We start from the raw sequence: 95,864 nt of genomic DNA on the forward strand, positions 1-95,864 counted from the left end.
ATGTCAAGGGGTATACGGAGGGCGTGATTATGAGCAATTGTAACCACTGCCGAGTTAAAGATCGTATAGAACTTGCGACATCTGTCGTATGTTTGTTGACACGCATATGCGTGTTGATAAACCTTGTTCTACACATCTTTAACGTGGCTTTTAATTACTTAAAAGTAAAATACACTTATGGGCTATGATGTTAGCTGGAGTAACAAATTTGAAATAAAGCCTAAGCGCTGGGTATTCATACCTACGACTGAATGTCTTATAAATGGGCGAGGCCTTGTTTCAGAACTTAAAATTAAATGGATTCAACCTGATTTTTATTTCCACTTGAGAGCAGGGGGCCATGTTTCAGCTGTTAAATTGCATTTGGCTAATACTTATTTTGCTAAGTTAGATTTGCACGATTTTTTCGGTTCGATAAGCCGATCTCGAGTAACAAGAGCATTAAGGAGTTTCTATTCGTATGAAGATGCTCGAGGGTTTGCGAAAATGTCCACTGTTCCGCAGTGTGGAGATTGGCAGCATTCACATTCATTACCTTATGGATTTGCGCAGTCACCTATGCTCGCTTCTTTGTGTCTTGAAAAGAGTTATCTGGGAATTGTATTAAGTAAGTGTAGAGAGAGTAAGGATGTCTGTGTGACAGTATATATGGATGATATTTTAATTTCGTCTAAATCTAATGTATCACTACAATTTTGGTATGATAGTATTATTCTTTCCGCAGAAAAGTCCAACTTTATAATTAATAAAGATAAAAGCCATGGACCAGAAACTGAGACTACAATTTTCAACATAAAGCTAAGTGCTTTAGATTTGAAAGTTGAAAGGCAAAGGTTTGCATCTTTCTATGATAAATATAATAAAAGTGAGAATCCTTCTCAAAAAAAAGGTATCGGTTCATATGTTGGTACAGTTAACAAAGTTCAAGCCTTGGAATTAGATATGTAGTTTTTAAATGTCTAGTATTAATTTAATGGTTTTTAGGGTTGAAGTAGATATGTTTAATTCAGAGTTTGAAACTATTTTAATCACACTAATAGTCGCTGCGGTTGGTATTTATTTTACTGCCTACATAAAAGAAAATGCAAAATTTAGAATGTTGGAGGAAAAACAAGATAAAATTCTTGAGCATCAATCAGACCTTGTTACACAGACTGAGAAAATTAAGTCCGAATTTGACTTGGTGAAACTAGCCCTACAGCATCAATCCTGGATAGATGAGCAACGATGGCAATTTCGAAAAGATTTATTCTTAGAATTAATTGAAATCTTGTTAGAAGCAAGGGAACACGCATTACATATCGAGGAACTCGTAACGGATGCACAAAAATGCGCACGTAGTCTGACATCTGGGGATGAGCGGCCCTCAGATGAAGCGGAAAGCTTAGCAAAAGACATTATGGAAGAAGCATACGCTAAATCTGAAGAAATCATAGGCAACAAGTTAATTAAGCTCAGTGAAAGGTTAAAAAGCTTACTGAATAAAAAGGGTGTTTTATTTCTAAGTGATGAAGCTATACGTTCTATTAGCTTATTTATAAACTCGCATCAAGTTTGGAGGGAAGAAGAATTAAAAGAATTTGCCTCTAAAATGCAACGTGGTGAACTATCTTTCGATGACCAGCCTGCTGTTAGTTATGATGAGTATTTGTTCCATTATATATCTGCCGCTACAAGATCATATAGAAATATTATAAATATTGCTAAATCGGATTTACAGATCTGATAGAACTGTAATCCCGAAACCTTTCCAATCCGCTTGTGATTACAGCGAGATCATCATAGGCACTCCAATGTTATTGAGAGTGCCTTTTTTATGTCTGCAACCACCTCAGCTTTGGGCTTTGCCGCCTTAAGCAGTCAGTTAAACGTCAATCCAGAAGCCGCAGCTATGTTTGGCGGCAATGGGGTTGGTGAAGATGGCTACATTCAGGCGCTGCCTGATGGTCACTTTGCTGCCGTAGATGGTCGCCCTGATGATGTGGCTGGTGGCAAGTGGTTGATGGATAGCGTTGCGTTCACTGCCCTGCAAGCAAACACCCCCCATAAATCCGGTGATCTGGTTATTGACTACGAACACCAAACCCTCAACAAAGAGAAGAATGGCCAGCCTGCACCCGCTGCGGGTTGGTTCAACATCGATGACGTGCAATATCGACAAGGGCAGGGCTTGTTCATTAAGCCGCGCTTTACCGATAACGCCATCGCTTATCTCACTGCCAAAGAATACAAGTACTTCAGCCTAGTGTTTGGTTACGACACCAGCACTGGCCGCCCGCAATTTATCCACTCAGCCGCGTTAACTAACCGCCCTGGTGTCGATGGCATGTTGCCATTAGCGCAGCTGTCAGCATTGGCACTCACTCAATTATCTGCAAATGAATCTAATCCAACCCAACCGGAGGGACTCCATGTGAACCCATTACTTAAAAAAATCTTAGCTGCCTTGGGCGTTGAAATTCCAGATGACGTGACAGCTTTAACCGCTGAGCAAGAGGTCGCGGCGCTATCTGCACTTAATACGCTAACCACGGCAGCAAATAGCGCTGATGGCTTAAAGCAACAGCTTACCGCGCTGAGTGCTACATCGCCCTCGGTTGATCTAAGCCAGTATGTTCCAGTGGCCACGGTCGCGGCCCTGCGCGCGCAGCTGGTTGCGCTAACTGCTGAAAACGGCGTGCTTACCGTTGAGCAAACCGTGAAGGCGGCAATAGACGAAGGCAAAGCCTTTGAGTGTGAACGTGATTACCTAACCAAGTTAGGCCAGCAATCCATGGCGGCGCTTACAGCCAACTTGGGTGAGCGTGTGGCTATTGCCGCATTAACGGCCAAGCAAACCACCACAGTTCCCGATCCTATCAAGGACAAGGGAACCAAACTCGCGGCACTGACTGCCGACCAAATCAAAATGGCTGATTCTTGGGGCATGTCGCACGCTGACTTTGCTAAAGCTATCGCCGCTGATCAGGAGCAAAAATAATGGCTGCTATTAACGCCCAAGTATTACAAGCCCTGCGCACTATGGTGCGTAGCGAGTTTCAAAATGCTTTAGCTAAGACTGATCCACTGTTTTTAAAAATTGCCTCAGTTGTGCCAAGCAATACTAAGTCCAATACCTACGGCTGGTTAGGCTCAATGCCGACCATGCGTGAATGGATTGGTGCGCGGGTGATCAACTCCATCAAAGAGCATGGTTATTCAATCACTAACCGTACCTTTGAAACCACCATAGGTATTAGTCGTGATGATGTGGAAGGTGACACTTTAGGGATTTACAAGCCTATGGTGCAGGCATTGGCACAGGAAGGTGAAGAGTTTCCCGATGATCTGGTGTTCGAGCTATTAGCAGAAGGCTTTGGCACTTTGTGTTATGACGGGCAGAACTTTTTTGACACTGACCATCCCGTTAACGAGAAGCACGATGGAACGGGTGCTGACGTATCGGTGGCCAACATGGTGGTTGATGGCGCTTATACGGGGGAACCTTGGTTTTTGCTCGATACCACACGCCCATTAAAGCCACTCATCTTCCAAGAGCGTCGCAAGCTGGATTTAAACACCCTGTTTAATCCAACCGATCCTGCAGTTTGGACCAATAACGAGTTCCAGTTCGGTACCGATATGCGCTGTGAAGCGGGCTTTGGCTTCTGGCAAATGGCCTTCGCCAACAAGCGTACTCTCAATGCCACCAACCTATGGAGCGCTTACAAAGCCATGCAAGCTTTTACCAGCGATGGCGGTAAGAAGCTCAAGATTCGCCCCAATTTGTTGGTGATCCCAGCTTCTCTTGAAGACGTCGCACTCAAGTTAATGACCCGTGAGCGCATTGATGAAGGCGGCGTGACCGTGGATAACGAACTGAAAGGCAAGTTCGAGATCCTTGTGGTGCCACAGCTTTAGGTGTTCACCCCTTAAGTTTGAGCAGCGAATCGCAGGCACAAGGATGCGCCTGCACCCCAACATCGAGTGAGGTAACAATGAAATGGCGAATCTTTCTAAGAACATTCAAGTCCTGTTGGTTGTCTGTCTTGCGCACACTGGCTACCGCCGTGCTGGCATGGCGCTTACCAAAGGCGAAAACCTTATACCGCTGGCCGAGTTGTCGGATGAGCAAGTTGCAGCGTTTGAAGCTGACCAGCGCCTTAAAGTATCCGTGCGTGATATGGCACCAGCGTCGGGGAGTGTGGACATTCCAGACGGTGATCAGACATTAGGTACCGATATCACAGGCACGCTCACTGGTGTGAAAGAGCCCAATGGTGAAGAGAAAGCCTTGGGTGAACTGTCAGTAAAAGAGCTGAAAGAACTGGCAAAAGACTTGGCGATCACGGGTGTTAACTCGATGAATAAAACTGACTTAGTTAGTGCGATTCAGGCAGTAAAAGTCACTGTGCCAGGTGAAAACGAAACGGCTACCCCAAGCGCTGAAACGGAAAGCACTGAAACATCGGGCACCGTCACCAACGCAGCAGGTGAATAGCCATGGCCGACTTAGCCATCACAAGAGCCATGTACGCCACCCCTGACAACATGCTGAGTCGCTTTGGTGCACAGGATTTAATGCTACTCACCGAGCGCGAAGGCAGTGTGCCAGGGGAAATCAATACCGTCGTGCTTGAGCAAGCATTGCGTGATGCTGCGGCTGAGATTGATGGCTATATCGTGGGCCGTTACACCTTGCCGTTAACCACGGTTCCCGCCGTGCTTGAGCGTAACTGCTGCGATATTGCCCGTTACTTCCTGTATGGCGATAAAGCCCCTGAACAAGTCGAGAAACGCTATACCGCTGTGGTGAAGTTTTTAACCGCAGTGAGCAAAGGCGATATCAGTTTGGGGCTAGCTGATACGGGTGAAGTCGCTAGCCAAAGTGAGTTAGTGGTCAGTATCGAAAGTGCAGGCAGCGTGTTTGGCCGTGCATCGTCTAAGGGGTTTATCTGATGTTTGAAATTAAAGATAACTACCTTGCTGCAGGTGATGCGCTGACTCAACTGCTTGAGCCATTAGTGACGAGCCAGAAGCTGAAAAAGGTTTATCAAGCTAATGAGCTAAGTGAAGTGGATGAGCGCAGCCAAATCACCCCCGCCGCCCATGTGATGTATATGGGCGATACGCTGGCGGATACGGCCCAAGGCGGCAACACCAGCCAAATTAAGCAGACTTGGCTTGTGGTATTGGCTTGCCGTTTATCTATTCACGAAGGCCACGCAGGTGAGCTATTAGTCAGCCTGTTAAACGCGATTGTGGGTAAGTCCATTGCGGTGGATGGTCAGATGCTTGGCCCCTTTGTGCGAGTAAACAGCCCGATTAAACCCCGTTTCACTAAAAGCCACGGTTATTACCCCGTGGCGTTAAGTGTGCAACTGAGATTCAAACCTAGTTAACCCAACAACTTAATATGAGGAAAATCCTATGAATGGATTATTAGTCGCAGGCAACTTCTTTGTTGACCGCTTAAATGCCCAAGGGCAATCAACGGGGATCATTGGCCCCATCAACACCACTAAGCTCGCCATCAAAACCGATGCCGAAGAAAAGGTACGTGGCAGTAAAAAGAAGGAAAGCTATGGCCAAGCCTTAAGCGTGGTGAAAATTTCTAAGCCTGTTGAGGTGGAATGGTCCTTCGACGATCAACCTGCCGAACTGATTGCTATGGCACTGCTGGGCGATACCCAAGTGCTGAACACGGGCAGCGGCACCTTAACCGATGAGGCCGTGACCTTGCCTGATAATCAGCGTTGGGTACAGCTACCTGAAAGTAACTTTGCCGCCCTCGGTTTTGTGGTGAAGAAAGACGCTGCCACCTTAGTGCTGGGCACTGACTATGAGGTGAACTATGCCCTAGGGCTAGTGCGCGCCGTAAAAGGCGGCGCTATTGAAGCGGGCGGCGCGGTGACTGTGACAGGCCAACATAACGCCATTAGCGGCACCCTCATTCGCGGTGGCATTAACGCCCAAACCCGTGCGCGGATCTTCGGTGAAGGTACCAACTTAGAAACAGGCAAGCCGATTAAGCTCGATGTTTTCGACGCCAGCTTATCGCCTACGGCTGCGATCGATTTTGCCGCCAGTGAGTTTGTGAGCGCCACCCTTGCGGGTAAAGCCCAGTTAGTCGCGGGTAAGGATCATCCGTTCGAGTACCTAGAGATGGATGCGTAAGCTGTTTTGCTTAACCCAAGGGCATGGCCGTACTCAATTGCCATGCCCTTTAATCCCCATTTAACCGCCGTTTAAACATCGATTATTTAGATACTAACGAGAGCATTAACGAGATAGCCATGGCTGATAAAACCTTAGAACTCGCCCTGCGGATCGTGGCAGAAGCCACGGGCAAGCAACACATAGCGGCTTTAGTCGATGAGCTTAAGCGCATCGGCACTGAGTCGGATGCGGCGAATCCTAAGACGCAGGCGCTCGCTGATGAACTCGATGGCGTGAGTGATGCCAGCCAAGCGGGTGCGAATCAAGTTGATGAACTTAAAAACAGCCTTGATCCGTTAAGCGAGAAGTTAGAGCAAGTGGCCCAAAGCGGCCGTAATACCAGCAACCAAACAGAGCAGCTCACTAATGACCTCAAGCCTTTAGCAACTGGGCTTGATGACGTAGGCGATAGCAGCCAATCGACCAGCCAAAAAGCCAATACCTTAGCCAATAAGCTCGATGAACTGGCTAACCAGCAAGACCTGATCAACACCTTTAAGCGGTCACGCAATGAGCTTGAACAACAAGAGCTTGCTGTCACTGCTGCTGCCCTAGCACTGCAGGACTTAAAGCAACGTGCCAGCCAAACGGATGCGCCTTTTGTGCAACTGGCACGCTCTATTGATGTGGCCGAAAAAGAGCTGGAGCAAATGCAGCGCGAGTTAGCGCAGCAATCATCCAGCCACACTAAGCTGCAAAATGCTCTGTCGAAATCGGGCATTGACTACAACAACCTGACCACAGCGCAGCGCAAGTTAAGCGCCGAATTTGACGGCACTGGCCGCAATGTCGATAAGTTTGCTAATCAGTTAGCTAAGGGCAATGCCAGCGCCCGTGATCATGCCAGTTCCCTGCGTGGCGTGATCGGCCAAGTGACCGCCTTAGCGGGTGCTTATTTGGGCTTTGACCGCGTGGCCCAAGCGGTGAAGGATGTCTTTGCCACGGGCGATCAATTCGAACGTCTTGGCGTGCAAATGAATGCCGTGATGGGCGGTTTTGAATCTGGCAAACAAGCCACCGCTTGGGTAAAGCAATTCGCCATCGATGTGCCGCTACAACTGAACGAAGTCAATCAAGCGTTTGTGAAGGCCAAAGCCTTTGGCCTCGATCCTATGAACGGCACCATGAAGGCGATTGTGGATCAAGCCTTTAAACTGGGTGGCAGTTTTCAAGAGGTCGAGGGGATCACCTTGGCACTCGGCCAAGCCTGGGCAAAACAAAAGCTACAGGGTGAGGAGATCCTGCAGTTGATTGAGCGCGGCGTGCCCGTATGGGACATGCTGGCTAAGGTCACGGGCAAGAACACCACCGAACTGCAAAAACTCAGTGAGCAAGGCAAGCTTGGCCGCGATGTGATCCAAGGCTTGATTGATGAAATGGGCCGAGCCGCTAATGGCAGCGCAGCGGCGCAGATGGCTTTGCTCAGTGGCCAAGTATCAAACCTTAAAGATAACCTTTCATCCTTCTATGATCTCGTGGCTCAGTCCGGTGCACTTGATTGGCTCAAGGGCCAGATCAGTGAGTTGAATCTTGAGTTTGCCGCCATGGCCGCTGATGGCCGTTTAAAGGAATGGGCGCAGCAAGTCAGCGACACGATCGTCAGCATAGGTACAGCGGTGCAAGATGGCGCGGCTATGCTGTACCACTACCGTGATGAAATTGGTTTTGTGGCTAAGGCATTTATAGCATTAAAAGTCGGTAGCTATTTTAGTGATGTGATTACCGGAGCCAATGCCGCCATCGGCGTGATGCGTCTTTACACTGGCGCGATCATGGGTATCACTGCGGCGAGTGAGGGCGCGGCCTTAGCTGCTGGCAAACTTAAAACCGCCTTGGCTGCAGCGGCTAAAGCGGGTTTGTACTTAGCCCTGATTAGCGAGTTGATCGAGGTTGCTCGGGTATACCAAGAGTTATTGATCGCCGAAGAAGCACTGGAAAAATCTAAACGCGCTGCCGCGTCTAGCGCTAAACAGTTGGAGTACTCACTTAAGGATCTCAGTGAGCAAACGGGCGTAGCCTTTACCACTATGGCCGAGTTCAACAAGGCGGTAGACGAAGGCAAACTGATTTATGACGACGCCACTGGTAAGTGGAAGAACGCCGCGAAAGCGATGGAAGAAGTTAAACAGGCAGCTGTTGAAGTCGTTGAGCCGATTAAACTAACGGTTGAAGAAGCGCTGCGCCTGACCTTTACCTTAAGCGAACAAACTAAAACGCTCGATGGCGTTAAAGGTGGTATGGGCGGTTTCATTCGCCAAATTGATGCCGCCTTAGTGCCGTTGAAAGCGGCGGGGGAGCAATACGAAGGCCACGTTAAGTTACTCACATTACTGCGCGCCAAGTTTGAAGAGCAGCAAACCTATCTTGATGCCACGGCTAAGGGCGCAGAGGCATTGGAACAAGCCTATAAGGACTTAGGGCTGACCAGTAGCCATGCCTTAGAGCAGGTGAATACGAAAGCCGAAGCGGCCTTTAATCTGATTAAAAACAACCGTGAACCGATTGAGCAAAAAAGGATGCATTTTTAGCCTGGGCTAAAGCGGCATTAACGGCCGCCGAAGCGACGGGCGCAGCGGTACCCGAAACCTTGAAAGCGCAAGCCGCTACCCTTGGACTAACCAAGGAACTGAGCGAGCTGACTGCGAAGCAATACGGCTATACAGACAGCGTGAAGGAACTTTCACCCGAGCAAGCCAAGCTAAGCCGCGCAGTGGCAGAAACTGAAGCCCGTTTGAAGCAATGCCGCGATGTGATGAACAGCTCGACGGTATCGAGTAAAGCCAAAGCAAAAGCTCAACAAGATCTGATTAGTTTACAGGGCAAGTTAAGTGACCAAACTAAGCAGCTCAGTGAGGTTCAGGCACTCGAAGCTGCTAATTATGAACAGATAAAAAGTAAGTATGCCGCTGTATCTGACGAGATGTTAAGACTCGAACAAGCCTATAAAGACGGCGGCATCACGGCGGAAGAATACCTGCGACAAAAAGAACGCTTAGTTGAAGTGCTCAGAATATTGCAACGCTTAATGGGCGGTTTAGAAGATGGTGAGCAAGAGACTGACGAACAGGTAAAAAAGACTACTAAAACCTTAATTGAGCAACGCGAAGAACTTGAACAATTAGAGGAAACCACTGGCCGCGCTACTGAGTATGTCAACCTGTTTGCGGGTGCCTATGCCCACTTAAATAAACAGTTCAACTTTAACGAAGATAGCACTGAAAAACTCAACGCCCGCGTCGATGAGCTGACTAAAAGCATCATGAATAATATGCGGGTGAATACCGGCTTTTGGGGTGTGCTGGCGCAGCTCAGTAACCAAGCTTTTATCCGCGAAAAGCAGATCATCAATGAAACCTTACTGACCCGCAAATGGACTGAAGAACTCGAAAGCTCAAGCATTAGCCTCGATCGCGTCAATCAAATTAGCCGCGAGGCTAAGTGGAATATACGCGAGCTAGGTGACGAAGAACTTAAGCCACTGCAAGCGGCCATTGATGCTACCCGTGATCGTATTCTCGGCCTGCGTGACGATATCAACGCGACCTTGGGCAGTCTCAAAGATGAGATGGATCAGCTCAACAATAACCAAGCTGCTATCGAGAAACGTCGCTATGAACAGCAACAGGCTGAGCTTAAGGCGCAGCTCGAAGCTGCCCGCACGGCCCAGGATAAAGAGTCCATTGCCAGTGCCCAAGAAGCACTGCAACTGAGTCAGCAAATCTACGCCACCAAACTAAAACAAATCGAAGCAGAGGCGGTAGAACGTAACGCGCAGGCGATCGAGCGAGCATCAAGCAGTGCAAGCACCGCGACGAATTCCACTCGCAGTACTACAAGCCAAACCACTTCGCCATCGGTGAGTAATCAGAACACTGGCGGCAGTGTACAAATTTATCGGTTAGAGCTGGCAATGCCATCGGGCAATGTGGTGAAAGCCGATTTGCTTGATGAGTTTAAGCAGCTGTTTTTGCGCGAACTAGAACAGATTAAGGCCACCTCATGATCACCTTGGACACGCTTCAATTACCACATTTTATTTGGCTTAACCGCTTTGGTTATACGCCCTTTGTGAGTAGCACTGAGTTTGCGCTCGATGGCTCGCAGCATGTTGAAGTGGCCGCCAAACAAGCGGGCCGCCCTGTGGTGTTATTCAGCGATGCAGAAGCCTTATCTGTGTTTAACGCCCTTGAGGCCCACGCCAATTCAAAGGGCGCGAACAGCTTTAACCTGGATATCAATGGCACTGCATTAACTGTGATGTGGGACTACAGAGAACAGCCCATTAGCGGCACGCCAGCGATCAATTACAGCGATACCGACCCCGACGAAATCGAGGCTATAACCTTGAAGTTAATCACTGTTTAAAGGCCGTTTAATATGACTATTTCCCGTTTAGATTTAAAAGTATTTAAGCCCGAGTTACTGGGTTCAAGTAATGAGGCAGGCGGCCAACGGACTAAACAAGTGGTGCAGTCTGGCAAGCTTAATGAGCTATTTTCAGCGATATCCGATATCGACCATGCCCAATCCAGTATCGACATTGTAAAAGCGTTTCCGGCGCTCGATACACCAGACACCAGCACTTTGATTGATGCACATGTGTTTATCAGTGAGCCACCGATAGACCCATTAGTTAACGTATTCATGATCGAGTCTGCCGCGCTGGATGATGAGTCTCGCATGACAGATATGAAAGAGATAATTGAGTCGTCAGTCACAGCAGGGGAATTGATCCGTGAAGGTGGTCCAGGCTTCCTTGTGAACCAAAACTCGTTTTCCTCAGATTACCTGCAGTCGTCCTATCGCTTTAATGACCGCGACTATTGGAAAACCACTTATCTACAGGTTAGCCAAGTGATCTGCATCACCGTGGAATATCCTGGCATTGAAAACGTGGCATGGCCCCGCAAAACCCATTTTTGCAAAGTCATTCGTACTAGCATAGTGCCTGGCGCGGTGGGCACTGTTGTATTCGAGCCGCCGATACCGTTTGCGACACCAGAACCAGGTTTGCAAATCAATGGCCAGAGTAAATGCACTCGCTTGCGATTATCTAACATTGCATCACCATTGAAATTCCACGGGGTAACTAAGCTGACTGCCGCCGCCAGCGGGGTAAGTTTAGCTGTGGGCGCGACTCAATTATCGTTACTGCCTGCGATTACCACCTTAGCGCCAAAGCCAGGTAACACCATCACGGGTGGCAGTGATAACGGCGATGCCACTGTTAGCCAAGTGATCCGCAAAGTGATTAGTCAGCCAAGTGCAGAAGGGACGTACAGCTATACCTTCACCACAGCGGATTTATTGATAGACACTGATGTTGTCACAGCAGTTTCTACCGATCCTTTTGGCGTTTTCGGTGGGAATAGTTCATTAGTTCAGTCGATTACTGTCGGAACGGGGAACGTGACCGTTACGCTACGGCCTGATGTGCGCGTTGCCTATAATCCCACAGTCTCGCTCTATTATGTTTCTGCGTATAAATACAGCATTTACTCAAGTGCTAATGCATTCCCAGCCAATAAGCAGCTAACGGTCGGCAGTATCAAAGGCCGCGCTGTGTTTGCCGATAGTAACTATGTGCCTCAGGATGTATTTGAAAATGTGAATAGCGGTATCGGTAAGCTGTATGACACCACTGAGTTACTGGCGACCATTGATTATTTTACGGGTGTCGTTACCAAGCAAACGGTCAGCCGTGGTGATTTTGAATTGACCTATTCAGGTTTAGTTGAATCAACCACTGCAGCGGCTGCAGGCGATACTACGGCTAAATTTGCCTTGAGTGTGGCTAATCCATTGTTAGAGAGCTTTTACGTGCAGGTTGAACGGATATCCGATCATGCCATTATTAGCGCCTCATCTGACAACCAAGGAGTCATATCCGGTAGCGGTATTGAAGGGACCATTGTTGATGGTTTGGTTGAACTGTTATTTACCAATCCGGTGGATTTAACCACGCTGCGCTATGACATTACCGACCAATTGCGCCAGCTACCCCCCGCCGAGATTTACGGGCTAAACCCACTGCGTATCCCCAATGACGGCATTGTCGATATGTTCAGACGATGGGGCACTGTCGCGCTTTCTCATACTCAAGTGCAGCAAGTCACAGGCTCTGTCGGCACTGTGTTTACTATTCGTGAAAATGCTCAGTTTGTTGGTATTACCGATGCCAATGGCGCAAGCCTATGGACCACTAATAATGACCATTTTACGGTAAACAAGGTGGCAGGAACGGTCACGATTAACAGTGATTTTACTGGGTTTGCTGCGCCGTTTGTGCTGAGCGATACCATTATGGAACTCGGTCTAGTTTCATCGTTTTCAGGCAATAGCGTTGTGTTGGCCAAGCCTTTGTCCCGTGAATATCCAGCAGGTACCACATTAGCCAGTGTGCAAATCCTTGGTGACCTGCAGGCGCGTGTTGGCAGAGTGCGGGATATGACGGCATGGGCCAACAATTGGGACCTCGATGGCGACCCAGCTACGGGCAACGTGAATGCGGTTGACTATCCGTTTGAAGTCAAAAACACCACTGCAGTGAATGAAGATTGGGTATTGATTATGACCTCAGCCAGCGCATTTCGTTGTGTTGGCCGCCGTCTTGGCCAAATCGCCACAGGTGACACACTCAATGATTTTGCACCGATTAACCCTGACTAATGCCCCTTATTTCATTATTCGCTCAGGTGCATGGGGTGGCGGTTGGCAGCAAGGCGAAGCGATTCGTTTCGCCACGTTTGCGGCCTCAAATCCGATTATGCTGCTGCGAAATGTGCAGGTTGGCCACAGCCAAATCACTAAAGATAACGCCGTGTTGTCATTTTTTGGCAACGAATCATAGGAGCAATTGCAATGGGCTTACCAGTTACTGTTTATCGTTGGGATGATGCGGGTGCACCGCAACTGTCAAAGGGCATCAAGCCATCAGAATTGATTAACGTACTCAAGAAGTGTTTAGTGGATGGTTATGGTTCAAAGCAGGGGGCTGGCTGGTCAGTGCCATTTATGGACTTGGCCTCCAATCAAATTGTTTTTCGTAATTCTACCCTACAGGGTTCGGGCAGTTTTGTTAAGTTTTGGTCAAGGTCTGCAGGGGACGTATTATCAGGAGTTTTCTATTTTCAGTCAGCCCCATTTTTAGCATCACTTAATCCTGATTGGGCGAATACCAATGGTGCTGGATGGCGATGTTTTGCAAGTGGTTCTCCGCATCCTTATAAGTGGATATTGATTGCCACTGCTGCAGCGTTCATTTTTTTTACTTATGGCGATTCACCTTTCGATAGAACTCAGCTTTCTACTGCTCACTTTCCTAGTTTTTTTATCGGCGATATTGACAGTGTGGTACCTAATGATGCGACACGTTTTATCACTATGGTATCTGGCTCAGTTGCAGATTCATCACTGACCACATCGCCGTCTTGGACTGACGGTATTACCTATCTATCGCAGAGTGCTACTGTAGCTAAAATGCATGAAACTGATGGCAGCCATAATCCTAAGCAAATGGTAGTAAAGATGGCTTGGTCAACATATAACACCACGGCCATTAAAACCTTGCCCATAGATGGGTTGAATATGTTTTTTGCTCCAGTGCAAATAGAACAACAAACCTACGCGCCAAATCAGCCAGCTTCTCAGTACCTTGATTCAGCGGGGAATAATTGCACCAACAGTATGTTGCATCCCGCAGTTAGAGGGACAGTACCTGGATTATTTCAATCCTCATTTACGGGGTTTACTGATGCACTTTTACCCATTACCCGTAATGTGAATGGCACCCTTTTTTATCTTTTACCGACTGGTCATGTGGGTGCTTCAAATCTTTGGATAGGAACAGGGGAATGGTATGCCTGATAAGTTTGCACCACGTTTACGTGAAAAATCGAATTATCCTATGGGGTTGCTTGAAGTTGATATTGACCCTGCTGCCGAGCGTTTCGCCATCTTAGAAAGGGTGAATTTAAGATTACTATGGCAACGCGATATTCCAGCAGATAACCAAGTCAAGCATCTTATTCGTAAGGACCACTCATTAGCAGGGGTAATTTTTATTATGTTTGATGCTGATGAGCAGTTTAATGCCAGAATTATTGATGGGTTTAAACTGCCATTGGTTGACAGCCATAGCGTTAATTTAGGCTATTAAAGTGATGACTGAATCCACTTTGACATTGCAGGTGAGATTTAATGAGCCATGGCTAAATGCTGTCTCACCGTTGAGTCTGCGTTTTGAAAATGTGTTAATCCCAGATGTTCCTATTAGGGCCGGAAGTATTGGCATGGCTTGTGGGCTTGTAATGATGACAGGCAAACATATTGAGCAGCAAATTACCCTCAGTACTCGCAGTCAATCGCATGCCGCTAATGCCGTTTTTGCATGGGGTAGCATCAGCTTAAAACAGCAAATCGTAATCGTATGGAATACGCCGCCATTAGCTGGGGAAGTGTTCGCTGTTGAGTGGCGACGAAATGCGTTGGTACCTTTTCAACTCGATATGAATTGGTTGGTACCTGAGCCTCATGGTCATCGCGCTGCGAGTCATTGGAACGTGTCAGAATCGCAGCAATATATGCTTGATATACCTTGGTCACAAGCTGCAGCCAAGAGCCAGCAAATTACCGTTAAATTGCATATCGGCGAGCAACTAGCGACTGAGATAGCGCTTAGTTATACCGACATTCAAAGCCAAGGCGATAGCAAGTTTGTTGTATGGGCTCCACACGCCGCGCGGTGGGTATGTTCCAGTAAATACTTACCGCCAGTAGGTAAAGTTACACTGCGCTTTAGTGAACCTTGGACGAACGCTATCAGCCCGATTGTGCTCAACTTTACCCCTTCACCCAATGTTTGTTACTGGGACGATGGCGGCGGCCTGATAGGCACAAATCCACCGTTACCTACCATTGATTTTAAGATCCCTATCGAACCGCAAATCAGAAGGAGTTACCTCATGCAGCCTCAAATCAGTTGTGTTCGTGTGAGTGACGGCGTTTCTGTGGTGCTCAAATCAGTATCCATTTCTCAGTCACGTTCGCAATGGGCCAGTAGCGGAAGCTTAGCGTTTTCATCCCGTATTGATGCCGAGCGTGCCGCTAATGAATTACTGAAAATAAGTATTAACGGCTATGACTTTTACCTGCTTTGCGAGTCTCCCAGCGAATCTAAAGCCTTCGGCAAAACCAGTTATAGCGCGACAGGTCGAGGTCGCTTAGCCACACTCGCCAGCCCGAACAGAAAGGCCATCAACTATGTGAACGTAGTAGCCCGCAGCTTTATTGGCTTAATGGCCGATATTGTTGCCAATACTGGGTGGACTGTCGCCAGTAAAATCAGCGATTACCCTGTACCCGCAAACGCCTTTAGCTATGCTGCTAAAACACCCGCCGAAGCGATTAACATGATGGCCAACAGCATTGGGGCCATGCTCGATGTGAACGATGAAACTCAGACTATAACGGTGATCCCTCAGTGGCCAGTCGTGCCTTGGAATACCGCAAGCGCAATTCCCGATGTGATTTTGCACGATGGAGTGATCCTCGAATTTAACGAGCGTATCGACATTCGTCCCAATGCTAATGCGGTGTTTGTGCGTGGTGAACAGCAAGGCGTGGCAGCGAAAGTGAAACGTTTCGGGACCGCTGGTGACAACTTTACTGCTGATATAGTGGATAAGTTAATCACTGATAATCAAGCCGCAAGAATGCGCGCAACGGCCGAATTAGCCAACGCAGGTAATAAGGTGCAAAACAGCATTCGCGCTAAGGTAATGGCGGATTTACCGCCCATACGCCCAGGCATGTTAATTGGAGTTCGCAAAGGTGCCGAGGTGTTTAAGTCAGTGTGTGAAAGCTTCAGCATAAGCGGCAGCGTTAATGAGTCAACGGGGATGGTTACTGTGAATCAGACCGTGACGCTATTGCGTAATGAGGTGGCAGCATGAGCAACATCTATCAACGCTTAGCGAACTTAAACCCCAAGCCCCAGCGCAGTGTTGCCACTGTGATTAGCGTGACAAATGGCACCACGACAGTACAGCACGTCGATGGCAGTTATCAGACTGTTTTGGGTGACTCCGTTGCCAGCGGGAAAGTGTATATCGTTGATGGTCAGATCCAAGGGCAAGCCGCCGATCTGACTTATGTTGAATTAGATATTTGATAAAAGAGAGCGGTCTAGCAATGCTACTAACACTGCTAGACCGTCAACACACAGGATTAGACCCTGTGAGCCAACCAAGGCTCCCTCACCGCGTCGACACGGCGAACCGAGCCTAGCATAAAAAATCCTAAAAAAGGAGGCTCACATGCCAAAACCGATTATCCCTTGGATGGGCGGTAAGCGTAGATTAGTTAAGCAGATTTTACCGATATTCCCTGAACACCATACCTATGTCGAACCTTTCTGCGGCGGTGCAGCAATGTTCTTTAGCAAGGGTGAGGCGAGGGTGGAAGTGGTCAATGATATGAATGGCGATCTCGTCAATCTTTATCGGGTGATTAAACACCATTTAGAAGAGTTTATAAGGCACTTTAAATGGGCTTTAATTAGCCGTGAAGAGTTCCTATGGCAGAAGAATACTAACCCTGAGACCTTAACCGATATTCAACGAGCGAGCCGATTTTACTATCTGCAAAAGCTGGCGTTTGGCGGGAAAGTTTCAGGTCAGAACTTTGGATGTTCAGCGTCTCGACCCGCTGGTTTGAACTTGCTAAGGATTGAGGAAGATCTCAGCGTTGCTCACCTACGCTTGGCAAGAACCTATATCGAACGGTTGGACTGGGCTGAGTGCGTAAGACGATACGATAAGCCTGAAACCTTGTTCTATTTAGACCCGCCTTACTGGAGTACGACAGGCTATGGTGTAGAGTTTGGACTAGAGCAATATGCCTTGATGGCCGAGCTTGCGAAGACAATCAAAGGCAAAATGGTGATCAGTGTGAATGACATACCAGAGATGCGCGAGGCATTCGCTGGACTACAAATGAAGACGCTGGGAATACGTTACACAGTAGGTGGTTCACAGCGTTCAGGAGAGCAACAAGAACTGCTCATTTGGAACTGGTAGACCAACGTATTAACTAAGTAGAAAAGACTCAATAGCCCTCGATTTAGGGGGCTTATTGAGAAGTTTATCAAATTGAGTGAACCCATATTTATCAGACTAAGTGAATCAACGAGTAATTGATTAATCACTAATTTTCAATTTAGGTGAATTCGTTTATCAAATCTCGTGGCGCGCTACAGTAGCAACATTTATCAAATGTAATTAAATTACTAAATGTTGAGTGGCTGTTGTTATGGTGCATCACAGCCTCCAATCCCGCGTGGTTTCTAGGTTATTTCGACTTATCAACAAAATCTGTGGATAACCCTGTGAGTTGTCCGAATAAATGGCCGTCAAAGCCTTGGCGTATGGGCGTCGGACTTAAAATGCACTATTTTGGGTGGCAAAAATAAACTTCAATATTATCAATTGAGTATTAAAAGCAAGTGGTTTTTATTTAGGGTGAAAATCAGGTTGCAATTTTGTAATCGAACGAAATTGATTTCTTGTGTATTAAATTGGCATTTTTGCTTAGTTTACGGGTGTTTTGTGAGCAAAAAACGTTAAAAATGGCTTGGTCTAAAAGTTTCATGTTTCGTCCACTAAATTGTCATCTGGCGGTGTTATTGCTTCTTGAATTAACGACAGGAAGGATAACGGTGGAGCTTAGTCGGTGACTTGATTAGAATGGGGCGACTCATTAAAAGGATATGTGCGCGTGTCAGAATCTGTTTTTCAGCTTGAATCGCAATTCGCCCCCGCAGGCGACCAACCTACAGCGATAGCCAAATTAGTCGATGGACTCGAAGCGGGTTTAGCTTGCCAAACCTTACTCGGGGTGACCGGCTCAGGCAAAACCTTCACGATTGCCAATGTGATCCAAAAATTAGGTCGCCCCACGATTATCATGGCGCCTAATAAAACCTTGGCGGCGCAGCTTTATGGCGAGATGAAAGAGTTCTTTCCCCATAATGCGGTTGAGTATTTTGTCTCTTACTACGATTACTATCAGCCAGAAGCCTATGTGCCTGCATCGAATACCTTTATTGAGAAAGACGCGTCGGTTAATGCCCATATAGAGCAAATGCGCCTGTCGGCGACGAAGGCGCTGTTAGAGCGTAAAGATGTAGTGCTCATCGCCTCTGTGTCGGCCATTTATGGTTTGGGCGATCCCGACTCCTATCTAAAAATGCTGCTGCATCTACGCCAAGGCGATGTGATGGGGCAGCGTGATATCTTAATTCGTCTCAGTGAATTGCAGTATAAACGCAATGATATCGAGCTACAGCGCGGCACCTATCGCGTGCGTGGTGAAGTGATTGATGTTTTCCCTGCCGATTCTGAGCGTAATGCCATTCGTGTTGAGTTGTTCGACGATGAGATTGAGCGTTTAAGCGAGTTTGATCCGTTAACCGGCCATATCATCAAGCGCATCGCCCGTACAACGGTTTACCCTAAGACTCACTATGTGACGCCGCGGGAAAAAATCATCGCCGCCACTGAGTTTATTAAAGAAGAGCTGCGCGAGCGTAAGCAATATCTACTCGATAACAACAAGTTAATTGAAGCCCAGCGTATTCATGAGCGGGTGCAATACGATGTGGAAATGATGGTGGAGTTGGGTTACTGCTCAGGCATCGAAAACTACTCGCGCTATTTGTCAGGCCGCGCACCGGGGGAAGGGCCGCCAACCTTACTCGACTATTTGCCCGCTGACGGTCTATTAATTATCGACGAATCCCATGTGACTGTGCCGCAAATCGGCGCCATGTACAAAGGTGACCGTTCCCGTAAAACCACACTGGTGGAATACGGTTTCCGCTTACCGTCTGCCTTGGATAACCGACCGCTCAAGTTTGAAGAGTTTGAGCAATTGATGCCGCAAACCATTTATGTGTCGGCGACACCGAGTGTCTACGAGCTGGAAAAAAGCGAAGGTGAGATTGCCGAGCAGGTCGTGCGGCCAACGGGTTTACTCGATCCTGAATTAGAAGTGCGTCCTGTTGGGACTCAAGTGGATGATTTATTGTCTGAAATCGCCAAGCGCGTCGCTGTTAACGAGCGGGTGTTAGTGACGACGCTGACCAAGCGTATGTCGGAGGATTTGACTGAATACCTCGACGAACATGGTGTAAAAGTGCGTTATTTGCACTCGGACATAGACACGGTCGAACGGGTGGAGATCATCCGCGATCTGCGTTTAGGTAAGTTTGATGTGTTGGTTGGGATCAACCTATTGCGCGAAGGCTTAGACATGCCAGAAGTGTCACTGGTGTGTATTTTAGATGCGGATAAAGAGGGCTTCTTGCGCTCAGAACGCTCGCTCATCCAAACCATTGGCCGCGCCGCGCGTAACGTTAATGGCAAAGTAATCCTCTATGCCGATCGCATTACCAATTCGATGGCGAAGGCCATTGGTGAAACTGACCGCCGACGTGAACGCCAGCGCGCGCACAACTTAAAGCACGGCATCACACCTAAGGGCGTGGTTAAACGGATCACCGATGTGATGGATGTGGATGACGGCCGCGACAGTAAAGCTGTGTATGGCAAAGTGGCTGAACCTAAGTTCCATTACCATAAGGCCGATGCGACAGAGTTGAGCCATCAAATCGATCAGCTTGAGAAGAAAATGCACGAACATGCGCGTAACTTAGAGTTCGAACAAGCAGCGGCGATGCGTGATGAGGTCAAGCATCTGCGTGACTTGTTGATCAAGGCCTAGATTGACCTCAGCGCTCAAGATTAAAAAAGCCGTCCAGCAATTATGCTGCGACGGCTTTTTAATCTGTGCAGGTGAACTAAGCGGCGGATTTTACGTGGTGAAACTTCAACGTGATGAATACCGCTAAAGCACAAATCAGCCCACAGATTAAGCCAACTAAATGCGCCTCGGTTGCCACACGCGCGCCTATCATGGCGGTGACATCATTGCTGGCGCCATAAAGCTGTTCGTGGCCGACTTTAATGATAACACCAAGTAACAGCAGATAGCCTGAACGTAGCTTGCGGATAATATCCTGCACCGCGCCGTAGGCGAATAGGCCGTGCAACATGCCGCTTAAGCCGACATAACCGAGCAATTGCGGATAGCCCAAATATAAGCCTATGCCTTCGAGTAAACATAATACCAGGAATAGCGCGCTTAAGCCTTTGAGATGGTAGTGGAAATGATGCAAAAACAGCACAACCCACAGACCCGCAAGGTTCATCAACAGGTGCCACTGATTCGTGTGTAGTAAATTACCGCTGATTAAGCGCCACCATTCACCATCAGCAATAGCACTGCGGCGATAGGCGAGCAGGCTGTCGACAGCAGGACCGGCTAAGCCTGCGACATACAAACCCGCACATATCAGACTCACCACCAGCGCGACCCAATAGGGACTGCGTGTCATGCATTAGGCTCGCTAGCGTCGAGTGAAGCCATGACTGCGGTTTTATCCTGCAGATAGTCGTCCAAACCACGTTTACGCAGATGACAGGCAGGGCAATCACCACAACCATCACCAATCACGCCGTTATAGCAAGTGAGGGTGTGGTGGCGAACCAGATCGAGTTGCTGATATTTATCCGCCAGCGCCCAGGTTTGAGCCTTATTGAGCCACATTAAGGGCGTGATGATCTTAAGTTGTTTATCCATGCCTTGAACTAAGGCTGACTCCATCGCTTTAACAAAATCGTTGCGGCAATCTGGGTAACCCGAAAAGTCGGTTTCACATACGCCGGTGATAATCGCTTCAGCGCCTAATTGATAGGCATAAATGCCCGCAAGCGTTAAAAACAGAATATTACGTCCAGGCACAAAAGTATTCGGCAGCCCATTTTCCATTAACTCATGTGAAACGGGAATCGCATCACGGGTAAGCGCCGATATCGCTAACTCATTGAGTAAGGTGACATCCATGACTTTATGGCTAGTGATCTTCAAGCGTTTGGCTAAGGATTTGGCGACTTCAATTTCTTCGCGGTGACGCTGACCGTAGTCAAAGGTGATCCCGTGTACTTCATCGTACTGGGTTAGGGCTTGGATAAGACAGGTTGTCGAATCTTGTCCGCCACTGAATACCACCACTGCTTTGGACGCTAAGGGTTTTGACACTAAGCTCGTTGACATAAAGGATTTCACTTAACCGTAGAACACTTATAAATAGGCCGTTAGTGTAACTCAGGCCATAGTCCTTGCAAACTCTGGCGATCTGCATCAAATAGGCTTTCTCGGCGCAAAAACTTGCAGCTCAAGCTAAAATCCACTATAAATGCCGCCCCAGAAAAGTGGAACGCCAGCATGAACTACCCAGTCAACGAAGTATTTGAAACCATTCAAGGTGAAGGTGTCTTTACCGGAGTGCCCGCCATATTTGTCCGCCTGCAAGGTTGTCCCGTGGGATGTGCTTGGTGCGATACGAAACAGACATGGGATGTACTTGAAGTGAATAAAGTGACGCCAGAGCAAGTGATTACCGTAGACGGCACTATTGGTCGCTGGGCAGATCATACGGCGCAAAGTCTTATCGCTGCTTTTCATGCCAAAGGTTTCACTGCGCGCCATATAGTGATCACCGGCGGTGAGCCTTGTATGTACGATTTACGCGAATTAACTGAAACCTTGCACAGCCAAGGCTTTGCCACCCAAATCGAAACCAGTGGCACCTTCGACATCAATTGTGCCGATGATACTTGGGTGACGGTATCGCCCAAGGTGAACATGAAAGGTGGTTATAAGGTATTAGCGCAGGCGCTGAATCGTGCCAATGAGATTAAGCATCCTATCGCCACTGAAAATCACATCGCTGAATTGGATGAGTTACTGCAAGGCATCGATATTTCCACGAAAACGATTTGCCTGCAGCCGATTAGCCAAAAGCCCAGAGCGACTGAACTGGCGATGAAGGTGTGTATTGCCCGTAATTGGCGTTTATCGATCCAAACCCATAAGTATTTGAATATTGATTAATGCTCTTGGGTTACTCTACCAACGATAAAAAACGCCTCACAACTGTGGGGCGTTTTTTATGGCTGACGTTTAGCGGTGGACTTTAAAACCGTCAACTCAAGGGATTTAATCGAGTCGGTTAATCAAGCTCGCTTAGTTGACCAAAATGATTGAATGCCGCAAGTTGGCGCTGATAGGGGGCAATATCACCAATATTAGCCGCAATCCAATCAGCATCGTAATAAGTATCGAGATAACGCTCACCCGAATCACAAATTAGGGTTACGATTGAGCCTTGCTCTCCGCGCGCTTGCATTTGTACGGCAAGTTGCAATGCACCGTACAGGTTAGTGCCCGTCGATGCGCCGGTTTTACGGCCAATCAGTTGTTCTAACCAATGAATTGTCGCTACGGAAGCTGCGTCGGGGATTTGCAGCATAGTATCGACAACGCCAGGAATAAAGGATGGCTCAACTCTTGGTCGACCTATGCCTTCAATCTTACTGCCATTGCAACAGGTTAAGCTGGCATCGCCGCTCTGATAGAAATCAAAAAACACCGAGTTTTGCGGATCGACCACGCAAAGCTGGGTCGCCAACCTTTGATAGCGAATGTAACGGCCTATGGTCGCCGATGTGCCGCCTGTGCCCGGACTCATCACTATCCAACGCGGGATAGTGTGTGGCTCGCGCTCCATCTGATTGAAAATCGAATTGGCGATATTATTATTACCGCGCCAGTCGGTCGCGCGCTCGGCGTAGGTGAATTGATCCATATAATGGCCGCCAAGCTCTGCGGCGAGGCGTGCCGATTCGGCGTAAATCTCACTGGAATGATCGACAAAATGACATTGGCCGCCATAGAAAGTGATCTGTTCAATCTTCTTTTTAGCCGTGCTTTTAGGCATTACGGCAATAAAAGGTAAACCGAGTAAGCGGGCAAAATAGGCTTCAGAAATCGCTGTGCTGCCCGATGAGGATTCGATAATGGGCGTACCTTGCTTAATCCAGCCGTTACACAGGGCATAGAGGAAGAGTGAGCGGGCGAGGCGATGCTTTAAGCTGCCTGTTGGGTGGGTACTTTCATCTTTAAGATAAATATCTATGCCATCGAGCATAGGTAATTCAAGTTTAATCAGATGGGTATCGGCGCTGCGCTGAAAATCCGCTTCAATCTTGCCTATCGCATGGGCTTCCCACGTTGGGCAGAGTGTGTGAGCGCTGTGTGAGTCCACTGGCGGTTGAATTGTGTTAGATATCATCATAGTCACTTCGAAAGGGATCATTTTTAGAGCATATCACAGGGGCGGGCAAAGCGGTTTTATTGGATCTGCTTGGCGTTACTCGCTTGGGGGCATTAGCTTGAAGTCGCGCGAGGCGTGATTGATGTTAAAGACAAATATCGTGAACTAAAAGATGTCTTCAAACAAAGATGGCTTTAAACAGAAGTGCAGTTTAATACAAAGAATGTAATCAGAACAAAAGGGATAGATGAAGCTATGGCAGATAAAACTGGAATAGACAAAACGGAAATTGAACAAGAGGGGTATAGATAATGAAAGAAATGGTGGAGGGAGAAGGATTCGAACCTTCGAAGGCTGAGCCGTCAGATTTACAGTCTGATCCCTTTGGCCACTCGGGAACCCCTCCACAAACTTTCTTTACTTTTAAAACTGAACTAAACATTGGCCATGTTTGGTACTTGAAAATGATGATCTGCGTTAGAGATAAAGATGGTGGAGGGAGAAGGATTCGAACCTTCGAAGGCTGAGCCGTCAGATTTACAGTCTGATCCCTTTGGCCACTCGGGAACCCCTCCACAAATACCTTTAACGCTTTTGTAAAACTCTACATCATTTTCGAACAACACTCACAAACTTACAGTGCAAATGGTGGAGGGAGAAGGATTCGAACCTTCGAAGGCTGAGCCGTCAGATTTACAGTCTGATCCCTTTGGCCACTCGGGAACCCCTCCTCAATTGCGGCCGCCATAGTAGTCAGAAACCTTTTGCATGTAAATACCCAATTTAAAAATTTTCCTAAAGTTATGCATCAAATGGTCGATTAACTAACAACGAATTGTTTTGACGATGTTTTTTTATGCAAATTGATGTTCCTTTAGTCAACGAAGCCCAAATTGGCACCCGCTTAAACGCGGCGATAGAAAACGACAGACGGGGTGAATTCGCCCTGTTGCTGTCGTTACTGTCCGTTGACGCAAGGGACATGGCGCAATTTCAATGGCAAAACGAGCTCGATATGGCGCAAAAATTACAGCGTCAGTTCGAGTTGCCACCGCAGCAAAGCTTAATGGCGGATTTATCTTCTGCCGAACCAGTAGTCGATAACAGCAGTATTTTTATGGCCCAAGGTTCGCGGGCATTTCAATTACAGCAGGCACTGCGACCTGAAGCCTTAGTGATCCGAGGCGGTGTGAGCGTTGCAATGGCCGAGGCCCTGAGTAACTGTGATCATGTCACCCAGCTCAGGCAGAGGGGCCAACTCAGCGCGCCTAAGGTCGAAATCATGCATTTTGCCGATCAATTGGCAATCCAACGTAATCTGGTGCCTCTGCTCGCTTCTGCCTAGTGACCCATTTCCAGCAAGTGATCTTCAATACCAATCGAGTCAATCTGCGCCATTTCAGTAAATAAGCGTGAGCTAAAGCCAGTTATCTTGAGGCTTAATTACCTATAATTCTGATTAACCTATCGAGTTAGCCACTTACCGCGTAAATAAATTAGCGAGCATAATTTAGTGATGCCGTTAATCAGTCGCTTTATAAATAAGGAATACAGATGAAAGGCATAATAGAAGCACAGAGTCCGACCGTAAATGACACTTGCACCGATTGTGGCAGTTTTGTCGATATCGGCGCCGTCATTGATGAACACGATACCTTATTGACGTTAAATTTTGTTGGCGATAGCGCGCAAACAGATGCAGAAAGTATGGCGAGCCGTGCCCAAGCTCGATTTGCTGAAGTACAAACTGAGTTTGTGACCACGGCGGCGGGTATCGATTTACTGCTGACCTTTGGTGTGAGCGCCGAGAAAATGATTTTCCAATTGGAAAACGGTTTATAAGTTTTTGTGCAGCACTTTTAGCGGATAGAGTTCGAACTTAATCGTTTTAACTGTCTAAAAATGCTGCAGTTGTTAACTGAATTGTAATAAATTGTGCCACATGTTGCTGCGCTTACAATAGATAGTGTAATCTGCCTCCAAATGAGAATAATTCAATCAGCTTAATTGCACATTTCAAGCTACGTTTGCGCGTAGCAAAGACCTTTAGCCCAACACGAAGTTTTGTAGGGAATCAGCGTGAAGCGACGTCAGCATCAGCATTTATTGGAGTCTTTGGTTCAGTCAACTGCAAAACAGCAGGGCGATTTCACCAAGACAGCAGAGTTAGCCACAGAGTTGTTGTGCCAGAATTTAGCGGTTTCTTTGGTGTCAGTGTGGACGTTTTCAGCTGATCAACAAACCCAAACACTCGTTGCACAATTTGGTTCTATGATGTTGCAAGACATTCGTAGGCCTAAACTATTACAAGCTTGTCCCCGTTATGTGCACGAGCTTAAAACCCTGAGACATATCGATGCTGGCAATACGCTGACCGATCCCCGTTTAAGTGAATTGGCAGAGTGCTACTTTATCCCGCGGCACATCAATTCGAGTCTCGACATCGCCATTCGCATCAATGGTCGTCTGGAAGGTGTGCTCTGCATCGAGCGGGCGCAATTTACTCCCCATTGGCACGATAGCGAAATCCACCTCGCGTGCCAGATGGCCGATCAATTAGCTCTGACCTTAGCGACAAAACACAGCTACGACAAAGAAGAAAGACTGAGCTTGTTTCGCTGTGCGACGGAGCAATCGCGGCAGATCAGCATGCTCATTAATTTGCATACTGAAAAAGTCGAGTATGTGAATCAGGCGCACAGTGAAATCACTGGCATGCCCCGTGAGCAGATAATCGGCGCAAATATCCGTGAATTGGCTTTTTTTAAGCAGCATGCCCAATTAGCCGAGCAAACCCTAGCGCAGATTTTTAGGGGCGAGATTGCCAAAGGCGAAGCGCAGTTTAGCCGTGCCGATGGTAGCCGCTATTGGCTGACATATGTGCTGAGCCAATTTATTACCGACCGTGGCAATCATTATGCCTTGGTCTCGTGTGAGGAAAATACAGATGAGCACAACTACAAGTTAGAGCTTGAACGCCTCGCTTGGCGCTGTGGATTAACGGGGCTACATAACCGCACCCACTTTAATCGAGTGCTTGAACGTACCAATAAGGGACTGTTGTTGTTAGTTGATTTAGTAGGATTTAAACGGTTTAACGATACCTATGGGCATGAGAATGGCGATAGCTTATTGATTGAAATTGCCCGCCGTTTGAAACATTTCTCCGAGATCAATAAAGCCACCGAAATTGCCCGTGTCGGCAGCGATGAATTTGCCGTGCTGCTGACCGATGATAACGCGGTATACGATCTCGACTACTTTAGTACGCGTCTGTATCAGCATCTGACTATGCCTATCTTAATCGGTCGCGAACAAGTCGAGCCCAAGCCTGCCTTAGCTGTGGTTGATATCGCCTCGGTGGCGAGTTTGTTTGCTCCGTTAACCTGTGCCGATATTGCCGTTCAGTATGCTAAAAAGAAAAAGGGCACAGCAATCCAAGTGTTTAACAGCACTTTATTGAGCGCATTTAAAGAAGATGCACAGATAGAGCGCGATTTACACAGTGCCATCCGTGGCCGTCAGTTTGAGCTTTATTATCAGCCACTGAGGGATTTAGAGCAGAATACCTATATTGGCGCTGAAGCTTTAATCCGTTGGCATCACCCTAAAAGAGGCGTGTTATTTCCCGCATCTTTTATCGATATTGCCGAGCAATCGGGGATGATTAATTCCATCGGCAGCTGGGTGTTAGAGGCCGCATGTCGCCAGTTAAACCTATGGCAACACCATAACGCGGACATGACAATGCACGTGAATGTGTCGGCCCGTCAGTTTTTTAGTGGCAATTTATTCGAGCAGGTGTGGCAGCTATTAACTCGTTATCGATTGAAACCTAAGACGTTAATTTTAGAAATCACTGAAACTGAGTTGATGGGCGACATTCGCCATGCGACGCTGTTATGCCAAGAATTGGCTGAATTAGGCGTGGGGCTCGCGATTGACGATTTTGGTACGGGTTACAGCTCTATGCGGTATTTGAAGCAGTTCCCGATCAGTAAACTCAAAATAGATCGGTCGTTTATTTCAGATCTCACCGTAAGTCGCGAAAGCCGCGAAATTGTGTCAGCCATTATCGCCATGGCGAGTGCCTTGAATATCTCCTTGACGGCAGAAGGGGTTGAAACCCTTGAGCAAGAAGCCTTTTTAGCGAAAAGCTTTTGCCATCAGGCGCAGGGTTATCTCTACAGTCCTGCATTACGGGAGCCTGAGTTTGCACAATTTATCTTGTCGGCCAAAAGCCCTTCAGTTTTGACCCACTAAGCTGGTGTTAGCAGCTTATAAACCGCTGTTTTCGATAACTCGCGATGACTCTTGATAACTTTCGATTAAAGTAAGGGCAGGCAAGATTGCTAACTTAGATTACGCATCTAGCATACACATCTAACCTACACATCTAGAGCATAAACCTAGCCTGTTTTTATTTTTAATCTCTATGCTTGTTAAATCAGCGCTATAAACCATTACTGTAATCCTTCAGCACAATTTTGCGCTGAATGCTCATAGCAACAGCTTATGACTTCAACTCAGAGGGATTTTAAGCAGCATTGTTTGAATTTTTTACCGCTATGGCAAACGCAAGCATCATTTCTGCCGGGTAACTTCGCCGTCATTTGCTGGCCTTGGCTGTAATACCAGCGGCCCGTTTGATAGATAAATTCCGAACGCTCATAGATAGCATCAATTTCACCTTCGAGTTTGTACCAAGCCTTAAACGTCACATTGCCATGTCTTGGCTCCGCGATTGCTTGATTCGCAGCTTGAGAGTTGTGGGCGGGTGTTTCACTGCTGTTGAGTACTTCTAGTCCTAGCCAATGTGGGTGAGGGCCAGTATTCAAACTTGCTAAAGTGAGGCCGTTTAGGTACTCGGGATGATGTGTTTTCAAAATGTAATCAAAATTTTTCAACACAAATGCGCAGTAACGTGAGCGCATGAGTTCCTCGGGCGTTTGCGCAACGACTTGCCCAGAATCGACATGAATATGCAGTGGATTGCAGCAATCTTGATAGCGTTTACCACTGCCACAGGGGCAGCTTTGTTCAGTTGTAATCATGTTTTCTTTGCGATATCGATTAAATGATGATTTATTTAAATAAATTAGGCTTTTATTCTAACGCATTATACTTTCATTTTAATGCATTAAGCATGTATCTGAATGCGTTAATTAGCGTCAGCACAAAACTTAGGGCAGCTTCTTACCCGCAGGTAAAGGCGGGAACTGGCGACCATAATACAAGTTAGGCACAGGTTTCGCATTCAGGTAATAGCTAGGTTCTGCACGATTATTCGTGTCTAAGCTCACTTTCCATTGGGTCGCGGACACTTTTTCTGTACCAATGGCAAATTTGCCTGCAAATTCACTCACAGGTTCGCCCGTTTCTTTTGCTGGGTAAAATCGAACCAAATAATAGCCAGTATCTATGGCTCCATCGCCGATAATTTTACGCTTGGTGATGCGAAAATCGACGTCGATAGTGGCTTTCTTCGCACGGATTTTATCGAAAAATTTCTTGTAAATCGCGACGATATTATCTCGGCCATAGTAAATTTCTTTACTTTGACTCTCAGACAAGTAGCTAGCGTCATCGGCATAAATCTCACGGGTCACTTCAGGGGACAATTGATTAAAAGCGCTAATAAATAAAGGATAATTAGCGTTGATCAATTGATCATCGGTGGATTTTGTATGCGTTTTAGCTGGATTGGCTAAGCTTGGTAGCGACAATAGGCACATCAGGACTAGCGGCAAAAATTTCATTACTTTATTCTAATCTGGCAATCATGGCGTCACTATAATGGAGCCGCCCGCTGAACTAAAGCCTTGAATGATTACAAAGTGTGTTTCTGTACAAGAGTGTGAAGTAAAGGAGCTTGCCATGCTGGATGATGAATCAGCACTGTTTTTTGAGGAAATGGCTGGAGTTGTGCCACTAAAAGGCGACATGCCTGCGGTGAGTTTCGCGCCAAAAGCGTTAACTGCGGAGCAAATCCACAGACGCGATGCCTTACAAAGGGAAGCTTATTTAGCGTGTATGCCACTGGATTTAAAAGCGTTTGTGCAGCAAGCGCCGGATGAGATTGTCAGCTTTAAACGTGAAGGGGTACAAGGCGGCGTTTTCAAGCGGTTACGCATGGGGCAATACAGTATCAAGATGGAGCTTGATGTACATGCCTATCGGCTTAATCAAGCTCGCGAGGCCGTACTCAACTACTTACTGGCAGCGCAGGCGCACGGTGAGCGGTGTGTGATGTTGATCCACGGTAAAGGTTATCAGAGTCGACCCTTTGCTGGATTACTCAAATCAGCTGTGTGTTGTTGGTTATCACAACTGGATATGGTGCTGGCCTATCATTCGGCGAAAACTGAGCAGGGCGGCACTGGGGCGCTGTATGTGATGTTAACTAAGTCTGAACAGCTAAAGCTTGAAAACCGTGAAGCCAATCGTAAAGGCATGGGTTTGCGTTAGACCAAAACAGGCCCAGTATTTGATAAAAAGTATTGAATAACAAGCAGGAATAAAAATGCCCAATCTCGTTGGGCATTTTGCTTTATGCAATTGGGTAATGACTTAACGCGTCATTACCAACCACATTGGCGATTTGCGGCGGTATTTTGCTCATCTAACCATGTTTTAAGTGGCGCGAAGTAATCGAGCACAGCTTTGGCATCCATGGTTTCTTTGCCAGTGACTTCTTTCAATGCTTCAGGCCATGGCTTACTTAAACCTAACTCGAGCATCTTATTGAGTTTCTCTCCCGCAGCTTGATTGCCATAGATACTGCATCTATGAACCGGACCTTTATCGCCCGCAGTTTCACATAGCGCTTGATGGAACTGGAATTGCAGAATATGCGCGAGGAAGTAGCGGGTGTAAGGCACATTGCCTGGCACATGGTATTTAGCGCCTGGATCAAAGTCAGCTTCGCTGCGCTTCGTCGGTGCTTTTACGCCTTGGTATTTTTCCCTGAGATCCCACCATGCTTGGTTATATTGGGCGGGTGTGATTTCGCCGCTAAACACTTTCCAGCGCCACTGATCTATCATCAGACCAAAGGGTAAGAAGGCGATTTTATCTAAAGCTTGCTTCAGTAAGAGGCCAATGTCCTTAGAGGCATCAGGTACTTCGTCTAATAAGCCAATCTGTTTTAAGTAGCTTGGGGTGATCGACAGCGCAATCGTGTCACCAATCGCTTCATGGAAACCATCGTTGGCGCTGTTTTTAAACAGGAATGGTTGCTGCTTATAAGCGCGTTGATAGAAGTTATGTCCAAGTTCGTGGTGGATCACGCTAAAGTCTTCGGCGGTCTTTTGGATACACATTTTTATGCGAATATCGTCGAGATTATCGAGATCCCATGCCGAAGCGTGGCAAACCACATCACGATCCTTTGGCTGAACAAATAGAGAACGTGCCCAAAAACTTTCTGGCAATGGTGCAAATCCTAGAGACGTGAAGAAGCCTTCGGCTTGTTTCACCATTTTATGCTCGTCATAACCATTTTTTGCCAGTAGCTCAGTGACATCGTAACCCGGGTCGGCATTGTCAGGGGCGACTAAGTCATACACATTGCCCCATTGCTGGGCCCACATGTTACCGAGCAAATGGGCCGGGATCGGTCCTGTGGTTGGTGCGATGCTATCGCCGTAATCTTTATTGAGTTCACCGCGTACGTAACAGTGCAAGGACTCATAAAGGGGTTTCACTTGGCCCCAAAGACGATCGAGTTCCTGTGAAAAATCATCGGGTTTCATATCATATTGACTGCGCCATAGCTCAGACAGGTTGGCATAACCAAGATCCTTCGCGCCTTCATTGGCCAGTTCCACTTCACGTTGAAACAAGGGACGCATAGGTTTGGCGATTTCACGCCAGCCTTTCCATGCTTCTAGTAAGGTTGCGGGATCCCGTGATTCGGCCATCAAGCTCGATAGCTCAGGCTGGGTCATACACTTACCGTCGGCAAAACAGTACTTTCCTTTGCCGTATAAGCCATTTAACTCTGAGCTAATTTGCGCAAGCTCGGTATTTTTCGCAGGATCGAGCGGGGCGGGTAACACTAACGCACTGCGTAGGATATTGAGCTTACGGGCATTAACGGGATCGAGTTGCACATTGGCGTACTTAGCCGCCTCTGTTGCAAATGTTATCGACGCTGCGCTGACCTTTTCACCTACCGCGGCAGACAGGGCCGCAGTATCATCGGTAATAAAGTTACTGTAAATCCACTCGGCGCGATTAGATTCAATCGATAATTCAGCCATTTTGGCTTCAGCATCGTTAATAAAAGCAATGACTTGTGCTTTATCTGGCGCGGTATTGATGACAGCCGCTTCAGTGCTAGCGGGCTTGTCGGTTTTGCTTTGTGCATCATTACAGGCCGTTAATCCCAGCGTTAAGGCGACTGTGAGGGCGATTTTACTGCGACGATTTAATGAAATAACCATGTCTACTTGTCCTTGTTGTTTTTGTGTTACACAGTTTACCTAAAGCTAAGGTGTATTGCATAAGGGTTAATGGGCTTGTTGGTTACACTTATTTCGCAGATGTTCCATATACGGCTTGAATGCAGGCTAGAAAGCGGCGAATTTGTCCAATTTTAGTTTGACATCCGTGGTGCCAATGTTTAATTTAAACGAGTGTTTTAAATTAATTCAAGGTCACGGAATGGCAAGTCGATCCGATACAAAAACTAGAATACTTGATGCCGCAGAAAAACTGTTCGCCGAACGGGGCTTTTCTGAGACCTCGTTGCGACTCATCACCAGTAAGGCTGAGGTGAATTTAGCATCGGTCAATTATCACTTTGGTTCTAAAAAAGAGCTGATCCGTGCAGTATTAGCGCGTTATTTAGACGTGTTTATGCCTGCGGCTTCAAACCAAATTAATCGCTTAAATGCCGCGCCAGCACAAGCAACACTCGAAGAAATTTTGTCTTCGCTGGTCGATCCTTTATTGGATTTAAACGCGCTACGTACCGAAGGCACCACGATCTTCCTGCAGCTTTTAGGCCGTGGCTATATCGAAAGCCAAGGACATTTACGTTGGTTTATCACTACCCATTACGGCCAGCATCTCGATGCTTTTGTTAAAGCCGTGTCGGCCAGTGCGCCACATATTCCACCCGCTGAAATGTTTTGGCGTTTACACTTTACCTTAGGCACTATCGTATTCACTATGGCGTCCGCCGATGCCCTAAACGATATCGCTGCTGCTGAGTTTGGTGAGCATAACGACATCGAAGCCGTGATCCGTAAAGTGATCCCATACATGGCGGCTGGCGTATCAGTCCCCGTTTCTTCTTAATTAAAAGGTCTTGATAATGTTGACGATTATAATTCTTGCCCTGATAGCCATTGTCGTGTTGTTTGCGGTGAAAAATATCCGGATGCAGTTTATTACCCGCCCAGTTTTTAGTTTTTTCAAGAAGGTCTTGCCGCCACTTTCAGATACCGAGCGCGAAGCGATGGAAGCTGGTGATGTCTGGTGGGAAGGGGAGTTATTCCGCGGAAATCCTAACTGGAATACCTTGCACAGCTACGGTAAGCCGACGCTGACCGCTGAAGAAAAAGACTTTATCGATAATCAAGTCATGACAGCCCTGACGATGATCGATGATTTCGACATAGTGCATAACCGTAAAGATTTACCGCCAGAGTTGTGGGAATACTTCAAGAAAGAAGGCTTCTTCGCCCTGATTATTCCGAAGAAATTCGGTGGTAAAGATTTCTCTGCCTATGCTAACTCTACCATTGTCAGCAAATTAGCCAGCCGTAGCGTAAGCGCTGCTGTGACTGTCATGGTGCCGAACTCTTTAGGCCCTGGTGAGTTGTTGACCCATTATGGTACGAGCGAGCAGAAAGAACGTTGGTTACCCGCTTTAGCTAAAGGCGATGAAATTCCTTGTTTTGCGTTAACCGGTCCAGAAGCGGGCAGTGATGCTGGCGCTATCCCGGATGTGGGTATTGTGTGCCGTGATACCTTCAATGGCGAAGAAATACTTGGGCTAAAACTCACTTGGGATAAGCGTTATATCACGCTGGCGCCTGTAGCGACGGTTCTGGGTTTAGCGTTCCAAATGCGCGATCCAGAAGGTCTGCTTGGCGATAAGAAAAATTTAGGCATTACCTGTGCGTTGATCCCAACGGATCATCCTGGAGTGGTTATTGGTCGTCGTCATAATCCGCTAGGTATGGCGTTTATGAACGGCACTACCCAAGGTAAAGAAGTGTTTATCCCGCTGGATTGGATTATCGGTGGCCCTGAATTTGCTGGTAAAGGCTGGCGTATGCTGGTTGAGTGTTTGTCGGCGGGCCGCGGTATTTCATTACCTGCACTGGCAACGGCTTCTGGTCACATGGCGACGAAGACGACAACGGCTTACAGTTATGTGCGTCATCAGTTTGGTATGGCGATTGGCCAGTTTGAAGGGGTGCAAGAAGCGCTGGCACGTATTATTGCCAACACTTACCAGTTGGAAGCCGCACGTCGTTTAACCACTACAGGTATCGATCTTAAAGTTAAACCTTCGGTTGTGACTGCGATTGCTAAGTACCACATGACTGAGTTAGGCCGTTCTGTGATGAACGATGCCATGGATATTCAATCGGGTAAGGGCATTCAATTAGGACCTAAAAACTATTTAGGCCACCCTTATATGTCGAATCCAATTTCGATCACTGTGGAAGGTGCGAACATTCTAACCCGCTCCTTGATGATTTTTGGTCAAGGTGCGACTCGCTGCCATCCTTACGTGCTTGCCGAAATGGAAGCCGCAGCGATGGAGAACCAACATGAAGCCTTAGAGCGTTTTGATGCGCTATTAATGGGCCACATGGGTTATGCCACGCGTAATGCTTTCAGTGCGTTGTTTAGTGCCTTAAGTGGTAGCCGTTTTGGCAGTGCGCCAGTGAGCGGTGAAACTAAGCAGTACTATAAAGATATGTCGCGTATTTCATCTGCATTAGCCTTAATGACGGATTTATCAATGCTGATCATGGGTGGCGATTTAAAACGCAAAGAAATGCTGTCGGCACGTATGGGTGATGTGCTCAGCCAGTTGTATTTAGGCTCAGCAACCTTGAAGCTATTTGAAGACAATGGCCGTCAACAGGACGATTTACCCGCGGTACGTTACGTAATGGCCAATCGTTTGCACTTAGCGGCGAAAGCACTGGAAGACACGATTCGTAACTTCCCGAGTCGTCCTGTGGCATGGTTACTGCGCGGCTTAATCTTCCCGCTGGGTAATCACTTCAATGCGCCGAGCGACAAAATGGCGACCGATTTAGTCGGCGGCATGTTGAAGCCTGGCCCTGCTCGTGACCGTATTACCTTCCTATGTCCTGAATTTGAAGGAGATAAGGGCGGTATTGCGGAAGTTGAGCAAGCGTTTGTTGCGCAATATGCCTGTAAAGATATTTATAAAAAACTAAAGAAAGCGCAGCGTGCCGGTGAACTGCCAGCCAAAGTGCCTAATCTCGTCTTGTTTGCAAAAGCACTCGAGACAGGTGTTATTACTGCCGATGAAGAGCAAAAATTGCAGCATGCTGATAAGCTGCGCTTAGCGGCAATTAATGTGAATGATTTCGAAGCGTTATAATGATTGCTAGTGTTTGATGTGAGCGTTTAATGTTAGTGCGGTCTGGTCTAAGCGGTATTAAGTTCAATGATTACTCCGCTTGTGCGAGATAGGACCGCTGAGATTTCCCTCAGCAATGAGAGAACGGCAAATTAGCACCAACAGAAATCAGCACTTACAGATAACAGCATTTACAGAGAACAGCATTTACAGATAACAGCATTTACAGAGAACTGCAGATATAAAAAAACCACCTTCATGAGGTGGTTTTTTATTGGCTTTTTTCTAACGCGCTTTAGTTGTTAGAAGAAGCTTAAGTAACTTAAGCAACGATCAACACTTTACAGGTGTTAGTGCCGCCAATCGTTTCCATTGCATCGCCTTTGGTCATCAGCACCATATCACCACTATTCAAATAACCTGCAGCAGTTAATGCTTCTAACGCTTTTTGCGCTAGCTCATCGGCTGGGTGGATAGTTGAATCGAAGTAGATTGGTAACACGCCGCGGTACAAGGCCATTTTGGCTAGGGTTGTTGCGTGACGTGATAAACCTAAGATCGGCAGTGCAGAACTGATGCGTGACATCAACTGTGGAGTCGCACCCGATTCAGTCAAAGCAATAATCGCCTTAACGCCTTCAAGGTGGTTAGCCGCATACATAGTCGATAGTGCAATCGTTTCTTCAACTGAAGTGAAACGCACATCTAATCTATGCTTAGACACAATCACACTTGGGTGAGATTCAGCGCCAACACAGACGTTTGCCATTGCCTTAACGGTTTCTTCTGGGAAGTCACCGGCAGCGGTTTCAGCTGATAACATCACAGCATCGGTACCATCAAGCACTGCGTTCGCCACGTCCATTACTTCGGCGCGGGTTGGCATTGGACTTGAAATCATCGATTCCATCATCTGAGTGGCGGTGATGACGACTTTATTCAGTTGGCGTGAACGGGCGATTAACTTCTTCTGCACTGCAACGAGTGCAGCATCACCAATTTCAACACCTAAGTCACCACGGGCAACCATGACAACGTCAGATGCTAAGATCACATCATCCATAGCCGCATCGGTCGCAACGGCTTCAGCGCGTTCAACTTTAGCCACGATTAAGGCATTGCAACCGGCTTGACGGGCAAGATCACGGGCGTAATCTAAATCAGCACCACTGCGTGGAAACGAAACGGCTAAATAATCCACTTGGATCAATGCCGCAGTCAGAATGTCAGCTTTGTCTTTTTCGGTCAGCGCCGCAGCAGAAAGTCCGCCGCCTTGCTTGTTAATACCTTTGTTGTTAGATAAAGGGCCAGCCACTGTCACTGTGGTGTGCACTTTACGGCCTTCAACACGCTCAACACGTAATTGAACACGGCCATCATCTAACATCAAGATATCGCCAACAGTCACATCGTCAGGCAATTGCTTGTAATCGATACCCACTTGGGTCTCGTCGCCTTCACCTTTTGCTAATTCGGCATCAAGCACGTAGGCTTGACCTAACACCAGTTGCACTTTCTTATTGTCTTTGAAAGTAGAAACGCGGATTTTAGGGCCTTGTAAGTCACCCAGAATAGCCACATGAACGCCCAACTCTTTAGCGATTTCGCGCGCTTGAGTGGCTCGTTTTAAGTGATCTTCAGGGGAACCGTGGGAGAAATTAAGACGTACAACGTTTGCACCTGCCGCGATGATGCGGCGTAGATTATCATCACGATCGGTAGCGGGACCTAGAGTGGTGACGATTTTGGTTCTGCGGAACATAAGGATACTCCGTTAAAGTTAAAAAAATCTTGGGCCTATATTACCATGCAATTCCAGATTATGTAGTAAAGTTACAATCAAATTGATCTAAAGTTATGTATGAAAATTGTGAGATATCGCTGATATTTGCACGATAAATGGCTAGGTTAAGGATCAACACTAGCCATTTTTAGAAAAGGAAGTGAGTTACAGTATCGGATCTTTATTGATGCGAGACTCTTTTAACACCTCTTTCACCCGTTTCAAATTATCGCGGAAACGTGGACCTCTGCGTAAGGTAAAGCCGGTTGCTAATACATCTATAGTGACTAATTGGGCTAAACGCGAGGCCATAGGTAAATACATGTCGGTATCCTCTGGCACTTCCATTGTCACGGGCAGCGTACATTCCATCGACAAAGGCGAGTTGCGGGCGGTAATACCAATCACAGCTGCACCGTTTTCTCTTGCTAAACGTGCTATCTCAATCAATGACTTAGTGCGGCCTGTGTGGGAAATTAATACAACAACATCACCTTCATTGCTGTTGATACAGCTCATGCGTTGCATTAGAACATCGTCAAAACAGATGACAGGCACATTAAAGCGGAAGAATTTATTTTGGGCGTCATGGGCAACAGAAGCGGATGCGCCTAAGCCAAAAAAGGAAATAGTCTTAGCTTGAGTGAGTATATCAACCGCTTTGTTTATGGCTGAAATATCTAAACTTTGACGTGCGGTATCAAGTGAAGCCATTGAAGATTCGAAGATTTTTGTTGTATACGACTCAGTCGAATCATCTTCTTCAACGTGGCGGCTCACATAAGGAGTACCGTTCGCAAGACTTTGCGCTAGATGTAACTTAAAATCAGGGAAGCCTTTAGTATCTAAGCGGCGGCAGAAACGATTCACAGTAGGTTCACTGACATCTGCCATCTTAGCCAGTGTGGCGATGCTAGAATGTATAGCTGTCTGTGGTGATGCTAAGATCACCTCTGCAACTTTGCGTTCTGATTTACTAAAATGGGTGAGGCTTTTTTGAACCTTTTCTAGGGTATTCATACGCGTATGTCCGCTAAATTGAGAATGTAATTTTATTTATTTTTGTTTTGTGGGGACAGATCAAGGCTGGCGGCCCACAAAGAGACTCTATGTAGTAACTTTTCAGTACAATTTTGAAATAAGACTTTACTACCTTCAGTAATTTAAGCACAAAAAGCATATCAGATTAATGCTGTAAGTGCCTAGTTAGCTAGAATGTTAATATTTATAAAAATAGATGCATTTAACAAATTCTGTTGTTATATTACAACAAAAGTGTGGATTTCTTCATCGACATGAAGGGACACGACATACAAAGGAGATCGTAACGCAATGGGCAAAACAACATCAGGCGCCAAAGCTTGTGACTTCGTACTCTTTGGTACTAAAGGCGATTTGGCACGACGCAAGTTGTTACCTTCTTTATACCAGCTAGATAAAGCTGAACTTCTCGATAAAGATACGAAAGTGATCGGTGTCGCGAAAGACGAGTTTACTCAAGATGAGTTTATCGAATTAGTCACGCTTGCATTAAACACCTTCGTGAAAGAGCCTTTGTGCGAAGAGACTCTCCAACGTTTCCTGTCCCGCTGCCACTATATAGGCACTAACTTTACCGATTCAGCGGGCTACAGTGCCTTCCATGAACTGCTCAAACCAGAAGAGCGCGTCATGGTCAGTTACTTTGCTACGCCACCTGCCATATTCGGCGACATTTGCCGTTGTTTGCATGAACAAGATCTTATCCACCCAGATTCACGTGTGGTGCTCGAAAAGCCAATCGGCTCAGATTTAGACTCTTCTCGCGTTATCAATGATCAAGTTTCCGCTTACTTCAAAGAACGACAGGTTTACCGTATCGACCATTACTTAGGTAAAGAAACCGTACAGAACTTGATTGCGCTGCGTTTTGCTAACTCTTTATTTGCCTCTAAGTGGGACAACCGTACGATTGATCACGTCCAGATCACAGTCGCTGAAGAAGTGGGTATTGAAGGCCGTTGGGGTTATTTCGACAAAGCGGGTCAGATGCGCGACATGATCCAAAACCATTTGCTACAAGTGTTAACGCTCGTTGCTATGGATCCACCAGTCAACTTAGACGCTGACAGCATCCGTGATGAAAAAGTCAAAGTGCTTAAATCACTGCGTCCGATTAATTCTGACAATGTGTATGAAAATACCGTACGCGGTCAGTACAGTGCGGGCTTCTTAAAAGGCAGCCCAGTACCGGGTTATTTAGAAGAGGAAGGCGCCAACCTTCAATCACACACAGAAACCTTCGTGGCTATTCGTGTGGATATCGACAACTGGCGTTGGGCGGGCGTGCCTTTCTATTTACGTAGCGGTAAACGTATGCCGTTTAAGAGCTCTGAAATTGTGGTGTATTTCAAAAACCCACCGCATAACTTGTATCGCTCAAGCTACCGTAATCTGCCACCTAACAAGCTGACTATTCGTCTGCAGCCCCATGAAGGGGTTGAAATCCAGATGATGAACAAAGTACCAGGTTTGGAGCAAAAACAACGTCTACAAACCACTAAACTCGATTTGAGCTTCTCCGATACCTTCAAAAATGAACGTATCGCCGATGCCTACGAGCGTCTATTACTCGAAGCTATGCTCGGTAATCAAGCACTGTTCGTGCGCCGCGATGAAGTCGAGCAGGCATGGACTTGGGTGGATGGCATTATCCAATCGTGGGAACAAAGCAACGAAAAACCAAAACCTTATCCTGCGGGTACTTGGGGTCCAGTTGCGTCAGTTGCTTTGATCACCAAAGATGGCCGTTCGTGGGACGAGTAGGAGACTTTGATGATTAAAGAAACCGTATTCAAATCTTTCGATACGCCAAGTGCGTTAGAACAGCAACTGGCCAGCAAGATTGCGAGCCAGTTACAGGAAGCCGTTGATGCCCGCGGAAAAGCGAGCTTAGTGGTTTCCGGTGGTTCGACGCCGCTTAAGTTATTTCAACTATTGAGCATGAAGTCCATCGATTGGAGTGATGTTTATATCACTCTCGCCGATGAGCGCTGGGTTGAAGCCGACGCCGATGCTTCTAATGAACGTATAGTGCGTGAACATTTATTACAAAACCGTGCGTCGAATGCCAAATTCCGCGGTTTAAAAAACATGTTTTCGACCGCAGAAGCGGGCGCCGATATGGCCGCCGAGTCTTTGTCTAATTTCCCTCGTCCTTTTGATGTGGTGGTATTAGGCATGGGTAACGATGGTCATACTTGTTCTTGGTTTCCCTGTAGCGCTGAGCTTGAAAATGCGCTCACAACCCAAGCCCTGTGCGTGGCGACTAACCCCACCACAGCGCCTCACGGCAGAATAACGCTCTCTAAGAGTGCGATTCTGAACAGCAGACAAATTTATCTGCACTTGGTCGGGGAACAGAAATTATCCGTATATCGTCAAGCGTTAGAAAGTGATGATGTCCATGCTATGCCTATCAGAGCCGTATTAGCGCAGCGTAAAACGCCCGTTGATGTGTTCTGGAGCGCTTAAGGAGTCAAGATGCACTCAGTAGTTCAAGCTGTTACCGACAGAATTATTGCCCGTAGCAAAGCGTCACGTGAAGGTTATCTCGCCGCATTGAATGATGCCCGTAACCATGGTGTACACCGTAGCTCATTGAGCTGTGGCAACTTAGCCCATGGTTTTGCCGCCTGTAATCCAGACGACAAAAATGCATTGCGTCAATTGAATAAGGCGAACATCGGCATAGTGACGGCATTTAACGACATGTTATCTGCGCACCAACCCTATGAAAGCTATCCTGAATTGCTTAAAAAAGCCTGTCAGGAAGTCGGCAGTGTTGCACAAGTGGCGGGCGGTGTTCCGGCCATGTGTGACGGTGTGACTCAAGGTCAACCCGGTATGGAATTGAGCTTACTGAGTCGTGAAGTGATTGCTATGGCAACGGCTGTGGGCTTGTCTCACAACATGTTTGATGGCGCTTTACTGCTCGGCATTTGCGATAAAATCGTTCCAGGTTTACTTATCGGCGCCTTAAGCTTTGGTCACTTACCTATGTTATTCGTGCCTGCTGGGCCGATGAAATCAGGTATCCCGAACAAAGAAAAAGCCCGTATTCGTCAGCAATTTGCCCAAGGTAAAGTGGATCGTGCGCAGCTGTTAGAAGCTGAAGCTCAGTCTTACCACAGTGCAGGAACCTGTACCTTCTACGGCACGGCAAACTCGAATCAGCTGATGCTTGAAGTGATGGGGCTGCAGTTACCAGGCTCGTCATTTGTGAATCCAGATGATCCACTGCGTGAAGCCTTAAACAAGATGGCCGCTAAGCAAGTGTGTCGTTTAACCGAAATGGGTACCCAATATACCCCAATCGGTGAAGTGGTCAGCGAAAAGTCTGTGGTTAACGGCATTGTGGCACTTTTGGCTACCGGCGGTTCTACTAACTTGACCATGCACATCGTCGCCGCGGCTAGAGCTGCCGGTATTATCGTGAACTGGGATGATTTTTCTGAGTTATCCGATGCAGTGCCATTAGTGGCGCGCGTGTATCCAAACGGTCACGCCGATATCAACCATTTCCACGCTGCAGGCGGAATGGCGTACTTAATCAAAGAATTACTTGATGCGGGTCTATTGCATGAAGATGTGAATACCGTTGCGGGCTTTGGTTTACGCCGTTATACCCAAGAGCCAAAACTGCTCGACGGTGAACTGCGCTGGGTCGATGGCCCTACAACAAGTTTAGATACTGAAGTGTTAACTTCAGTCGCATCGCCTTTCCAAGGCAATGGTGGTTTGAAATTACTGAAAGGTAACTTGGGCCGCGCTGTGATTAAAGTATCAGCGGTACAAGCACAACACCGTGTCGTTGAAGCGCCCGCTGTAGTCATTGACGATCAAAACAAACTCGATGCCTTGTTCCAAACAGGTGCTCTGGATAGAGATTGTGTGGTTGTGGTTAAAGGCCAAGGGCCGAAAGCTAATGGTATGCCAGAGCTGCATAAATTAACGCCATTGTTAGGCACGCTTCAGGACAAGGGCTTTAAAGTCGCGCTGCTGACCGACGGTCGTATGTCTGGCGCGTCGGGTAAAGTCCCTGCGGCCATTCACTTGACGCCGGAAGCCTTAGATGGCGGCTTAATTGCCAAAGTCAAAGATGGCGACTTGATCCGTGTCGATGCGTTAACAGGTGAACTGAGCCTGCTCGTCTCTGAAGCAGAACTTGCCACCAGAACCGCCGGAACAGTCGATTTACATCGCTCACGTTATGGCATGGGCCGCGAGTTATTTAGTGCGCTACGTTCCAATCTAAGCAGTCCAGAAACTGGTGCGCGTTGTACTAATGCCATCGATGAACTTTATTAATACAAAGGAAGAATAACGCAATGCTTGAGAATAACTGGTCACTACAGCCACAAGATATTTTTAAACGCAGCCCTATTGTTCCTGTTATGGTGATTAACAAGATTGAACATGCGGTGCCATTAGCGCGAGCACTGGTTGCCGGCGGCATTAGTGTGTTAGAAGTGACTTTGCGTACACCTTGCGCACTCGAAGCTATCACTAAAATCGCCAAAGAAGTGCCAGAGGCCTTAGTGGGCGCGGGTACTATCTTAAACGAAGCTCAGCTTGATCTTGCGATTGCCGCTGGTGCGCAGTTTATTATTACCCCAGGCGCGACGGTTGAACTGCTCAAAGCCGGTATGCATGGTCCTGTACCATTGATCCCAGGCGTTGCTAGCATTTCAGAAGTGATGACGGGTATGGCGCTTGGTTACACCCACTTTAAATTTTTCCCAGCCGAAGCTTCGGGTGGTGTGGATGCACTGAAAGCCTTCTCGGGTCCGCTAGCGGATATTCGCTTCTGCCCAACAGGTGGCATTACGCCAAGCAGCTATAAAGATTATTTAGCGCTGAAGAACGTCGATTGTATTGGTGGCAGCTGGATTGCGCCAACGGATGCAATGGAACACGGCGATTGGGATCGTATCACTCAGCTTTGTAAAGACGCCATCGGCGCTTTATAAGTCGAGCTTGAAATAGCGACAAAAATAAAAAACCACCGCAAGGTGGTTTTTTGTCTTTCATCTTTAGCCTTTGATAAAGAATGGCTGTGATAGCTGGCGCTATAGAAAATCTAGCTTTTATAGAAATTCGCACATTTACAAACGGTCTGGCTTCATAGAAAGTCGGGCAGCGCAATGTCTGCTTGCCTACATTTCCTTGCTCAGTTCCACATTCGAACCCGCTTTGGGGCTAAATAGCTGTTGATACAGTCGCCCCGCAAACTCATCGGTCATTCCCGAAATATAGTCCGCCAAGACCCTGTGGCTGTTTAAGCCTTGTTGCTCACTTTCGCGCCAGCGCTCTTGGGTGTTCAGTGGCAGTAAACGCTCGGGATCGGAAGCGAAGGCTTCGAATAAACCCATCACAATTTGCTGGCCTTTATATTCGAGCATTTGGATTTCAGGTTTACGGATCACGTATTTATAAACCAGTTGCTTGAGCACATTGAGCGCAATGGCAAATTCGGGCTCTAAGGTCGCATTAAAGCGTAATAAAGGTTCTTCAAACACGTCATCTTCTGAGATAACAATAGCGGTGACAAAGCCATTAACGAGTGTGCCTATGGCATCTTTACGCAGATGATGCTCATGGGAAAACAGCTTATTGCCAATATCGGCAAGCTCTTGTCGTATCCACGCATCGCCGCTGTTTGTGAGTGTCGGCGCCACATCTTGATGCCACTGCGATGCCGTGACTATGCCCATCACAATCGCATCTTCGAGATCGTGCACTGCATAGGCGATATCATCTGCCAGTTCCATTATCGAGCAATCGAAGGATTTAAACTGAGTGCGCAGATGTGGATAGTGGTGCAGGGCGGGGTGTGAACCTTGCTGCGTCGAGGTAAAACGACTGCGGTCTGCCTCAGATAGCGGCTCAAGCACCCAAGCGAAAATGTCGTTATCATCGTCGAAAATGCCCTTAACCGGCGGCCATTGTGACGGTTTGAGCTGTCTATGGTTGGTAATTTCATTATGTTCACCCGCGACAAATAGCTTCGAGTGCGGCGCGGGGTATTTCAAAATCCCGAGCATGGTACGCCGACACAAGTTCATCCCGAAATCTAACGTGTAGGGCTCAAGCTTAGAGAGAATTCGAAAAGTTTGGCCATTGCCTTCAAAGCCGCCGTGGTCGCGCATCATGTAATTCAATGCCACTTCGCCGCCATGGCCGAAGGGAGGATGACCAATATCGTGGGCCAAACACAGGGACTCTAATAGGCTCATAGAGCAAAGCAGCTGCTTATGCTGTGGATATTTACGTCTGAGCTGGGCGGCTATGCCAGTGCCAATTTGCGAGACTTCGAGTGAGTGGGTTAATCGAGTGCGATAGAAGTCATTCATGCCAACGCCGAGCACTTGGGTCTTGGCCTGCAGGCGGCGAAAGGCGGCCGAGTGGAGAATACGCGCCCTGTCTCTTTGGTAAGGGCTGCGGTGATCGTTACGCCGTTGTTTATCTTCACCATGACGGCGTTCTTGCCAAACACTTGAAGTCATATGCATTCCTAGCGAGAGTGGAAAATCAAAGCATCTTGTTAATTTCGTCTAAATTCAAGGTGAAACTGGGCACAAAGCAGTTCATAAAATACTGTACTGCTGGGTCCGGATTTGTCGCCAGCATGCCTTCGAGACGTTTACGGGCGGTATTGAATTCACTGTTGCCGGCGCGGTTTTCTTCAAGACATTTAAGATAGGCACACAGAGTATCAGCGGATTTCACTATGGTCTTGTAAACGGGATCGGCGTAATCACTGATGAACAGACTGCGATAATCCTCTTTAAATTCCTCTGGCACCATATCCAGCATGCGCTGCTCGGCAATCGCCTCAATCTTTTTATACTCGGCTTCAATTTCTTTATTGAAGTATTTCACCGGCGTCGGTAAGTCACCCGTGAGAATTTCACTGGCATCGTGAAAAATCGCCAGGCTCGTGGCTTGATGGGGATCAAGCGTCGTACCGAACTTTTTATTGCTGATGACCACCAGTGCATGGGCCACCATGGCAACTTGTAGCGAGTGTTCTTGAACATTTTCAGTGCGAACGTTGTACATCAAAGGCCAGCGTTGGATAAGTTTCATTCGAGCTAAATGGGCAAATAAGTGACTCATAGTTTTCCTGTTAATTCGAGGGCCAGCGTTGGATAAGCGTCATTCGTGTTCTAAAAACGGCACATAAATGACTCTTAGTTTGCCTGCTAATGAGTGAGTAGAAAGGCGACAAGCTGCATTGGAAGACGTGACACGAGTTGAATAAGCAGTATTGACGCTAATGAAGTCTTAGATTATCACAGCCTTGGGTGACACGTGAGTATGAGCGTGGAGGATTTGTCGAAATCGCTAAAAATAAAGCGACCACTAGGATCGCTTTATGACTCAAACTGTTAGTCGAGGCTAAACCTACTGCCGATAGTTTTCGAGGAAGGCGCCAAACTCGGTAAATGCTTTTTTCAGATCTTCTTTATAGGGTAAGAAAACCACTCGTAAATGGTCGGGCTCAGGCCAATTAAAGGCGGTGCCGTGCACTAACAGAATTTTCTTTTCTCTGAGTAAATCCAGCACTAAGCGCTCATCATCCCGCAGATTGAATTTCTTCATATCCAGTTTAGGGAAAGCATAGAGTGCGCCCTTAGGCTTTTTCACGCTGACGCCTGGGATTTGATTCAACAGCTCGTAACAGGCATCCCGTTGAACTGTCAGGCGACCCTTAGGTAAAATCAGCTCGTTAATACTTTGATAGCCACCGAGCGCGGTTTGAATCGCATGTTGATTGGGCACGTTTGCACACAGGCGCATCGAGGACAGCATTTCTAAACCTTCGATATAGCTCTTCGCTGCTTTAAGATTGCCAGACAACATCATCCAACCGACACGAAAGCCCGCTGCGCGATAAGCCTTTGATAGACCATTGAAGGTAACAGTTAAAATATCGTCCGACAGGCCAGCCGCAGGAACATGCTTGGCTTCGTCATACAAAATTTTGTCGTAAATTTCATCGGCAAATAAAATCAAACTGTGTTCACGGCAAAGCTCAACCACTTGCAGCAGTAATTCTTTGCTGTAAACCGCGCCTGTAGGATTGTTTGGGTTGATCAGCACAATACCGCGGGTACGCGATGAAATCTTACTTTTAATGTCGTTGAGATCGGGGAACCAGTCCGCTTCTTCATCACAACGATAATGCACCGCTTTGCCGCCAGCGAGATTGGCCGCCGCCGTCCACAGTGGATAGTCAGGCGAGGGGATTAAAATCTCATCATCCGTGTTAAGCAAACCTTGCATCGCCATCATTATGAGTTCTGAGACACCGTTACCTATATAGATATCTTCGATATCGACACCAAAAATCCCTTGGGCTTGATAATGCTGCACTATGGCCTTACGGGCAGAGAATAATCCTTTTGACTCACAGTAGCCTTGCGCACTGGGTAGATTAAGGATCACATCGCGCACAATTTCCTCCGGTGCTTCGAAACCGAAGGGGGCAGGATTACCAATGTTAAGTTTGAGGATCCGATGACCCTCGTCTTCTAAACGTCTGGCTTCCTTGTGCACTGGGCCGCGGATGTCATAGCAAACGCTATCCAGCTTGTTGGATTTGATGATAGGGCGCATTTACACCTCGGAACATGCATAAAGTTTTGGCTTAAGTTAGCGCACCATAACGAAATTTCACTGTAGATGAAAGGGGGGAGCAGCACAGAATGGGACTTTTTTTGTAAATACCACTTAGTTAAATATGCTTTAACAGTCAATTAATGAAATAAGAACAAGTTTTATATTCTGATTTTTAGAGAATTTTAAGAGTGTTTAGCTAATGCTGACGGTAAATAAAACCCGCTTTACGTGTTTTTGGGATGTAGGAAGAAAATAATCACGCTTGATGGAAATGCGTTTTCAGTGGTTGACGGCTATTTCGTTTTATTTGTTTGTCCTATAAATCTTAATAGGGGAAAAGTGTATTTTAGCAAAAGCTTAATGATTGATTTTTAATCACAGTTCCTCGATAAGATCAACTTATGCAAGCTGTATATGACCTTGTGATAAATAGGCATATTTATTGAATGCTTATTAAGCTGAAAGGATCATAAACGGTTTCGTTGCGAGTGAGTTAAAACTCCTTAAAATCATGATGTTATGTTGATTTTGTTTGTAGCCTTTAAAATTATTTTCTATCAAGTTAAATTTATAGTTGACTCAATATTCGATGCGCTTTATTTTCTGCGCGATGTTTTTGGCAAGGCACCTCAGATAGCAAGCAATTAGCGGGTTTTATCTTCAGGGTTAGTCATCATGAAGCAGCTGTGTTGACGTTCTGAATCATGTTGATTTCAGACGTCATTCTAAAACCATTTGCCTTTTAGGCGATTTATTTAGAGGACCTAAGTGCATGTCTGAACCGACAGCGTTAAGTCTCATCCCACCTTTGGTGGTATTGGTGTTAGCTATTTGGTTACGCCGTCCCATTTTATCTCTGATCATAGGTGCGGTAACCGGTTTCCTGTTACTCGATCCCAGTCAAGTCTTAAACAATTTTGCCAGTGTGTCATTGAAGGTCATGGCCGATGAAACCATAGGTTGGTTGATTCTGGTGTGTGGTGGTTTTGGTGCGCTGATTGCGCTTTTGGTCCGCACCGGCGGCGCGTTAGCGTTCGGCCGTAATGCACTGAGATTTGCTAAGGGACCCAAATCTTCCCTGTTGATGACGTTTATTCTTGGGATCGTGATTTTTATTGATGATTATCTCAATGCGCTGACCGTGGGTGAAACCATGAAGCGTGTAACGGATAAATTTAAAGTGTCCCGTGAGATGCTCGCCTATGTTGTAGATTCCACTGCCGCGCCTGTGTGCGTGTTAGTGCCATTATCGACTTGGGCAGTATTCTTTGGTGGGTTATTGGTCGATAACGGTGTTGCGGCTGAAGGTCAGGGCATTGCTGTCTACATGCAAGCGATTCCTTACATGCTTTACGCTTGGTTAGCCGTGGCTATGGTGCTACTTGTGGTACTTGGCATAGTGCCTGCCATTGGTCCGATGAAAACTGCGCAGCTGCGCGCCGCCCAAGGCGAGCCAGCAGAAGCCCAGGTGGATTTCGACCAAGTGCAAACCTCGGATGAATATGCGGTTAAAGCCATAGAAGAGGAATTTAAGCACGCCGATAATCATGGCAAGCTGCATAACTTTTTAGTGCCGATTGGTTTGTTAGTGGCTTTTACCGTGTACTTTGATATCGACGTGTGGAAAGGCTTGCTGGCGACTTTAGTCATCACTATCCCTTATTATGCTGTGCAGCGTTTGATGCCGTTATCCGAGATGATGGATCAGATGATTGATGGCTTTAAAAGCATGCTACCGGCGATTAGCACTGTGATTGCGGCGTTTGTGTTTAAGGACGTATGCGATCAGTTATTACTGCCGCAGTATGTGATTGAATCCTTAAGCCCGTTTATGACGCCTAAATTGCTGCCTGCTGTGGTGTTTTTATCCATGGCGATCCTCGCGTTTGCGACGGGTTCGAGCTGGGGCATTTTTGCGGTGACCATTCCTATCGTTATGCCATTAGCGCAATCGGTGGGCGCGGATATCCCATTAGTGATTGGCGCCTTGTTGTCGGCATCATCATTTGGTAGCCAAGCGTGCTTCTACTCAGATTCAACCGTATTGGCCGCACAAGGCTCTGGTTGTAACTTAGTGAGCCATGCTGTGACTCAGTTACCTTATGCGCTGATCGCCGCTGTACTGGCGTTTATCGGCTTTATCGTGATTGCGTAAATACTTTCATGATTAGAATAAGAAACCAGCTGCGGCTGGTTTTTTTATATCTGCCGTAATTGGGTTCAGCGTTTAAAGTGGGGAAAAGGCGAGTGGAGAGTGGCTAGGCTTGAACTAGGATAACCGCGCTTACACTCTTAAATGAAGACGCCCAGCTGATGTCAAATTATATTTTACGGAATTGTCATTTATATTTTACATATTTCATCATTGCCATGTAGCTTTTCAAATCAAAGCCTGATTATACTTTGCATCCTTCATGGTGTTATTTTCAACATTAGTGGCAAACGAATCAAATGGACTCAACCCTTCTTACTGCGTTTTTCCAGCACGGCACAATACGTGATGTCGAATGTTTATTCCCTGATATCTCAGGCTATCCAAGGGGGAAGCTCATGCCAGCCCGAAGCTTTGCTCAGGGTGCTGAGTTACGTATTGCCCAAGCGATTTCGATGCAGGCGATTACCGGTGAGTATTCCTACGATCCAATTTTCCCCGATGCTGATCCTGATCTGTTACTCGTCCCCGATTACAGCACCCTAAAAATGATCCCGTGGAGCACAGTGCCGCGCGCATTTGCCATCCATGACTGTGTGTTGCTCGATGGCAATTTATGTCCATTTGCGCCGCGATCCATTTTAAAAAATGTGTTGGCCCGTTACCAAGCCTTGGGGTTAACGCCCGTGGTCGCACCTGAGATTGAGTTTTATCTGACTGAAGCCAATACCGATCCGAGTGCGCCGTATCAGGCGCCCATTTCAAAAAGTGGCCGAGCTGAAAACGGTCAATCTGCGTTTAGCATGAATATGCTCAATGAACTCGCGCCATTTTGGGATGAGTTTAATGCTGCTATAGATGCGATTGGGATCAAAGGAGATACTTGGATCCATGAGATGGGGCTATCGCAATATGAAATTAACTTAGTGCATGGCGATCCGCTGGCCTTAGCAGATCAAGCTTTTATGTTTAAATACGCGGCGAAAGAAATCGCCATTAAACATGGTTTGAACGCGATTTTTATGGCGAAACCCATAGCAGGCCAACCCGGCAGTTCTATGCATTTACATCAAAGTGTCGTGGATGATAAAGGCAAGAATATTTTCAGCCATGTAGATGGTAGCGATACTGAACGTTTTCACCATTACATCGGCGGATTACAAAAGTATCTGCCTGATTTAATGTTGTTATTCGCACCCAATATCAATTCATTCCGACGTTACATTTCCGGCAGCCAAGCGCGCCTGAAACCGGTAGTGCTTATGAGAGCAGCCATGACTTAGCGCAGACATTTCTGGCTGCATTAACGCAAATGCGCCAAAGTGATTCGGCAAGACGTTTACTTGGGGATGATTTTGTCACGGGTTTTGTGTCAGTGAAGGAGATTGAGTTTCAAAGTTATTTGAGTGAGATAGGTACTTGGGAGCGACGTTTCTTAGGGCCGCAATGCTAGTGCTTATTTTCTGAGGGGATGTTGCTGGATAACGCTTTATCCCTTAAGTGACTCGACATCCCACAAATACATCCCACAAATCACGCGACTAAAAAACAGCAACAAAAAAGCCAGTGCAAGCACTGGCTTTTCTTCGTCTGGAAACGAGAAGGGCGATTAAACGCGCTTCTTGAATTCGCCAGTACGAGTATCGATTTCAATCTTGTCGCCAACTTTCACGAAGTCAGCAACAGTAACAGTGCCGCCGCCAGTGATAGTTGCAGGCTTCATCACTTTACCTGAAGTATCGCCACGAGCTGAAGGCTCAGTGTAGATGACTTCACGTACGATAGTGGTTGGCATTTCAACAGAGATAGCTTTGCCATCGTAGAAAGTCACTTGGCAAGTTTCTTCCATACCGTCAACGATATAAGCCGCTGCATCACCTAAGTTTTCAGCTTCTACGTCGTATTGGTTATATTCTGCATCCATGAATACAAACATAGGATCAGCAAAGTAAGAATAAGTACAATCAAGACGATCTAGGATGATGTCTTCTAACTTATCTTCACCTTTGAAAGTCGTTTCAGTACCAGAGTTAAGCAGTAAGTTTTTCAACTTTAACTTAACGATAGCAGCGTTACGGCCAGAACGAGTTGTTTCAGTTTTCTGCACAACCCATGGGCTGCCATCTAACATGATCACGTTACCAGGACGGATTTCATGAGCAGTTTTCATTACACTATTTCCTATATTTAGATTTTTCTGTTTTCGCGCAGTATCTTAGCTGTTTTTAACGAACTGAACTAGTCGAGTAGCGAGATCTGCAGCATTTAATGCATTAATTGGCCATTGTTTAGCATGGTGCAACAAGGGCAAATTAACAGGATTAAGGTTTTGCCAGTGAAGGCTCACGGCAGATTGCTGTGCTTGGTTGAACGCAAGATTCAATTCAGACCAATAACAAGCAATTTTAGGTGGCAGATTATCGCAGTAAAGTTTGAGAAAAGCTTCTAATTTTACGAGGTGATAATCATCTTCTTGGGGATAAATGTGCCAAATGAAGGGTTTTGCGGCCCATTGAGCGCGTAAAAAGGAATCTTCACCGCGCACGATATTAAAATCGCAGCTCCAGAGCAGACGATCAAACCCCTGTTGGTCTGTCATGGGTAAAATATGCAGGGTTAAATTGCCATGATTTATCTGCTGACCCGGCACTAGCGAGGCAATATCACAGGGCAGTAAATGCCTCAGACTGTTTAAGCTGCGCCCCTTGGGGATCAACGCATGGATTTTCTCGGCCGATTGCTGCCATAACTCGCATAACGCCGGCAGTGCCTCGGTTTCATAGCTAAAGATGCTAATCACAGTATCTTGAGCCTCAATCCCCTTAAGACCTAGCTGACTAAAAAGCTGTAATTTGTTAGCTGAGTTAGCTTGCCAAGCATCGCGCTCGGCAAACAAATCTTGCTCGCAGATGAGCCCACCGGTTTTTGCGCCAAAGCCCGGGAAGTAAAAATACTTCTTTAAACCATTGGCTTGTAATGAAGGCAAACCATGGCAGCCTTCGACCCAATCCTCAGCGCTTAAATATTCTAAATTCAACCAGATAGGCACAGATTCGGGGTCGTTCTCATGTAAATAAACCAACTGCGCTTTTACCTGTTCGGGTAATTCACAGGCAAAGGCTTCGATGAGCACTGTTCCTGCAACAAACGCTACGGGTAAAGGTCTAGTCCAATGAATAATATTCACACCATTGAAGCTTTGAGTGTTTTTTAGTGGATCGAGTGTCGGTAATATGTGCGAGAAGCTTGCGAGGTCGTCGACCCACAAATTAACGGGAATGTGGTACTCATTAGCCATTTGTTTGGCTAAACGCCAAGTGACGCCAATATCGCCATAGTTATCGACGACGGTACAAAAGATATCCCAATGGGTGCAGCGGGGTGTGTTGGTCATGAGTGTGGTATGTCGTTATTCTTAGTTACAACAAGTAGAAATATAAGCATAAAAAAAGCGGCGTTAAGGCCGCTTTAATCGAATGGTTAGCCCAATTAGTCTTCTAATTCAGCTAAGCACATTTCTTCGTAAATTTGCTTAACCCAAGCATCGACACGCTCTTCGGTCAGTTCTGGCTGACGATCTTCATCGATACCTAAACCAATAAAGTGGTCGTCATCAACTTGACCCTTAGAGGCTTCAAAGTTGTAGCTTGCAGTTGGCCAGTGACCAATGATGATACCACCACGCGCCTGAACGATATCGCCAACCATGCCCATGGCATCAAGGAAATACTCAGCATAGTCTTCTTGATCACCACAACCAAAAATAGCGACAAGTTTGTCAGTAAAATCAATTTGCTCTAGTTCAGGGAAGAAATCATCCCAGTCACATTGAGCTTCGCCGTAATACCAGGTTGGGATGCCGAACAGCAGCAAGTCATACTCTGCAATCTGTTCTTTGGTACTTTTGGCGATATCTTTCACCTCAACCATTTTTTTACCCAGTTTTTTCTGGATCATCTTGGCTACGGCTTCGGTGTTACCTGTGTCGCTACCGAAAAAAAGACCTACAGTTGCCATTGTCTATCCTTTAATGTCTAGTTCACTTATTACGTTAATCTTGCTGGTACTCGTTCAGCACTCAACTTGTTGCTGAAGAATTAATTCGATTAACTGGCTACGGCTGATGTTACTGGCCAATGCCTGCTCATTCAAGGCGTCATACAAATCTTGTGACACCTTTAACTCTATTCGCTTTAATCCGTTGGCTTTATCGCGCTGGATTTGATTGCGTTTGTTGACCTTAAGCTGCTGGCTACGGGACAAAGGATTACTTCGTGGGCGGCCCCGGCGCTTTTCATTGGCAAAAAGGTCAATGGTGGTTCTGTCTGTCGCTTCTTTTGCCATGTTCTTATTGTTAACCGATCCCTGAGCCTTCCCAAGTGATCTGGATAATACCTTTTACAATAAACCCGGCGCAGCCGAGAAATAACACTAACCAAACAATAAATCGACCAAATTTCGGCACGTTACCTTGTTTAAGCACATCGTGGATGGCCATGCCGATAAAGAAAAATATCGAGGCAAAAAACAGGTTCAGGCCGATGGTTTCAATTTGTTCCATGTACTGAGATAACATACTTTCTTAGTCCTCGAGAGTGTTCTAAGGCCAAAAGAGGCGCGAATATATCACATCAAGATGGCGGCTGCCATATGCTTTAGGTCGAGTTTGCTGCTGATTTACATTGCTTGTTTGTCAATAAATTCAGACACAATCCGGTTAAAGATGGCGGGTTTCTGTGCATGTAACCAATGACCACAGCCTTCGAGGGTTTTCGCCTGCGCCGCAGGGAATTGCGCCATGATAGCGCTTCTGTGCTCACCAGTGACATAATTTGAGTCACCACCACGAATAAATAGACTCGGGCCATTATAGCTTTGTACTGAATTTGGTGCTTGATTGTGCCAACCAATAATATTGGGATAACAAGCCTTTAGCCCAATTAAGTTCAGCTTCCAACGAAAGCCCGTATCGGTACGTTGCAGGTTTTTGAGTAAAAACTGCGCCGTGGCTTCGTCGATACCTTTGTCTATTAAGTGGTTAAGGGCAAAGCGTCTGTCGGTATGACCTTCTAAGGGCAGACTTTCTAATGCGGCAAACACTAAGTCATGTCTTGGCTCATAGGCGACGGGGGCAATATCTGCTGCCACCATGCTGATAATGCGCTCTGGATGAGCTAACGCTGTCGCCATGGCGATTTTACCGCCCATGGAGTGACCCACTATATGGGCGCGTTCAATAGCCAGTTCGTCGAGTAATGCAACCATGGCCGTGGCGAGGCGAGGGTAATCCATCTCATCCCAATGCTCACTTAACCCATGATTGGGCACATCGACACGAATAACCTGATACTGGCTTTCTAATACTTGCCCTAGGCCTTTGAGGTTATCTAGGTTGCCGAACAAGCCGTGGATCAAGAGTACTGCGGGTCCTTGGCCTGTAGAAACAAAGTTCATGGTGATTCCTGTTGAATATGTTTAGCTTAACGTGGCGCGAATTGTGCCCTTAATGCCGTTGGCTTGACAAGTCAGTTGCTACTTTGGCGTGTATGCAGCGATTAACTTGGGCGCTTTTTCGGCAATTGTCGATTATCTGCTAGTTTGCTGTGCTATTTCACGCATTTTTAGAATAATGGCGCTTTATCAGATTGATAGACATGGATACACTGGTAACCGATCGCAATGATCTGCCCCGATCGCTGTGGTACACTTTTTTCGGTTAAGCCTGTCGAATAACAAAGGATAATTAAGGTTATGAAATATATCGAAGTTGATGAAGAGCTCTATCGTCATATTGCCAGCAAAACAGAACGTATTGGTGAGAGCGCCTCTGACATTCTTCGTCGATTACTCGGCCTGTCCGTCGATGCGGTCGAACCACCTCAGCCTTTGGCGATAAGCCAACCAAGTTTAGAGGCTGAGCCGATTCAAGCTGCACCTGCTGTGAATGACTTTAGTCGCTTAGTCGATGAACATCTGTTATCGCAACAAAAAGGCGCGGTAGGGCGTTTCCTCTTTTTGCTCGAAAGTCTGTATCAATTAGCCCCAGAGCAGTTCTCGCAAATTCTGCAGATCCAAGGGCGCGATCGTTTGTATTTTGCCCGTTCGAAAGAGCAATTACTGGAAGCGAGCGCATCGGCGAATCCTAAAGAAATCGGTACCAGTGGTTTCTGGGTGACGAGCAACAACAATACCGCCAAGAAACGCACCATTTTATCCGAAGTCTTAGTGCAATTTGGTTGTGATGCAACGGTTGCTGCGGGCATTGCCGAGCGCGTTTAATCCGCGGGTGAGCCATTTAATCAGCTATTGAGCTAAGTTTAACCATTGTTTTTAATTGTAATTGAGTGCAGGAGATCCATAGGTGGCAATACATCAAAGGGCAGGACAAATCGCTAATCAGACGGATCTGGTCAATATTCCAAAACTGATGAGCCATTATTACAGCATCACGCCAAATATGGATGACATACAACAACGCGTCACCTTTGGCACTTCTGGGCACAGAGGCTGCGCCTTCAATGGCAGTTTTAACCAACAACACATTTGGGCGATTACCCAAGCTGTGGTGGATTATCGCCAATCGGTGAATATCAATGGGCCGTTTATCCTCGGGATTGACACCCATGCGTTATCCTATGCGGCTTATTTATCGGCCATTGAAGTGCTGGCGGCAAATAAAGTCACAGTGCACATCCAGCAGAATGATGGTTTCACGCCAACACCAGTGGTGTCCCATGGGGTGATTTGCGCCAATCGTGAAGCCAATATCACAGGTGCGGCACTGTCCGATGGTTTGATTATCACGCCTTCTCACAATCCGCCTCAAGATGGCGGGATCAAATACAATCCACCCCATGGCGGACCAGCAGAAGGAAATATCACTGCTTGGATTGAGTCGCGTGCCAATGATTACTTGCGCCAAGCGTTAGCTGGCGTGCAAAAATTAGCGTATGCCGAAGCGCTGGCTTCAGGCTATGTCTACGCCATTGATTTGATCACTCCCTATGTGGCTGATTTAGAAAATGTTATCGACATGCAGGCGATTGCCAACGCTAAGCTGCGTATCGGCGTTGACCCGCTCGGTGGTTCAGGGATTTTCTACTGGGCACCGATTGCCGCGCGTTATGGGCTCGATATTACCTTAGTCAATGATAAAGTTGACCCAAGCTTTAGCTTTATGCCGCTGGATAAAGACGGCAAAATCCGCATGGATTGCTCGTCTCCCTATGCGATGGCAGGGTTACTCGCCCATAAAGAATCCTTTGATTTATGCCTTGGTAACGATCCTGACTATGACCGTCACGGCATTGTCTGCCCTGGTACCGGCTTGATGGACCCTAATCACTATCTTGCGGTCGCTATCGATTATTTACTGACGCACAGACCGGATTGGAGCGATACCTTAGCCATAGGTAAAACCTTAGTATCGAGCGCGCTTATCGATAAAATCTGTGCTTTCCACGGCAAAAAATTACTCGAAGTGCCTGTGGGCTTTAAGTGGTTTGTTGATGGTTTAGCCGAAGCCACCATCGCCTTTGGCGGTGAAGAAAGCGCTGGCGCGGCATTTTTACGCCGTGATGGCACAACGTGGTGCACGGATAAAGACGGCTTCATTTTAGGTTTACTTGCCGCAGAAATTCTTGCGGTAACAGGTAAAACCCCAGGTCAACGCCATCAAGAGCTAGTAGAACAATTTGGCCAAAGTTTTTATAAGCGTATCGATAGCCCAATCAGTCTTGAAAACAAGGCCAAATTTGCGTTATTGAATGCAGAAACCTTAAATGCCACTGTGCTTGCGGGTGAGACAATCGAAAACGTGTTAACCCATGCGCCGGGCAATAATGCGGCCATTGGTGGCATCAAAGTGACTACGGCGAATGGTTGGTTTGCCGCGCGTCCATCGGGCACGGAAGCGTTATTTAAGATCTACGGCGAGAGTTTTATCAGTGAGCAGCATTTAGCTGAAATCATCAAAGATGCGCAGGCATTAATTGATAAGGCGCTGAACGCTTAATGCAGCATTAAGTTTATAAAGTATCAAAAACAAACGCACTCAGATCTGAGTGCGTTTTTGTTTGTGTCTAATGTCAGTTATGAGTAGTTGATCTCATGCTGATTTGACTGTATTTAGTACTCGATATGGCAACTCGGTAAGTTATTCTTATCGATGTAATTTTGGTGATATTCCTCTGCCACATGAAACTGTTGCAATGGCACAATTTCAGTCACGATATGGCGTAATCCCCAACGACCTGAGCGGGCAAAGGCGAGTTTAGAGGCTTCTGCTGCGGCTTTTTGTTCACTGTCATGGAAGAAAATCGTGCTGCGATATTGAGTGCCAATATCTCCACCTTGCATGTTCAGACTGGTTGGATTGTGGTTTTTCCAAAATACCTCGAGCAAGGCTTCATAACTGACCAGGGCAGGGTCAAACTCCACTTGTACCACTTCGGCGTGGCCCGTTTTGCCTTTTTTGACTTCTTCATAGGTGGTCGCACTATTATTGCCGCCCATGTAACCGCAGGTGGCATTCGATACGCCATTCACTTGTCTAAAAAAATACTCTACGCCCCAGAAACAGCCGGCACCAAAGGTTGCTAACGCCATAATTAAATCCAATAGAAGTCTAGATGGCTAAGGATTGTGATAAAACTCGCGCGCAAAAGCAAGCCTCTAGCAGGAATATTTATGCAGGACGATTTTTCGATAAGATGATGGGAAATTTACACTCGGCATCGCAAAGCGCCGCGTTGATCTTATTCCGTTCAAAACTGGGTCCTATGGCGATAAATGTCTGAGAACAGCATTAAAAACATGTGTTAGTATTGAAGCCGCTTTTTAAGGTGCGAGTCAGCCTAACCGCGGTGAGATGAATGCTTGAGTGGTTATGGCTATCTGCATTGATGCTATTGCGCCGTTACTGTTACACACCATTATAAGGAGAATTCTGTGTTACAAGCTCTGTTAGATTCAAAGGATTTTTTAGCGCTCACCTTAGCCCATCCTGAACAGTTCGATAGCGAGTTTTCATTTCGCTTAGGCGACCATACCCAAGTTGAAGTGTGGGATACCGGCGTTATCGTTTTTGAGCCCGCCCAGAATGAAGGAAAAGATGTTGTCCTTTCTTGCGGTATTCACGGTAACGAGACCGCGCCCATTGAACTCTGCAATGGCTTAATTAAGCAGCTTTTACAGCAAAAGATCATTGCTAAACAGCGCACTTTATTCCTGATTGGTAATCCATTAGCGATTAATAACGGCACGCGGATTATCGATGAGAACATGAATCGTCTCTTTAGTGGTGAGCATTCCAATCCTCCGGGATTAGTCAATCCTGAGCGAGTGCGCGCCAAAAAACTCGAAGCCTATATCGACCGTTTTTATACCGCGGTTGCCGATGGTCGTCAGCGCATTCATTATGATCTGCACACGGCGATGCGCGCCTCGAAGCATGAAAAGTTCGCTATCTATCCCTATCGTCCAGCGCGTGCCTTTAGCGGCGAGCAAATCATGTTTTTAGCCGCTAGCGGTGTCGATACGGTACTTTTTCACCACGAACCGACCACGACCTTTAGCTATTTTTCCTCTGAACGCTACGGCGCCGATGCCTTTACTATTGAGCTTGGCAAAGTCTATCCCATGGGGCAGAACGACATGACGCGTTTTATCGCCACCCATGAAATGTTTATGCGCTTGATCACCGCTAAGCCGTTGGAGTTGGATGCATTTGATGCCGATAAGGTTAACTTGTACCAAGTGTGCCGCGTCATCAATAAACATTTCGATGATTTTGAATTTACCTTCGCAACCGATGTCGAAAACTTCAGATCTTTCCCGAAAGGTTTTGTCTTAGCGCGGGAAGGTGGGCAAGAAATTAAAGTGGAACATGAGTTTGAGTCTGTCGTGTTCCCTAATGCCAAAGTGCCTATTGGCAATCGCACTGTGATTTGCCTGATCCCTGCAGTGAATGCGGACGTGCGTTAGGCTTGTAAAGCAATATATACATGCGAGGCAGGGATAACTTGTGGTTTGAGCTATGCCAATGGTTGATAGGTAGTTTACGTTAACGTAATGTTCGTCGGGCATATTCGTATAAACAGACGCATCAAAACGCTTTGGTGCGTAATGAGATAACAAGAGCACAATATGAGCAAAGCAACACTCAACACTGATACAGTGCACCGTGTCGGCTTCTTGGATAAGGCATCGCTACACATTCCTATCCTTCGAATTCTACAAGCCGACGGCACCACTTATGAAACCGCGGTTTTGCCTGTGATAGATGAAACCTTAGCCATTAAAATTTACGATACCTGCGTGTTCACTCGGGTACTCGATGAACGTATGTTAGGTGCCCAACGTCAAGGGCGCATCAGCTTCTACATGACCTGTACGGGTGAAGAAGCGGCGATTGTCGGCAGTGTGGCCGCTCTCGATCAAGAAGACGTTATCCTCGCGCAATACCGTGAGCATGCGGCGTTGCGTTATCGCGGCTTTACCACTGAACAGTTTATGAATCAGATGTTCAGTAACGAGAAAGATCTTGGTAAAGGTCGCCAAATGCCTATTCACTACGGTAGTGCAGCATTGCATTATCAAACGATTTCTTCACCCCTTGCGACACAAATCCCGCAGGCGACGGGTGTGGGCTACAGCTTAAAAATGCAAGGTAAGCGCAAAGTCGCGGTTTGTTATTTTGGCGAAGGCGCAGCATCGGAAGGGGACTTCCATGCCGGTCTAAACATGGCCGCAGTATTGAAGTGTCCAGTGATTTTCTTCTGTCGTAACAATGGCTACGCCATTTCAACCCCAACTGAAGAGCAGTTTGCTGGTAACGGTATTGCGAGTCGCGGTGTGGGTTATGGCATGCACACCATTCGTGTTGACGGCAATGACATGCTGGCCGTGTTAGCCGCAACGCAGCAAGCTCGCGCCTATGCGATTGAGCATAATGCCCCTGTGCTGATTGAAGCCATGACTTACCGTCTCGGCGCGCATTCATCATCAGACGATCCATCAGGTTATCGCTCGAAAGATGAAGAAGCCAAGTGGCAGCAACACGATCCGGTCAAACGCTTCAAATTATGGCTTATCAACAAAGGTTGGTTAGCTGAAGCGGATGATGTGAAACTGCATGAGAAATATCGTGAAGAAGTATTGGCTGCGGTAAAAGTGGCTGAAAAAATTCCTGTGCCTATGCTGGATGAAATTATTGAAGATGTGTACGACAAGCCGACGCCTGTGCTGAAAAAGCAACTCGCCGATCTTAAAGAACATATCAAAAAATATCCGCAAGCCTATCCAAAAAGTGCAGGGAGACTATAAGCCGTGGCTGAAATGAATATGTTACAGGCCGTCAATGAGGCCTTGTCGATAGCCATGCAAGCCGATGAGCGCATGGTGGTTTTTGGTGAAGATGTGGGGCACTTTGGCGGGGTATTTCGCGCCACTTCCGGTCTTCAAGAAAAATTTGGTCGCGATCGCTGCTTCAATACCCCGCTGACAGAGCAAGGTATTGCCGGTTTTGCTAATGGTTTAGCCTCAAATGGCATGACTGCTGTGGCTGAAATCCAATTCGCCGATTATATCTTTCCGGCGTTCGATCAAATCGTCAACGAGTCGGCCAAGTTCCGTTACCGTAGCGGCAATGAATTCGATGTCGGTGGATTAGTGTTCCGTACGCCCTATGGCGGCGGCATCGCTGGCGGCCATTATCACTCACAATCACCCGAAGCTTATTTTACCCAGACACCGGGATTAAAAGTGGTGGTGCCACGTAACCCCGAGCAAGCCAAAGGCCTGTTGTTAGCGTCAATTCGTGACAAAAACCCAGTGATCTTCTTTGAACCTAAGCGTTTATATCGCGCATCGGTTGGCGAAGTACCAGCGGGCGATTATGAAATTGAACTGGGCAAGGCTGAAGTGGTTCGCGAAGGTAAAGACATCACCTTAGTGGCGTGGGGCGCGCAAATGGAAATCCTTGAAAAAGCCGCCGACATGGCCGCTAAAGAAGGGATCTCCTGCGAAATTATTGATTTACGCACCTTGTCACCCTGGGATATTGATACCGTTGCCGATTCAGTCAAAAAGACCGGACGTTTGCTGGTTAACCATGAAGCGCCATTAACTGGTGGTTTTGCCGGTGAAATTGCCGCGACAATCCAGCAAGAATGCTTCTTGTATCTAGAGTCGCCCATCAGCCGCGTTTGTGGTTTAGATACCCCGTACCCACTCATTCATGAAAAAGAATACATGCCTGATGCGTTCAAAACGTTTGAAGCCATCAAAGCATCAGTGACCTTCTAGGAGTCCGGTATGATTAAAGATTTTATTTTGCCGGATATTGGCGAAGGTGTAGTGGAGTGTGAATTGGTTGAATGGTTGGTCAAAGAAGGCGACACAGTCGTTGAAGATCAGCCGATTGCCGATGTCATGACAGACAAAGCCCTAGTGCAAATCCCTGCGCCATTTGCGGGCGTGGTCACTAAGCTGTATTACGCTAAAGGCGATATTGCGAAAGTGCATGCGCCGCTCTATGCCGTACAAATTGAAGCTGCCGTTGACATCGCAGGTGAAGAATCTGCGACTGAACCTGCTGCGACGACTGCAAAAGTGACTGAGTCTGTGGCTGCAACAACTGCCAATACGTCATCTAGTTCATCCGTCAGTATTGAAGAGTTCTTACTACCGGATATCGGCGAAGGCATTGTTGAATGTGAACTCGTCGAATGGCTAGTGAGCGAAGGTGATTGGGTTGAGGAAGATCAACCGATTGCGGACGTGATGACAGATAAAGCGCTGGTGCAAATTCCTGCCATTAAAGCGGGTAAAATTGCCAAACTGCATTATCGTAAAGGTCAGCTGGCAAAAGTGCATGCGCCTTTATTTGCCATTGAAGTTGAACAGACGGCTTCTGCACCTGCAGCAACAAACACTGATACTGTGTCCAATGCGGCACCAACAGCGCAGACTGTGAATGCAGAACCTGCTCGCCAAGGTAAAGCCTTAGCCAGCCCTGCGGTTCGTCGCATGGCGCGGTCGTTAGATATCGATTTGAGCCAAGTACCTGGCACAGGAAAGCACGGCCGTGTGTATAAGGAAGACATCACTCGCTTCCAACAAGGCGCAAGCAATGTTTCTGCATCAAGTGCGACTCAGGTAAAAGAGGCGCCAGCTCAAGCGACGCAAGCATCTCAAACCCAAGTTCTAACATCGACAGTAACTCAACGCGCTGACACGGTTGAGCCGATTCGCGGCGTAAAAGCTGTGATGGCACGCATGATGGTGGAATCTGTGTCGAGCATTCCGCACTTTACCTATTGCGAAGAATTTGATTTAACAGACTTAGTTGCACTGCGTGAAAGCATGAAAGTGAAGTATTCGTCCGATGAAGTGAAGCTGACAATGATGCCTTTCTTCATGAAGTCGATGTCACTCGCGTTAAGTCAGTTCCCCGTGATGAATAGCCAAGTGAATGCTGATTGTACTGAGCTGACTTACAAAGCGCGCCACAATATCGGCATGGCGGTGGATTCTAAAGTCGGTCTCTTGGTGCCCAACATCAAAGATGTGCAGGACAAGAGTATTTTAGAAGTGGCGGCAGAAATCACCCGCCTGACCCAAGCTGCCCGCAGTGGCCGCGTGGCGCCAGCGGATCTGAAAGACGGCACCATTTCCATCTCTAACATTGGCGCCTTAGGTGGCACAGTGGCAACGCCTATCATCAACAAACCTGAAGTGGCGATTGTGGCCTTAGGTAAGTTGCAAACCTTGCCGCGTTTTAACGCGAAAGGGGAAGTCGAAGCCCGCCAAATCATGCAAGTAAGCTGGTCTGGCGACCACAGAGTGATCGATGGCGGTACCATTGCTCGCTTCTGTAATCTGTGGAAACAATATCTGGAGCAGCCGCAAGAGATGTTATTGGCCATGCGCTAAGCCGCTGGCACGCAGATTTGACAGTAAAAGGACGCTTTAGAGCGTCCTTTTTTATTTGCTTTGCATAAATGGGTTAATCTTTTGATCCCGATTACGTATAATTCCCGGACGTAGTTATCCTGATGGATGTGTTATGAGTCAGTTTGCCCCCAGCATAGAAACCATTGATTACCCGTTTCCGCCTAAGCCAGTTCCTTTGTCCGATGCGCAAAAAGCCGATTACAAGGCGCGTATCAAACAACTGCTCATTGAAAAAGATGCCGTTCTGGTTGCCCACTATTATACCGATCCTGAAATCCAAGCCCTTGCCGAAGAAACCGGCGGCTGCGTTTCAGACTCCTTAGAAATGGCACGCTTTGGCCGCGATCACCCAGCAAAAACCTTAATCGTTGCTGGGGTCAAGTTTATGGGCGAAACTGCCAAGATTTTGAGCCCAGAAAAAACCATTTTAATGCCGACCTTAGAAGCCACTTGTTCATTGGACTTAGGTTGTCCAATCGATAAGTTCAGTGCTTTCTGCGACGCGCACCCAGATCATACTGTGGTGGTTTACGCCAATACTTCGGCTGCCGTTAAAGCGCGCGCCGACTGGGTGGTGACCTCCAGTATTGCCCTCGAAATCGTTGAGCACTTAGACAGCGAAGGTAAAAAGATCATTTGGGGTCCAGACCGTCATTTGGGCAGCTATATTGCTAAACAGACGGGCGCCGAAATGTTGATGTGGCAGGGCGATTGTATCGTTCACGACGAGTTTAAATCGAACGCGCTGCGCGATATGAAAAGCGTTTACCCAGATGCAGCTATCCTTGTGCATCCTGAGTCACCAGCCAGTGTGGTGGCGATGGCCGATGCCGTTGGCTCGACCAGTCAGCTGATCAAAGCGGCGCAGACTATGCCAAATGAGCGTTTTATCGTGGCAACCGATCGCGGCATCTTCTATAAAATGCAGCAGGCGGCGCCAGGTAAAATCTTAATCGAAGCGCCAACCGGCGGTAACGGTGCAACTTGTAAGAGCTGCGCCCACTGTCCTTGGATGGCGATGAACGGTCTACAGGCGATTGAAGCATCACTCGCCGACTGCGATAAAACCACCCATGAGATTTTTGTGGATGAAGACTTAAGAGTTAAAGCGCTGATCCCGCTGACGCGCATGCTGGATTTTGCTAAGACACTGAATATGAAAGTGAAGGGTAATGCCTAAGCATGCCTAAGCCCGTTCTTTAGCTGTTCTCCAGTGTTATAAAAATCCCCGCGATAGAGTGGGGATTTTTTATGGCTATTGTTTAATCGAATTTAAGGCAATAAAAAGCCCCGCAAATGCGAGGCTTGATTGAGTAACGCAGGATCTAGTAACTAGATTACTTTGCGTTCATCAGTGCAACCGCGTTATCTAACATACGGTTACTGAATCCCCACTCGTTATCATACCAAGACATCACTTTCACTAAACGGCCGTTTACACGGGTTTGAGTGGCGTCAAAGTTTGAAGAGAACGCATTGTGGTTAAAGTCGATAGACACCAATGGCTCTTTGTTTACTGCTAATACTTCGCTCAATGGCGCAACGCTGGCAGCACGTTCGATAATGGCATTCACTTCTTCAACTGTCGTATCACGGGCAGCGATGAAAGATAAATCCACCAGTGATACGTTAACTGTAGGTACACGAACCGCTAAACCGTCGAATTTACCTTGTAATTCAGGTACAACCAAACCTACAGCTGCTGCTGCGCCAGTTTTAGTTGGGATCATTGACAGTGCTGCAGCACGAGCACGACGTAAATCTGTGTGGTATACGTCAGATAAACGTTGATCGTTGGTATAAGCGTGAATCGTGGTCATCAGGCCTGATTCGATACCAATCTCGTCATTTAACGGCTTAGCAAAAGGCGCTAAACAGTTAGTGGTACAAGAAGCATTTGAAATCACTGTCATGTCCGACGTCAGTACGTTGTTGTTCACACCGTAAACAACTGTGGCATCGACGTTTTTACCTGGAGCAGAAATAATCACTTTCTTCGCGCCAGCGGTTAAATGCGGTTGAACAGTTTCTTTAGAAGTGAAGATACCGGTACATTCGAACACCACGTCTACTTGCAACTCAGCCCATGGTAGTTTTGCAGGATCACGTTCTTGGAAAGTGAGGATCTTGTCGCCATTCACATAAATAGCTTCGGCATCATGGTCAACTTTGGCATTGAAACGACCGTGAACAGAATCGTATTTTGTCAGGTGAGCGTTGATTGAAGCGTCGCCTAAATCATTAATAGCGACAATCTTGATTGGATAAGCTTTTTCGCTTTCGTACAAGGCGCGTAATACGTTTCTACCGATACGGCCATAGCCATTTATTGCTACACGGATAGTCATCTCATATCCCTCTGGTGATTATAAAATTCAACTGGTAGTAAAATTACCAAACTGACAGCTATCGTCAAGTTAAATCGGCATTTTACCGCTGTCTTGATTAACAAATTAGGTATTTTTTTTACATCGGTCGCGAAATCACCATTTTTTACGCGTTAATTGGGTAAAAAATTACAAGATGGCAAACATTTTGCCATCGATTGCTTAGTCTGTTTTTTCGACAGGCGCAGGCGGCACAGCCTCGGTTGTCGTTGGCGCTTGGTCAACCGCTTGAGGATCAAGCCATTGTCTTACTGGACTCTGAGAATAAGTCCCGTTTTTTAGCGCATCGATAAGGGCTTGGGCTTTCAAATCGAGTTCAGTCGCCAGCGTTTTATTGCCACCGAGCAAGGCTAGCATTTTTTCCTCTGAATACTTCTGCTGCGTAAGTAGTAAATTTGCCTTCGTCAGCATATAGGCTTTATCGAATACCTGTTGCTGACGATAGGCCCAAGTAACCAGTTAACGTCGAAATCATCGTATTGGATGTCTGCAAAGACTTTAAGATAGAGTTGTTGCGCTTTGATGGCATTTCGATTGCTGTAATAGGTGGCGACTTGGGCAAGTAAGAAAGAGTCAGTCACTTCACCGGCGTTTTCATGTTCTAACAATCGATTTAGCGCTGCGGTATCGCCAAAGCGTGTCCATTGGTAATAGGACATGAAAGGATCTTGTCGCTCGCGGGTTTGATCTTGGAGCAAGCTTAAATTCTGGGTGCTTAATCTAAAAGCTCTGGCTCTATCAGCGGTGCGATTGGTGTGGATGATATGTTGCACGCCAGAGGCGAGTTCAATGCAGCGGCTGTAATCCTCAAGATGGGTCAATTGCAGATAGAGTTGTTTGCCTGTGGGGTTTTCGATGTCTTTTAACTCGTAGCGGTTCTGAATAAGTTTTGTTTTTTCGGCCAAACACCAGCCATCCTTATGCAAATCGGCACAAATTTCAGGATTATTTTTACAAATTGCTGAGATATTTCGGTCATTATCACAACCGAAAAGACCGAAAAAGCTCATCCCTAAGGTAAATGATGTAATTATTACTAGATTTTGTCTCAAAACACTCTCCAAACGATAATTTTTCTAATAAAATTACAGATTTACAGAAAATATCTTACTGGCAACAAAGCGCGACTTTCATTACAATGGCGCCGACCAAAACAGGGTTTTCCCTAAAACCCGCATTAGATTATTGGTCTTTTCGTCATGTTACTCAAACCTTTCAGTACATTTTATTGAAAAGTGAGATAAAGGATCTGTAAATGAGCGCTGATAAACACCTACAAAGTTGGCAAGAACGTTTTGAAATGGCAGAGGCAATGCAGCCTTTGTTAGGCAAGTTGTACCGTAACCAAGGCGTTGAAGTCGTGGTCTACGGCAAGCCGTTACTCAATGCTTCTACGATTGAAATCATTAAAGCGCACCGTTTAGTTCGTCGTCATGTCGGTGAAAAATTACGTTTACGCGAGAGTTTCCCCTTCGTTCAAGCTTTGAGCAAACTCGCAGTTAAACAATGTAAAGTGGATATTGGTAAGCTTGCCGTCAATTATTGGCGCGATCACACCGATGTCAGCGAAATTGAAAACTATATGGCAAAAGAGTTGGCCGATGCCATCGACCATGCTGATGATGTCGCACCGCGTGACGTCGTGCTTTATGGTTTTGGCCGTATCGGTCGCTTATTGGCACGCTTGCTGATTGAACGCACAGGTCGCAGCAATAAGTTAAGGTTACGCGCTATCGTTTTACGTGGCGGTAAGAAAGGCGATTTAGAAAAACGCGCGAGTTTACTGCGTCGTGACTCAGTCCATGGCCCATTCAATGGCTCGGTAGAAGTTGACGAAGAAAACAACGCCATCATAGCCAACGGCACTTATATCCAAGTGATTTACGCGAACTCACCAGATGAAGTGGATTACACTAAATACGATATCAGCGATGCACTTGTTGTTGATAACACAGGTATTTGGAAAGATGAAGCGGGTCTTGGTTTACACCTTAAGAGCCCAGGCGCGAGCAAAGTGTTGTTGACTGCTCCTGCAAAAGGCGCAATCAAGAACATCGTTTACGGTGTGAATGAAGGCGATATTACCCCAGAAGACATTATCGTTTCTGCGGCAAGCTGTACGACCAACGCCATTACGCCGGTACTGAAAGCCGTGAATGATAAATATGGTATTGATAATGGTCACGTTGAGACGATTCACTCTTATACCAACGATCAAAACTTGATTGATAACTATCACACCGCTGACCGCCGTGGCCGCAGTGCACCATTAAACATGGTAATCACTGAAACAGGCGCCGCGAAAGCCGTTGCTAAAGCACTGCCAGTGTTAGCGGGCAAGTTAACCGGTAACGCGATTCGTGTGCCAACGCCGAACGTCTCTATGGCCATCATCAGCATGAACTTGAATGCTGAAACCAGTAAAGATGAGCTGAATGAGTACCTGAAAGATACGGCGCTGCAATCACCACTACAAAATCAAATCGATTACACCGACTCTACTGAGATTGTATCGAGCGATTTAGTGGGTTCTCGTTATGCGGGCGTGGTTGACTCACAGGCAACTATCGCAGAAGGCAAGCGTGCCATTCTCTATGTTTGGTATGACAACGAGTTTGGTTACAGCTGCCAAGTGGTTGGTGTAATGCAAACTATGTTAGGTTTAACGACGCTATCTCTGCCTGCATAAGTTCGCTGCGTAAATCACTAGCGTAAGTACTGCTGAGTCTTCAAGACTTGTGCATAATCTTCACATAAAGCGCCCTGTAGGGCGCTTTTGTTTTTCTATACTTATGCAATTTAATTGGGTTCGACGCAATGCTCCTATCAACCACAGCTTTCTGCCGCACTTAATCATCTGCCGCATCGGCGTCAGTAACAGCAAAAAGCCTAAATTGATGAAGGAAACATCAACTTTGCTGACTTATGGCGGTTTATTGTGCAAACGATGCGGCTTAGATCATTTTTTAAAAATTGTTGATTGACTCTGAGGTCTAAATCGGTAGAATGCCAATCCGCAGTCAGGGGAAAGCATGCCTAGCATGGCTTCTAATGATTAAGCGCAATGATAAGCGACATTAGCTCAGTTGGTAGAGCGATACCTTGCCAAGGTATAGGTCATCGGTTCGAACCCGATATGTCGCTCCAAATTTTAATTAATTTGGCAATTTGGGCGCGATGGCAGAATGGCTATGCTGCGGATTGCAAATCCGTCGATCTCGGTTCGACTCCGGGTCGCGCCTCCATAGATATAAGATGTTAATGACACGATTCCCGTCGTTAATATAAAGAGTTTGCCCGAGTGGTGGAATCGGTAGACACAAGGGATTTAAAATCCCTCGCTGGTAACAGCGTGCCAGTTCAAGTCTGGCCTCGGGTACCAAAAAACAGAAAAGCCCTGACTGATGTCAGGGCTTTTTTGCTTTATAGATCCTCAAAGCCGAATGCCACTGGCTTACTTAGTACCATTTAAGATGATTACTCGGCTAAGTTAGAATTTGCTATAGATCCCGCTCACATTTTATTCATTCAGTATTGCGTTGTCAGCGCGATTCTTTTCTACAAGATAAAATTACACGATTTTGTGATCTAGATGTTATAAATAACTTTATTCAAGCAATTTTCCGTTTATGCTTATAATTACATAAAAAAATTGAACTTTTACTGTTAAATCTACAATGGCGTAAGAATTTCCCTGAGAAGGTGCTTAAGTAGCTATTACCCCCTTAAAGACAGTGGTATAAATAAGCCGAAATTTCCCCTACACGCGCATATTAGGATACGTAGTCATGATTTTCTCTCAGGTATTACTCGCACCCGCTGATCCGATTCTTGGTTTAACCGATACCTTTAAGGCTGATCCCCGTCAGGATAAAGTCAATTTGGGTGTCGGTATTTATAAGGATGAGGCTGGACAAACCCCAGTGCTGGCTTCAGTGAAAAAAGCCGAGGCTATTTTACTTGAGCAAGAGAAGACCAAAAACTACTTAGGCATTGAAGGCGTGCAAGCGTATAACCATGTTGTGCAAACATTGTTATTCGGTGAGGGTAGCGAGTTAATCACTTCTGGCCGTGCTGCCACAGCGCAAGCACCAGGTGGTACAGGTGCACTGCGTATTGCTGCTGAGTTTTTACTGCGTAATACCGATTCGCACACTATTTGGGTCAGCAATCCAACGTGGGCCAACCATCAAAATATTTTTGAAACCGCGGGTTTAGCCGTTAAAGAATACGGTTATTACAAAGCAGAAGCCCATGATATCGATTTTGATACCATGATGACGGACTTGTCTCACGCGAATGCAGGCGATGTTGTGTTGCTACACGGTTGCTGCCATAACCCAACAGGTATCGATTTAACCTTGGCACAATGGGAACGCGTAGCCCAATTGTGTGCCGATAAGAAACTTGTACCATTGTTTGACTTTGCATACCAAGGTTTTGGTGCTGGAATTGAAGAAGATGCCGCAGGTCTGCGTTTAGTGGCATCAAAAGTGCCGGAGCTGCTGGTTGCTAACTCTTTCTCTAAAAACTTTGGTTTGTACAACGAACGTATCGGCGCCGTAACTGTGGTGGCTGAAGATGCTGATGCTGCCGTGCGTGCCTTTAGCCAAGTGAAACGTACCATACGTGCAAACTATTCTAACCCGCCAGCACATGGCGCACTGATTGTCAGCACTATCTTAAATGACGCAGCCCTGAAAGCCATGTGGGTGCAGGAAGTCAAAGAGATGCGTGAGCGTATCGCCGAAATGCGTACTCTGTTCGTTGACAGCTTAAAGGCTGAAGGCGTGACTCAGGACTTTAGCTTTATTTCTCGCCAAAATGGTATGTTCAGTTTCTCTGGTTTGAATAAAGCCCAAGTGGCGCGCTTGAAAGACGAGTTTGGGGTTTATATCGTTGGTTCAGGACGCATTAGCGTTGCAGGCATGACTAAGACCAATATGCCAGTGATCTGTAAAGCCATCGCCCAAGTCTTGTAAGGCTTATTAGGTTATAGAATGAGGCTAAAGGAATTTCTCTTTAGCCTTCAAACATAAAGGACAGCATTTGCTGTCCTTTATGTTTTTATTGTGTCAGTACGTGCAGGCTATTCAGTGATTAACAGCTAAGCGCGAGAGGTTGGTGCGATTGCAGCGTGAGCTCAGATTTGATCCGCAATAGGGCGCTTAATGCATCTAATAAGTTCGCTTGATCATGCAAGTTCGGGTTATGGCGATTCTTCAACGGAAAATAGTTGATCAGTGGCCCTAAACGCGTTTGTTCGCCATGACGTAACACTTTGTGAATGATGGGCTTGCCAATCACTTGATGACACCAAGCGATACGTTGCTCAATGCTAAATCGACCTGCGGGTGAGGCTTCTTCTGCAAGGTTATCGATAAAGATCACCTGCGCTTTAGTCGCGGCCAGGCTTTTCGCGAACTTAGGTAATAGCAGCGGCGGCATGATACTGGTTAAGAAGCTGCCAGGGCCTAGGATAACTAAATCTGCGTGCAGAACGGCCTCACAGGCTTCAAAGGTGGCATCGACCTGTGGCTCAAGGCAGAGCGCGATAGGCGCTTCATCCATACTGTCGACATTGATCTCCCCAAAGACTTTACTACCACAAGCTTGAAGAGCCACTAAGTGTGTGGGTTGCTCAGACATAGGGATCAGCAGGGTTTCAATCTTGAGTAAGTTACGGATAAGATTAACCGCTTCTAATGGACGAACGCACAGTTGATCAAGCGCCAGTAAAATGAGATTACCCAGATTATGGCCGCTAAGCTCAGTTTCACCTTGGAAACGGTATTCGAATAGTTGTGAGCCAACGGAAGGGCGATTGGCCAGATGGGATAGGCAGTTACGTAGATCGCCCCAAGCAATACAGTCCTGCTCGGCTCTGAGTCTACCGGTCGAGCCACCATTATCTGTGGTCGCGACAATCCCCGTTAAACGGCTGCCTAAAAAATCGAGTGACGATAATACTCGGCCTAAACCATGGCCTCCGCCAATGGCGACGACACGTTCAAATTGATTTAACATCAAATGCTGCATCTGGGTTCTTCCTTCCTGAATACCCGAAAAATGAATGTTACTGTCATCACTGATTACGTACAAAGCGCAATGACGTAAGCGCTACTGTGCAATTTAACTGCGTTAAGGAACCTTAGTATAAAAGCTCAGTCGAAAGCTTGCATCTATTATCGACTGTCATACGGCAAGCACGTATACACGGATTTAGAATCGCGACTTAGGCGCAATATTGTACCTGAGTTAATGTGCCAGATGCGTGATTAATGACAGTGACGGCGGGCACATTTCGTTAAATCTGACAAATAGCTTATAATCCGCCCTTTATTTGCCCAATACGGGCGTCACACTTAAGGTGAACTATTGAAAACGGGTAGAATCGGTTCGTTTACATTGGCATTAGCCATGGTCATAGTGGCGATTTTTGCATTACGCGTTTGGATCATTCCAAACACGAATGATTCATCTACCATTGCGACCCAACTCGTTGACGCTGTCGATCCTGTTACGCAAGTTCCTGACTTCTCTGCGATCAACGATATCACCGAAAAGAAGAAAGCCTTTTTTGATTTTCTGAGGCCGATAGTGCAGCAGCAGAATGCCATCATCTCAATGGAACGTGAGTTTGTCAGTGAAATGCTCGCTTTGGTTGATAATGGCAAGAGTTTATCTGAGACCCAACTCGGGCAACTCAATACGCTATTCGACAAATACCAATATGCGGCACGAAACGTCGATGCTAAATCCTTAGCAAGCTTACTAAAGCGCGTCGATATTGTGCCTGAATCTATGGTGCTGATCCAAGCCGCGAATGAATCCGGTTGGGGCAGCTCACGTTTTGCCCGTGAAGGCTTTAATTTTTTTGGTGAATGGTGTTTTAGTGCTGGTTGCGGCATAGTGCCATCTTCACGGGGATCTGGTAAGAGCCATGAGGTCAAAGTATTTTCATCGGTCGACGAGTCCGTTTCATCCTACATGCGCAATTTAAATTCTAATACGGCTTATGCGCTGTTTCGTTCTATCCGCGCTGATTTACGCTCACAGGAGCTAGAGCCGACAGCGGATCAATTGATTTACGGACTCGTGAATTATTCTGAAAGACAAGAAGCTTATATTGATGAGCTGCTTGATATGTTACGTCATAATGAAAAATATTTGGTGAATGTCGATGTATAAAAAATTGTTGTTTAGTGGCCTCTGTTTACTGGCAACTAGCGCCGCTGCAGAAACTGTATCCCTTGAATATAAAGGTTTTTATGATAGGTTAAAACAAGTCAATAAGGGCAGTTACCAACTCGTAGAAGTGGCTTTTAGTGTTCCAATGCAAAAAAACTGTTTGATCCAAAGCGGTTCTATTTCCAGTGAAAAAACATCAACGCCATTGACGTATACCGATGCTCAGCGGTTATTTATTCCCTTAGATGATGATTTAAAAGATCAGCGTGCCTTGGTTAATCTCAATTTTGCAGGCAGTGCTGATGGATGTGCTATCGCGATGCAAGTCAGAGCAAAACAGACATTGGCTGAGTACGATAAAGCGCGTTTACAGCAAATCGTGACCGAAATGGACACGCTGCTTGGTGCTATGCAAGGCTTCCCGATGCGTTATTTTAGGGATCCTATTGCTGGTCTTAACTTTGAATTCCAACCCGAGCAAGAAGTGTATGTACACCTTAATGGCCGTGAACAAGCCGTTAAGGGCAGTTATAAATTAGCCGTGAATGAGCTTGAAAACATCACGACGCTAAGCTTTAGTGCCCAGCCATTAGTCTTGAGTCCTTGGGTGAAGTGATCCTCTTTGCCTCGTTGAATTGGCATCTTGAAAAAATCGATTCAGAAGCACGGGCTCAAAGATAGTGTAGGCAGTCTTAACTTATTTTGTAGCCATAAAAATGCCCACTTAATGTGGGCATTTTTGTTTAGCTAATTTATCTTGCATACTTTCGTTGGGTTAACTTCTTTTACTAACTAGAGCGCTAAATTCAGACTTAGTTAGACTTCATAAGTGTTAACGATATCAATGCGTTTTGCCGCATCCAAATCAATACGGCCGCTGTTGGCGATATCAAGGAAATCGAATGCGGGTAGATTGGCTTCGGCAACATCACCACGCATAGGCGCGTTAGGGTCACGCGTTAGAGACACAAAGTCGAACTGCTCACGGTCAACACCCTGTGATGGTGCGGTGTTTTGCATGGCGGTGAAAATCGTTTCAATACGACCAGGGTACTGTCTATCCCACTGATTAAGCATGTCTTTGACTGCTGCGCGCTTTAAGTTTTCCTGCGAGCCACACAAGTTACAAGGGATGATCGGGAATTCTCTTAAGTTGGCATATTCTTCGAGATCTTTTTCACGGCAATAGGCCAGAGGGCGAATGACCACATTAGCGCCATCATCCGACAGTAGCTTTGGCGGCATAGCTTTCATCTTGCCGCCAAAGAACATGTTCAAGAACAAGGTCTCGATAATGTCATCCCTGTGGTGGCCTAGGGCGATTTTAGTGGCGCCGATGCGCTGGGCAAAGCCATAGAGCGTACCGCGGCGTAGGCGAGAGCACAGGGAGCAGGTAGTTTTACCTTCAGGGATTTTATCTTTCACTATCGAGTAAGTGTCTTTCTCGAGGATGTGATAAGGCACATTGAGCTTTTCTAAATAGGCGGGCAGCACGTGCTCAGGAAAGCCGGGTTGCTTCTGATCTAAATTAACCGCAATGATTTCAAACTGAATGGGCGCGCGTTGCTGCAGATTCATCAAAATATCGAGCATCGCATAGCTGTCTTTACCGCCACTTAGGCAGCACATGATCTTATCGCCATCTTCAATCATATTGTAATCGGCGATTGCGCTACCCACTTCACGACGCAGACGTTTCTGTAATTTATTCAGACGGGTAGTGTGTTTTTTTGATAATTCTTCAGACATAGGATTTGCCGTAACTTCAGATATAGCTTCAAGCATAAAAAAGCGCCCAGTAACTCAGTTTCAGGGCGCGTATTATTCCAGCTATCTTTGGCGGGGTAAAGTGCCGCGTATCGCTTAGGCTTCTTCTAACGGTGATTTGTAACCGTCGGGTTTGATGGCCAGTAAATCGCAGTTGATGCTATCGATAACATGCTCTGCAGTATTGCCAATCAGTGCCGCTGAAAATCCGGTGCGACCGACAGTGCCTAAGATCACTAATTCGGCATCGAGTTTTTCAGCAAGCTCAGGGATCACATCCTCAGGCAAACCTTCTTTTACATGGCAATGATTTGGATCGATATCATAAGCGCCAGCAAGGTAACTCACGCGCTGCTCATGCTGCATGCGAATGGTTTCGTTGTAGGACTGGGCATCAAAGTCTGGTAATTCAATGGCTAAGTTTACCGGCGTACCGGGATAGCCATTGACTAAATGCACTTCGGCAGAGAACTTATCCGCTAAATCTTTTGCATGCTCGATGATTTTACCGTTAAGCATTTGATGATCGGTATCTTCGGTTGCTACATTCACAGCGCAAAGGATTTTTCCCGCTGCTGGCCAGTCATGGGCTTTCACCATCAACACAGGCACAGGGGCTTTACGCATTAAATGCCAATCGGTTGGGGTGAAGATCACCGCTTTGAGTTTGTCGTGGGCATGGGTGCCTTTAACAATCAAATCGTATTGCCCTGAAATTGCATGATTAATAATGCTTTCGAAGGGGCGGTTATGCCAAATGACTTGGGTATCAATATTGAGTTGCAGATGAGTATAAGCGGCGAGTAAGTCTTGGATCCAAGCGAGACGTTGATCTATGACGCCTTGACGCATGGCTTCGCGCTCTTGATTCGACAGAATCGAAGTCATCTCATAGGAAAAGTCGAAGATAGAAAGAAACACAGTGACTTGAGCGTTGCATTTACTGGCCAAGGTCACCGCTCGTGCGAGGGCAACTTGATTCTCTGTGGTAGGGTCAACCACAACCAGTATTTTTTGATAATCCTTCATGGGAGGTTCCTTTAGTCATAGGCTCAATATCATCATGAGCCTTTGGCAGTTAGCTGTATTGTTCTAGATCAAACTCATTCGAAATTGATTAAAACTCGCTTAAAAATCATGCCTTAATCTGTATGACATGTCTAGCCAGTCCAGGTTTTTCAACTGAATTGTTTTTGCCATTCATGACAAGGACCTAGCGCGTAACTCTCTTGCACTTAACTATGATGCCGCGCTTAACTTTATTGCAGCAAACACTCTTGCGGTGAACTATCTCGCTATGCGCGAATTACCCGCTAACAGATTCAGCTCTTGCGAGTCGAGGATAGTAATGTACTTACCCTTAACTTCAATCAAGCCTGATTTTTGGAAACGCCCAAGTAAACGACTGATGGTCTCTACGGTTAAACCGAGATAATTACCAATGTCACCGCGGGTCATAGTTAAGCGGAATTCCTTTGGCGAGAAGCCACGGCTACCAAAACGATTAGCCAGATTGCTGATAAATGCAGCCAGGCGTTCTTCGGCATTTTTCTTGCTGAGTAGCAGGATCATTTCTTGATCGCTCATGATCTCATTGCTCATCAGGCGCATGATCTGCTGACGCAATTTAGGCATAGTGCCTGAAAGTTCATCGAGGATATTAAAGGGGATTTCACAGACCATAGAGGTCTCGAGTGCCTGTGCAAAACTCTGGTGCAACTGGGCGTGGATACCGTCAAAACCAATCACATCACCCGCTAAGTGGAAGCCGGTGATCTGCTCATCGCCTTGTTCGGTGATAGTGTAACTTTTGATGGTGCCAGAGCGGATCGCAAACAGGGATTTTAACGCATCACCCGATTTAAAAATTTGCTCGCCTTTTTGGATCGGCTTTTTACGCTCAATAATATCATCGAGCTGGTCTAGCTCACTTGCATTGAGGGTAAAAGGAATACAAAGGGTACCCATACTGCAATCGTGACAATGGATTGTGCATCCGCTAGCGGCAGGACGACGATTCTTATTTTGTTCAATTGTCATGTTGATTCTCAAGTTTATCCACTGCAGCCATGTTAAACCAATTCACTCACTTGGGCTAGTTTAGCTGCGCGAGTGCGATATATAAAGTTTGACCACCAAACGCAATTAACAGTAAGCCGCTCAATAGTCTAACGGTTTTCTGTTGTACCCAAGCGGCAAGGCGTTTTGCCGCCACGCCTGCACTCAATAGGGCGGGTAAGGTGCCTAATCCAAAGGCCAACATAATCAAGGCGCCTTGGCTGGCAGAGCCAGATGCGACCGACCAGGTTAAGGTGCTATAGACAAGGCCGCAGGGGAGCCAGCCCCAAATGAATCCTGCCATGACCGCTTGGCTCGGATTTTTGATGGGCACAAGGCGTTGCGCTATGGGCTTTAAATATCGCCATAACCATTGGCCAACGCGCTCAATCTGCACGATTCCAACCCAAATTTTGGCGATATACAGCCCAGTTGCGATCATCATCAGTCCGGCAAAGATACGCAGCACAATCAGATAAGTATCCAGTTCAAATAAGTGACCAAGACCTGCCGCCGAAGCGCCCACTAAGGCGCCCGCTAAGGTGTAACTCAAAATACGCCCAAGATTGTAACTCAGTAAATATTTAAGCTGATGCGCCAGCAGATTACCTGTTTTGCCATTGGGGATTTGGGCTGAGAAAGCGCCCACTAAACCGCCACACATGCCAAAGCAATGTGCGGCGCCCATGAGACCTACCAGAAAAGCCCCAGTGACATTGTACTCAATCACAGCGGCATGCCTTTTTCTTGCGCTGCTTCGGCTTGCTCTTTCTCAGGCACGGGATGGTTGTTTGGTTTAACAGTATCTTCGTCGAATAATATCGACACACTTTGGCGGTCTAAATCGTCAAATTGTTCGGATTTCACCGCCCAAAAAAATACCATTACAGCGATGGCGACAAAGATCATGGCAATGGGGATAAGCACATAAATAATTTCCATAATGACCTCTTACTATTCTGGTTTTACGTTTATTGTGATCACACTTTAACCCGCAATAATCTCAGGCTATTACCGACCACAATCAAAGAACTCGCCGACATGCCAATGGCGGCGATATAAGGTGCCACATGGCCAGTAACGGCTAAGGGCAAAATTAGGGCGTTGTAACCCAGCGCCCACGCTAAATTTTGTATGATAATCTGTGTTGTCAGTTTCGCGACGCTAACGGCTTGGGTGAAACGGGACAGATGATCCCCCAATAAAACTAAATCGGCACTGTTTTTCGCAATAGCACTGCCGCTGCCCATGGCCACCGACAAATCGGCGCCCGCAAGCACAGGCGCATCGTTGATGCCATCGCCAAACATGGCAACCCGTGTATGCTGTTGTAATCGGGTCACGAGGGCAAGTTTATCAGCAGGCGTTAAGCCGCTGTGCACATCGTCAATCCCCAGCTCTTTTGCCAGTTGATGTACATGCCCTGAGCTATCGCCGCTGGCAATACTGATACGGCAACCTTGCTGCTTTAACATTTCAACCGTGGCTTTGCTGTCTTGGCGAATATTGTCTTGAATTTCAAAGCTTGCCAGTACTTCAAGCTGATTATTGGCTGAACGTGCTAACCAAATCTTTTGGGTTGGGTCACGACTATCAATACTCGTGCCAGTAAATACCGCATTGCCAATTAAGTAATCAGTGCCATCAATTCTGCCTCGAACGCCAAAGCCGACTTCATGGTGAACCTCTTCGGTAACCAATGCATTATCGGCAAATACGGCAAATGCGGCGGCAATCGGGTGGCGAGAGCCTGTTTCCAGCGCTGCGGCAATGGCTAAGGCTTGCGTCTTGGTTAAATCAGCCATGCACTGCGTTTGCCCGATAGAGAGGGTACCACAGGTGAGGGTGCCGGTTTTATCAAAGACAATATGTTTGATCTGTGGCAGTTTTTCAAAGACACCGGCCTTGCGAGTAATGATCCCAAGGCGAGTAAAAATCGCAGTCGCGCAGGTGACAGCGGTCGGTGTGGCAAGTGCTAAGGCGCAAGGACAGGTAGCAACTAGAACTGACAGGGTTACCCAAAAGGCATCCTCTGGGGATATCTGCTGCCAAACCAAATAGGTGATTGTCGCTATGGTCAGGATTGTGCCCGAGAAATAACGCGATAATTTATCGGCTAATAGCGCAATTGCTGGTTTTGTATTGGATGCAAGCTCTTGCAGTCTAATAATCTCAGCCACGAGTTGGTCTTGCCCTAGTGCAGTGACGGTAACTTTGATGGGTTGGTCGACGTTGATAGTGCCTGCGTAAACTTGGCTAGCAAGAGTTTTTTCAATCGGCATTTGCTCGCCGGTGAGCATAGCTTCATTGATGCTAGTGTGACCTTCAATGACTACGCCATCGGCAGCTACCATTTCCCCTGGTTTAACGAGGATCACATCATTGAGGCGTAACTTTTTGGCGGGAACTTCTTCCTGACTATTGTCGTTCACTAAGTGCGCCGTGAGTGGCACTAACTTATGCAAATTACTCGAGCTAACCGAGGCCTTTTGCCTGGCTTTTTGTTCGAAGTAGCGCCCGAGTAACAGGAAGAAAGTAAACATGGACACAGATTCAAAATACACTTCGCCTGTGCCATTGACTGTGGCGAAACAACTGGCTACGTATGCGCCGCCAATCGCAATGGAGACTGAGACATCCATATTGAGTTTGCCGCTGAGCAGGGTACGAATGGCACTGAAATAGAAGGGCTGCGCCGAGTAAAGCACTACGGGGGTAGCAAAAATCATGCTGACCCAGCGGAAATAGTCTCGATATTGCACATCTAAATCGGTGAAGTAGCCGGTATAGAGGGCGAGGGCGAACATCATAACTTGCATAGTCGCAAAACCCGCTAAGCCTAAGCGCAATAAAAACTTACGGCTATTGAGTTTGTTGTTGAGCTCTTGCTCATCGACTTGATAGGGCGCGGCTTGATAACCAATACGGCTAATTTGCCCGAGGATATCGCTGAGTTTTACCGTGCGTTTATCCCAACTGATCATAGCCCTTTGGGTGGTCGAGTTGACGAGCACTTGGCTCACGCCCGTTAGTTGTTTTACTTTGTGCTCAATCAACCAAGCACAGGCCGCGCAGGTGATGCCATCGATAGAGAGCGACACTGACTCGATATTGTCCTCAGAATGGACAAAGTCTTGCTGCACTTCGGGCAAGTCATAGGCACTAAACTGCGTTATGGCTTCGGGGACGAGGGCGTTCTGTTTACTGCCGGGTTCAGTGCGGAACTTGTAGTAACTGAGTAATCCCGCATCCACAATCGCCTGAGAAACCGCCTGACAACCAGGGCAACACATGAGTTCATCACGATCATTAATGCGAGTCACAAACTGCTGGCCCGTCAGCACGGGCTCTTGGCAGTGAAAACAACTTGGATACGTCATAGTGCTACTTATTTAACCATAATCAGTTCAGCCAAAGTTGGACGTGATCTTTTAATTCAACGCGTTGGTGAATGCGCCATTTGCCATCGTAACTTTCAAGACGCACTTCCCAAGGGCCAGTCAGTGTGGCAGGCACGGTAATGCGATACACATTACTGGCATCGGCAGTAGCGGTGAGCTTGATGTCTCTGTCGGCAATCGTTGGGTGGTAGAATTCGACTTTTAGGGCAGCTTGGGAAGCGGGACCACCTTGTTGAGTCAGTAGAATTTCATTATTAGCTTGTTCGAGCGAAAAGTTCATGCCGATTTGTTTGGCATACTTCACTTTACTCAAGTCCATATTAATGGCTTTGCCTTCTTTGTAGTAATCCTCGGCGACTAAAGAGTCCGAGTTAGTAAGGGCAATTTTCAGTGTGGTAAAACTTGCGATGACAGCACATAAAGGAAGAATAATTAAAAACCAAGGCCAGAACTGCTTATACCAGGCTTGTTGTTCGTTCATGTCAGATACCCATTCAAAAAATTTGCGCCATTTTACCGTTAAAAGCTGGTTTTAGCACTTTAAAAAAAAGGCCTCGAAGTCTTCGAGGCCTTAGCGTTACTCATATCTAATTACTTGTTTGACAAGCTATAAACATAAGCTGCGATTACGTGAACTTTCTCTTCACCGAGAACGTCTTTCCACGCTGGCATCACACCTGCGCGACCATGTTTAATGGTTTCTTCGATCACGCCGCGGCTACCGCCATATAACCAAACATCGTCAGTTAAATTAGGAGCACCCATGAACTTGTTGCCTTTAGCGTCCATACCATGACACGCAAAACAACCTTTCATGAACGAGCCTTGACCTTGAGCTGCGAGTGTTTCATCGTGCTCACGACCAGACAATTTAACAACGTATTCAGCTAAACCCGCAATTTCGCTGTCATCGATTGGCAAACCACCTTTTGGCGGCATCATGCCATGACGACCACCCATGATAGTGGTTTTAATCGTGGCCAAGTCGCCACCATATAACCAGTCACCATCGGTGAGATTAGGGAAGCCTTTGCTACCACGTGCGTCAGAGCCATGGCACTGTGCGCAGTTTTGTAGGAACAAACGGCCACCCACTTTCAATGCTTCTTGGTTTTTCACTAATTCTTCTAGTGGTGTTGCCAAGTAAGCCGCGAAGATTGGGCCATATTTTTCATTAGCGTGTTTTACTTCTTGGTCATACTGAACATAACGGCCTTCTTTTGCTGCAAGCTCAATTGCTGCGGCAGAATCGGCTTTAATACCTTGTTCAGTACCAATGCTTTGGTTAGAACTCGTCCAGCCTAAAAGGCCTTTGTAGTTACCTAAACCAGGAAATAAGGCTAGATAGATCAAGCCAAACACGATAGTGATATAGAACATATAACTCCACCATTTTGGCAGTGGGTTATTGAGTTCTTCAATACCGTCGAAACTGTGACCCATGGATTCGCCTTCTTTTACGCCCGTGGTGTTCTTAGAACACACACGGAGTAATAGAAAACAACCCGCGATCACGACTAACGAGAGTACGGTAATCCAAACACTCCAGAAGCTACTCATCACTTATTCTCTCCTGAGTCCTTCGATACCTTGCTGACTTCCTCATCGGAAAACACAAGGTTAGCTGCTTCATCAAATGATTTTTGACGACGCGAGCTATATGCCCAAGCAAATATACCGACGAAGGTCAGCATCACAATGATGGTTAAAATGCCTTGTAATGTGCCGTAATCCATATATTGCCTCCTTATTTGAGTGCGTGACCCAAAGACTGAAGATATGCAATCAAGGCTTCCAGCTCTGTCTTACCAGCAACAGCTTTCTGTGCGCCTGCGATTTCTTCATCGGTATAAAGATCATTACCTTTGTAACCGCCTTTATGCATGTTACGTAGGATAGTCATCTTATCGCCTGTCAGTTCGCCGTCTAACTTGTTTTCGGCTAACCACGGGAACCCTGGCATATTCGATTGAGGTACTACAGCACGAGGATCGATTAAGTGAACTTCATGCCATTTATCGCTGTAACGACCGCCAACACGGGCAAGATCAGGACCTGTACGCTTAGAACCCCATTGGAATGGATGATCCCAAACCGATTCACCCGCAACAGAGTAGTGACCATAACGTTCAGTTTCTGCACGTAAAGGACGGATCATCTGGCTGTGACAGTTATAACAACCTTCACGAACATAGATGTCACGGCCTTCAATTTGCAGGGCAGTGTATGGCTTTAAACCTTCCACAGGCTCAGTCGTATCTTTTTGAAAAATCAACGGTGTGATTTCAACCAGACTACCGAAACTGATAGCGATAACGGTAAAGATCGCTAACAAACCGATGTTTTTTTCAACTATCTCATGATTAAATTTCATCGAGTTTGCTCCTTTAAGCCGCTGTTGGTTCAGCCAATGCTGGCAATGAATCTTTAGAGGCTTTCACAGTACGGATCACGTTGTATGCCATGATCAGCATACCGGTCAGGAAGAAACAACCGCCAAGGAAACGTACAAAGTAGAAAGGATATGAAGCTTCAAGACTTTCAACAAAGCTATAAGTCAAAGTACCGTCAGCATTCACTGCGCGCCACATTAGACCTTGCATTACACCTGAAATCCACATAGATACGATGTAAAGCACAGTACCAATAGTCGCTAACCAGAAATGGACGTTGACTAACTTGATGCTGTACATACGGCCGTGGCCAAACAATACAGGGATCAAGTGATACAGAGAACCGATAGACACCATTGCAACCCAGCCTAGCGCGCCGGAGTGAACGTGACCAATAGTCCAGTCTGTATAATGTGATAGTGCGTTAACTGTCTTAATTGCCATCATCGGGCCTTCGAAGGTAGACATACCGTAGAAAGACAGAGAAACGACTAAGAAACGCAGTACAGGGTCAGTACGCAGTTTATGCCAAGCACCAGACAAGGTCATGATACCGTTAATCATACCGCCCCAAGAAGGTGCGAATAGGATCAGTGACATCACCATACCTAAAGACTGAGTCCAGTCAGGTAAAGCTGTGTAATGTAAGTGGTGAGGACCAGCCCAAATATACAGTGCGATCAAAGCCCAAAAATGGACAATAGATAGACGGTAAGAGTACACAGGACGACCCGCTTGCTTAGGTACGAAGTAATACATCATCCCCAAGAAGCCTGCGGTTAATAAGAAACCTACAGCGTTGTGACCATACCACCACTGCACCATAGCATCGACAGCGCCGCTATACAGAGAGTATGACTTGAACAGACTGACTGGTACTGCCATAGAGTTAACTATGTGTAGTACGGCAACGGTAATAATAAAGGCACCAAAGAACCAGTTCGCCACGTAAATATGCGAAGTCGTTCGTTTGATAATAGTACCGAAGAACACAATAGCGTAGGACACCCAAACGATAGTAATTGCGATATCGATAGGCCATTCTAATTCAGCGTATTCTTTACCTTGGGTGAAACCCATTGGCAAAGTGATAGCTGCTGACAGAATGATGGCTTGCCATCCCCAAAACGTAAATGCGGCTAACTTAGGTGCAAATAGTCGGGTTTGACAGGTGCGTTGTACGACATAATAGGATGTTGCAAAAAGGGCTGATGTACCGAACGCGAAGATCACCGCATTGGTGTGTAATGGTCGCAAGCGACTATACGTTAACCAAGGAGTGTCAAAGTTCAGCTGAGGCCAGATTAACTGAGCCGCAATTAATACGCCGACTGACATACCAACAATACCCCACAAAACTGTGGTTAAGGCAAATTGGCGGACAATGGCGTAATTGTAATCAGCGCCTGTTGGCTGGGAATGGTTCATCATAATGCTTCCACTGCTTATTACTTTTACTTTTAGTAAAGACAAGCTTTACCTGTTATAAAATGACATAAAACTCAGCTTCCCTATTCAGGTTGCTGAGTCATGTCAATGCGTTACCCTGCATATTTTTGCTCAAATATGAGGTTTCGCAATGATACTTGAGCAATATCAAAAAAGATACCAAAGAAGGGGTGTAGAAAGTTGATCTAGATCAACCTACGCCATAGAATGTTAACATATTGCGTCATAAGGTTAATCTTTGTGCTAAATCGTCCTAATCCCTATTTATTCATCGCGTTAATTCTCTTCAATCTCACAGCTTGTACTGAAGATGCTAAGCAAGTCACGCTTAAAAGCAGTCTTGATCCTTCACTTTGTCAATTTTCGGCAGGGGATTGTGTTAAACAAGTGGGCGATATCAAACTCACTGTTAGTCTGTCGCCAGCAAATGCACCAAGCGAAAAGCCATTAACATTAACGCTATTAGCGTCTTCGTCCATTACCGATGTGCAAATCCGCTTAGAAGGAAGAGACATGTTTATGGGCGTTATTCCCGTAAATGTGAAGCAAACCGACAAAATGACTTATATTGGTCAAATGGTATATGGATCTTGTAGCAGTGGTTATATGGTTTGGCGCGGCTTTGTTAGTTTCAACGTTAATGGCGAAACTAAAACGGCAGTGTTTGATTTTCTCGCTGATGACAACGGTTAAGACTGGCTTAATACTGACTCAAATAGCCTTCAAAACTTTCGGACAATTACCGCTGGTTATCGCAGCTTAATTGTCCTTCCAGTTGTCTTTTACTTTGACAAAAATATCCACATTATCGATAAAAAGCTGCAATAAGTGTGGATCAAAGTGTTTTGCGGCGCCTTTACGCATTTCAGCTAACACTTCCTCTAAAGGCCAAGCCGTTTTATAGCAGCGGGCATGAGAAAGTGCATCAAACACATCTGCAATAGCCACAATCCGCGCGAAAATGTGAATTTCGTCTTGTTTTAAATTTGCGGGATAACCAGAACCATCATATTTTTCATGGTGTTGCAGTGCAATAATCGATGCAGCTTTGAGGATAGGGCGCTCTGAATTCGCCAAAATCTGATGACCAATCGTAGGGTGCTGACGCATGACTTGCCATTCTTCATCATCTAACTTACCAGGTTTGAGCAGAACGGCATCGGGGATCGCTATTTTACCTATGTCATGCATAGGTGAGGCGCGGCGCAGTAAATCGGCTTCGTATTCAGGTAAACCAGCGAGTAAAGCGAGTTGGGAGCAATATTCCGCCATACGTTTCACGTGATTGGCGGCTTCTTTTGAGCGGCTTTCAACCACATCCCCTAAACGCAGAATTAGCTCAGATTGGGTATCTTCAACTTCTTGACTGAGCAGCAAGTTTTCAAATGCAACGCCGACGTTGATGGCAAAAATATCAATAAGTTTCTTGTCAAGATCATCAATTTTATCAATACCATCCATATACAATAGATTGATTAACCCGCTTTTTGTGGGGAAGTAACCGACAAAGCAGTTGTCTTCATAAAGGCAGCGTTTTTGCGTGAGCGCATTACGCAGTAAGCGGTCGATATGCTCTGGCAATTGAGTAATATGGTTTTTATTGGAAAACTGGCCTGTGCCCGCGAGGATCTCAATATTCACGGGATCAAGATGGCCGCTGATCGCATCAATAGCATTGCACGTTAGCAGTAGGGTTTCTGAATCCAGATTAAGCAGGGTGGCGACTTGAGTAAGCAGTCCATCGGCAAATTTATGCAGGGTGCGCAGCTCAAATAATCCAGATGTTGCTTCTAGTACTCTTTCTAGCCCTTTACGGTGGTTGATTTGGGTACGTCTTGCTTGCTCAATTTCCATAATATCGCGATAGGAGCGCAGGGCAGAGTAGACGCTGGTCATGAGTTTACGGGAATCGAGTTCAGCTTTGGCTTTGTAATCATTAATATCGTAATTGACGATAACGTCTTCTTCAGGTGCTTGACCAGGTTGGCCCGTGCGCAGGATTAATCGCGTGGTTTTATTTTGGAGTTCTTCACGGATCCATTTTACTAACTCTAAGCCTGCATGATCACTCTCCATCACAACATCAATAAAGGCGATGGCGATATCACGTTCTTGATTGAGTAACTCTTTTGCTTGTTCAGCACTGTAGGCATTGATAAAGGTGAGGGCGCGGCCATCGAGTTTAAAGCGGGAGAGGGCAAGTTTAGTGACGGTATGAACATCAGGTTCATCATCGACCACTAATACCTTCCAAGGAATACCAGACTCAGTTGTCTCGGTAGGCTTTTTACCGGAAAACAGCGGGTTTTTCTTTGCAAGATCAATCAGCATCCGATACCTCATTCAAATAAAAATAATGATCACATAATCAGTGTAGTAGACACATTTCAAACAAGTGCAAAATCTTACATTAAATAGCGAGGTGAGTGGCAAACCTTCAACTGAGTTGTTGATAACGGTTATCATTTGTGTATTCTGTTAATATCACACTATGATTGGAGGGTAAGGGCATGAGTCAGCGGATTAATTTATCAATTTCAACCCATAAACTGGCACAGCTTATACAGGATGGACACCTCTGTGCGGCGGACTTTAGGTGCTTGGACAGTCAATCTAAACAGCAAGTGTGGCAGTTATGCCTGATTTGTTGCCAAAAGCGTATTACGTGTCAGCAATGTACGTTTTCAACTTGCACTAAAAATCTGACCTCTCTTGATGCCGATAAATAACGTTATCGGCATTTGCGTTTAAGTATTATCATATAAGAAACCCTTATAATTCAGATGTAATATGCAACTTCCTCCAGTAATCCCGCTATTTGACTCATTTGAATTCATACAAGTTGGCAATAGTGTTGTTAACCAATATATCACCCAAATCAGCATGAAAAAGGTGGCTGATGCGGGCTTAGTGATCGAACACGCCAGTGATTGGCTGTTTGAACAAAAGCACAACGAAAACAACTATAAAGCCTATCGCAGCGAGCTCACTACGTTTCTGCATTGGTGTTTTGATGTGGTATCAATGTCGCCCATTGAAGTCACACGCAAAGACATGAGCCATTACGTTGATTACTGCCAAGCGCCGCCCATAGCACTGATTGGCTATTTTAATGTACCGCAGTTCAAGTTTGATAAAATGCATGAAGAACGGGTTCCAAACCCGCAATGGCGGCCATTTGTCGGTAAAAAACGACTCGGACAAATCCAGCATTATGCGTTAAGCGACAATGCGTTAAAAACAAAAATGGCCATTTTGTCTTCGTTTTACTCGTACCTGACAAGCGAAGAATATTGTGAGCGTAATCCTGCGCAGATCTGGCTGAATCACAGTCGGTTCGCGGCCAATCGGCAATATCAGCGCCAGAGTCATGAAGAGGAAAACAGCCTCGCATTCACTGATTTGCAGTGGTCATACATTATGGCAACTGTAACCGCGCTGGCAGAAGCAGCGCCAGAATTACATCAAAGAAGTTTATTTCTGATTTCATTGATTTATTGCTGCTATTTACGCATCTCAGATGTGTCTGCACGTGCAGGTTATTCGCCGGTGATGGATCAGTTTAAGCACAATCAACAAACGGGTATTTGGAGTTTTCATATTCCATTGAGTAAAGGCGGTAAAAGGCGCAGCGTGGCAATTTCCAAAGCTTTGCTCGATGCTTTAGTTAAATATCGTCAGTTTTTAGGATTAACAGATTATCCAGCGCCAAACGAGAACCATCCTTTGTTTGTACGGCACAAAGCCGCTGGCCGCGGTCGAGATGTTGGTATCCTCAATGCCAATCTTGGCATTCGTCATGTTCGTGATGAAATTCAAAGTATTATTAACCTGGCAGCAGAAAGTATCGAGACAGATGGTTTTGCACAAGACGGTGCGCAGATGCGTAAACTCACGGCCCATAATATTCGCCACACAGGCATCACGCACGATATCAATATCAACCGCAGACCGTTATCCCATGTACAAGCCGACGCTGGACACGAAAGTATCGACACCACATCGCAGTATTTACACACAAGCCAAATCGAACGTCATGAAAGTGCATTCAATAAACCAATCGATCATTTAAAAGGCATAGAGTAATTGAGCTTGTTGGTCATCCCGAAGATCAATTACCACGACACTTATTGGCACATCTAATCCCTTCTATACAAAGCTGCGCACAATGTATATTATGTTAAATGTGACAGCTAGAGATTGGCTAAATTTGCCCAACTGTTTGTGGCTTGTCATTCCAAATGAATTTTGTGTCATTTCGTGATTCTGATTTTTGTTTATAGATATCAATACCATAAGTCACTCTATCAAAAAGCTTGCTCCATTATAGTGCAAAACTGTTCATCCAGACCGCATTAAACTTTGTGTTTGCTGCTTTTTGACAAAGTGCATCCCACTCGCAGCTATGCGAACTCTTTTGAAGTATAGATGACGTGTTAGAAATGAATTTTATGAAACAATGCCCCAATCAAATTATGTTGCTCCATTAGAATGATTACTTACAATAATTCATATGTTTACCAAGCTTAATTGAAATTGGTTCGTAGCTATATTTCCACTGCTAAATCTTACCGATTAATTTGTTGTAATGTTGATGACGTGATTTATCAACATAGGAGTCGCTCGAACACATCACCAGTTCCACTTGACTGTATCTTAAACAATTTAATCGTCGCTACGTGAATGCTTTGGTATATTGGACTCGCAAACTAGCCAGAAACACCTAGCAACGCGCTTATGCTTGTACAAAAAGTCACAATAAAATACTAAGATGTTGCCGATTTTGAGCCGCTATGGACATAAATATGTCATTTTCAGGAGTTTTTATAGATATCGAGTGAAGCGCCCTAACCTTCTTTTGGACAGAAATGAGTTAACACTGGAACGTTATAGGCTAATTTCAGATTAGTAAATGTATCGAATTAACGCCTACATAACGTTTACTACTATGCTGGTTAAACTGAATTTCACTACCTTAACGACTGAAAGTACATAGAAGATAATTGGACAGCCCACTACGACATGACTAAACCCGAAAAAAATGGCTGGGACTATATTTTGAAAGTTCCCTACACCTCAATGAAGGAGCTTGAAGACACTGTTTATGAAATCATGTCAGAGGCTCAATCTACTGCAGATATTAATAATTGCTTTGTTGAAATTAGCGTTGTCCATAAAGAATCTGGCCAATATTGGTGAGCACTGTTTTCCGTTACGAGCTTAGAGTAACTTTTCGTACCGTTGGACCTCAACCCCTTAATCGGTACCATTTGTGGTTAGCATTTGAAGTTATCTTTTCCGATTAGCATTTGTGGTTCAATAATTGCTTATCATTATGAAGATGGCAACGAATGAGATAATCAGGGAAGGATCGGTAAGATGATAACACTCAATAACGACAATGCTTATTCAAGAGTGGCAGCAAGCCAAGAGAGTACCATTAATGTGTCGCCTGCTCGCCAATCTCGTTCGCCCCTTACGGCCATTAACGAGCTTGATAACCGTTATCAGGACACAGTGACACTTTCTTCAGCAGCAAAGCGAGGCCAAGAAACTAAAGAGTCTCAGACTGCCAATACCTATGAGCAGTTGGCCCCAGGCAAGAGTGCGCAATACTCCAACAATGACGCAGTCAATAAGGGCGCGGCCCCGTCCGATGTGAAGAATAAACTCGAGTCAGATAACAGCAATTTCCTACAAGATGCTATGCAAGCCATCTTGGATAAACGTTCAGGTATCGACAGAGAAAAATTAAAAGAGCTTGAAGCTAAAATGGAAGAGATCGCAAACGATGAAAATTTGAGTCCGGAGCAAAAAGCTGAACAGTTGAAATTATTGCAGCAGCAAAAAGAGGAATTGTTAAAAGAGTTTGCAGAAAAGAATGAACAACGTCAGCAACAGTTTGACCCTCAGGTTTCACGATAACCTAACCAAAATTGACCTGCCGGAAGCCACCTAAAGCGGCAATAGCTTACCGCTTTAGCCAATGCTCATAGTCATACTCATGCGACACTAAGAAGAAATCTGGCCAGCCATTATAAAACAATAACATAATGCACTTTCGACATGTGCTCAAGCAAGATTGTGAGGGTTTGTTGCTAGAAAGCCGATATCACAGGAGTTTATGGAAGCTGATTGGCTAAATCGACGGATTTCCTTCAAAAACAGTGATTTTAGCCACAATAGCCCAACTCATTAAAGAGTTAAGCTGATTTAGAAAAATTGTTATTACAAGGAATTTTTAGATTAGCCTGCTTTTAAGTGCTGACAGCAACTCGAGAAGTGTCGTCGACGTTTTTCTAAATGCTCACAATAGCTTGTGAGTTCTTGCAGTGTGCCCACCGGGCCATGAAATAACTTACCAAATTCTGTGGTAAGTTTGAGCCAATTTTCTTGAGGGATATTCAATCGAGTGAGTAACTTAGCGCTATTTGTGCTGATTGCACCTCGCTTGTCGTTGCGAATAATACGTCCAGTATCGTCAACCAGTTCAAGATGTACTGGTCAACCCAAACTGGACACTTTTACTTGAGAATTTTCAAACTCTACAGGTGACAGATCGTCATTAGCAGAATGAAGCCGCTCCAAGTTGTAATATTTCATGTAAGCCGTCACATCTTGCTTCATAAACTCCCTTGTTGGTTGATTAACTTTAAAAATCCAATCGTGTTTCAAGCTACCAAAGAAACGCTCAACAACAGCATTATCCCAACACGCACCCACATCACCCATGCTGGCTCGGATACCATAGCTCGATAGCAGCCTACCGAATTGCTTACTGGTATATTGCGAGCCTCGGTCACTGTGAAATACCAACCCTCTGGCCGGTTGGCGCAGGTTGTAGGCTTTTATTAATGCCTTGGATATCAAATCTGTGGTCATGCGTTTGTCTATGTGCCATCCCACAATCCGGCGTGAATATAAATCCATCACCACAGCTAAGTACATCCAGCCTTCACCCGTCTTTAAATAGGTCACGTCACTCGCCCAGACCTGATTAGCCGATACTGGATTAAAGTTCATGTTTAACAGGTTATCAGCCACTGCATCTGAGTGTTTTCGCTGTGTCGTCACCTTGTAAGCACATCGCTGGGTTACTTTGAGTCGAAGGCGGTGCATAATTTTACGAACGAGATAGCGACCAACCTGGTAGCCTTCCTTGCGCAATTTCTTCACCATTTCACGATTCCCTAAGCTGCCTCGACTTTGCTTAAATAGCTGTCGAACAAGGCGATAAAGCTTCAGTGTTTCAAGGCTTATCACGTTTGCAGGGCGTTTATGCCAATCGTAATAGCCTGACTTACTGACACTCATTACTCGACATAACAGTGCTATGGGGAATAGGTGAGATTGCAGTTTGATGAAACGAAATCTTACTTCATTTCTCTCGCAAAGAAGGCGCTTGCCTTTTTTAGAATTTCTTTCTCCATTCGTAATTCTTTGTTTTCTTTACGTAATCGCTTTAGCTCATCACGCTCAGACTCTTCTAAGGTGATACCTTGTTGCAGGGCTTGGTGTTTTTCCTTCCAGTTGTAAAGCAGGCTCGTGCTAACTCCAAGAGACTTTGCCGCATCGGCAACGCTATAACCTTGCTCTAGCACCATCAAGACGGCTTCATCTTTAAATGCCTGCGGATAACTCTTATGTGATTTTTTCAGACTCATATAGACCTCTTAATTTATTGACCATACTGTCTCAAAATTAAGTGTCCGATGGGATTAGACCAGAACAGTTGAAACTGGTCGATGATAAGGAGGCTGAATTATTCAGCCTCCTTTGTTTGCCGTTATTCCCCGAAAGCAAGATGGGCATGAATGGCTGCACATCGGTGATCATTCATTTCGGCATGGCTTGATATTGTACTTACTATGCTTGGAATAAATTGTAAATTTTGGCATGCGGCTCAAAAGCACTCTAGCAAGATCAACGCAAACTTTGAAAATTAAAAGCTTATGAGCACAATACCATTATTGACTCTCCTAAAACTAGAGGGTTAATTATTTGTGGTCTTAAAATTTTCTTAACTGACGGAAGCATTACCCAAGATCCTCTCTAATGCATCTTGGTCATACATTTCTTGCATTTCAGCAGAGCGAATGCAATTAGCATCATTGGAAAACAGGCGGTACAAATGAATGGCCGATGGCTTATCCTGTTCAATACCATCACCTAAGGCTAGCATTGTCATTAGGTTTAATGATATATATCCATATTCTGCAGCTTTGGTATACCAGTAAGCAGCCTGTTGTTTATTTTTTTCAATGCCATCTCCTTCCAAATATCTATCGGCAACATTTTTTGCGGCCCATCCGCCACCTTTTTCTGCGACTTGTAAGTAGGTTGTAAACTGATAAGGTCTGTCATGTTCGATGTTGTCAATAAGTGCCACAACCGCCATATCAAAACCATAAATTAGAGATGGTCTTACTCCAAGGCAAACAAGATATTTTACCCATTCCCAGTCTTTTTCTTCTATTGCTTTGTCGAGTAACTTTTCTACTTTGAGTAACGAAGATGGGCCGACTTGAGCTAAAAGGTAAGAAATCAACGTACGGTCGGTACAATTGATAATAAAGTCATCTAGCCAAGATATATCATCATCACTAAACCTAATAACAGCTTTTAGCGACATCAGTAGTGGGTAAAGCTCCTTTGCATTATGTAAAAATGCTGAGTAAAAAATCGATTCCAGCGAGGCAGGAAAGTCTGCTAGATGGCAAATAGCATCAACAGCAATATCTAAAAAATTATTGGAAATTGCGATTTCTACAGCATGTTCACAAGTTGTTTTTTCAAATTTAGATATCTTAAGCATTTCAGCAAGGAACTCTGCGTCGAGCTCGCTGATGGATAAATGACTACCATAAATGTATTCATACAGCGCACCCGATGTTGTTGCACCGCAAGCGAAGAGTTGAGGTAGTAGTGATTTGCAGCCGTTAATCCAAGCATAATAATATGCAATTGCACTTCTTTCATTGTCTTGTTGGAAATCGACTCCATTGTCCAAAAACTGTTTTGCTAAAGTGAGCTTGCCGTGATCTAAAGCTATCAGAACAGGATATGTTCCAGGTTCATTTGGCAGCGCTTCAACTAAAACGTCTGCAAGAACTTGATTGTTTCCATGGAGGGCTAAATCTAACTGAAGTTCCCAATCCATATCGGATAGGGCCTCAGCCCCGAGGTCGATAAGTGCGGTAAATTCATCTTCAGATGTGAATGATTTTGTCGCTTCTTCCCAAATAGCCCCTTCACGATCCATGTGGTCAGCTCCTTGAGCCATCAAAACCACTGTAACCGCCGCATGGCGATGTGTAACGGCAAGCCAGAGGGCTTCGTTGTTATTTTGATGGATATTAGCATCGGCCTCAATCAAACATTTAACTATTGATGTATAGCCTAGTTGGCAGGCCACCATTAATGCTCTGTTTCCGTCTTGCTCAATATCAACACCGCGTTCAATCAAAGTGGCAACGGTGTTTTCGTCACAGGCTCGAATCGCTTGTATTAATTTCTTAAATAATGTGTTTGTATCGTCCATTGTGTATTCAACTCTCATGTTGCTTGCTATCTCAATAACATTACAAAACTTGAAAAGGGCAAATTGCTCATCAGGCAGCACATCTGTTCAGCCCCTAAGTCATGTTTAAGTTTTACTCCGCGCTGTTCATATTCTTCGATCGACATATCTAATGTTGAACTTGTGAACCAATATAAATACGCCCAAATCGCCTGAGTCGGAAGGATCTCATGCTCTGGAATTAAGACTAATTCTCGACAACGAATGAGTTGTTGCTCCAGTTCCCCAGGAGTGATGCTGAGAATACAATCTGGAGTATCCTCAAAGAGACGACCGAAATAGTGGGGGCTCAACAGTCGGATAAATTCCGATGCATCCATGTGTGTTTGCTGAACACTGCAGTGTTGCGCCGGAATATTTTCTAATACAGCGTCATACGGCAGGTTTGTATTTGCTAACCACCATAGCGTTGCCCGGGTGCGCTTGCTGACCCATTCAAGTACTGTGGCGTTTGGCAGCTTAATATCGATGATCACCAGTGCAGGCCCTTGGGGCTGGATATAACAAAGTTCAGCTGGGCTTCGCACTATGGCGTTCTCAATACCTTCTAACTCAACCACTTTCTCAGTGATCAGTAGTAGCATCCCGAATCCTTTTTTAGTTTTACTGTTGTAGGCTCATTCCAGTTCTATGTGCATATTAGCCAGCTGAGGCATCAAAAAATGTCGCTTATGTTGTTTTATCATTAACCTGAGTATTTTTTCTGTGCAATGGTTAGGCTGCGGTTAAGAGCTTCCCGCAGCGACTGAGGTGCCAACACTTCACTGATATCGCTCATCGACATCAGCCACCATTTTAGTTCTTCGGTATTAGGTAAATCAGCTTCTATGGTGAAATGCTTGCCATCATCCGAATGACTTATGGTTTGTTGCAAACTCAAGGGTGTTTCTAATAAGTGGTATCCCAGATTAAAATCGACCTTAAGCTTTAGGGTGATGAGTTCCTCTATTGGGAAAGCGAGATTGCCTTGTTTCAAGTAGGCGTTTAACTCGAAGTCTAGAGGGATTTTTCTCATTTCCAGCAACCGCTCGGCACTTTGAACCCTATGCAATGCAAAGTGTCGAAAAGCATCGTTGTCTGCTAAGGTGGCTATCAGGTAAATAGTGGTTCCTCGTGTGACTAAGGCAAGAGGATTGATACGATAGTGCTTAGGTTGATTTACTGACCGTGGGCGATAGAAAATCAATAAGCGCAGCCCTTCCATCAGTGCCTGCTCCAGCGGGGGCATGATTAATGGATCTATATGTGGTGCAAGTGGCTGAAATCCCGCTGGGATCGATGCTACGCATTTTGTCCAGCTAGCTAATTTGGGAGTATTAGCCAGTTTTAGTTCAGCTTGGTCGAAGAAGCTGTCGAGATTGTTTTTGAGCTGACTTGGTAATAGGCCCTGTAGGAATTGTTTGGTCAGACTTAAGGCTAAAGCTGTACTGGGTGTCATCTCTATGGCAGAGGGATGCAGGCCTTTGACACGGCACCAACTATGGGGGCGAAATGTTTCATTGCGGCTAATGTTGTAATGGTTACTTAGGCAATCCAGATCCCGTTGAATGGTACGCAGGGGCGCATGTAATCCATCTCGTTCTAGTTTATTTTTGAGCTCAATTGTGGTGATCGATGAAGGAGCCTCTGGCAGATACTTGAGTATGGTCAAGTGGCGCTGGGTTTGTTTTTCTGACATATCCCTATGGACTCAATATGTAAGTAAATTGAAAACAGTATTAACTGCTCTGGGGACATTTATTCCCCTGAGGCAAATGTGTTATCTGACAAATTGACTGGATTGAACTGTATTAGCACTGACTAACATCGTGGCTTTTTGCTCTATTTCCTGACACCAGCTCAGTTTATGAGCCAGTGATTAGGTAGATTTTCGGCTCCGTAAAAGGCCCCCACTAACTGGCATCAAATGGTTGCAGTGTTATTTGCATCATCATCTAAGTTGGTAGCCATTATAAAACAATAATATACAATTTCGACCTAAAAACCGTGATTTTCAACCATAGATCACCAACTCATGGCGATGAGCAGATGTTAGCAGAGATGACGTTGATAAAGTGAACTTGATATCAGCCTGCTATGAGGTGCTGACAGCAAAACATAAAATGCCGTCGTCGCTTTTCTAAGTGTTTGCAGTAATCGGTAAGTTCTTGCAATGTACCCGCAGGGCCATGAAATAACTTGCCAAACGCTGTGGTAATTCAAAAACACTGTTCCTTGTATGCGAATCATATCGAGTACTGCGTAAAATCACAGTCATGACATACAGTACTAACCGGTTAGCAAATTCTGAATGATTTAGTTATCAGTTAAGTGATTTTGGGATAAAGCTAGAACGAGATGATATGCCTAGGTGGCGGCACTCAGATGTATTCAAACTAAAGGTAGGTTTCTCCCCTCACTGTTCTCCGCTTTATAGTGACTTGCTTACCAAGAAACGCAAAATATCGGCCCATTCAACAAAGATCAAAGGATCACAAAATCGATCTGTTCAAGTTGGTATATCCGAGCACACCTATTTTTTGAGCTTCTGAGAAAGTAAGGAGAATAATTATTTATAATCAATACTATATATAGCGTTCAAAATTATGAACGCCCCCTAAAAGCCCGCTAATAAAACAACAACCAAGCCCTCTAAAATCCTCATATGTAGTGAAGCACTGCGTGTCGCCGCCCCCGCAATCAACCGCGCCGGAAGGACCCGCGATGATAATGGTTCGCATCTGTAGCGAGTTGAGAGTGATTCTCATCATCATAAAGTGTCGCGTTCGGTTTCAATCAAACCGTGAGCATAGACGAGACACAAAATCCGCCCATCAGAAAGTCTAAATTCCTCATAATTGCACATGATCATCGCTCCCTTTCTATCCATGCATGATGACTAATATAGGTAAAGTGGCACTCGGTTAAAATGAGCCTAGGCCTAGACAGCAGCTATTCACCTAAAACCGTCTAAAACCTTGGCTTTTACCCTCTTCACCCTATCGCTAACAATTAACACTAAAGCAACAAATGCGCGCTATTGCATCCTCCACTAGGGTTGATGCAATGACTCGTCTGTAGCCTTAC

General features: G+C 46.1%; 79 protein-coding genes, 6 tRNA genes and 6 pseudogenes. 49 read left to right on the forward strand and 42 right to left on the reverse strand.

Translation table 11 applies throughout. The features are described 5' to 3' along the window. Positions 1-177: 177 nt before the first annotated feature. The 17 genes and pseudogenes from FW758_RS09800 (at position 178) to uvrB (ending at position 19,980) form a co-directional block, all read left to right on the forward strand. Entirely contained in the window at positions 178-948 is a 771-nt protein-coding gene (locus FW758_RS09800) for a reverse transcriptase domain-containing protein (protein WP_446445281.1), read from the forward strand. Positions 949-955: 7 nt separating this feature from the next. Beyond that, positions 956-1,726, forward strand: coding sequence for a hypothetical protein (locus FW758_RS09805; protein WP_063884383.1), 771 nt, complete (start codon positions 956-958; stop codon positions 1,724-1,726). 90 nt (positions 1,727-1,816) lie between these two features. Continuing rightward, on the forward strand, positions 1,817-2,980 hold the full coding sequence (locus FW758_RS09810; protein WP_446445282.1) for a phage protease: 1,164 nt from the start codon (positions 1,817-1,819) through the stop codon (positions 2,978-2,980). Then, entirely contained in the window at positions 2,980-3,900 is a 921-nt protein-coding gene (locus FW758_RS09815; RefSeq protein ID WP_446445283.1) for a Mu-like prophage major head subunit gpT family protein, read from the forward strand. Before FW758_RS09810 ends, FW758_RS09815 begins: the two co-directional genes overlap by 1 nt. Positions 3,901-3,982: 82 nt before the next feature. Next, on the forward strand, positions 3,983-4,480 hold the full coding sequence (locus tag FW758_RS09820) for an HI1506-related protein (RefSeq protein ID WP_446445284.1): 498 nt from the start codon (positions 3,983-3,985) through the stop codon (positions 4,478-4,480). Between the two features lie 2 nt (positions 4,481-4,482). Then, positions 4,483-4,938, forward strand: a complete 456-nt coding sequence (locus FW758_RS09825; protein WP_259574567.1) for a gp436 family protein — start codon at positions 4,483-4,485, stop codon at positions 4,936-4,938. Next, positions 4,938-5,381: a phage tail terminator protein gene (locus tag FW758_RS09830; protein ID WP_446445285.1), complete on the forward strand. Its 444-nt coding sequence runs from the start codon at positions 4,938-4,940 to the stop codon at positions 5,379-5,381. The genes FW758_RS09825 and FW758_RS09830 overlap by 1 nt, the downstream gene beginning before the upstream one ends. A 28-nt stretch (positions 5,382-5,409) precedes the next feature. Then, on the forward strand, positions 5,410-6,156 hold the full coding sequence (locus FW758_RS09835; protein ID WP_446445286.1) for a phage tail tube protein: 747 nt from the start codon (positions 5,410-5,412) through the stop codon (positions 6,154-6,156). A 119-nt stretch (positions 6,157-6,275) separates the two neighbouring features. Beyond that, positions 6,276-10,201: pseudogene (locus tag FW758_RS09840) on the forward strand (tape measure protein). After that, entirely contained in the window at positions 10,198-10,563 is a 366-nt protein-coding gene (locus FW758_RS09845) for a hypothetical protein (protein ID WP_263256554.1), read from the forward strand. The pseudogene FW758_RS09840 and the gene FW758_RS09845 overlap by 4 nt, the downstream one beginning before the upstream one ends. Before the next feature lie 12 nt (positions 10,564-10,575). Next, positions 10,576-13,048: pseudogene (locus FW758_RS09850) on the forward strand (hypothetical protein). A gap of 11 nt (positions 13,049-13,059) precedes the next feature. Beyond that, on the forward strand, positions 13,060-14,064 hold the full coding sequence (locus tag FW758_RS09855; RefSeq protein ID WP_006087204.1) for a hypothetical protein: 1,005 nt from the start codon (positions 13,060-13,062) through the stop codon (positions 14,062-14,064). Then, positions 14,057-14,356: a hypothetical protein gene (locus tag FW758_RS09860; RefSeq protein WP_006087203.1), complete on the forward strand. Its 300-nt coding sequence runs from the start codon at positions 14,057-14,059 to the stop codon at positions 14,354-14,356. The genes FW758_RS09855 and FW758_RS09860 overlap by 8 nt, the downstream gene beginning before the upstream one ends. 4 nt (positions 14,357-14,360) lie before the next feature. Then, positions 14,361-16,151 carry a hypothetical protein gene (locus FW758_RS09865; protein ID WP_446445287.1) on the forward strand — a complete coding sequence of 597 codons (1,791 nt, stop codon included), beginning with the start codon at positions 14,361-14,363 and terminating at the stop codon, positions 16,149-16,151. Next, entirely contained in the window at positions 16,148-16,369 is a 222-nt protein-coding gene (locus FW758_RS09870; protein WP_446445288.1) for a hypothetical protein, read from the forward strand. The genes FW758_RS09865 and FW758_RS09870 overlap by 4 nt, the downstream gene beginning before the upstream one ends. Positions 16,370-16,514: 145 nt before the next feature. Next, positions 16,515-17,276: a DNA adenine methylase gene (locus FW758_RS09875; protein WP_063884395.1), complete on the forward strand. Its 762-nt coding sequence runs from the start codon at positions 16,515-16,517 to the stop codon at positions 17,274-17,276. Between the two features lie 697 nt (positions 17,277-17,973). After that, the gene (gene uvrB / locus FW758_RS09880; RefSeq protein WP_446445289.1) at positions 17,974-19,980 is read left to right on the forward strand and encodes an excinuclease ABC subunit UvrB; all 2,007 of its coding nucleotides are present in this window, start codon (positions 17,974-17,976) and stop codon (positions 19,978-19,980) included. Between the two features lie 76 nt (positions 19,981-20,056). Here the strand turns inward: uvrB and rrtA are convergent, their stop codons facing one another. Further along, positions 20,057-20,653, reverse strand: coding sequence for a rhombosortase (gene rrtA, locus FW758_RS09885; RefSeq protein ID WP_446445290.1), 597 nt, complete (start codon positions 20,651-20,653; stop codon positions 20,057-20,059). After that, entirely contained in the window at positions 20,650-21,372 is a 723-nt protein-coding gene (gene queC / locus FW758_RS09890; RefSeq protein ID WP_107404460.1) for a 7-cyano-7-deazaguanine synthase QueC, read from the reverse strand. Before queC ends, rrtA begins: the two co-directional genes overlap by 4 nt. Before the next feature lie 171 nt (positions 21,373-21,543). Between queC and queE the strand changes: the two genes are divergently transcribed. Beyond that, positions 21,544-22,212 (forward strand): 7-carboxy-7-deazaguanine synthase QueE, encoded by a 669-nt coding sequence (gene queE / locus FW758_RS09895; RefSeq protein WP_012197102.1) that lies wholly within the window; start codon positions 21,544-21,546, stop codon positions 22,210-22,212. Between the two features lie 118 nt (positions 22,213-22,330). Here the strand turns inward: queE and FW758_RS09900 are convergent, their stop codons facing one another. From FW758_RS09900 to FW758_RS09915, 4 genes are all read right to left on the reverse strand, one after another. Beyond that, positions 22,331-23,476 (reverse strand): PLP-dependent cysteine synthase family protein, encoded by a 1,146-nt coding sequence (locus tag FW758_RS09900; RefSeq protein ID WP_446445291.1) that lies wholly within the window; start codon positions 23,474-23,476, stop codon positions 22,331-22,333. A 279-nt stretch (positions 23,477-23,755) separates the two neighbouring features. Further along, positions 23,756-23,840: transfer RNA gene (locus tag FW758_RS09905), tRNA-Tyr, on the reverse strand. A gap of 84 nt (positions 23,841-23,924) precedes the next feature. Next, positions 23,925-24,009, reverse strand: a tRNA-Tyr gene (locus tag FW758_RS09910). A gap of 71 nt (positions 24,010-24,080) precedes the next feature. Continuing rightward, a tRNA-Tyr gene (locus FW758_RS09915) sits at positions 24,081-24,165 on the reverse strand. A 125-nt stretch (positions 24,166-24,290) separates the two neighbouring features. On the opposite strand from FW758_RS09915, the gene FW758_RS09920 reads away from it, so the two are divergent. From FW758_RS09920 to FW758_RS09930, 3 genes are all read left to right on the forward strand, one after another. After that, complete coding sequence (locus FW758_RS09920; protein ID WP_446445292.1) at positions 24,291-24,779, forward strand: VC2046/SO_2500 family protein; 489 nt, start codon at positions 24,291-24,293, stop codon at positions 24,777-24,779. A gap of 209 nt (positions 24,780-24,988) precedes the next feature. Then, on the forward strand, positions 24,989-25,276 hold the full coding sequence (locus tag FW758_RS09925; protein ID WP_063884401.1) for a DUF406 family protein: 288 nt from the start codon (positions 24,989-24,991) through the stop codon (positions 25,274-25,276). Between the two features lie 237 nt (positions 25,277-25,513). After that, entirely contained in the window at positions 25,514-27,697 is a 2,184-nt protein-coding gene (locus FW758_RS09930; protein ID WP_446445293.1) for a putative bifunctional diguanylate cyclase/phosphodiesterase, read from the forward strand. Between the two features lie 263 nt (positions 27,698-27,960). Here FW758_RS09930 and FW758_RS09935 read toward each other — a convergent pair whose 3' ends face one another. Together FW758_RS09935 and FW758_RS09940 are read right to left on the reverse strand one after the other, a co-directional pair. Continuing rightward, positions 27,961-28,488 (reverse strand): YchJ family protein, encoded by a 528-nt coding sequence (locus tag FW758_RS09935; RefSeq protein ID WP_259585769.1) that lies wholly within the window; start codon positions 28,486-28,488, stop codon positions 27,961-27,963. Positions 28,489-28,617: 129 nt separating this feature from the next. Then, a complete protein-coding gene (locus FW758_RS09940; protein WP_259585772.1) occupies positions 28,618-29,193 on the reverse strand; it encodes a YybH family protein in 576 nt (191 codons plus the stop codon). Between the two features lie 118 nt (positions 29,194-29,311). On the opposite strand from FW758_RS09940, the gene smrA reads away from it, so the two are divergent. Continuing rightward, on the forward strand, positions 29,312-29,902 hold the full coding sequence (gene smrA, locus FW758_RS09945) for a DNA endonuclease SmrA (protein WP_259585775.1): 591 nt from the start codon (positions 29,312-29,314) through the stop codon (positions 29,900-29,902). Positions 29,903-30,015: 113 nt separating this feature from the next. Here smrA and FW758_RS09950 read toward each other — a convergent pair whose 3' ends face one another. Then, on the reverse strand, positions 30,016-31,881 hold the full coding sequence (locus FW758_RS09950; protein WP_446445294.1) for a M2 family metallopeptidase: 1,866 nt from the start codon (positions 31,879-31,881) through the stop codon (positions 30,016-30,018). A gap of 220 nt (positions 31,882-32,101) precedes the next feature. Between FW758_RS09950 and FW758_RS09955 the strand changes: the two genes are divergently transcribed. Both FW758_RS09955 and FW758_RS09960 read left to right on the forward strand, forming a co-directional pair. After that, positions 32,102-32,740: a TetR/AcrR family transcriptional regulator gene (locus tag FW758_RS09955; RefSeq protein ID WP_006081559.1), complete on the forward strand. Its 639-nt coding sequence runs from the start codon at positions 32,102-32,104 to the stop codon at positions 32,738-32,740. A gap of 16 nt (positions 32,741-32,756) precedes the next feature. Beyond that, complete coding sequence (locus FW758_RS09960) at positions 32,757-35,036, forward strand: acyl-CoA dehydrogenase (RefSeq protein ID WP_446445295.1); 2,280 nt, start codon at positions 32,757-32,759, stop codon at positions 35,034-35,036. Between the two features lie 301 nt (positions 35,037-35,337). On the opposite strand, the gene pyk is transcribed toward FW758_RS09960, so the two are convergent. Both pyk and FW758_RS09970 read right to left on the reverse strand, forming a co-directional pair. Next, positions 35,338-36,777 carry a pyruvate kinase gene (gene pyk, locus FW758_RS09965; protein ID WP_006081562.1) on the reverse strand — a complete coding sequence of 480 codons (1,440 nt, stop codon included), beginning with the start codon at positions 36,775-36,777 and terminating at the stop codon, positions 35,338-35,340. 186 nt (positions 36,778-36,963) lie between these two features. Next, on the reverse strand, positions 36,964-37,818 hold the full coding sequence (locus FW758_RS09970; RefSeq protein ID WP_006081563.1) for a MurR/RpiR family transcriptional regulator: 855 nt from the start codon (positions 37,816-37,818) through the stop codon (positions 36,964-36,966). 312 nt (positions 37,819-38,130) lie between these two features. On the opposite strand from FW758_RS09970, the gene zwf reads away from it, so the two are divergent. From zwf to FW758_RS09990, 4 genes are read left to right on the forward strand one after another with little or no spacing between them, the layout of a single operon-like run. Then, positions 38,131-39,603: a glucose-6-phosphate dehydrogenase gene (zwf, locus tag FW758_RS09975; RefSeq protein ID WP_006081564.1), complete on the forward strand. Its 1,473-nt coding sequence runs from the start codon at positions 38,131-38,133 to the stop codon at positions 39,601-39,603. A 9-nt stretch (positions 39,604-39,612) separates the two neighbouring features. Then, entirely contained in the window at positions 39,613-40,311 is a 699-nt protein-coding gene (gene pgl / locus FW758_RS09980; protein ID WP_446445296.1) for a 6-phosphogluconolactonase, read from the forward strand. A 9-nt stretch (positions 40,312-40,320) separates the two neighbouring features. Next, the gene (gene edd, locus FW758_RS09985; RefSeq protein WP_446445297.1) at positions 40,321-42,147 is read left to right on the forward strand and encodes a phosphogluconate dehydratase; all 1,827 of its coding nucleotides are present in this window, start codon (positions 40,321-40,323) and stop codon (positions 42,145-42,147) included. 20 nt (positions 42,148-42,167) lie between these two features. After that, entirely contained in the window at positions 42,168-42,809 is a 642-nt protein-coding gene (locus tag FW758_RS09990; protein WP_006081567.1) for a bifunctional 4-hydroxy-2-oxoglutarate aldolase/2-dehydro-3-deoxy-phosphogluconate aldolase, read from the forward strand. A gap of 186 nt (positions 42,810-42,995) precedes the next feature. Here the strand turns inward: FW758_RS09990 and FW758_RS09995 are convergent, their stop codons facing one another. The 3 genes from FW758_RS09995 to FW758_RS10005 form a co-directional block, all read right to left on the reverse strand. Beyond that, the gene (locus tag FW758_RS09995) at positions 42,996-44,345 is read right to left on the reverse strand and encodes an anti-phage deoxyguanosine triphosphatase (RefSeq protein ID WP_259522774.1); all 1,350 of its coding nucleotides are present in this window, start codon (positions 44,343-44,345) and stop codon (positions 42,996-42,998) included. Between the two features lie 25 nt (positions 44,346-44,370). Continuing rightward, complete coding sequence (yfbR, locus tag FW758_RS10000) at positions 44,371-44,958, reverse strand: 5'-deoxynucleotidase (RefSeq protein WP_446445298.1); 588 nt, start codon at positions 44,956-44,958, stop codon at positions 44,371-44,373. 288 nt (positions 44,959-45,246) lie between these two features. After that, on the reverse strand, positions 45,247-46,461 hold the full coding sequence (locus FW758_RS10005; protein WP_006081570.1) for a pyridoxal phosphate-dependent aminotransferase: 1,215 nt from the start codon (positions 46,459-46,461) through the stop codon (positions 45,247-45,249). 775 nt (positions 46,462-47,236) lie between these two features. On the opposite strand from FW758_RS10005, the gene FW758_RS10010 reads away from it, so the two are divergent. Both FW758_RS10010 and FW758_RS10015 read left to right on the forward strand, forming a co-directional pair. Next, positions 47,237-48,619: a Na+/H+ antiporter NhaC family protein gene (locus tag FW758_RS10010; RefSeq protein ID WP_006081571.1), complete on the forward strand. Its 1,383-nt coding sequence runs from the start codon at positions 47,237-47,239 to the stop codon at positions 48,617-48,619. A 296-nt stretch (positions 48,620-48,915) separates the two neighbouring features. Beyond that, a pseudogene (locus FW758_RS10015) lies at positions 48,916-50,069 on the forward strand (glutamine synthetase family protein). 156 nt (positions 50,070-50,225) lie between these two features. Here FW758_RS10015 and efp read toward each other — a convergent pair. The 6 genes from efp to FW758_RS10045 form a co-directional block, all read right to left on the reverse strand. Then, positions 50,226-50,786 (reverse strand): elongation factor P, encoded by a 561-nt coding sequence (gene efp / locus FW758_RS10020; protein ID WP_006081573.1) that lies wholly within the window; start codon positions 50,784-50,786, stop codon positions 50,226-50,228. Positions 50,787-50,831: 45 nt separating this feature from the next. After that, positions 50,832-52,010 (reverse strand): elongation factor P maturation arginine rhamnosyltransferase EarP, encoded by a 1,179-nt coding sequence (gene earP / locus FW758_RS10025; protein WP_446445299.1) that lies wholly within the window; start codon positions 52,008-52,010, stop codon positions 50,832-50,834. A 95-nt stretch (positions 52,011-52,105) separates the two neighbouring features. Continuing rightward, positions 52,106-52,633: a flavodoxin FldA gene (gene fldA, locus FW758_RS10030; protein WP_006081576.1), complete on the reverse strand. Its 528-nt coding sequence runs from the start codon at positions 52,631-52,633 to the stop codon at positions 52,106-52,108. 54 nt (positions 52,634-52,687) lie between these two features. Continuing rightward, the gene (ybfE, locus tag FW758_RS10035; protein WP_006081577.1) at positions 52,688-52,960 is read right to left on the reverse strand and encodes a LexA regulated protein; all 273 of its coding nucleotides are present in this window, start codon (positions 52,958-52,960) and stop codon (positions 52,688-52,690) included. A 10-nt stretch (positions 52,961-52,970) separates the two neighbouring features. Beyond that, positions 52,971-53,192: a DUF2788 domain-containing protein gene (locus FW758_RS10040; RefSeq protein ID WP_006081578.1), complete on the reverse strand. Its 222-nt coding sequence runs from the start codon at positions 53,190-53,192 to the stop codon at positions 52,971-52,973. Positions 53,193-53,293: 101 nt separating this feature from the next. After that, on the reverse strand, positions 53,294-54,070 hold the full coding sequence (locus FW758_RS10045; RefSeq protein WP_063884412.1) for an alpha/beta fold hydrolase: 777 nt from the start codon (positions 54,068-54,070) through the stop codon (positions 53,294-53,296). A gap of 297 nt (positions 54,071-54,367) precedes the next feature. Here FW758_RS10045 and seqA point away from each other — a divergent pair, with 297 nt between their 5' ends. After that, complete coding sequence (gene seqA, locus FW758_RS10050; RefSeq protein WP_259521703.1) at positions 54,368-54,895, forward strand: replication initiation negative regulator SeqA; 528 nt, start codon at positions 54,368-54,370, stop codon at positions 54,893-54,895. A gap of 82 nt (positions 54,896-54,977) precedes the next feature. Beyond that, on the forward strand, positions 54,978-56,630 hold the full coding sequence (gene pgm, locus FW758_RS10055; RefSeq protein ID WP_446445300.1) for a phosphoglucomutase (alpha-D-glucose-1,6-bisphosphate-dependent): 1,653 nt from the start codon (positions 54,978-54,980) through the stop codon (positions 56,628-56,630). 113 nt (positions 56,631-56,743) lie between these two features. Here the strand turns inward: pgm and msrA are convergent, their stop codons facing one another. Beyond that, positions 56,744-57,223 (reverse strand): peptide-methionine (S)-S-oxide reductase MsrA, encoded by a 480-nt coding sequence (gene msrA, locus FW758_RS10060; protein ID WP_413485017.1) that lies wholly within the window; start codon positions 57,221-57,223, stop codon positions 56,744-56,746. Positions 57,224-57,565: 342 nt separating this feature from the next. On the opposite strand from msrA, the gene astE reads away from it, so the two are divergent. The 5 genes from astE (at position 57,566) to nadA (ending at position 63,752) form a co-directional block, all read left to right on the forward strand. Further along, positions 57,566-58,600: a succinylglutamate desuccinylase gene (astE, locus tag FW758_RS10065; RefSeq protein ID WP_446445301.1), complete on the forward strand. Its 1,035-nt coding sequence runs from the start codon at positions 57,566-57,568 to the stop codon at positions 58,598-58,600. A 162-nt stretch (positions 58,601-58,762) separates the two neighbouring features. After that, positions 58,763-59,941, forward strand: a complete 1,179-nt coding sequence (locus FW758_RS10070; RefSeq protein WP_446445302.1) for a thiamine pyrophosphate-dependent dehydrogenase E1 component subunit alpha — start codon at positions 58,763-58,765, stop codon at positions 59,939-59,941. A 3-nt stretch (positions 59,942-59,944) separates the two neighbouring features. After that, entirely contained in the window at positions 59,945-60,922 is a 978-nt protein-coding gene (locus FW758_RS10075) for an alpha-ketoacid dehydrogenase subunit beta (protein ID WP_006081587.1), read from the forward strand. A 9-nt stretch (positions 60,923-60,931) separates the two neighbouring features. Then, positions 60,932-62,551: a dihydrolipoyllysine-residue acetyltransferase gene (locus tag FW758_RS10080; RefSeq protein WP_446445303.1), complete on the forward strand. Its 1,620-nt coding sequence runs from the start codon at positions 60,932-60,934 to the stop codon at positions 62,549-62,551. A gap of 133 nt (positions 62,552-62,684) precedes the next feature. Next, the gene (gene nadA, locus FW758_RS10085) at positions 62,685-63,752 is read left to right on the forward strand and encodes a quinolinate synthase NadA (protein ID WP_259581293.1); all 1,068 of its coding nucleotides are present in this window, start codon (positions 62,685-62,687) and stop codon (positions 63,750-63,752) included. A gap of 157 nt (positions 63,753-63,909) precedes the next feature. Here nadA and gap read toward each other — a convergent pair whose 3' ends face one another. Continuing rightward, positions 63,910-64,920, reverse strand: coding sequence for a type I glyceraldehyde-3-phosphate dehydrogenase (gene gap / locus FW758_RS10090; RefSeq protein WP_006081590.1), 1,011 nt, complete (start codon positions 64,918-64,920; stop codon positions 63,910-63,912). Positions 64,921-65,121: 201 nt separating this feature from the next. Next, positions 65,122-66,011: pseudogene (locus FW758_RS10095) on the reverse strand (DUF2989 domain-containing protein). A gap of 203 nt (positions 66,012-66,214) precedes the next feature. Here FW758_RS10095 and FW758_RS10100 point away from each other — a divergent pair. From FW758_RS10100 to FW758_RS10120, 5 genes are all read left to right on the forward strand, one after another. Next, positions 66,215-67,648: a glyceraldehyde-3-phosphate dehydrogenase gene (locus FW758_RS10100; protein ID WP_446445304.1), complete on the forward strand. Its 1,434-nt coding sequence runs from the start codon at positions 66,215-66,217 to the stop codon at positions 67,646-67,648. 382 nt (positions 67,649-68,030) lie between these two features. Beyond that, positions 68,031-68,106 (forward strand) — tRNA-Gly (locus tag FW758_RS10105). A 24-nt stretch (positions 68,107-68,130) separates the two neighbouring features. Beyond that, positions 68,131-68,204, forward strand: a tRNA-Cys gene (locus FW758_RS10110). Positions 68,205-68,254: 50 nt separating this feature from the next. After that, a tRNA-Leu gene (locus FW758_RS10115) sits at positions 68,255-68,341 on the forward strand. Positions 68,342-68,747: 406 nt separating this feature from the next. Further along, positions 68,748-69,941, forward strand: a complete 1,194-nt coding sequence (locus FW758_RS10120) for an amino acid aminotransferase (RefSeq protein WP_446445305.1) — start codon at positions 68,748-68,750, stop codon at positions 69,939-69,941. Positions 69,942-70,059: 118 nt separating this feature from the next. On the opposite strand, the gene FW758_RS10125 is transcribed toward FW758_RS10120, so the two are convergent. Beyond that, on the reverse strand, positions 70,060-70,998 hold the full coding sequence (locus FW758_RS10125; RefSeq protein ID WP_446445306.1) for a YvcK family protein: 939 nt from the start codon (positions 70,996-70,998) through the stop codon (positions 70,060-70,062). A gap of 339 nt (positions 70,999-71,337) precedes the next feature. Here FW758_RS10125 and FW758_RS10130 point away from each other — a divergent pair, with 339 nt between their 5' ends. Together FW758_RS10130 and FW758_RS10135 are read left to right on the forward strand one after the other, a co-directional pair. Continuing rightward, positions 71,338-72,150 (forward strand): glucosaminidase domain-containing protein, encoded by an 813-nt coding sequence (locus tag FW758_RS10130; protein ID WP_126491975.1) that lies wholly within the window; start codon positions 71,338-71,340, stop codon positions 72,148-72,150. Next, a complete protein-coding gene (locus FW758_RS10135; RefSeq protein WP_446445307.1) occupies positions 72,143-72,766 on the forward strand; it encodes a DUF2987 domain-containing protein in 624 nt (207 codons plus the stop codon). The genes FW758_RS10130 and FW758_RS10135 overlap by 8 nt, the downstream gene beginning before the upstream one ends. Positions 72,767-72,966: 200 nt before the next feature. On the opposite strand, the gene ttcA is transcribed toward FW758_RS10135, so the two are convergent. From ttcA to ccoN, 11 genes are all read right to left on the reverse strand, one after another. Further along, positions 72,967-73,935: a tRNA 2-thiocytidine(32) synthetase TtcA gene (ttcA, locus tag FW758_RS10140; RefSeq protein WP_006087162.1), complete on the reverse strand. Its 969-nt coding sequence runs from the start codon at positions 73,933-73,935 to the stop codon at positions 72,967-72,969. A 78-nt stretch (positions 73,936-74,013) separates the two neighbouring features. After that, positions 74,014-74,946: a universal stress protein UspE gene (uspE, locus tag FW758_RS10145; protein WP_006081598.1), complete on the reverse strand. Its 933-nt coding sequence runs from the start codon at positions 74,944-74,946 to the stop codon at positions 74,014-74,016. A gap of 258 nt (positions 74,947-75,204) precedes the next feature. Next, positions 75,205-75,957 (reverse strand): electron transport transcriptional regulator EtrA, encoded by a 753-nt coding sequence (gene etrA / locus FW758_RS10150; RefSeq protein WP_006081599.1) that lies wholly within the window; start codon positions 75,955-75,957, stop codon positions 75,205-75,207. Positions 75,958-76,012: 55 nt separating this feature from the next. After that, positions 76,013-76,705: a sulfite exporter TauE/SafE family protein gene (locus FW758_RS10155; RefSeq protein ID WP_259515705.1), complete on the reverse strand. Its 693-nt coding sequence runs from the start codon at positions 76,703-76,705 to the stop codon at positions 76,013-76,015. Beyond that, positions 76,702-76,917, reverse strand: coding sequence for a cbb3-type cytochrome oxidase assembly protein CcoS (ccoS, locus tag FW758_RS10160; protein WP_311998364.1), 216 nt, complete (start codon positions 76,915-76,917; stop codon positions 76,702-76,704). The genes FW758_RS10155 and ccoS overlap by 4 nt, the downstream gene beginning before the upstream one ends. 38 nt (positions 76,918-76,955) lie before the next feature. Beyond that, a complete protein-coding gene (locus FW758_RS10165) occupies positions 76,956-79,355 on the reverse strand; it encodes a heavy metal translocating P-type ATPase (protein WP_446445308.1) in 2,400 nt (799 codons plus the stop codon). A 22-nt stretch (positions 79,356-79,377) separates the two neighbouring features. Further along, a complete protein-coding gene (locus tag FW758_RS10170; RefSeq protein WP_006081603.1) occupies positions 79,378-79,857 on the reverse strand; it encodes a FixH family protein in 480 nt (159 codons plus the stop codon). A 110-nt stretch (positions 79,858-79,967) separates the two neighbouring features. Continuing rightward, positions 79,968-80,936: a cytochrome-c oxidase, cbb3-type subunit III gene (ccoP, locus tag FW758_RS10175; protein ID WP_063884424.1), complete on the reverse strand. Its 969-nt coding sequence runs from the start codon at positions 80,934-80,936 to the stop codon at positions 79,968-79,970. After that, positions 80,936-81,112 (reverse strand): CcoQ/FixQ family Cbb3-type cytochrome c oxidase assembly chaperone, encoded by a 177-nt coding sequence (locus tag FW758_RS10180; protein WP_006081605.1) that lies wholly within the window; start codon positions 81,110-81,112, stop codon positions 80,936-80,938. Before FW758_RS10180 ends, ccoP begins: the two co-directional genes overlap by 1 nt. Positions 81,113-81,123: 11 nt before the next feature. Next, positions 81,124-81,750: a cytochrome-c oxidase, cbb3-type subunit II gene (ccoO, locus tag FW758_RS10185; RefSeq protein WP_006081606.1), complete on the reverse strand. Its 627-nt coding sequence runs from the start codon at positions 81,748-81,750 to the stop codon at positions 81,124-81,126. 13 nt (positions 81,751-81,763) lie between these two features. Continuing rightward, a complete protein-coding gene (ccoN, locus tag FW758_RS10190) occupies positions 81,764-83,200 on the reverse strand; it encodes a cytochrome-c oxidase, cbb3-type subunit I (RefSeq protein ID WP_006081607.1) in 1,437 nt (478 codons plus the stop codon). A 258-nt stretch (positions 83,201-83,458) separates the two neighbouring features. Here ccoN and FW758_RS10195 point away from each other — a divergent pair, with 258 nt between their 5' ends. Next, positions 83,459-83,911 (forward strand): hypothetical protein, encoded by a 453-nt coding sequence (locus tag FW758_RS10195; protein ID WP_446445309.1) that lies wholly within the window; start codon positions 83,459-83,461, stop codon positions 83,909-83,911. A 66-nt stretch (positions 83,912-83,977) separates the two neighbouring features. On the opposite strand, the gene FW758_RS10200 is transcribed toward FW758_RS10195, so the two are convergent. Continuing rightward, on the reverse strand, positions 83,978-85,549 hold the full coding sequence (locus FW758_RS10200; protein WP_071939831.1) for a DUF3369 domain-containing protein: 1,572 nt from the start codon (positions 85,547-85,549) through the stop codon (positions 83,978-83,980). Between the two features lie 179 nt (positions 85,550-85,728). Between FW758_RS10200 and FW758_RS10205 the strand changes: the two genes are divergently transcribed. The 4 genes from FW758_RS10205 to FW758_RS10220 all read left to right on the forward strand — a co-directional run bounded on the left by FW758_RS10205 (position 85,729) and on the right by FW758_RS10220 (position 89,143). Further along, positions 85,729-85,947, forward strand: a complete 219-nt coding sequence (locus tag FW758_RS10205; RefSeq protein ID WP_259483888.1) for a hypothetical protein — start codon at positions 85,729-85,731, stop codon at positions 85,945-85,947. A gap of 61 nt (positions 85,948-86,008) precedes the next feature. Next, positions 86,009-87,304, forward strand: coding sequence for a tyrosine-type recombinase/integrase (locus FW758_RS10210; RefSeq protein ID WP_446445310.1), 1,296 nt, complete (start codon positions 86,009-86,011; stop codon positions 87,302-87,304). A gap of 936 nt (positions 87,305-88,240) precedes the next feature. Next, on the forward strand, positions 88,241-88,417 hold the full coding sequence (locus FW758_RS10215) for a hypothetical protein (RefSeq protein ID WP_012089436.1): 177 nt from the start codon (positions 88,241-88,243) through the stop codon (positions 88,415-88,417). A 180-nt stretch (positions 88,418-88,597) separates the two neighbouring features. After that, complete coding sequence (locus tag FW758_RS10220; protein ID WP_446445311.1) at positions 88,598-89,143, forward strand: hypothetical protein; 546 nt, start codon at positions 88,598-88,600, stop codon at positions 89,141-89,143. A 321-nt stretch (positions 89,144-89,464) separates the two neighbouring features. On the opposite strand, the pseudogene FW758_RS10225 reads toward FW758_RS10220, so the two are convergent. The 6 genes and pseudogenes from FW758_RS10225 to FW758_RS10250 form a co-directional block, all read right to left on the reverse strand. Next, positions 89,465-89,716: pseudogene (locus FW758_RS10225) on the reverse strand (transposase); the annotation flags it as partial. A gap of 6 nt (positions 89,717-89,722) precedes the next feature. After that, a protein-coding gene (locus FW758_RS10230) for an IS3 family transposase (protein ID WP_259529976.1) occupies positions 89,723-90,882 on the reverse strand; the annotation gives its coding sequence in 2 pieces (ribosomal slippage) (positions 89,723-90,633 and positions 90,633-90,882; 1,161 coding nt in all). Between the two features lie 356 nt (positions 90,883-91,238). Beyond that, positions 91,239-92,759, reverse strand: a complete 1,521-nt coding sequence (locus FW758_RS10235) for an ankyrin repeat domain-containing protein (protein WP_432322526.1) — start codon at positions 92,757-92,759, stop codon at positions 91,239-91,241. Positions 92,760-92,785: 26 nt separating this feature from the next. Further along, positions 92,786-93,382, reverse strand: a complete 597-nt coding sequence (locus FW758_RS10240) for a hypothetical protein (RefSeq protein WP_432322524.1) — start codon at positions 93,380-93,382, stop codon at positions 92,786-92,788. Between the two features lie 101 nt (positions 93,383-93,483). Continuing rightward, positions 93,484-94,476 carry a helix-turn-helix transcriptional regulator gene (locus FW758_RS10245; RefSeq protein WP_012197029.1) on the reverse strand — a complete coding sequence of 331 codons (993 nt, stop codon included), beginning with the start codon at positions 94,474-94,476 and terminating at the stop codon, positions 93,484-93,486. Positions 94,477-94,864: 388 nt separating this feature from the next. After that, positions 94,865-94,996, reverse strand: a pseudogene (locus FW758_RS10250) (transposase); the annotation flags it as partial. Between the last annotated feature and the right edge of the window lie 868 nt (positions 94,997-95,864).

The sequence above is a fragment of the Shewanella sp. 1180_01 genome, assembly GCF_052850535.1.

Bases quoted from the DNA above. Each gene is read 5' to 3' on its own strand.
- FW758_RS10100 (WP_446445304.1), top strand. From the start codon at position 66,215: ATGAGCGCTGATAAACACCTACAAAGTTGGCAAGAACGTTTTGAAATG.
- FW758_RS09970 (WP_006081563.1), bottom strand. From the start codon at position 37,818: ATGAATACCCTAGAAAAGGTTCAAAAAAGCCTCACCCATTTTAGTAAA.
- FW758_RS10240 (WP_432322524.1), bottom strand. From the start codon at position 93,382: ATGCTACTACTGATCACTGAGAAAGTGGTTGAGTTAGAAGGTATTGAG.
- FW758_RS10235 (WP_432322526.1), bottom strand. From the start codon at position 92,759: ATGGACGATACAAACACATTATTTAAGAAATTAATACAAGCGATTCGA.
- pyk (WP_006081562.1), bottom strand. From the start codon at position 36,777: ATGTTCCGCAGAACCAAAATCGTCACCACTCTAGGTCCCGCTACCGAT.
- FW758_RS09820 (WP_446445284.1), top strand. From the start codon at position 3,983: ATGGCGAATCTTTCTAAGAACATTCAAGTCCTGTTGGTTGTCTGTCTT.
- FW758_RS10045 (WP_063884412.1), bottom strand. From the start codon at position 54,070: ATGAACTTTGTTTCTACAGGCCAAGGACCCGCAGTACTCTTGATCCAC.
- FW758_RS10220 (WP_446445311.1), top strand. From the start codon at position 88,598: ATGATAACACTCAATAACGACAATGCTTATTCAAGAGTGGCAGCAAGC.
- FW758_RS10200 (WP_071939831.1), bottom strand. From the start codon at position 85,549: ATGCTGATTGATCTTGCAAAGAAAAACCCGCTGTTTTCCGGTAAAAAG.
- ccoN (WP_006081607.1), bottom strand. From the start codon at position 83,200: ATGATGAACCATTCCCAGCCAACAGGCGCTGATTACAATTACGCCATT.
- smrA (WP_259585775.1), top strand. From the start codon at position 29,312: ATGCTGGATGATGAATCAGCACTGTTTTTTGAGGAAATGGCTGGAGTT.
- FW758_RS09810 (WP_446445282.1), top strand. From the start codon at position 1,817: ATGTCTGCAACCACCTCAGCTTTGGGCTTTGCCGCCTTAAGCAGTCAG.
- FW758_RS09860 (WP_006087203.1), top strand. From the start codon at position 14,057: ATGCCTGATAAGTTTGCACCACGTTTACGTGAAAAATCGAATTATCCT.
- FW758_RS09875 (WP_063884395.1), top strand. From the start codon at position 16,515: ATGCCAAAACCGATTATCCCTTGGATGGGCGGTAAGCGTAGATTAGTT.
- FW758_RS09870 (WP_446445288.1), top strand. From the start codon at position 16,148: ATGAGCAACATCTATCAACGCTTAGCGAACTTAAACCCCAAGCCCCAG.
- FW758_RS09925 (WP_063884401.1), top strand. From the start codon at position 24,989: ATGAAAGGCATAATAGAAGCACAGAGTCCGACCGTAAATGACACTTGC.
- FW758_RS10070 (WP_446445302.1), top strand. From the start codon at position 58,763: ATGAGCAAAGCAACACTCAACACTGATACAGTGCACCGTGTCGGCTTC.
- earP (WP_446445299.1), bottom strand. From the start codon at position 52,010: ATGACCAACACACCCCGCTGCACCCATTGGGATATCTTTTGTACCGTC.
- edd (WP_446445297.1), top strand. From the start codon at position 40,321: ATGCACTCAGTAGTTCAAGCTGTTACCGACAGAATTATTGCCCGTAGC.
- FW758_RS09830 (WP_446445285.1), top strand. From the start codon at position 4,938: ATGTTTGAAATTAAAGATAACTACCTTGCTGCAGGTGATGCGCTGACT.
- FW758_RS10165 (WP_446445308.1), bottom strand. From the start codon at position 79,355: ATGACGTATCCAAGTTGTTTTCACTGCCAAGAGCCCGTGCTGACGGGC.
- FW758_RS09995 (WP_259522774.1), bottom strand. From the start codon at position 44,345: ATGACTTCAAGTGTTTGGCAAGAACGCCGTCATGGTGAAGATAAACAA.
- efp (WP_006081573.1), bottom strand. From the start codon at position 50,786: ATGAAAACTGCTCATGAAATCCGTCCTGGTAACGTGATCATGTTAGAT.
- msrA (WP_413485017.1), bottom strand. From the start codon at position 57,223: ATGGCGTTAGCAACCTTTGGTGCCGGCTGTTTCTGGGGCGTAGAGTAT.
- FW758_RS10245 (WP_012197029.1), bottom strand. From the start codon at position 94,476: ATGTCAGAAAAACAAACCCAGCGCCACTTGACCATACTCAAGTATCTG.
- etrA (WP_006081599.1), bottom strand. From the start codon at position 75,957: ATGACAATTGAACAAAATAAGAATCGTCGTCCTGCCGCTAGCGGATGC.
- FW758_RS09940 (WP_259585772.1), bottom strand. From the start codon at position 29,193: ATGAAATTTTTGCCGCTAGTCCTGATGTGCCTATTGTCGCTACCAAGC.
- FW758_RS10210 (WP_446445310.1), top strand. From the start codon at position 86,009: ATGCAACTTCCTCCAGTAATCCCGCTATTTGACTCATTTGAATTCATA.
- fldA (WP_006081576.1), bottom strand. From the start codon at position 52,633: ATGGCAACTGTAGGTCTTTTTTTCGGTAGCGACACAGGTAACACCGAA.
- ybfE (WP_006081577.1), bottom strand. From the start codon at position 52,960: ATGGCAAAAGAAGCGACAGACAGAACCACCATTGACCTTTTTGCCAAT.
- FW758_RS10215 (WP_012089436.1), top strand. From the start codon at position 88,241: ATGACTAAACCCGAAAAAAATGGCTGGGACTATATTTTGAAAGTTCCC.
- seqA (WP_259521703.1), top strand. From the start codon at position 54,368: ATGAAATATATCGAAGTTGATGAAGAGCTCTATCGTCATATTGCCAGC.
- FW758_RS10040 (WP_006081578.1), bottom strand. From the start codon at position 53,192: ATGTTATCTCAGTACATGGAACAAATTGAAACCATCGGCCTGAACCTG.
- nadA (WP_259581293.1), top strand. From the start codon at position 62,685: ATGAGTCAGTTTGCCCCCAGCATAGAAACCATTGATTACCCGTTTCCG.
- FW758_RS09835 (WP_446445286.1), top strand. From the start codon at position 5,410: ATGAATGGATTATTAGTCGCAGGCAACTTCTTTGTTGACCGCTTAAAT.
- FW758_RS09960 (WP_446445295.1), top strand. From the start codon at position 32,757: ATGTTGACGATTATAATTCTTGCCCTGATAGCCATTGTCGTGTTGTTT.
- FW758_RS09855 (WP_006087204.1), top strand. From the start codon at position 13,060: ATGGGCTTACCAGTTACTGTTTATCGTTGGGATGATGCGGGTGCACCG.
- FW758_RS09805 (WP_063884383.1), top strand. From the start codon at position 956: ATGTCTAGTATTAATTTAATGGTTTTTAGGGTTGAAGTAGATATGTTT.
- FW758_RS09845 (WP_263256554.1), top strand. From the start codon at position 10,198: ATGATCACCTTGGACACGCTTCAATTACCACATTTTATTTGGCTTAAC.
- FW758_RS09825 (WP_259574567.1), top strand. From the start codon at position 4,483: ATGGCCGACTTAGCCATCACAAGAGCCATGTACGCCACCCCTGACAAC.
- zwf (WP_006081564.1), top strand. From the start codon at position 38,131: ATGGGCAAAACAACATCAGGCGCCAAAGCTTGTGACTTCGTACTCTTT.
- gap (WP_006081590.1), bottom strand. From the start codon at position 64,920: ATGACTATCCGTGTAGCAATAAATGGCTATGGCCGTATCGGTAGAAAC.
- FW758_RS10180 (WP_006081605.1), bottom strand. From the start codon at position 81,112: ATGGATTACGGCACATTACAAGGCATTTTAACCATCATTGTGATGCTG.
- uspE (WP_006081598.1), bottom strand. From the start codon at position 74,946: ATGAAGGATTATCAAAAAATACTGGTTGTGGTTGACCCTACCACAGAG.
- FW758_RS10205 (WP_259483888.1), top strand. From the start codon at position 85,729: ATGAGTCAGCGGATTAATTTATCAATTTCAACCCATAAACTGGCACAG.
- FW758_RS09865 (WP_446445287.1), top strand. From the start codon at position 14,361: ATGACTGAATCCACTTTGACATTGCAGGTGAGATTTAATGAGCCATGG.
- FW758_RS09815 (WP_446445283.1), top strand. From the start codon at position 2,980: ATGGCTGCTATTAACGCCCAAGTATTACAAGCCCTGCGCACTATGGTG.
- FW758_RS10135 (WP_446445307.1), top strand. From the start codon at position 72,143: ATGTATAAAAAATTGTTGTTTAGTGGCCTCTGTTTACTGGCAACTAGC.
- queC (WP_107404460.1), bottom strand. From the start codon at position 21,372: ATGTCAACGAGCTTAGTGTCAAAACCCTTAGCGTCCAAAGCAGTGGTG.
- FW758_RS10170 (WP_006081603.1), bottom strand. From the start codon at position 79,857: ATGAACGAACAACAAGCCTGGTATAAGCAGTTCTGGCCTTGGTTTTTA.
- FW758_RS10010 (WP_006081571.1), top strand. From the start codon at position 47,237: ATGTCTGAACCGACAGCGTTAAGTCTCATCCCACCTTTGGTGGTATTG.
- FW758_RS10120 (WP_446445305.1), top strand. From the start codon at position 68,748: ATGATTTTCTCTCAGGTATTACTCGCACCCGCTGATCCGATTCTTGGT.
- yfbR (WP_446445298.1), bottom strand. From the start codon at position 44,958: ATGAGTCACTTATTTGCCCATTTAGCTCGAATGAAACTTATCCAACGC.
- FW758_RS09950 (WP_446445294.1), bottom strand. From the start codon at position 31,881: ATGGTTATTTCATTAAATCGTCGCAGTAAAATCGCCCTCACAGTCGCC.
- rrtA (WP_446445290.1), bottom strand. From the start codon at position 20,653: ATGACACGCAGTCCCTATTGGGTCGCGCTGGTGGTGAGTCTGATATGT.
- FW758_RS09920 (WP_446445292.1), top strand. From the start codon at position 24,291: ATGCAAATTGATGTTCCTTTAGTCAACGAAGCCCAAATTGGCACCCGC.
- ccoP (WP_063884424.1), bottom strand. From the start codon at position 80,936: ATGAGTAGCTTCTGGAGTGTTTGGATTACCGTACTCTCGTTAGTCGTG.
- FW758_RS09990 (WP_006081567.1), top strand. From the start codon at position 42,168: ATGCTTGAGAATAACTGGTCACTACAGCCACAAGATATTTTTAAACGC.
- FW758_RS09800 (WP_446445281.1), top strand. From the start codon at position 178: ATGGGCTATGATGTTAGCTGGAGTAACAAATTTGAAATAAAGCCTAAG.
- FW758_RS09935 (WP_259585769.1), bottom strand. From the start codon at position 28,488: ATGATTACAACTGAACAAAGCTGCCCCTGTGGCAGTGGTAAACGCTAT.
- FW758_RS10080 (WP_446445303.1), top strand. From the start codon at position 60,932: ATGATTAAAGATTTTATTTTGCCGGATATTGGCGAAGGTGTAGTGGAG.
- FW758_RS10005 (WP_006081570.1), bottom strand. From the start codon at position 46,461: ATGCGCCCTATCATCAAATCCAACAAGCTGGATAGCGTTTGCTATGAC.
- ttcA (WP_006087162.1), bottom strand. From the start codon at position 73,935: ATGCTTGAAGCTATATCTGAAGTTACGGCAAATCCTATGTCTGAAGAA.
- ccoS (WP_311998364.1), bottom strand. From the start codon at position 76,917: ATGGAAATTATTTATGTGCTTATCCCCATTGCCATGATCTTTGTCGCC.
- pgl (WP_446445296.1), top strand. From the start codon at position 39,613: ATGATTAAAGAAACCGTATTCAAATCTTTCGATACGCCAAGTGCGTTA.
- FW758_RS09900 (WP_446445291.1), bottom strand. From the start codon at position 23,476: ATGATCCCTTTCGAAGTGACTATGATGATATCTAACACAATTCAACCG.
- ccoO (WP_006081606.1), bottom strand. From the start codon at position 81,750: ATGAAATTTAATCATGAGATAGTTGAAAAAAACATCGGTTTGTTAGCG.
- FW758_RS09955 (WP_006081559.1), top strand. From the start codon at position 32,102: ATGGCAAGTCGATCCGATACAAAAACTAGAATACTTGATGCCGCAGAA.
- queE (WP_012197102.1), top strand. From the start codon at position 21,544: ATGAACTACCCAGTCAACGAAGTATTTGAAACCATTCAAGGTGAAGGT.
- FW758_RS10125 (WP_446445306.1), bottom strand. From the start codon at position 70,998: ATGCAGCATTTGATGTTAAATCAATTTGAACGTGTCGTCGCCATTGGC.